This window comes from Pantoea sp. Cr_R13, from assembly GCF_029222565.1.
Taxonomy (GTDB): Bacteria; Pseudomonadota; Gammaproteobacteria; order Enterobacterales; family Enterobacteriaceae; genus Pantoea; species Pantoea eucalypti.
This window is the reverse complement of the sequence record NZ_JARHXL010000012.1, coordinates 1-106,271: the sequence shown is the minus strand read 5'-3', so window position 1 is coordinate 106,271 and position 106,271 is coordinate 1. Positions and strand designations below refer to the sequence as shown.

General features: G+C 55.7%; 85 protein-coding genes, 4 tRNA genes and 1 other RNA gene. 71 read left to right on the top strand and 19 right to left on the bottom strand.

All coding sequences use genetic code 11. The features are described from left to right. The first annotated feature begins 1,014 nt into the window (after positions 1–1,014). The 15 genes from dppA (at position 1,015) to P2R09_RS07725 (ending at position 24,474) form a co-directional block, all read left to right on the top strand. Positions 1,015–2,625: a dipeptide ABC transporter periplasmic-binding protein DppA gene (dppA, locus tag P2R09_RS07795; RefSeq protein WP_275768590.1), complete on the top strand. Its 1,611-nt coding sequence runs from the start codon at positions 1,015–1,017 to the stop codon at positions 2,623–2,625. A gap of 171 nt (positions 2,626–2,796) precedes the next feature. Beyond that, positions 2,797–3,816 (top strand): dipeptide ABC transporter permease DppB, encoded by a 1,020-nt coding sequence (gene dppB / locus P2R09_RS07790; protein ID WP_003852000.1) that lies wholly within the window; start codon positions 2,797–2,799, stop codon positions 3,814–3,816. Positions 3,817–3,825: 9 nt separating this feature from the next. Continuing rightward, the gene (gene dppC / locus P2R09_RS07785; RefSeq protein ID WP_003851999.1) at positions 3,826–4,728 is read left to right on the top strand and encodes a dipeptide ABC transporter permease DppC; all 903 of its coding nucleotides are present in this window, start codon (positions 3,826–3,828) and stop codon (positions 4,726–4,728) included. A gap of 12 nt (positions 4,729–4,740) precedes the next feature. Continuing rightward, the gene (gene dppD / locus P2R09_RS07780) at positions 4,741–5,727 is read left to right on the top strand and encodes a dipeptide ABC transporter ATP-binding protein (protein WP_003851998.1); all 987 of its coding nucleotides are present in this window, start codon (positions 4,741–4,743) and stop codon (positions 5,725–5,727) included. Beyond that, positions 5,717–6,739: a dipeptide ABC transporter ATP-binding subunit DppF gene (gene dppF, locus P2R09_RS07775; RefSeq protein ID WP_275768586.1), complete on the top strand. Its 1,023-nt coding sequence runs from the start codon at positions 5,717–5,719 to the stop codon at positions 6,737–6,739. Before dppD ends, dppF begins: the two co-directional genes overlap by 11 nt. A 520-nt stretch (positions 6,740–7,259) precedes the next feature. Next, positions 7,260–7,841 carry a cellulose biosynthesis protein BcsO gene (bcsO, locus tag P2R09_RS07770; RefSeq protein WP_275768584.1) on the top strand — a complete coding sequence of 194 codons (582 nt, stop codon included), beginning with the start codon at positions 7,260–7,262 and terminating at the stop codon, positions 7,839–7,841. Next, positions 7,832–8,635, top strand: a complete 804-nt coding sequence (gene bcsQ, locus P2R09_RS07765; RefSeq protein ID WP_275768582.1) for a cellulose biosynthesis protein BcsQ — start codon at positions 7,832–7,834, stop codon at positions 8,633–8,635. Before bcsO ends, bcsQ begins: the two co-directional genes overlap by 10 nt. A gap of 48 nt (positions 8,636–8,683) precedes the next feature. Continuing rightward, on the top strand, positions 8,684–10,795 hold the full coding sequence (gene bcsA, locus P2R09_RS07760) for a UDP-forming cellulose synthase catalytic subunit (RefSeq protein ID WP_275768580.1): 2,112 nt from the start codon (positions 8,684–8,686) through the stop codon (positions 10,793–10,795). Continuing rightward, positions 10,792–13,710: a cellulose biosynthesis cyclic di-GMP-binding regulatory protein BcsB gene (gene bcsB, locus P2R09_RS07755; protein WP_275768578.1), complete on the top strand. Its 2,919-nt coding sequence runs from the start codon at positions 10,792–10,794 to the stop codon at positions 13,708–13,710. The genes bcsA and bcsB overlap by 4 nt, the downstream gene beginning before the upstream one ends. A gap of 11 nt (positions 13,711–13,721) precedes the next feature. Further along, a complete protein-coding gene (locus P2R09_RS07750) occupies positions 13,722–17,537 on the top strand; it encodes a cellulose biosynthesis protein BcsC (protein WP_275768576.1) in 3,816 nt (1,271 codons plus the stop codon). Continuing rightward, the gene (bcsD, locus tag P2R09_RS07745) at positions 17,537–17,980 is read left to right on the top strand and encodes a cellulose biosynthesis protein BcsD (RefSeq protein ID WP_275768574.1); all 444 of its coding nucleotides are present in this window, start codon (positions 17,537–17,539) and stop codon (positions 17,978–17,980) included. The genes P2R09_RS07750 and bcsD overlap by 1 nt, the downstream gene beginning before the upstream one ends. An 8-nt stretch (positions 17,981–17,988) precedes the next feature. Beyond that, entirely contained in the window at positions 17,989–18,996 is a 1,008-nt protein-coding gene (locus tag P2R09_RS07740) for a glycosyl hydrolase family 8 (protein WP_275768572.1), read from the top strand. A 219-nt stretch (positions 18,997–19,215) separates the two neighbouring features. Next, the gene (gene hmsP, locus P2R09_RS07735) at positions 19,216–21,222 is read left to right on the top strand and encodes a biofilm formation regulator HmsP (protein WP_078805047.1); all 2,007 of its coding nucleotides are present in this window, start codon (positions 19,216–19,218) and stop codon (positions 21,220–21,222) included. A gap of 225 nt (positions 21,223–21,447) precedes the next feature. Further along, entirely contained in the window at positions 21,448–22,737 is a 1,290-nt protein-coding gene (locus P2R09_RS07730) for a dicarboxylate/amino acid:cation symporter (RefSeq protein ID WP_090966440.1), read from the top strand. A 246-nt stretch (positions 22,738–22,983) separates the two neighbouring features. Beyond that, a complete protein-coding gene (locus P2R09_RS07725; protein ID WP_187513408.1) occupies positions 22,984–24,474 on the top strand; it encodes a pitrilysin family protein in 1,491 nt (496 codons plus the stop codon). 2 nt (positions 24,475–24,476) lie between these two features. Here P2R09_RS07725 and P2R09_RS07720 read toward each other — a convergent pair whose 3' ends face one another. After that, positions 24,477–25,349, bottom strand: coding sequence for an alpha/beta hydrolase (locus P2R09_RS07720; protein ID WP_003851978.1), 873 nt, complete (start codon positions 25,347–25,349; stop codon positions 24,477–24,479). Between the two features lie 473 nt (positions 25,350–25,822). Between P2R09_RS07720 and msbA the strand changes: the two genes are divergently transcribed. Continuing rightward, positions 25,823–27,589 (top strand): lipid A ABC transporter ATP-binding protein/permease MsbA, encoded by a 1,767-nt coding sequence (gene msbA / locus P2R09_RS07715; protein ID WP_275768566.1) that lies wholly within the window; start codon positions 25,823–25,825, stop codon positions 27,587–27,589. An 87-nt stretch (positions 27,590–27,676) separates the two neighbouring features. Here the strand turns inward: msbA and P2R09_RS07710 are convergent, their stop codons facing one another. Continuing rightward, positions 27,677–28,609 (bottom strand): sugar kinase, encoded by a 933-nt coding sequence (locus tag P2R09_RS07710; RefSeq protein WP_275768564.1) that lies wholly within the window; start codon positions 28,607–28,609, stop codon positions 27,677–27,679. 280 nt (positions 28,610–28,889) lie between these two features. Here P2R09_RS07710 and pdeH point away from each other — a divergent pair, with 280 nt between their 5' ends. Then, the gene (pdeH, locus tag P2R09_RS07705) at positions 28,890–29,663 is read left to right on the top strand and encodes a cyclic-guanylate-specific phosphodiesterase (RefSeq protein ID WP_275768562.1); all 774 of its coding nucleotides are present in this window, start codon (positions 28,890–28,892) and stop codon (positions 29,661–29,663) included. A 63-nt stretch (positions 29,664–29,726) separates the two neighbouring features. Next, positions 29,727–31,787 (top strand): AsmA family protein, encoded by a 2,061-nt coding sequence (locus tag P2R09_RS07700; RefSeq protein WP_275768560.1) that lies wholly within the window; start codon positions 29,727–29,729, stop codon positions 31,785–31,787. Here the strand turns inward: P2R09_RS07700 and ppiC are convergent, their stop codons facing one another. After that, positions 31,788–32,069 (bottom strand): peptidylprolyl isomerase PpiC, encoded by a 282-nt coding sequence (ppiC, locus tag P2R09_RS07695; protein ID WP_008926423.1) that lies wholly within the window; start codon positions 32,067–32,069, stop codon positions 31,788–31,790. A 75-nt stretch (positions 32,070–32,144) separates the two neighbouring features. Between ppiC and rep the strand changes: the two genes are divergently transcribed. Beyond that, entirely contained in the window at positions 32,145–34,166 is a 2,022-nt protein-coding gene (gene rep, locus P2R09_RS07690) for a DNA helicase Rep (RefSeq protein WP_003851968.1), read from the top strand. Between the two features lie 43 nt (positions 34,167–34,209). On the opposite strand, the gene gppA is transcribed toward rep, so the two are convergent. Together gppA and rhlB are read right to left on the bottom strand one after the other, a co-directional pair. Further along, on the bottom strand, positions 34,210–35,694 hold the full coding sequence (gppA, locus tag P2R09_RS07685; protein WP_003851967.1) for a guanosine-5'-triphosphate,3'-diphosphate diphosphatase: 1,485 nt from the start codon (positions 35,692–35,694) through the stop codon (positions 34,210–34,212). Between the two features lie 6 nt (positions 35,695–35,700). Next, a complete protein-coding gene (gene rhlB / locus P2R09_RS07680; protein ID WP_003851965.1) occupies positions 35,701–36,993 on the bottom strand; it encodes an ATP-dependent RNA helicase RhlB in 1,293 nt (430 codons plus the stop codon). 117 nt (positions 36,994–37,110) lie between these two features. On the opposite strand from rhlB, the gene trxA reads away from it, so the two are divergent. From trxA to P2R09_RS07585, 19 genes are all read left to right on the top strand, one after another. Then, entirely contained in the window at positions 37,111–37,443 is a 333-nt protein-coding gene (gene trxA / locus P2R09_RS07675; RefSeq protein WP_003851963.1) for a thioredoxin TrxA, read from the top strand. A 351-nt stretch (positions 37,444–37,794) separates the two neighbouring features. Beyond that, positions 37,795–39,054 carry a transcription termination factor Rho gene (gene rho, locus P2R09_RS07670; RefSeq protein ID WP_003851960.1) on the top strand — a complete coding sequence of 420 codons (1,260 nt, stop codon included), beginning with the start codon at positions 37,795–37,797 and terminating at the stop codon, positions 39,052–39,054. Positions 39,055–39,334: 280 nt separating this feature from the next. After that, the gene (wecA, locus tag P2R09_RS07665) at positions 39,335–40,414 is read left to right on the top strand and encodes a UDP-N-acetylglucosamine--undecaprenyl-phosphate N-acetylglucosaminephosphotransferase (protein ID WP_275768549.1); all 1,080 of its coding nucleotides are present in this window, start codon (positions 39,335–39,337) and stop codon (positions 40,412–40,414) included. Positions 40,415–40,444: 30 nt separating this feature from the next. Then, positions 40,445–41,494 (top strand): ECA polysaccharide chain length modulation protein, encoded by a 1,050-nt coding sequence (gene wzzE / locus P2R09_RS07660; RefSeq protein WP_275768547.1) that lies wholly within the window; start codon positions 40,445–40,447, stop codon positions 41,492–41,494. 10 nt (positions 41,495–41,504) lie between these two features. After that, positions 41,505–42,635, top strand: a complete 1,131-nt coding sequence (gene wecB / locus P2R09_RS07655; protein ID WP_275768592.1) for a UDP-N-acetylglucosamine 2-epimerase (non-hydrolyzing) — start codon at positions 41,505–41,507, stop codon at positions 42,633–42,635. Further along, a complete protein-coding gene (gene wecC / locus P2R09_RS07650; protein ID WP_275768545.1) occupies positions 42,632–43,891 on the top strand; it encodes a UDP-N-acetyl-D-mannosamine dehydrogenase in 1,260 nt (419 codons plus the stop codon). Before wecB ends, wecC begins: the two co-directional genes overlap by 4 nt. After that, the gene (gene rffG, locus P2R09_RS07645; protein WP_275768543.1) at positions 43,888–44,958 is read left to right on the top strand and encodes a dTDP-glucose 4,6-dehydratase; all 1,071 of its coding nucleotides are present in this window, start codon (positions 43,888–43,890) and stop codon (positions 44,956–44,958) included. The genes wecC and rffG overlap by 4 nt, the downstream gene beginning before the upstream one ends. Before the next feature lie 19 nt (positions 44,959–44,977). After that, complete coding sequence (rfbA, locus tag P2R09_RS07640; protein ID WP_008926428.1) at positions 44,978–45,859, top strand: glucose-1-phosphate thymidylyltransferase RfbA; 882 nt, start codon at positions 44,978–44,980, stop codon at positions 45,857–45,859. After that, positions 45,837–46,544, top strand: coding sequence for a dTDP-4-amino-4,6-dideoxy-D-galactose acyltransferase (gene rffC, locus P2R09_RS07635; RefSeq protein WP_039658618.1), 708 nt, complete (start codon positions 45,837–45,839; stop codon positions 46,542–46,544). Before rfbA ends, rffC begins: the two co-directional genes overlap by 23 nt. Beyond that, complete coding sequence (gene rffA, locus P2R09_RS07630; protein ID WP_275768538.1) at positions 46,531–47,661, top strand: dTDP-4-amino-4,6-dideoxygalactose transaminase; 1,131 nt, start codon at positions 46,531–46,533, stop codon at positions 47,659–47,661. Before rffC ends, rffA begins: the two co-directional genes overlap by 14 nt. Then, complete coding sequence (wzxE, locus tag P2R09_RS07625; RefSeq protein ID WP_275768536.1) at positions 47,661–48,911, top strand: lipid III flippase WzxE; 1,251 nt, start codon at positions 47,661–47,663, stop codon at positions 48,909–48,911. The genes rffA and wzxE overlap by 1 nt, the downstream gene beginning before the upstream one ends. After that, a complete protein-coding gene (locus tag P2R09_RS07620; RefSeq protein WP_275768534.1) occupies positions 48,908–49,975 on the top strand; it encodes a TDP-N-acetylfucosamine:lipid II N-acetylfucosaminyltransferase in 1,068 nt (355 codons plus the stop codon). Before wzxE ends, P2R09_RS07620 begins: the two co-directional genes overlap by 4 nt. Next, positions 49,972–51,315 (top strand): ECA oligosaccharide polymerase, encoded by a 1,344-nt coding sequence (wzyE, locus tag P2R09_RS07615; protein WP_008926432.1) that lies wholly within the window; start codon positions 49,972–49,974, stop codon positions 51,313–51,315. The genes P2R09_RS07620 and wzyE overlap by 4 nt, the downstream gene beginning before the upstream one ends. A gap of 25 nt (positions 51,316–51,340) precedes the next feature. Next, entirely contained in the window at positions 51,341–52,081 is a 741-nt protein-coding gene (wecG, locus tag P2R09_RS07610; protein WP_275768531.1) for a lipopolysaccharide N-acetylmannosaminouronosyltransferase, read from the top strand. A 158-nt stretch (positions 52,082–52,239) separates the two neighbouring features. Next, positions 52,240–52,316: transfer RNA gene (locus P2R09_RS07605), tRNA-Arg, on the top strand. A 98-nt stretch (positions 52,317–52,414) separates the two neighbouring features. Continuing rightward, positions 52,415–52,490, top strand: a tRNA-His gene (locus tag P2R09_RS07600). A gap of 16 nt (positions 52,491–52,506) precedes the next feature. Beyond that, positions 52,507–52,593 (top strand) — tRNA-Leu (locus tag P2R09_RS07595). Between the two features lie 20 nt (positions 52,594–52,613). Continuing rightward, positions 52,614–52,690, top strand: a tRNA-Pro gene (locus P2R09_RS07590). Between the two features lie 32 nt (positions 52,691–52,722). Beyond that, positions 52,723–52,852: non-coding RNA, RtT sRNA (locus tag P2R09_RS07585), on the top strand. A gap of 1,349 nt (positions 52,853–54,201) precedes the next feature. On the opposite strand, the gene hemY is transcribed toward P2R09_RS07585, so the two are convergent. From hemY to hemC, 4 genes are read right to left on the bottom strand one after another with little or no spacing between them, the layout of a single operon-like run. Further along, the gene (hemY, locus tag P2R09_RS07580) at positions 54,202–55,398 is read right to left on the bottom strand and encodes a protoheme IX biogenesis protein HemY (protein WP_275768529.1); all 1,197 of its coding nucleotides are present in this window, start codon (positions 55,396–55,398) and stop codon (positions 54,202–54,204) included. 2 nt (positions 55,399–55,400) lie between these two features. Then, positions 55,401–56,534: a uroporphyrinogen-III C-methyltransferase gene (gene hemX / locus P2R09_RS07575; RefSeq protein ID WP_275768527.1), complete on the bottom strand. Its 1,134-nt coding sequence runs from the start codon at positions 56,532–56,534 to the stop codon at positions 55,401–55,403. A 25-nt stretch (positions 56,535–56,559) separates the two neighbouring features. Further along, a complete protein-coding gene (hemD, locus tag P2R09_RS07570) occupies positions 56,560–57,288 on the bottom strand; it encodes a uroporphyrinogen-III synthase (RefSeq protein ID WP_003854352.1) in 729 nt (242 codons plus the stop codon). Next, the gene (gene hemC, locus P2R09_RS07565) at positions 57,285–58,226 is read right to left on the bottom strand and encodes a hydroxymethylbilane synthase (RefSeq protein WP_033743361.1); all 942 of its coding nucleotides are present in this window, start codon (positions 58,224–58,226) and stop codon (positions 57,285–57,287) included. The genes hemD and hemC overlap by 4 nt, the downstream gene beginning before the upstream one ends. 316 nt (positions 58,227–58,542) lie before the next feature. On the opposite strand from hemC, the gene P2R09_RS07560 reads away from it, so the two are divergent. From P2R09_RS07560 to P2R09_RS07520, 9 genes are all read left to right on the top strand, one after another. Then, positions 58,543–61,101 carry a class I adenylate cyclase gene (locus P2R09_RS07560; RefSeq protein ID WP_003854355.1) on the top strand — a complete coding sequence of 853 codons (2,559 nt, stop codon included), beginning with the start codon at positions 58,543–58,545 and terminating at the stop codon, positions 61,099–61,101. Positions 61,102–61,248: 147 nt separating this feature from the next. Beyond that, positions 61,249–61,449, top strand: coding sequence for a lipoprotein (locus P2R09_RS07555; protein ID WP_008926437.1), 201 nt, complete (start codon positions 61,249–61,251; stop codon positions 61,447–61,449). 28 nt (positions 61,450–61,477) lie between these two features. Next, on the top strand, positions 61,478–62,302 hold the full coding sequence (gene dapF, locus P2R09_RS07550) for a diaminopimelate epimerase (protein WP_008926438.1): 825 nt from the start codon (positions 61,478–61,480) through the stop codon (positions 62,300–62,302). After that, positions 62,299–63,003 (top strand): DUF484 domain-containing protein, encoded by a 705-nt coding sequence (locus P2R09_RS07545; RefSeq protein ID WP_003854361.1) that lies wholly within the window; start codon positions 62,299–62,301, stop codon positions 63,001–63,003. Before dapF ends, P2R09_RS07545 begins: the two co-directional genes overlap by 4 nt. After that, on the top strand, positions 63,000–63,905 hold the full coding sequence (gene xerC / locus P2R09_RS07540; RefSeq protein ID WP_008926439.1) for a tyrosine recombinase XerC: 906 nt from the start codon (positions 63,000–63,002) through the stop codon (positions 63,903–63,905). Before P2R09_RS07545 ends, xerC begins: the two co-directional genes overlap by 4 nt. After that, positions 63,902–64,618 (top strand): 5-amino-6-(5-phospho-D-ribitylamino)uracil phosphatase YigB, encoded by a 717-nt coding sequence (gene yigB, locus P2R09_RS07535; protein ID WP_275768520.1) that lies wholly within the window; start codon positions 63,902–63,904, stop codon positions 64,616–64,618. Before xerC ends, yigB begins: the two co-directional genes overlap by 4 nt. Before the next feature lie 154 nt (positions 64,619–64,772). Further along, a complete protein-coding gene (gene uvrD, locus P2R09_RS07530) occupies positions 64,773–66,935 on the top strand; it encodes a DNA helicase II (RefSeq protein WP_003854368.1) in 2,163 nt (720 codons plus the stop codon). 302 nt (positions 66,936–67,237) lie between these two features. Continuing rightward, a complete protein-coding gene (corA, locus tag P2R09_RS07525) occupies positions 67,238–68,191 on the top strand; it encodes a magnesium/cobalt transporter CorA (protein ID WP_003854370.1) in 954 nt (317 codons plus the stop codon). Between the two features lie 97 nt (positions 68,192–68,288). After that, positions 68,289–69,341, top strand: coding sequence for an AbrB family transcriptional regulator (locus P2R09_RS07520; protein WP_275768517.1), 1,053 nt, complete (start codon positions 68,289–68,291; stop codon positions 69,339–69,341). Here P2R09_RS07520 and rarD read toward each other — a convergent pair. Together rarD and P2R09_RS07510 are read right to left on the bottom strand one after the other, a co-directional pair. After that, a complete protein-coding gene (rarD, locus tag P2R09_RS07515) occupies positions 69,312–70,211 on the bottom strand; it encodes an EamA family transporter RarD (RefSeq protein WP_275768515.1) in 900 nt (299 codons plus the stop codon). The two genes, P2R09_RS07520 and rarD, sit on opposite strands and share 30 nt — an antisense overlap. A gap of 23 nt (positions 70,212–70,234) precedes the next feature. Beyond that, positions 70,235–70,705, bottom strand: a complete 471-nt coding sequence (locus tag P2R09_RS07510; protein ID WP_008926441.1) for a thioesterase family protein — start codon at positions 70,703–70,705, stop codon at positions 70,235–70,237. A gap of 194 nt (positions 70,706–70,899) precedes the next feature. On the opposite strand from P2R09_RS07510, the gene pldA reads away from it, so the two are divergent. The 4 genes from pldA to P2R09_RS07490 all read left to right on the top strand — a co-directional run bounded on the left by pldA (position 70,900) and on the right by P2R09_RS07490 (position 75,299). Next, the gene (gene pldA, locus P2R09_RS07505; RefSeq protein ID WP_105100011.1) at positions 70,900–71,778 is read left to right on the top strand and encodes a phospholipase A; all 879 of its coding nucleotides are present in this window, start codon (positions 70,900–70,902) and stop codon (positions 71,776–71,778) included. A 24-nt stretch (positions 71,779–71,802) separates the two neighbouring features. Further along, a complete protein-coding gene (gene recQ / locus P2R09_RS07500) occupies positions 71,803–73,632 on the top strand; it encodes an ATP-dependent DNA helicase RecQ (RefSeq protein WP_003854379.1) in 1,830 nt (609 codons plus the stop codon). A 12-nt stretch (positions 73,633–73,644) separates the two neighbouring features. Then, entirely contained in the window at positions 73,645–74,268 is a 624-nt protein-coding gene (gene rhtC, locus P2R09_RS07495; protein ID WP_008926442.1) for a threonine export protein RhtC, read from the top strand. Between the two features lie 221 nt (positions 74,269–74,489). Continuing rightward, the gene (locus P2R09_RS07490) at positions 74,490–75,299 is read left to right on the top strand and encodes a DUF1460 domain-containing protein (RefSeq protein ID WP_275768509.1); all 810 of its coding nucleotides are present in this window, start codon (positions 74,490–74,492) and stop codon (positions 75,297–75,299) included. A 71-nt stretch (positions 75,300–75,370) separates the two neighbouring features. On the opposite strand, the gene rhtB is transcribed toward P2R09_RS07490, so the two are convergent. Further along, the gene (rhtB, locus tag P2R09_RS07485; RefSeq protein ID WP_039658609.1) at positions 75,371–75,994 is read right to left on the bottom strand and encodes a homoserine/homoserine lactone efflux protein; all 624 of its coding nucleotides are present in this window, start codon (positions 75,992–75,994) and stop codon (positions 75,371–75,373) included. A gap of 112 nt (positions 75,995–76,106) precedes the next feature. On the opposite strand from rhtB, the gene pldB reads away from it, so the two are divergent. Together pldB and yigL are read left to right on the top strand one after the other, a co-directional pair. Beyond that, the gene (gene pldB, locus P2R09_RS07480; RefSeq protein WP_275768507.1) at positions 76,107–77,099 is read left to right on the top strand and encodes a lysophospholipase L2; all 993 of its coding nucleotides are present in this window, start codon (positions 76,107–76,109) and stop codon (positions 77,097–77,099) included. 52 nt (positions 77,100–77,151) lie between these two features. Then, on the top strand, positions 77,152–77,952 hold the full coding sequence (gene yigL, locus P2R09_RS07475) for a sugar/pyridoxal phosphate phosphatase YigL (protein ID WP_275768505.1): 801 nt from the start codon (positions 77,152–77,154) through the stop codon (positions 77,950–77,952). 49 nt (positions 77,953–78,001) lie between these two features. On the opposite strand, the gene glpT is transcribed toward yigL, so the two are convergent. Continuing rightward, positions 78,002–79,342, bottom strand: coding sequence for a glycerol-3-phosphate transporter (gene glpT / locus P2R09_RS07470; RefSeq protein ID WP_003854394.1), 1,341 nt, complete (start codon positions 79,340–79,342; stop codon positions 78,002–78,004). 375 nt (positions 79,343–79,717) lie between these two features. Here glpT and P2R09_RS07465 point away from each other — a divergent pair, with 375 nt between their 5' ends. Continuing rightward, a complete protein-coding gene (locus P2R09_RS07465; RefSeq protein WP_003854395.1) occupies positions 79,718–80,578 on the top strand; it encodes a carboxylate/amino acid/amine transporter in 861 nt (286 codons plus the stop codon). A 402-nt stretch (positions 80,579–80,980) separates the two neighbouring features. On the opposite strand, the gene P2R09_RS07460 is transcribed toward P2R09_RS07465, so the two are convergent. Both P2R09_RS07460 and metR read right to left on the bottom strand, forming a co-directional pair. After that, positions 80,981–81,460 (bottom strand): DUF1456 family protein, encoded by a 480-nt coding sequence (locus tag P2R09_RS07460; protein WP_003854397.1) that lies wholly within the window; start codon positions 81,458–81,460, stop codon positions 80,981–80,983. 83 nt (positions 81,461–81,543) lie between these two features. Beyond that, positions 81,544–82,470 (bottom strand): HTH-type transcriptional regulator MetR, encoded by a 927-nt coding sequence (metR, locus tag P2R09_RS07455; RefSeq protein ID WP_003854400.1) that lies wholly within the window; start codon positions 82,468–82,470, stop codon positions 81,544–81,546. A gap of 144 nt (positions 82,471–82,614) precedes the next feature. On the opposite strand from metR, the gene metE reads away from it, so the two are divergent. Then, positions 82,615–84,885, top strand: coding sequence for a 5-methyltetrahydropteroyltriglutamate--homocysteine S-methyltransferase (gene metE / locus P2R09_RS07450; protein ID WP_275768500.1), 2,271 nt, complete (start codon positions 82,615–82,617; stop codon positions 84,883–84,885). Positions 84,886–84,936: 51 nt separating this feature from the next. On the opposite strand, the gene P2R09_RS07445 is transcribed toward metE, so the two are convergent. Continuing rightward, on the bottom strand, positions 84,937–85,770 hold the full coding sequence (locus P2R09_RS07445; protein WP_275768498.1) for a dienelactone hydrolase family protein: 834 nt from the start codon (positions 85,768–85,770) through the stop codon (positions 84,937–84,939). A gap of 304 nt (positions 85,771–86,074) precedes the next feature. On the opposite strand from P2R09_RS07445, the gene udp reads away from it, so the two are divergent. The 10 genes from udp to tatD all read left to right on the top strand — a co-directional run bounded on the left by udp (position 86,075) and on the right by tatD (position 95,568). Continuing rightward, positions 86,075–86,836, top strand: coding sequence for a uridine phosphorylase (gene udp, locus P2R09_RS07440; RefSeq protein WP_008926449.1), 762 nt, complete (start codon positions 86,075–86,077; stop codon positions 86,834–86,836). Positions 86,837–86,925: 89 nt separating this feature from the next. Next, positions 86,926–88,194 carry a tetratricopeptide repeat protein gene (locus tag P2R09_RS07435; RefSeq protein ID WP_275768495.1) on the top strand — a complete coding sequence of 423 codons (1,269 nt, stop codon included), beginning with the start codon at positions 86,926–86,928 and terminating at the stop codon, positions 88,192–88,194. An 85-nt stretch (positions 88,195–88,279) separates the two neighbouring features. Continuing rightward, positions 88,280–89,779, top strand: a complete 1,500-nt coding sequence (gene rmuC, locus P2R09_RS07430) for a DNA recombination protein RmuC (RefSeq protein ID WP_105100016.1) — start codon at positions 88,280–88,282, stop codon at positions 89,777–89,779. A 75-nt stretch (positions 89,780–89,854) separates the two neighbouring features. Further along, positions 89,855–90,613, top strand: coding sequence for a bifunctional demethylmenaquinone methyltransferase/2-methoxy-6-polyprenyl-1,4-benzoquinol methylase UbiE (ubiE, locus tag P2R09_RS07425; protein WP_008926452.1), 759 nt, complete (start codon positions 89,855–89,857; stop codon positions 90,611–90,613). A gap of 11 nt (positions 90,614–90,624) precedes the next feature. After that, on the top strand, positions 90,625–91,230 hold the full coding sequence (locus P2R09_RS07420) for an SCP2 domain-containing protein (RefSeq protein WP_275768491.1): 606 nt from the start codon (positions 90,625–90,627) through the stop codon (positions 91,228–91,230). After that, positions 91,227–92,864, top strand: coding sequence for a ubiquinone biosynthesis regulatory protein kinase UbiB (gene ubiB, locus P2R09_RS07415; protein ID WP_008926454.1), 1,638 nt, complete (start codon positions 91,227–91,229; stop codon positions 92,862–92,864). The genes P2R09_RS07420 and ubiB overlap by 4 nt, the downstream gene beginning before the upstream one ends. 109 nt (positions 92,865–92,973) lie before the next feature. Beyond that, positions 92,974–93,228, top strand: coding sequence for a Sec-independent protein translocase subunit TatA (gene tatA, locus P2R09_RS07410; RefSeq protein ID WP_275768489.1), 255 nt, complete (start codon positions 92,974–92,976; stop codon positions 93,226–93,228). A gap of 3 nt (positions 93,229–93,231) precedes the next feature. Beyond that, positions 93,232–93,933, top strand: a complete 702-nt coding sequence (gene tatB, locus P2R09_RS07405; protein ID WP_275768487.1) for a Sec-independent protein translocase protein TatB — start codon at positions 93,232–93,234, stop codon at positions 93,931–93,933. Beyond that, positions 93,933–94,691, top strand: a complete 759-nt coding sequence (gene tatC, locus P2R09_RS07400) for a Sec-independent protein translocase subunit TatC (RefSeq protein ID WP_008926457.1) — start codon at positions 93,933–93,935, stop codon at positions 94,689–94,691. The genes tatB and tatC overlap by 1 nt, the downstream gene beginning before the upstream one ends. Before the next feature lie 94 nt (positions 94,692–94,785). Then, on the top strand, positions 94,786–95,568 hold the full coding sequence (gene tatD, locus P2R09_RS07395) for a 3'-5' ssDNA/RNA exonuclease TatD (protein WP_039658603.1): 783 nt from the start codon (positions 94,786–94,788) through the stop codon (positions 95,566–95,568). On the opposite strand, the gene rfaH is transcribed toward tatD, so the two are convergent. Next, the gene (gene rfaH / locus P2R09_RS07390) at positions 95,565–96,053 is read right to left on the bottom strand and encodes a transcription/translation regulatory transformer protein RfaH (protein WP_008926459.1); all 489 of its coding nucleotides are present in this window, start codon (positions 96,051–96,053) and stop codon (positions 95,565–95,567) included. The two genes, tatD and rfaH, sit on opposite strands and share 4 nt — an antisense overlap. A gap of 240 nt (positions 96,054–96,293) precedes the next feature. On the opposite strand from rfaH, the gene ubiD reads away from it, so the two are divergent. Both ubiD and fre read left to right on the top strand, forming a co-directional pair. Further along, positions 96,294–97,778, top strand: a complete 1,485-nt coding sequence (ubiD, locus tag P2R09_RS07385) for a 4-hydroxy-3-polyprenylbenzoate decarboxylase (protein ID WP_008926460.1) — start codon at positions 96,294–96,296, stop codon at positions 97,776–97,778. 41 nt (positions 97,779–97,819) lie between these two features. Further along, complete coding sequence (fre, locus tag P2R09_RS07380) at positions 97,820–98,521, top strand: NAD(P)H-flavin reductase (protein WP_008926461.1); 702 nt, start codon at positions 97,820–97,822, stop codon at positions 98,519–98,521. A gap of 80 nt (positions 98,522–98,601) precedes the next feature. Here fre and fadA read toward each other — a convergent pair whose 3' ends face one another. Further along, on the bottom strand, positions 98,602–99,765 hold the full coding sequence (gene fadA, locus P2R09_RS07375) for an acetyl-CoA C-acyltransferase FadA (RefSeq protein ID WP_110411740.1): 1,164 nt from the start codon (positions 99,763–99,765) through the stop codon (positions 98,602–98,604). A gap of 10 nt (positions 99,766–99,775) precedes the next feature. Next, complete coding sequence (gene fadB / locus P2R09_RS07370; RefSeq protein WP_275768478.1) at positions 99,776–101,959, bottom strand: fatty acid oxidation complex subunit alpha FadB; 2,184 nt, start codon at positions 101,957–101,959, stop codon at positions 99,776–99,778. 187 nt (positions 101,960–102,146) lie between these two features. Between fadB and pepQ the strand changes: the two genes are divergently transcribed. The 4 genes from pepQ to hemG are packed head-to-tail and all read left to right on the top strand — an operon-like array spanning position 102,147 to position 106,130. Continuing rightward, positions 102,147–103,478, top strand: coding sequence for a Xaa-Pro dipeptidase (pepQ, locus tag P2R09_RS07365; protein ID WP_275768476.1), 1,332 nt, complete (start codon positions 102,147–102,149; stop codon positions 103,476–103,478). Next, positions 103,478–104,095, top strand: coding sequence for an IMPACT family protein (locus tag P2R09_RS07360; protein ID WP_008926464.1), 618 nt, complete (start codon positions 103,478–103,480; stop codon positions 104,093–104,095). The genes pepQ and P2R09_RS07360 overlap by 1 nt, the downstream gene beginning before the upstream one ends. Before the next feature lie 32 nt (positions 104,096–104,127). Then, positions 104,128–105,579 carry a Trk system potassium transporter TrkH gene (gene trkH, locus P2R09_RS07355; RefSeq protein WP_078805032.1) on the top strand — a complete coding sequence of 484 codons (1,452 nt, stop codon included), beginning with the start codon at positions 104,128–104,130 and terminating at the stop codon, positions 105,577–105,579. A 17-nt stretch (positions 105,580–105,596) separates the two neighbouring features. Continuing rightward, a complete protein-coding gene (gene hemG, locus P2R09_RS07350; RefSeq protein ID WP_275768471.1) occupies positions 105,597–106,130 on the top strand; it encodes a menaquinone-dependent protoporphyrinogen IX dehydrogenase in 534 nt (177 codons plus the stop codon). Positions 106,131–106,271 lie beyond the last annotated feature (141 nt).

The window sequence follows — 106,271 nt, the reverse complement described above, 5'->3', positions numbered from 1 at the left end:
TTCAGATGACTGACAGGTTCAAAGCCAGATGCATCTGACCGCAGCGCATAAACTCAAGGCGGAGGGAACACGGGCAGAGGAGGAAAGCGTCCCACGCCATGGACGGCGTGGGCCGAGCGTCCATGGATGGTTTAAGCGACTTTCCGATCTGCCCGTGTTCCTGAGGTAGATCTCAATCTGATCGCTAAGCATTCGCACTCTTATCAGTTGAGCAGGCTTCAGGGAGCATACGCCTTTCGCAAAGACGCAAAAGATGCCATCCCTGGCATGCTCAGCGCGGCCCATCCCTGGCCCGCGATGCTTTGCTACAGGCGTATGCTCCCTTCGCTTCACGTCTGGCAAACGCATCAGGTACTTACATGGCGCTTCAGAACGCCTGAGTAATCCAAATCATTTTTGTCGCCTTCCAAAAAGTTCCAGTAAACCTCATCTTCCGCGCGTTCCACTTACTGACAATAATTATCCCTGCTTTCCCGCTGACAGGCCTTATCCCATAAGCGATGCGATCATAATTCGCGACACATTCTTCTTATGACCGAAAGCGGCAACATGCTGATTTCTTATGCTTCTTTACCAGCATATTCCGCTGGATGAACGTCATAACGCACGGTGAATCGTTCAGTTATTCAACATTTACCGGTAAAAGTTTTAAGTTTTTTAGCGGTGAGAATCACTAGCGATAGAGCAGGCTTCCAGCACAATGCACGGAATTCAGGTCAGCTCTGCTGTGCATTGTATGGCATTTGGACAGAAACGGTTTTTATTACCGTTGCATGCGATTCCTCACACTCTGTGTAAATAAGTAACCGTTGTATTGACGTTCTTTGCAACTGTTGACAAATTGATGCGTCAATAAATGCGCAGTTACGGAATTTTCTGAATGCATAACCTGCATCAGAAAAAACAAAAAATCGTAGCGCGCGTTAACCACCTGTTCGGTGGTACGCCTGAACCGCATAAAAAAATCAGAGGTCAGGCAATACACACAACATCACATCACAATGGAGCAAACGCATGATCAACTCCCTGGCTAAATCCGGGATGCTGAAGGTCGGTCTGAGCCTGATTGCTATGACTGTCGCCGCCGGTGTTCAGGCAAAAACCCTCGTTTACTGTTCAGAAGGTTCTCCGGAAGGCTTCAACCCGCAGTTGTTCACCTCGGGCACCACCTACGATGCCAGCTCACGTCAGATCTACAACCGTCTGGTTGAGTTCACCATCGGCACCACCGAACTGCACGCTGCACTGGCAGAGAAGTGGGATGTCAGCGAAGACGGTAAAACTTACACCTTCCACCTGCGCAAAGGCGTGAAGTGGCAGACCACCAAAGATTTCAAACCGACGCGTGACTTCAACGCGGATGATGTGGTGTTCACCTTTGAGCGCCAGCTGGATAAAAACAACGCTTATCACGGCGTCTCCGGCGGCAGCTACGAATATTTCGAAGGCATGGATATGCCTAAGCTGATCAGCAAAATTGAGAAAGTGGACGACAACACCGTTCGCTTCGTGCTGACCCGCCCTGAATCGCCGTTCCTCGCCGACCTCGGCATGGATTTCGCCTCGATTCTGTCGAAAGAGTACGCAGACAACATGCTGAAAGCGGGCACCCCGCAAAACGTCGACCTGAACCCGGTCGGTACCGGTCCGTTCCAGCTGCTGCAGTACCAGAAAGATTCGCGCATCCTTTACAAAGCTAACCCGGATTACTGGGGCACCAAGCCAAAAATCGATCGCTTAGTCTTCTCCATTACCCCGGATGCTTCAGTGCGTTACGCCAAACTGCAGAAGGGCGAATGTCAGGTCATGCCTTATCCAAATCCGGCTGACATCGCGCGTATGAAGCAGGACAAGAACATCAACCTGTATGAGCAGGCGGGCCTGAACGTCGGCTATCTGTCATACAACGTTGAGAAAAAACCGCTGGATAACCTGAAAGTACGTCAGGCACTGACCATGGCGGTCAACAAAAAGGCGATTATCGACGCCGTTTATCAGGGTGCAGGTCAGCCTGCTAAAAACCTGATCCCACCAACAATGTGGGGCTATAACGACGCGGTGAAAGACTACGCATACGATCCTGAGAAAGCCAAAGCACTGCTGAAAGAAGCGGGCATGGCAGACGGTTTCTCGATCGACCTGTGGGCAATGCCGGTTCAGCGTCCTTACAACCCGAACGCACGCCGCATGGCTGAAATGATTCAGAGTGACTGGGCGAAGATTGGCGTCAAAGCCAAAATCGTCACCTACGAGTGGGGCGAATATCTGAAGCGCGCCAAAGCGGGCGAGCACCAGACCGTCATGATGGGCTGGACCGGCGACAATGGGGATCCGGATAACTTCCTGGCCACCCTGTTCAGCTGTTCAGCGGCTAAAGATGGCTCTAACTACTCGCGCTGGTGCGATAAGTCCTTCGAGGACCAGATCCAGCCCGCTCGTGCGACTGCCGATCAGGCGAAGCGCATCGAGTACTACAAACAGGCACAGGTTGTGATGCATGACCAGGTACCGGCGCTGATGATCGCGCACTCAACGGTATACGAACCGGTCAGCAAGAAAGTCTCCGGGTACAAAGTCGATCCGCTCGGCGGACACTACTTTGCTCAGGTAGACATTAAAGAATAATTGTCGCCTTTTCCGGGGCGGCTGCGCGTCGCCCCGGCTTTATCTCCCTGTTTTACTGGAAACGGTAGAGGCGCAGCCAGTCTGCGTCGCGGTCGGGCCTACCCGATCGTCAGATGTAAGCAATAACAACCCTCGCGGCGACGGTCGCGCGGACAAGAGAGAACCCGGATTATGCTGCAGTTCATACTCCGACGTCTGGGCCTTGTTATCCCAACGTTTATCGGCATTACATTACTCACCTTCGCGTTTGTTCACATGATCCCCGGCGATCCGGTGCTGATCATGGCGGGCGAGCGTGGTATTTCACCTGAACGTCATGCACAGTTAATGGCCCTGTTAGGGCTGGATCAGCCGCTGTGGAAACAGTACCTGCACTACATTAACGGCGTATTACATGGCGACCTGGGCATTTCACTTAAAAGCCGCATCCCGGTCTGGGATGAGTTTGTTCCGCGCTTCAAAGCGACGCTGGAACTCGGTATCTGCGCCATGATATTTGCCGTGGCCATTGGCATCCCGGTAGGGGTTCTGGCGGCGGTGAAGCGCGGTTCGATTTTCGATCACACCGCTGTGGGAATCTCACTGACCGGCTACTCCATGCCGATCTTCTGGTGGGGCATCATGCTGATCATGCTGGTTTCGGTTCAGTTCAACCTGACACCCGTTTCCGGGCGGGTCGGCGACACCGTCTTCCTGGATGACAGCATGCCACTGACCGGCTTTATGCTCATCGACACCTTCTTCTGGGGTGAGCCGGGCGACTTCCACGATGCGGTCATGCATATGATTCTGCCAGCCATCGTGCTCGGCACCATTCCGCTGGCGGTGATTGTGCGTATGACGCGGTCGGCGATGCTTGAAGTACTGGGTGAAGATTACATCCGTACGGCGCGCGCTAAAGGCCTGACGCGGATGCGTGTGATCGTGGTGCATGCGCTGCGAAACGCCATGCTGCCGGTGGTCACGGTAATTGGTCTGCAGGTCGGCACGTTGCTGGCCGGGGCGATTCTTACCGAAACCATCTTCTCATGGCCGGGTCTGGGTCGCTGGCTGATTGAAGCGTTGCAGCGCCGTGACTATCCGGTGGTGCAGGGCGGCGTGCTGCTGACCGCAGTACTGATCATCGTGGTCAACCTGCTGGTTGATCTGCTGTATGGCGTGGTTAACCCGCGCATACGTCACAAGAAATAAGGGGGCATCATGTCTGTTGTTGATCCCGGCAGCGTTACCGTTGCACCCACGCCGATGACCCCGTTCCAGGAATTCTGGCACTACTTTAAACGTAACAAAGGCGCCGTTGTGGGCCTGGTCTACATCATCATTGTATTGCTGTGCGCTATCTTTGCCGATGTGCTGGCCCCGCATGCACCTGCTGAGCAGTTCCGCGATGCGCTGCTGCATCCGCCGGTCTGGCAGGAAGGCGGCAACTGGAGCTACATCCTGGGCACCGACGACGTGGGCCGCGATGTGCTGTCGCGTCTGATGTACGGTGCGCGCCTGTCACTGCTGGTGGGCTGTCTGGTCGTGGTGCTGTCACTGATTTTCGGCGTGATATTTGGCCTGCTGGCCGGTTATCTCGGCGGCGTGGTCGATGCCATCATCATGCGAGTGGTCGATATCATGCTGGCGCTGCCAAGTCTGCTGCTGGCGCTGGTGCTGGTCGCCATCTTTGGCCCCTCAATCGTCAACGCCTCCATCGCGCTGACCTTTGTGGCACTGCCGCACTATATCCGTCTGACCCGCGCGGCGGTGCTGGTCGAAGTGAACCGCGACTATGTGACCGCGTCCGGCGTGGCCGGTGCGGGTATGCTGCGCCAGATGTTCGTGAATATTCTGCCTAACTGCCTTGCACCGCTTATCGTGCAGGCGTCATTAGGTTTCTCCAACGCCATTCTCGATATGGCGGCGTTGGGCTTTCTCGGTATGGGTGCGCAACCGCCAACGCCGGAGTGGGGCACCATGCTCTCCGACGTTCTGCAGTATGCGCAAAGTGCCTGGTGGGTAGTGACCTTCCCTGGATTGGTCATTCTGCTTACCGTGCTGGCATTTAACCTGATGGGCGATGGTTTGCGTGATGCCCTCGACCCGAAACTCAAGCAGTAAAGAGGCACCGAGATGGCGTTATTAAATGTAGATAAACTATCGGTGCATTTCGGCGACGATAAAGCACCGTTCCGTGCGGTTGACCGCATCAGTTATCAGGTAGAGCAGGGCCAGGTTGTGGGTATCGTGGGCGAGTCTGGCTCCGGTAAATCAGTCAGTTCGCTGGCAATCATGGGGCTGATCGATTTCCCCGGCAAAGTGATGGCTGAGAAGCTGGAGTTCAACCAGCGCGACCTGCAACACATCTCCGAACGCGAGCGCCGCCAGCTGGTGGGTGCAGAAGTGGCGATGATTTTTCAGGACCCGATGACCAGCCTGAATCCCTGCTACACCGTGGGTTTCCAGATTATGGAAGCGATCAAGGTGCATCAGGGCGGCAATAAACGCACGCGGCGTCAGCGGGCAATCGACCTGCTGAATCAGGTCGGTATTCCCGATCCTGCGTCACGTCTCGATGTCTATCCGCACCAGCTATCGGGCGGCATGAGCCAGCGTGTGATGATTGCGATGGCGATCGCCTGCCGGCCAAAGCTGCTCATCGCCGATGAGCCGACAACAGCGCTCGACGTGACTATCCAGGCACAGATCATCGAACTGCTGCTGGAGTTACAGCGGCAGGAGAACATGGCGCTGATTCTGATTACGCACGATCTGGCGTTAGTGGCAGAAGCGGCTCACCACATTATCGTGATGTATGCCGGTCAGGTGGTGGAGAGCGGCAAAGCGACCGATATTTTCAAAGCGCCGCGCCATCCCTATACGCAGGCGCTGCTGCGCGCGCTGCCGGAGTTTGCGGCGGATAAAGCGCGTCTGGCCTCGCTGCCGGGCGTCGTGCCGGGTAAGTATGATCGCCCGGTTGGCTGTCTGCTGAATCCACGCTGCCCTTATGCGACTGACCTTTGTCGTCAGGAAGAACCTGAACTGCGCACCATTCCAGGACGCCAGTCCAAGTGTCACTATCCGCTGGACGATGCCGGGAGACCCACTTATGAGTCATGAAATTAAGAAAGATCAGTTTCTGTTACAGGCGATTGATCTGAAGAAGCACTACCCGGTGAAGAAGGGACTGTTTGGTCAGGAGCGTCTGGTCAAGGCACTTGATGGCGTCTCTTTTAATCTGGAACGCGGTAAAACGCTGGCAGTGGTTGGCGAGTCAGGCTGTGGTAAATCCACGCTTGGCCGACTGCTGACCATGATTGAAACCCCGACCGAAGGGCAGCTCTACTGGCACGGTCAGGATCTGCTGAAACACGATCCTCAGGCGCAGAAGCTGCGTCGTCAGAAAATCCAGATCGTGTTCCAGAATCCGTATGGCTCACTCAATCCGCGTAAAAAAGTGAGCCAGATTCTGGAAGAGCCGTTGGTGATCAATACCACGCTTACCAAAGCGGAACGTCGCGAGAAGACGCTGGAGATGATGGCGAAAGTCGGCCTGAAAACTGAACATTATGACCGCTATCCACACATGTTCTCCGGTGGACAGCGCCAGCGTATCGCGATTGCGCGCGGGCTGATGCTCGATCCGGACGTGCTGATTGCTGATGAGCCGGTTTCGGCGCTCGACGTGTCGGTGCGTGCTCAGGTGCTGAACCTGATGATGGATCTGCAGCAGGATATGGGTCTCTCATACGTCTTTATCTCGCACGATTTATCCGTGGTAGAACACATAGCCGATGAGGTGATGGTGATGTACCTTGGCCGTTGCGTAGAGAAGGGCAGTAAAGAGGCGATTTTCGCCAATCCGCGCCATCCTTATACCCAGGCTTTACTGTCAGCGACACCGCGTCTTAATCCTGACGACCGTCGTGAGCGTATTAAGCTGACCGGCGAGCTGCCAAGCCCGCTGAATCCGCCTCCAGGCTGTGCCTTTAATGCACGCTGCCATCGGCGTTTCAGCACCTGTGTACAGCTGCAGCCAAAGTTGAAAAACTATGGCGGGCAGGAAATTGCCTGCTTCGCGGTTGATCAGGATGAGAATCAGCCGGTTGGGGTGGCAGAACAGGTCAGCTGAGCAATCACCTGGCACCCAGTCGAAGGCTCCTTTCTGGAGCCTTTTTTTATCTCAATTCAGTGGCAAGCCGCACCACTGGCGGTTCTGCACTCATATTCTGATTATTTCCCCGCTATTTCCTTTACCACTTTTAACCTGTTTTTTTCTGGTGATATTTTCAGCGGAAAAAGATAAATGCCATCAATCCCTCATGGCAGCCATCGGCTTTTTGCTGCACCTGAAATGGCCTTATCGCTGTTAAATACGCTGTTGGGTATGAGTCATTCTGGCTGGGCCATTCGTTGCCACAGCGGCTATTTCCGAAAAAATTTTAAAAAAAAGCCAAACAATTTAACTTAAATTTAACTTATTAATTATCAGGGGTTATGCGCTGAGAATGGCTTTTAGTCGGCAGGGTTTAATCTTTATGATTAAACTATTTTATTGAATTTGCTCTTTTTGTAATCAGGTTTTTCTGACTGGCATTCAAGGGATGTGTTATATTCCAGGAAAATTCCCACCTTGTTGCAGGCCACGGTCAATGAAGAATAATTACGATGATTTGCAGCGTTTTAAAGAGAAAACGCAAACGCTCGACATCGACTTTAAAGATATGTCTGGCCAGACGCAGGAAGCGGCGGAACACAGTAAATGGGCATTGATTCGTCAGCTGGCGAAAGAAGAACAGCAGACACCATTGGGTAGCGGTCAGCGTATCGACCTGCCTCAGCCTCAGCCGCTGCGCGGTGATGAGTTCACTGCTCCTCCGCCTGAGGCACCGGCACGACCAGCCATGCTAAGTGCTCAACCGACAATGACCGTTCACAGTTCGATTCTCGATAGTCTGACAGGCAGCAACCTGCCAGCAGCCAGTATGACTGAACGTGGCCCTTCGTCACTGTTTCCGCCACCGCCGCCAGTAAAAGTGGCTGAGCCTGCAGCTGTATCGCGTGCTGAGCCAGCCCGTAATGCTACGGCGGCGGCGCGTCAGCCTGTTGTCACGCCCGCTGCACCCGATGCTGAGCCGGGACGGTTTGGCCCGCTGTTCCGCTCGCGCGATGTGACTTTGCCGAAAGAAACCTTACTCAAACCGTTACTGGAGAAGATTGCGTTATGCCGTTAGTTTGTGTGTGCTCGCCGAAGGGAGGCGTGGGAAAAACGACGCTGGCGGCGAATCTGGCCTGGAGTCTGGCACGTTCCGGTAGCAAAGTTCTGGCGATTGATTTTGATGTGCAGAATGCATTGCGTCTGCACTTTGGTGTGCCGCTTCATGATGGCCGTGGATTTGTGGCGCGCTCAGAAGAGCAGGCGGACTGGAGCCAGTCAATCCTTACCACCGGCGGCAATATCTTTGTCCTGCCTTATGGCGACGTGACGGAGACACAGCGCGAGCGGTTCGAAGAGAACCTGATGAAAGATCCTCACTTTATTAAGCGCGGTCTGGATACGGTGCTGAACTATCCCGGTCTGGTTATTGTGGCTGATTTTCCGCCTGGTCCCGGTCCTGCCCTTAAAGCAATGACGGCGCTGGCCGATATGCATTTAGTGGTGATGTTAGCGGATACCGCGTCAGTGTCGTTATTACCGCAGATTGAAGAGAACCGGATGACCGGTAAACCGCTCAATAATAAGCAGGGTCACTATTTTATTCTGAACCAGTGCGACAACCGCCGGAATATTAATCGTGATGTCACCGCGTTTATGCAGCAGCGTCTGGGCGAGAATTTACTGGGCGTGGTTCACCGCGATGAAAGTGTAGGTGAAGCGAATGCTTCCCAGCAGTCTGTTTACGATTTTAGCCCGGCTTCGGCAGCGGCATTTGATATTGAACTGATCGCGAAACGTGTCAGCAGCATTTTAAATATCACCGTGGGTAATGGCGAAGTTCAGGCTCCCATCCGCACAAACCACTATTAGCCGGCTTCTGCAGTCGACTAACTAACACAGCTCTTCTCAGGGTGAATCATGAGTAAAATCGGGTTTTACCTGCTGCTGCTGGTGCTTGCACCCGTTGCCGCGGTGATCATCATTACGCCAATGGACAGCCAGAAACAGTATATTTTTGGTCTGATCAGCATTGGCATGATGTTTTTATTGGGTTTCAGCAAGAGCCGCAAAATAACTGTGGTGATGGTGATTCTCTCTGCCTTGATGTCCAGCCGCTATATCTGGTGGCGCACTACTGAGACGCTGCACTTTAATTCTGAAGTTGAGGCTATCTTAGGGATTGGCTTATATCTGGCGGAGCTTTACGTCTGGCTTATCTTAATTCTCGGCTTCCTGCAAACCACCTGGCCCTTAAAACGCACGATTGAACCTTTGCCAGACGATACCAGTCTGTGGCCGACGGTTGATATTTATGTGCCTTCCTATAATGAAAGTCTGGATGTGGTGCGCGACACCGTACTGGCAGCACAATGTATCGACTACCCGCGTGACAAACTCAACGTTTATTTACTCGATGATGGCAAACGCAGCGAGTTTGCGCGCTTTGCGGCGGATGTCGGGGTAGGGTACATCACCCGCGATGACAACAAACATGCCAAAGCCGGTAACCTCAACCATGCGATGAAAATCACCAAAGGTGAGCTGATTTGCATTTTTGACTGCGACCACGTGGCGACCCGTACCTTTCTGCAGGCAACGGTGGGACCGTTCCTGAAAGATCCGAAGCTGGCGCTGCTGCAGACACCGCACTATTTCTATTCTCCCGATCCCTTTGAGCGTAACCTGCGTGCCGCGCGCAGCATTCCAAACGAAGGTTCGCTGTTTTATGGCCCGGTTCAGCAGGGTAATGACAACTGGAACGCCACCTTCTTCTGTGGCTCCTGTGCGGTGATTCGTCGTTCAGCGCTGGAAGAGATTGGCGGCTTTGCTGTTGAAACTGTCACTGAAGATGCGCATACCGCCCTGAAAATGCAGCGCCTGGGCTGGGGTTCCGCCTTTCTGGCCATTCCGCTGGCTGCCGGTCTGGCAACCGAGCGTCTGGGCCTGCATATCATTCAGCGTACCCGCTGGGCACGCGGCATGACGCAGATTTTCCGCGTCGATAACCCGCTGTTTGGCCGTGGCCTGAAGTGGCAGCAACGTCTTTGCTATCTCAACGCCATGCTGCACTTCCAGTTTGGTCTGCCACGCGTTGCCTTCCTGACTGCACCGCTGGCCTACCTGCTGTTTAACCTGAATATTATTCATTCCTCGGCGTCGCTGATTTTTGCCTACGTGCTGCCGCATCTGGTGATGTCGCTCTACGTAAACTCCCGCATGAATGGCCGTTTCCGTTACACCTTCTGGGGTGAGATTTATGAGACGGTAATGTGCTTCCATCTGGTGATCCCGACCATCCTGACCCTGCTGTCGCCAAAACATGGGAAGTTCAACGTCACCGATAAAGGCGGCGTGCTGGATCAGGGCTTCTTCGATTTCCATATTGTGCGTCCGCACGTGATTGTGGCGCTGCTGCTCACCATCGGTATTGTGGCGGGTGTGGTGCGTGCCGTGATGCATGACTACTTTGGCGTCGATCCTTACGTCATCGCACTCAACGTCGGCTGGGCAATTTTCAGCCTGATTATTCTGATGGCGGCGATTGCCGTGGCGCGCGAAACCAAACAGGTGCGTAAAACCATTCGTGTGGAAGTGCAAATCCCGGCGATTATTCACTACGCCAGCGGCATTTCATCGCGCACCCAGACCAGTAACCTTTCGATGGGGGGTGCGCAGCTTGATGCACCCGATGGACGTCATGAGACGGATGAGATTGAAGAAATTGATCTCATGCTGAAATCTGGCGCCATCACCATTCCGGTCAGTAAGATTTCTGGCGATGATGAGAGTATCCGGCTGCGCTTTGAGGCGATGCCGCTGTCGCGCCGTCGCGAGCTGGTTCGTGTGGTGCTGGCGCGTGCAGATGCCTGGATTCAGCCCGAGTATAAGCAGGACAACCCGCTGATTTCTCTGGGTACCATTATCCGTACTGTATTTGAGCTGTTCTGGCTGACCTGGAAGGGCCGCCATGATAAACGTAAAAATGTCGATCCGGTGGCTGCGGCGGCGAAAGAGGATGGCGTGGCATGAAGATCCTGACGCAAACTTTGCTGGCCAGTTCACTGACCGCAGCGTTATGGCTGACGCCCGCTGGCGCGGAAACGCTGGCTGCGGGTGATAACAGCAGTGCCGCGCCGGTAAACAGTCCGGCCCCGACGCCTTCTGATGCCGTTTCTGCTTCGCAGCCAGCCGATGCAGCAGCCAGTGCGCCGGTAAACAGTTCAGCGCCGACACCGCCTGATGCCGTTTCTGCTTCGCAGCCAGCTGATGCAGCGGTCAGTGCATCAGTGACAAATCAGGCGCTGGCCAGCGATGCCGCGTCTGCGGCACCGATGAATAATAGTGCCACGCCGGCTGCCGGTACAGCCCAGGTGACGGCCCCGGTCAGTGGTGGCGAGTCTGCAACGCAGTCAGTGCCATCAGCGGCCCCGGTTACCCAGGCCACAGAATCGGCTCCGGCTTCTGCGCCACAGAGTGCCGCACCAAATGCTATGCCGGTATCAGCGGCCTCCGCTTATGCACCGGTTGCGGAGGCAACGTCAGCGCCTCAGTCATCAGCGACCGGTGAGGCCGCAGCTTCTGCCCCCGCGCCGGCCGCCGCGTCAGTGTCCAGCACCGGTTCCGTGACACAGGACAGCAGCGCGCTGTCCACGGTGCCGTTGCCGCAGGGCCTGAGCAACGCAGATCCCGCGCTGGAAGCGGCTGCCAGTGCGCTGCCCTACGCGCCAGGCCAGACGACTGCGCCAGTTGCAGAACCCCAGCCGCCGATTGCGGCGGCTATCAATCAGCCGATCAGCAGCACGATCTCAGTCGCTCAGATGGGCCAGTCACGTGGCATTACGCTGACCGGCGGCCAGTTACAGTCGGGCATCACTTTTACCCTGCCCAGCGATGAAGTCATTACAAATGCACGACTGAATCTGACGCTGCGCTTCTCTGCCGCTCTGGCCGCTCGCAATACGTCGCTGCAGCTGATGCTGAATGGTCAGCCGCTTGGTACGCTGCCGCTGGGTGCCACTGACAGCGACGTCAGTGACTATGAGCTGGATGTTCCCGCGGCGATGGTGGTGTCGAGCAACAACCTGAGTTTTAAAATTAACGATGCGGACAAACTGCTGTGTGAGAAAGAGAGCGCGCAGCAGTACCAGGTCACCATTCTGCCGAAGACCTCGCTGCACCTTGAGGGGCAGCAGCTTAATATCGGTACCAGTCTGCGCAATTTTCCGCGTCCCTTCCTGGATCCTCAGCGGATGACGGCATCCACTATCGCAATGGGCTTTGCCAGTAACCTCACACCCGATGCGGTCAGCGCGGCAGCACTGGTGGCTTCCTGGCTCGGTATTCAGAGTGATTATCGTGGCATCCGCTTCCCGGTAGTACGCGGCGAACTGCCGGAAAACAACGGTATCCTGTTTGGTCATCCTGGCGATCGGATCGGTACCCTGACGTTCCCGGCCAGTAACGGCCCGATGTTGCAGGTGGTGGATAATCCCAACAACCCGGTTTACAAATTGCTGCTGGTGAGTGGCAACAATGAGGAGCAGTTGCGCCAGGCAGCGAACCGGTTGACGACGCAGCCATTCGCGACCGATGAGAGTCAACTGCAGGTTCCTGTTCAGCCCCTTGGTAATCGTAAGCCTTACGATGCACCGCGCTGGATCAACACCGACCGACCGGTACGTCTGAGCGAACTGCTGCGTAAGGATCAGAGTCTGACCAGCAGTGGCATCTGGCATGATGCGCTGCGCGTTAACTTCCGCGCCGCACCTGACCTGTTCCTGTGGGATGGAAAAACGGTGCCGGTCAATCTGCACTATCGCTTCCCGTCGGAAAGCTGGATTGATGAGGACAACTCGTTTCTTAATGTCATGCTCAACGGTACGTTCCTGCGCAACCTGACGGTGAATAAAGTCGGGCTGCTGGAAAACGTCTGGCATCGTTTAGGCGGTGACGCGCGTCAGGAGCAGTATCAGCTGAATCTCGAACCCTATCTGATTTATGGCGACAACCAGCTTGCGCTCTACTTCAATATCAAACCGCGAGCCGATGCGCCCTGCGGTGTACTCCTGAACAACAACATTAAGAGCCGGATTGAAGAGGACTCATGGATCGATCTGAGTCATACCCGTCACTTCAGCATGCTGCCAAACCTCTCTTATTTTGTGGGTGCCTCGTTCCCGTTCTCGCGGCTGGCCGATTTTGGCCAGACCACGCTGCTGCTGCCGGAAACCCCCAGCAATGCCGAACTGTCGACCTTGCTGGATCTTGCGGCGCGTGCCGGTAACGCTACGGGTGTGGCACTGACGCAGAATCAGGTGCTTTTTGGTCTGCCCAACGGCGGCACCAACATGGCGCGCTTACAACAGAGCGATCTGCTGGCGGTCAGTACGACCGGCAACAGCGCCTTTAATCAGGCGATGCTGGCAGCATCACCGTATGACGCCACAAGCAACACCTTTGGTGTGAAAGAGCCCAGTACGCTGGAAAAATTACGCGGCTGGCTGACCGGTGACTGGAGTCTTCAGCAGCTGGATGCCGACCGTTATTTCTCCTCCAATGAGGCGTGGCGAGGCTTCCTCAGCTACCGATCGCCGTGGAATCGCGATCGGCTGGTGGTGATGACGGTGGCAACCAGCGACGATCAGCTGCTGCGACTGCATAACGATTTGAGTTCGGCGCAGATTAACGCCGGAATTCGGGGCGATACCGCGATTATTACCGATGAAAACGGTATTCGCAGTTTCCGCGTCGGGGCGCAGTTCCCCAGCGGCGAAATGCCCTGGTACATGATGGTGGTGTGGTATGCCAACCAGCACTCGGTGCTGCTGGCGCTGGCGGCGATGCTGATCTCTGCGCTGGTGGGCAGTGCGGCCTGGGTGATGCTGAAGCGTCATGCGTGGCGGCGTCTGAACCCAAAGCAAGTTCGTGATTCCGGCAGGAAGTAAGGATAATAATAATGAAAAATAATCTGTTGAGTGCCGGTATCCGTAAAGCGTTGCTGCTGGGCAGCGCGCTGGCTCTGTCATCGCCGCTTCTGGCGGCGGAAAGCACTAATCCGGCGCTGCAGGCGCTGTTCGATCAGGCCTCCTACTGGCATCAGAAAGCGCATGATGAGCTGGCGAAAGCTTCACTGCAAAAGGTGCTGATGGTTGAACCCAACAACACCCAGGCGCTTTATCTGCTGGCACTTTATTCACAGCAGGGCGGCGATAATGCCGCCGCGGCGCAGTATCGCGCCCGTCTGAGTCAGGTCTCTCCCAACGATCCGCACCTCGGCGAACTGGACAGTGCACGCCAGCTGCAGACCATTCCACAGGCGCAGCTTGCTCTGGCACGTCAGCAGGCGCGCAGCGGCAATATTCCGGCGGCGTTACAGACCTGGCGCAACACCTTTAGCGGCAATGAGCCGCCACCCAGCGTTGCGGCAGAATATTATCTCACTATGGCCGGTGACCGGACGCTGCTGCCGCAGGCGGTTGAGGCGCTGCGCCAGTTCGCGGCTCAGCATCCGCAGGATACGGGGGCGAAGCTGGCGCTGGGTAAGGCGCTGACTTATCAGGAACAGACCCGTCGCGAAGGCATTGAAATGCTGAGCGCGCTGGCGAGTGGTAATCAGGATGCTGATCGCTCACTGCGTCAGGCACTGCTGTGGCTCGGCCCTCAGCCGTCAGATGCAGCGCTCTATCAGACCTGGCAGCAGCGTCATCCGCAGGATTCGGCCGTCATCGATTACTACCGTAAAAACGTCGGTGGCGCAGAAAAAGGAGCCGGATTCAGCGCGCTGAACAGCGGTGACGTTGGTGGAGCGCAGGCCAGTTTTGAAAAAGTGCTGGGCGCCAATCCGCAGGATGCTGATGCGTTAGCGGGTATGGGCTATGTGGCCCAGCGTGCCGGACATTATCAGGAAGCGGCAGATTATCTGCAGCGCGCTGCACAGCTCGGCGGCGATCAGGGTGCTTCACGTCAGCAACAGGCGGACGATGCGCGCTTTTATGCACAACTGGCCAGCGCCCAGCAGGCGCTGAAAAGCGGGGACACTGCGCAGGCGCTGACCTTAAGTGAACCGCTGGTGCAGGCTGACGGTGAGAAAGGGCTGGCCGCCAGGCTGTTTCGCGCCGACGTGCTGCGCCGCACCAATCAACCGCAGCAGGCAGAGCAAATTTACCGCAGCATTCTGCAAAGCGATGCGAATAACCGCAGCGCCAAAGAAGGGCTCTTCTACGTTCTGCGTCAGCAGAATCGGAATGCCGAGGCCAGTACACTGCTGGGCGCGCTGCCGGACAGCGTGCGTCAGAGCGTTACGCCACGGGCCAATGAAGCCGATGCGTTGCGTCAGCAGGCGAAGCGTCAGCTTGCAGCTGGCAACAACGCCGCGGCCATCGCGACGTTGCAGCAGGGCGTTCAGCGCTATCCTTCGGATGGCTGGCTGCGGCTCGATTTAGCGCGGCTTTATCGTCAGCAGGGCGATACGCTGATGGCGGCCAACGTAATGCAACCGGTGATGCGCAACGGGGCCAGCATCAGCGAGCTGTATGCCGGTGCGCTTAATGCCAGCGAAAGCGGCGGCTGGCAGCAGGCCAGCGCCTTGCTGTCACGCATTCCCGCTAATACCAAAACCGCGCCGATGCGCGAACTGGCACAACGGGTGAATTTTAATCTGCAGATGAGCACGGCCGATCAATATCTGGCGCAGGGCGCGACGGCGGCGGCTGCCAATACCCTGAAAGCGCTCGCCGTCACGCCACCGACCAATCCGGTTGATGCCGGAAACCTGGCGCAGAAGCTGGCGCAGGCGGGCGATCTCACCAGCGCGGTTTCGGTGGTGCGGACTAACCTGCAGCGCGGCGTGCAGGGCAACGCCGGCGATTATGCTGCGCAGATGGCAGTGCTGAATCAGGCGGGTCTCGGCAGTGAGGCGCAGCGCTTCCTCAGTAACCCGGAACTGCAGGCGCGCAGTACGCCGACGCAGCTGGCGGGTATTCGCAACGGCTATCTCATTAACGAAGTGGATCGCCTGCGACAGCAGCGCCAGTACGCGGCGGCGTATGACAAGCTGATTGGCGCGCTACAGCAGGATCCGCAGAACCGTGATCTGATGTTTGCGATGGCCCGTCTTTACCAGGATGGCAAGATGAACCGGGATGCGGGTGTGGTCTATGACTACCTGATGACCCAGGATACACCGACGCAGGATGCGCGTGTCGGGGCCATCAACGTCGCGCTGGCGCAGAACAATCTACAACGCGCTAATGAGCTGAGTCGCGGCCTCAACACCACCACGCAGACGCCGGATCGCCTGCTGCTGCTGGCGCGAGTCGCGGAAGCCAATGGCGACCATTCGCAGGCGATGGCGTATCTGCGCTCAGCACGCGGGCAGCTGATTGGCCTGCAGGGTGCACAGCCTGGCAGCGTGCCGAGCGTGGGCGGCCTGGCGCTGGCGGATAATCCGTTTATCAACCGTAATACCTCACCAGTGGGACGTTCGCCGTCCAGCTACGGCACTGTGCTGCCCTGGCAGGCGGCACCTGTGGGCATTGCAACGGGCGTCACAGCGCAGGGCGATCTGGCCTCGGGCAGCGAAACCGTTTCTCATCAGTCACAGGTTCTGCACGACGTCGATACCATGATGGATTCGCTTCAGGAGAAAATCGGTTCCTGGAGTCAGGGCATGGTGCAGGTGCGGGGGCGTGATGGCGAGTCGGGCCTCAGTAAGCTGACAGAAGCGAAAGCGCCGCTGACCTTTTCTACCGTGCCGTTTGAAACGGCACGTCTCGACTTTACCGCCACGCCGGTCTCACTCACGGCGGGTAGTGGCGCAGCCGATGCCTGGCGTCGTTTCGGTACCAATGCACTGAGTCAGGGCCGGGTTGTCGCCGCAGGCGGTGCGACGGTGAATGATCTGCCGAACGGCGTTACCGATTCGCAAACCGCCTCTGGCGTGGAGCTGAATCTGGCACTGAAGGGCGACAGTTATAAAGTGGACATTGGCAGCACGCCACTGGGCCAGGATCTCAGTACACTGGTCGGTGGCGTGCAGTGGTCACCGAAACTCACTGACTTCCTGACGCTGATCCTCACCGGTGAGCGTCGTGCGATTACTGATAGCCTTCTCTCATACGTCGGCGCAGAAGATAAAACCAGCGGCAAACGCTGGGGACGCGTCACGAAGAACGGTGCCAATGCGCTGTTAAGCTACGACAATGGCGATGCGGGCTTCTACGCCGGTGCGGGTGCGTACAGCTACCTTGGCGAGAATGTCGCCAGCAATAACAATCTGCAGGCAACCGCTGGCGCTTATGTCCGTCCGTTCCACAGTGACGATCGCGAGCTGAAAGTGGGCATGAGCCTGTCGTGGATGGATTTCTCGAAAAACCTCAGCTACTTCAGTTACGGTCAGGGCGGCTACTTCAGCCCGCAGAACTACGCGTCTGTCTCATTCCCGATAGAGTTCTCACGTAAATTTGACGATCTCAACGTGAATATTGGCGGTGCGGCTGGTTATCAGACCTACAGTCAGGATAAGAGCGCGTACTTCCCTGCAAATGCGAGCCTGCAATCTGAGCTGGAAGCCCTTGCCGCCAGAGGCAGTGTAAAAGATGCTTACTATTCTGGTGGCAGCAAAAACGGCATTGGCTACAACCTGCACGCCGGGGCGGACTACAAACTCAACAAAGATGTGACGATTGGCGGCCAGCTGGGCTATGACACGTTCGGTGACTATAACGAAAGCAGCGCGCAGCTCTATGTCCGTTATCTGTTTGGAGAGAAGTAATGAGTGAACATTCTGGGGTATCACATCCTCATCAGCCAGGCTGGTTTGACCTGGTCAGCGTGATGATTGACGGGATGGTGGCCAACGCGGGTCAGCGGGAGGCGGAGGCCTTTCTCTATAAGATGGGGGAATCACTGGCGACCCGCTATCCTTTGCCAGCGTCACGCACCGTGCAGGATCTGGAGCGCGAGGCCAACTTACAGCTGGCGCGATTTAACTGGGGCTTTGTGCAGTTTCAGCCGGAAGAGGCGGCGCTGCTGATGACGTATCACGCCTTACCGGCTGGCGACAATACCCATTCTCCGGCTGACTGGCAGGCAGTATTTGGCGCCGTCATAGCCGGACTGTTTTCAGGCTGGTTACAGGGCCAGGGCGGCAGCAGGATTGTGCCGGTTACGCTTGAACTCAATGATGGCAGCACGCTGCACTATCGATATCAATAGGATCGGAAATGAAACGTAAGCCATTCTGGATGGGCTGGATCTGCTCTGTTTTACTGCTGACCTGCAGCGCGCAGGCGAGTGCCAGCGGCTGGGACACGTTTAAAGGTCGTTTTCTGACGGCGGAAGGGCGGATTACGGATACCGCCAATAACAATGTCAGTCACACCGAAGGTCAGGGTTATGGCATGTTGCTGGCGGTAGCCAACAATGATCGCGCCACTTTTGACAGGTTGTGGCAGTGGACACGCACCCAGTTAGGTAATCCAAAGACCGATCTCTTCTACTGGCGCTATGTGCCAGGCAGTGACAATCCGGTTGCTGATAAGAACAACGCCTCGGATGGTGATGTGCTGCTGGCCTGGGCGCTCCAGCGTGCCGCTCAGAAATGGCAGGTGGAGAGCTACCAGCAGGCGTCTGACCGTATTCAGCGCGCGATCATCAAGCTGGATGTCACGAACTTTGGCGGCTATACCGTCCTGCTGCCGGGCGCGCAGGGTTTCAATAAAACCAGCTATGTTGTGCTTAACCCTTCCTATTTCCTGTTTCAGGCGTGGCGTGAGTTTGGCGAGCGCAGTCATCTGCAGGTCTGGGATAAGTTGATTAACGATGGTTTTGCGCTGCTGGGTAAGCTGAGATTTGGCAAAACCGGTCTGCCGCTGGACTGGGTTGCGCTGAATGCCGACGGTTCGGTTGCCCCGGCTGTCGGTTACTCAAACCGCTTCAGTTACGACGCGATTCGCGTGCCGCTGAACATCTGGTGGTATGACCCGCATAGTCTGGCGCTGGTGCCGTTTCAGCGCGTCTGGCAGGGTTACAGCCGTATGCTGACTCCCGCCTGGTTCGATGTGCTGGCGAATGCACCTGCACCTTATCATCTTGAGGGCGGTCTGCTGGCGGTGCGCGACCTCACGCTGAATGAGACCGGCCATCTGAGCGATAAGCTGGCTGCGGATCAGAACTACTTTTCTGCCAGCCTGCAACTGTTGACCTGGCAGGCGTTTCAGGAGAAGCGCTGATAACGGGCAGAATGGCGACGCTTGTCGCTGTTCTGCCGGAAGCCGGAGAGGGGATCCAGCCAGGCCGCCACAGGTGCTAAGCCCTCACGCAGATTTTAAATAATCCTGACCGGGAAAAAGCCGGACTTTTCAGACGGTAAAAAAGTCAGTTTATGGGATATACTGGCGGGCATTGTACTGTCTGCTATCTGGGCTTTTTTCATCGTCAGGAGAGAATTTTTGCGCGTAAGCCGGTCACTTACGATAAAGCAGATGGCGACAGTTTCGCTGGTTGCGGTTATCACCATCAGTATCTTTATCGTCATCCAACTGTTTCATTTTGTGCAGCAGCGCAGGATTGACTACGCCCAGCAGATGGAGAATATCGCGCATACTGTCCGTCAGCCGCTGTCGGAAGCGGTGCTGCGCGCCGATATTCCTCAGGCCGAACGTATTCTTCACTCCCTGAAACCAGCCGGTATTTTATCGCGCGCCGATGTGGTGCTGCCGAATGCGTTCCAGGCACTGCATGCAGACTTCGAGGTGGAAAAACCGGTGCCGCGTCTGGTCGCCCGCCTGTTTGAGCTACCGGTGCAGATTACCCTGCCGCTCTATTCAGTCGAAAATACCGGGATGCCGAAGCCGCTGGCCTATCTGGTGTTGCAGGCTAACTCGACGCGCGTTTACCAGTTTATCCTCAGCACGCTCTCGACCATGATTATCACCTATCTGTTGCTGGCGCTGATTCTTTCCGTGGCGATCAGCTGGTGCATTAACCGGCTGGTGGTGCATCCGCTGCGCAATCTCTCTCGCGAACTGCAGGAGCTGCCGCCCCAGTCGATTCTGACGCACAAGCTGTCGCTACCGCAGAGCCACCGCGATGATGAAATCGGTATGCTGGTCCGTAGCTACAACCGCAATCAGCAGGTGCTGGAGTCGATCCATGATGAGATGAGCCGGCTGACTACCCATTTTCCCGTTACCGATTTGCCGAACCGTACCCTGTTTCTGGCGCTGGTCGATCAGTGCATGCGCATGCCTGAACAGTCACTGGGTCTGATGGTCATCCGCATTGAAACCCTCCAGGAAGCTAACGGCGTACTCAGCGATGAGCAGCGCGATACACTGATGCTGACGCTGGTGGAGAAGATCCGTAATACCCTGGACGACCATACTTTGCTGGCGCAGACCGGGACCAGCGATTTTGTTCTGTTAATGAAGCGCGCCAGTAATCCATTCCGCGCACTGCGTCTGGCGCGCAACCTGATGATTCGCCTGAATCAGCCGGTTAATCTGCATCAGCTGCAGCTGCGCCCTAATCTCAGCATCGGTCTGGCGCTGCGTGAGGATCAGCCGCTGAGCGCGAATGAGCTGCTTGACCGCGCGACGTCGGCGATGATGTCGGCCCGTCATCAGGGCAAAAATCAGATCCTGTTCTTTGACGCCGCACTGACCGAGCGCGCGCAGAAGCGCCTGACTCAGGAGCATGACATCCTGCAGGGTCTGCACGATGATCAGTTCGCGCTTTACCTGCAACCGCAGGTCGATATGCGGACCGGCGCGTTAACCGGCGCCGAAGCCCTGTTGCGCATGCGCCAGCCAGACGGCAGTTATGGTCTTACCGAAGAATTTATTGCCAGCGCCGAAGAGATTGGCGTGATTAGCGCGATAGGTCGCTGGGTATTTGAAGAGGCGTGCCGCATTCTGGCTGGCTGGCAGCGCCAGGGCATTATGCTGCCGCTGAGTGTGAATATTTCCGCTGTGCAACTGCGGGACACCGGCGTGGTCTCTCATCTGCAAGCCCTGCTGACGCGCCACCGCATCGCACCCGACACGCTGGTGCTGGAAGTGACAGAGACCGCTCAGCTTGACGATGCAGAACAGGCGATGTCGATGCTGCGCCTGTTGCAGCAGACCGGCGTCGCCGTGGCCCTGGATGATTTTGGCATGGGCTACTCCAACCTGAATTATCTGCATCAGCTGAAAGCATTGCCGGTAAACAAGCTGAAGATGGATCGCAGCTTCGTGGCGGCGCTACCGCATGACGACACAATGGTCCGTATCGTCGCGGCTATCGCCGAGATTATCCACCTTGAAGTGATTGCCGAAGGCGTGGAAACAGCCGAGCAGCGCGACTGGCTACTGGCACGCGGTATCGCTATCGGCCAGGGCTATCTCTACGCTGAAGCCCTGCCTCTGACCCGATTTAATCAGGCGTGGATTGAAAACTCCTCACTGCCGCAATAATTGCCTGATTCATTGATTTTGCGAGAATTTTAGTTACAAAACCCCTTGCTGAAGCGTTTCAGTTCAGAATTACGATCCCAGGGTTTCCTGGGCGTTTGTCACCCTGTATTAATCACGTAAACAGAGTGTTATTTTCGGGTTACTGTCAGGCGCTACCTCTGTTGCCTGACAGTCACAATAACGAATCCGACAACATCACCTCACGGCGTTAGTGGACACCTGTTTATGAAAACCTCACTTTTTAAAAGCCTTTATTTCCAGGTGCTGATGGCGATTGGCATCGGCGTTTTGTTAGGCCATTTTTACCCGGAGTTAGGGACCCAGATGAAGCCGCTGGGAGATGCCTTTGTTAAGTTAATCAAGATGATTATCGCCCCGGTCATTTTCTGTACCGTGGTGACCGGCATCGCTGGCATGGAAAGCATGAAAGCGGTAGGACGGACCGGCGCGGTTGCGCTGCTCTATTTTGAAATTGTCAGCACCATCGCGCTGCTTATCGGCCTGATCGTGGTGAACGTGGTGCAGCCAGGTGCCGGGATGAACGTTGATCCTGCCACGCTGGATGCCAAAGCTGTGGCGATGTACGCGCAGCAGGCAGAGCAACAGGGTGTCGTCGCTTTCCTGCTGGATATTATCCCCAACAGCGTGATTGGCGCCTTTGCCAGCGGCAACATTCTGCAGGTACTGCTGTTTGCCATTCTGTTTGGTTTTGCCCTGCATCGTCTGGGTAACACCGGCACGCTGATTTTCAACGTGATTGAAAATTTCTCAAAAGTGATTTTCGGCATTATCAATATGATCATGCGTCTGGCACCGATAGGGGCATTTGGCGCAATGGCGTTCACCATCGGTAAATATGGCGTGGGTTCACTGGTGCAACTCGGCCAGCTGATTATCTGTTTCTATATCACCTGTATTCTGTTTGTGGTGATTGTGCTGGGGCTGATTGCGCGTCTGTTTGCCGGGTTCAGCATCTTCAAGTTTATCGCCTACATAAAAGAAGAGCTGCTGATTGTGCTGGGGACTTCCTCTTCCGAATCTGCGCTGCCGCGCATGCTGGATAAGATGGAGAAGCTGGGCTGCAAGAAATCGGTGGTCGGGCTGGTGATTCCCACCGGCTATTCCTTTAACCTGGACGGCACCTCGATTTACCTGACCATGGCGGCGGTATTTATTGCTCAGGCGACCAATGCGCACATGGATATCTTCCATCAGATTACGCTGCTGGTGGTGCTGCTGCTCTCTTCCAAAGGTGCGGCGGGGGTAACCGGAAGTGGATTCATCGTGCTGGCGGCGACGCTCTCTGCGGTGGGCCATCTGCCGGTGGCGGGTCTGGCGCTGATTCTCGGTATTGACCGCTTTATGTCCGAAGCCCGTGCGCTGACTAACCTGATTGGTAACGGTGTAGCGACCGTGGTGGTGGCGAAATGGGTCGACCAGCTGGATCATAAACAGCTGACCGATACGCTGGCAGGCCGTAATAAAGAGAATAAAGCGTCTGAATCTTCAATTTAATCATTGAATTTAACTTAAATCCCCACAAATGCCCGCTGTCGCTTGCCCTGACAGCGGGCATTTGCATAATAAACCCCACTTGTTTTTTTTGACGTTTTTCACTTCGTTACGCGACATCCTGAGCTTCCTGTGGTCAAACACTTTGTTGTTGGATAACAGCGCGATTCGGCGCCAGCCGATTCGTTAATAACAGCGGCAATATGCGCCAGTGATAACAATATTTGAATTATTTGAGTAGGGGTTCACATGCAGGGCACCAGAATTCGGCTTTTGGTTGGTGGATTAGTGCTGGCAAGCAGCTTTGGTCTCCAGGCAGAAACGCTGCAACCGGATCCGGCCTGGCAGGAAGGCAAGCTGGATAATGGATTTAACTGGCAGTTACTGGCCACACCGCAACGCCCCAGCGACCGCATTGAATTGCGGCTGGTGGTGAATACCGGTTCGCTGGTAGAGAGTGCGCAACAGACGGGCTTCAGTCATCTGCTGTCGCGCCTGGCGATGGTGCATAACACCGCGCTTGATAACAACCAGCAACGCGCGCTATGGCAACAGGCGATGGATCCACAGCGTCCGCTGCCGCCTGTCATTACCTCCTATGACTCCACCCAATATAATCTGAGTCTGCCGAATAACCGTCCCGAACTGCTGAAAGAAGCACTGAACTGGCTGGCGGCCACGGCGGGCAATATGGCTATCACCGAACAGGTGGTCAACACTGCGCTGGCCGCCTCCGATCCGGTGGCGACCTGGCCGAAAGATTCGCAGGATGTCTGGTGGCGCTACCGCCTGAAAGGCTCTGCGCTGCTGGCGCACGATCCCGCCGCGCAACCGCGCGCACCTGTCGATTTAACCCAGCTCAACGATTTTTATCATCAGTGGTACACCCCGGATGCGATGACGCTCTACGTTGTTGGCAATGTTGATAGCCGGAATCTTTCTGAGCAGATCAACAAAACCTTCTCGGCGCTAACCGGAAAACGTGAAACGCCTGCACCTCTGCCCACCCTGTCGCCGCTGCCGCACGAGCCGGTGAATCTGGTGAGCAGCAACATGACGCAGGATCGTCTCTCACTGGTGTGGGATACGCCGTGGCAACCGATTCGGGACTCCCAGAATCTGCAACGTTACTGGCAGGGCGACCTGGCCCGTGAAGCGCTGTTCTGGCATGTCCAGCGTGCGCTCAGCGACAGCAAGGCGCAGGGCATCCAGGTGGGATTTGATTGCCGCGTGCTCTATCAGCGTGCGCAGTGCTCGATCAACATGGACGGGCGCAACGACAACCTGGCGCAGAATATGAATCTGGTGGCGCGCGAGCTGGCGAACGTGCGTGATAAAGGCATTCCGCAGGAGGAGTTTGATGCGCTGATGGCGCAGAAGCTGCTGGAGCTGAATAAGCTCTTTACCACCTATGCCCGCACCGATACCGATGTGCTGATGAGCCAGCGCCTCCGATCTCAGCAGAACGCCGTGGTCGATATTGCACCTGAGCAGTATCAGAAGCTGCGTCAGACTTTCCTGGCCGGCCTGACCCGTGAACAGTTGAACCAGGAGCTGCGCCAGCAGCTGACGCAGGAACTGATGATGGTTCTGATTCAGCCGGAAGGCGAAGCGGAAACCAACGTGAAGAGCCTGCAGGAGAGCTGGGACAAAGTGATGTCACCGGCAGCGGCACCGGCGACCAGCAATGAAGCCAGCCCGCCGGATAGCAACGTCAAAGACGTTCCGCCCGCCGCTTAACGTCAGGTTTTTGCCCTGAGCCACTCGGTCACTAACATCGGCCAGCTGGCGAGGGGCAAATCTGCCACGCCACGGATACCAAATCCGTGCCCGCCTTTCTGATAGAAATGCACCTCTGCCGGCACCTTATGCTCACGCAGCGCGCCAAAAAACGCCATGCTGTGATTCACCGAAACATCATCATCGTCGGCGGCGTGGATCAACAGTGTCGGCGGCACCAGCGGATGAACACGGGTTTCCATTGAATAGGCTTCAATGGTTTTCTGATCCGGCCACGCACCCAGCAGGCGGGTTCTGGCACCCTCATGGGCAATGCCATCACGCATGCTGATCAGCGGATAAACCAGCACCATCGCATCCGGACGCGGCGAGAAGTTTTCTGCGCCATCCTGCACCGGATAGAGTTTCTCTGCGAAACGCGTTCCCAGACTGGCTGCCACGTGGCCGCCCGCCGAAAAGCCCATCATCACAATGTATTTACCGTTCAGGCCACGCTGTGCCCGTTCACGCAGGACGCGAACTGCACGCTGCGCATCGGCCAATGGCGCGTCGGGACCTTCATGATGTCCATCATAGGGCAGGCGATAGGTCATGACCGCCAGGGTGTAACCCATCGATGTAAAGAAGGTGGCCAGGGCGCTGCCTTCACGATCGATCATCACACGCTGATAACCACCACCCGGTGCAACCAGCAGGGTAATCCCGTTTGATTCGACCGGATGCCAGATCGCCATCTCCGGGCAACGTACGCCGGTCGCTGCGCGATCGTAAGGCTCATACTCTTTTGCCATATCGACGATCTGCGGCTCTGCGCGCGAATCGCTGGCGCCTGGCGCATCACCGTGTGGCCAGATATTAATAATTTCTGTGTGCATAAATAGATCCTGATGCGGGGAATATTTTAATTGTTTTGTTCGCGGCCGGAGAGAACAGCGTCCTGCTGTCTTTTGATTAAAAGATGGTCTTTTTTCAGGCAGTCGTCCATCCGAAAAGGGCAAATCTGACCAGATTCGGACTATGCCTGGTGGTGGATCTATTTGTATAAATGATTAATTTTAATCAATAAATTATAAGGCGGATTGAAGAGGTATGCCGCTGGAAGTCCGTTATTAACCACGAATTTGCAGCTTAAGGTAAATGGCTGGCATGGCTCGCTTTGTTAGCCGAAATTTACCGGATATCACGCTGTGCGCTGTTCAGGCAGCATAATGATTTTACCGCCAGAATCACGTTCGCTTCGCTGCAGGAGCTTAAGTGCCAGTCTCATTTGGGAGTGTTCAGCGTCGGGCAGTTTCCTGTTGGTTGATGAGGTTTAACATAACATCAGCCGTTCATTCACAACGGTAAGATGCATTCCATGTTTGATAACGATCTCTCTACCCGGCAAACCTTCTCTCGTTTGTGGCCGACGATTTCTCCCTTCAGACTGGGGCTGGTGGTTGCGGGTGTCGCCCTGATCGTCAACGCTGCAATCGATCCATTGATGCTGACGTTGCTGAAGACGCTGCTTGACGATGTGATTGGCAGGAATAACCACGGCGTTCTGATCTGGATGCCGCTGGTGATTATCGGTCTGATCCTGGTCCGCGGTGTGAGCGGCTATATCTCCAGTTACTGTATCTCCTGGGTGTCAGGCAAAGTGGTCATGGCCCTGCGTTGTCGACTGTTCAGCCATATGATGGGCATGTCGGTGGCTTTTTTTGATCAGCAATCAACCGGCACGTTGCTCTCCCGTATCAGCTACGACTGCGAACAAGTCGCCTCCTCTTCGTCCGGTTCGCTGGTGACGGTGGTCCGTGAGGGAGCCTCTATTCTTGGCCTGTTTGTGATGATGTTCTACTACAGCTGGCAGCTTTCCCTGATCCTGCTGGTGCTGGCTCCCATTGTGTCGCTGGCGATTCGCATCGTCTCCAGGCGCTTTCGCGGTATCAGCAAGAACATGCAGAACACTATGGGGCAGGTAACGTCTCATGCAGAGCAGATGCTGAAAGGCCATAAAGAGGTACTGATGTTCGGCGGCCAGCAGGTCGAGACGGCCCGCTTCGAACAGGTCAGCAACAACATGCGTCGTCAGGGGATGAAAATGGTCTCAGCGACCTCGCTCTCCGATCCGATTATTCAGCTGCTCGCCTCCTCTGCGCTCGCCTTTGTGCTCTATGCGGCGAGTTTTCTCTCTGTGATGGCCACACTGACGGCGGGTTCTATCAGTGCGGTGTTTTCCGCCATGCTGATGCTGATGCGTCCGTTAAAGTCGCTGACTAACGTTAACGCCCAGTTCCAGCGCGGTATGGCCGCCTGTCAGACACTGTTTGCCATCCTGGATACTGAACAGGAGAAAGATGAGGGAACATACGTGGTTGAACGCGCGACCGGCAATATAGAATTTCGCGATGTCACTTTCACCTATCCGGGGTCGGAAACGCCCGCACTGCAGCATATTAATCTGACCATTCCCGCCGGTAAAACTGTGGCGCTGGTGGGCCGTTCCGGTTCGGGTAAATCGACTCTCGCCAGCCTGCTGACACGCTTTTACGACATCGACAGCGGAGAGATTTTGCTGGATGGTCATGCGTTGCGTGACTACACCCTGGCCTCGCTGCGTGAGCAGGTGGCACTGGTCTCTCAGCACGTTCACCTGTTCAACGACACGGTCGCCAACAACATCGCTTATGCCCGTACCGACGTCTTCAGCCGTGAAGCAATCGAAAAGGCGGCACAGATGGCCCATGCTATGGAATTCATTAGTAAAATGGATAACGGACTGGATACAGTGGTCGGGGAGAACGGGGTGCTGTTGTCGGGTGGACAGCGCCAGCGCATCGCGATTGCCCGCGCCCTGCTGCGCGACAGTCCGATTCTGATCCTCGACGAGGCGACCTCGGCGCTGGATACCGAATCTGAACGCGCGATTCAGTCTGCGCTGGAGACGCTGCAGCAGAACCGAACCACGCTGATCATCGCGCACCGGCTTTCGACCATCGAAAAGGCAGATGAAATTCTGCTGGTAGAAGAGGGGAGGATTGTGGAGCGCGGCTCGCATCAGCAGCTCCTGCAGAAGAACGGCGCGTATACACGGCTCTATAAGATGCAGTTCAGCCAGCCGCTGTGTGCGTAAGAGGTGTGAATGCCAGACGCTAAAAAATGCGCCTCCGGGCGCATTTTTCGTCATCTCTATTTCTTCACGACGCTAACGGCTACAGCATCATTCAGGCATCGCCTCTGCCGGAATTATCGCGCCGCGATGCTGAATCACGGTACTGGCGGTCAGATGCCCACGCTGCGCGGCTTCCTCCGCAGAAGCACCGGTCAGACGGCGCGCCAGATACCCGGCACTGAATGAATCACCGGCAGCAGTCGTATCGATCACCTTCTCTTTCGCCAGACGCACCGCAGGCACATCAATCAGCGGCGCATCGCCGGTGACCACCAGACAGGAGTCTGCACCGCGCTTAATCACGATTTCGCTGGCGCCCGCCTGACGGGTTCGCGCGATAACCTCTTCCAGAGGCGCTTCGCCCCACAGCAGATGCTCATCATCCAGTGTCAGGAAGGCGATATCGGTACAATTCAGCATGGCGCGATACGCAGCCTGCGCACTGGCGCGATCGGCCCATAAACGCGGGCGGTAGTTATTATCAAAAATCACCTTGCCGCCATTTGCCCGGCAACGGGCCAGTAGCGTCATTAGCTTCTCGCGGCTGGACGGCGGCAGAATAGCCAGACTGATGCCGCTGAGATAGAGATAATCGTAGTGCGACAATTGCCCGGCTATCTCCTCAGATTGCGGGCTATCAAGCCAGTAACGCGCCGCAGCATCGCTTCGCCAGTACCAGAAAGTACGCTCGCCATCGGCATCCGTTTCAATCATATACAGGCCCGGCATCTTATTATCGAGGCGCTGGATCAGGTCCGTATTCACCTTCTCCTGCTGCCAGGCGGCGATCATCTGATCGCTGAACGAATCCGTTCCCAGCGCAGTGACATAATCGACCCGCAACTGCTGCTCATCAACCTGGCGGGCGAGATAAACTGCCGTATTAAGCGTATCGCCGCCAAAGCCCCGTTTGATGTTCTCACCCTTTTCGGACAGCTCAATCATGCATTCGCCAATAATGGCGATTTTCTTGTGCGTCATGGTTTCAGACCTGTAGTGAAATATCGTCCTAGTCTCGCGTCTGGTATGGCAGACGTCAAATGATTTTAAAACGCCGTTTTAATTTAACTTAAGGCATGAAACAGCCTCGATCTGGCCGATAAACGCGGCTAACGTCGGCTTGTTTAGCCGATTATGTTAGCGAGACGGCTGATAAACTCGCCGTTTTATATTGCCATGCCGTTCATCTTAATATCACAGGCACTTTTGATAATCGCTCAGTCACCCATTTTGGGGACTTGTTACCACTCAGGGAAATAGCATGGTGATGGAGAGTATTAGCCAATGGCTGCCGTCTTCAAACGACCTTAAACTCCACCCGGAAACCCCGCTCTTCTGGCAACAATGTCATCGACGCTATCGGTTTCAGCCCATCTACCGGGTTACCGGTCAATTACTTGCCATTGAACTCCTGACTGCCGTGTCGCATCCTTCTGAACCGGAACGGAATCTTTCGCCTGAAGCCTGGTTTGCCGGGCTCGATATTGCCCGGCGCCTGGATGTCGTGCATGAGCAGCTTGAACTGCTGGCAGAATGGAGCGCATTTTTTAAGCGCAGTGATGTGGTCGCTTCGGTCAACATAGACGGTCCTTCACTGCTCGCCATTCAGCAACGACCCGCCATTCGCCGCCTGATTGCCCAACTGCCCTGGATACGCTTTGAGCTCACCGAGCATCAGGCGCTGCCGCAGGAGGAGAAAGTGGCGAAAATACCGGAACTGGGGCCGCTGTGGCTGGATGATTTTGGTTCAGGTATGGCAAATTTTTCAGCGCTGACTGAACTGAAATATGATTACATCAAGCTGTCGCGCGACCTGTTTATTATGCTGGGCACAACGGATGAAGGGCGGCGTCTCTTTTCGATGCTGCTTGCGCTGATTAATCGTTACTGTAACGGTGTCATTGTTGAAGGGGTGGAAACGGAAGCGCAGTGGCAGCAGGTCAAAGCGTCGCCTGCGATTGCTGCACAGGGCTATTTCTTTTCGCGTCCCGTCCCCTTTTCTGAATTGAATCACCTCACTCTCCAGCTTCCCTGATGCCGTTGCTCGTGGTCTCGACTATCTTTAACGCAGACCGTGAATGTGCAAGGAGAAAGCGTAATGTCGCGTACCGGGAAAATCGTCAGCTGGGTAGCAGGTATTCTGGTGCTGTTGATTGTGGTGATTATCGTTGTGATCGCTACCTTTGACTGGAACCGCCTGAAGCCCACCATTAATCAGAAAGTCTCAACAGAATTAAACCGTCCCTTTGCGATACGCGGGGATCTGGGCATCGACTGGGCACGAAAACGCGACGAGGCAGGCTGGCGGCGCTGGGTGCCGTGGCCGCAGATCCATGCGGAAGATATTATGCTGGGTAACCCGCCTGACATTTCTGACGTCACCATGGTGCATCTGCAGCGTGTCGACGCCACGCTGTCACCCCTGTCGTTACTGCATAAAGAGCTGTTCATCCCGTGGATTAAGCTGCAGCGACCCGATGCGCGACTGATCCAGACCGCCGATAAAAAGAACAACTGGACCTTTACCCTTGCTGACAGCGACAAGGATGAGAAGAATGCCGCGCCATCGGCCTGGTCCTTCCGTCTGGATAATATTCTGTTTGATCAGGGCCAGATTCGTTATCGCGACGCCATTAACCGCGCCGATGTCACGGTACAGGTCAATCCACTGGGCAAACCGGTGCCGTATACGCAGATCGCCGGAGGCGATGACCAGCAGAAAGGCGCAGGCGACTTTGTCTTTGGCTGGCAGGCCAGCGGCACCTACAACAACGAGAAACTCACTGGCGACGGCAAGATTGGCGGCATGCTGTCATTGCGAAGCCAGAACACCCCCTTCCCGATTCAGGCCGATGTGCGCAACGGCACCACGCGGGTCCAGGTGACTGGCGGTTTGCAGGATCCAATGAACCTCGGCGGACTTAACGTGCGACTACGCTTCTCGGGCGATACGCTGGCTAATCTTTATGGCCTGACCGGTGTTCTGTTGCCTGACACACCGCCTTATGAAACTGACGGCCATCTGATAGCGAAATTCAATGGTAAAAAGGGCGCGGTCTACCGCTATGAGAAATTCAATGGTCACATTGGTGACAGCGATATTCATGGCTCGCTGATCTACAGCCAGGTCAAACCTCGCCCGACGCTCAGCGGCGAAATGACCTCTGAGCAACTGCGTATGGCCGATCTGGGTCCACTCATAGGCGTGGACTCCGGTAAAGGCAGTGAAAAAACCGCGCAGGCCAAAGCGCGTCGCGGTGAGAAATCGAACCAGCCTGCTGATCGCGTGCTGCCGCATGATAAATTCGAGACCAAAAACTGGGATGTGATGGATGCCGACGTGAAGTTCAGCGGCAAACGGATCGAACACAGTAATTCACTGCCGTTAAGCGATCTCTATACCCACTTACAGATGAAAAACGGCGATCTGCTGCTGGACCCGCTGCGCTTTGGTGTGGCGGGCGGCAATCTCAACAGCACTATCCGGCTGGAGGGTGATCACTCGCCAATGCGCGGTCGGGTTGACCTTCATGTTCGTAAGCTGCAACTGCGCCAGCTCTTCCCGACGGTGGAGGCGATGAAGAACAGCCGTGGTCAGCTCAATGGTGATGCCAGCTTTACCGGCACCGGTAACTCAGTGGCCGACCTGCTGGGAACCAGTAACGGGCAACTTAAGCTGCTGATGAATGACGGTCTGATCAGCCGCAGCCTGATGGAAATTGCCGGACTCAATGTCGGTAACTATGTCGTGGGTAAACTGTTTGGCGATGACCAGGTGCGCATCAACTGCGCCGCCACCGATCTCAAACTGCAGAATGGTGTGGCAACGCCCAACCTGTTTGTGTTTGACACCGAGAACGCGATTATCAATGTCTCCGGTAATGCAAACTTCGCCAGCGAGCGGCTTGATTTGTCGGTGAATCCGGAGAGTAAAGGCATTCGCATCGTGACGCTGCGCTCGCCGCTCTATGTGCGCGGCACCTTTAAAAATCCTGATGCGGGCGTGAAAACGGGGCCACTGCTGGCGCGTGGTGCCGCTGCCGTTGCGCTGGGCGCGGTCGTGGGTCCGGCAGCGGCGCTGCTGGCACTGATCTCGCCAAGTGATAACGAAGACAACCAGTGCAGCACCGTCCTGCAGCAGATGAAGCAGAAGAAGTAACTAGTTGCGGTAGAGCACTTTGATAATGTGATAACCAAAGCCGGTCTTTACCGGCCCGTAAGGCGTCAGCAGCGGGCAGGTGAAGACCGCTTTATCAAAGGCCGGTACCATCTGTCCCTGCCGGAACTCGCCCAGATCGCCACCCTTCCGGCCGGAAGGACAGGTTGAGTGCTTCTTTGCCAGTTCCTGAAAATTGCCGCCTTTCGCCAGTTTCGCCAGAATCTCTTTTGCCAGCGCTTCCTCTTTAACGAGGATGTGTAAAGCCGCCGCGGTTTTCGCCATGTTGGTATCTCGGTGGTGTATAATTGCCGCCCAGTATAAACCCCTTTCTTTTGATCTAATCAGGCGATTTCTCCTATGCGTTTAAACCCCAGCCAACAACGTGCCGTCGAATTTGTTACCGGTCCCTGTCTGGTGCTGGCGGGCGCGGGATCGGGCAAAACCCGCGTGATTACCAATAAAATCGCCCACCTGATTCGTGAATGCGGCTATCAGGCGCGCCACATCGCTGCGGTGACCTTCACCAATAAGGCCTCGCGCGAAATGAAAGAGCGTGTGGCGCAAACTCTGGGCCGCAAAGAGGCGCGCGGCCTGCTGATTTCGACCTTCCATACGCTGGGACTGGAGATCATCAAACGCGAAACCGCGGCGCTGGGCATGAAGTCCAACTTCTCCCTGTTCGACGATCAGGATCAGCTTGCGCTGCTGAAAGAGCTGACCAAAGAGTGGCTGGAAGAGGATAAGACGCTGTTACAGCAACTCATCTCCACCATCTCGAACTGGAAGAATGATCTGATCGATCCGCAGGGGGCCGCCGCGCTGGCGCGTTCGCAACAGGATAATATTTTTGCTCACTGCTATGCCCTTTACAGCCAGCATCTTAAGTCGTGCAACGTACTTGATTTCGATGACCTGATCCTGCTGCCGACGCTGCTGCTGCAGCGTAATCAGGAGGTGCGTGAACGCTGGCAGCAGCGTATCCGCTATCTGCTGGTGGATGAGTATCAGGACACCAACACCAGTCAGTATGAGCTGGTTAAACTGCTGGTTGGCGCACGGGCGCGCTTCACGGTGGTCGGCGATGACGATCAGTCCATCTACTCCTGGCGTGGCGCGCGGCCGCAGAATCTGGTGCTGCTGAATCAGGACTTCCCGGCGCTGGAGGTCGTGAAGCTGGAGCAGAACTACCGCTCTTCGCAGCGCATCCTTAAGGCGGCAAATATCCTGATTGCCAATAATCCGCACGTCTTTGAAAAAAAATTGTTTTCGGAACTGGGGCAGGGCAGCGAGCTGAAAGTGCTGACCGCTAACAGCGAAGAGCATGAAGCGGAACGGGTGACCGGCGAACTGATCGCACATCACTTTATCAACCGGACGCAGTATAAAGATTACGCGATCCTCTATCGCGGCAATCATCAGTCACGGACCTTTGAAAAGTTTCTGATGCAGAACCGCATCCCTTATCGCATCTCAGGTGGCACTTCGTTCTTCTCGCGGCCCGAGATCAAAGATCTGCTCGCCTATTTGCGCGTGCTGACCAATCCTGAAGATGACAGCGCGTTCCTGCGTATCGTCAATACGCCGCGCCGTGAGATTGGCCCGGCTACGCTGCAGAAGCTCGGTGAGTGGGCCAATCTGCGCAGCAAGAGCCTGTTTAATGCCAGTTTTGATGTCGGCCTGGGGCAGACGCTAAGTGGCCGTGGTCTGGAGCATCTGCAGCGCTTCACCCACTGGCTGAATGAGATTATCCAGCTCACTGAACGTGAACCCGTGAATGCGGTGCGCGATTTGATCCGCGGCATCGACTACGAAAGCTGGCTGTTCGAAACCTCCGGCAGTCCGAAAGCCGCCGAAATGCGGATGAAGAACGTCAACACACTGTTTCAGTGGATGACCGAAATGCTGGAAGGCACTGATATTGATGAGCCGATGACGCTGGCGCAGGTGGTAACGCGCTTTACTCTGCGCGACATGATGGAACGCGGTGAAAGTGATGAAGAGCTGGATCAGGTACAGCTGATGACGTTGCACGCTTCTAAAGGGCTGGAGTTCCCCTATGTGTTCCTGGTGGGCATGGAAGAGGGGCTGTTGCCGCATCAGAGCAGCATCGATGAGAACAATATCGAAGAGGAGCGTCGCCTGGCTTACGTGGGGATCACCAGGGCGCAGAAAGAGCTGACCTTTACCCTGTGTCGTGAACGCCGGCAATATGGCGAGTTAATCCGGCCTGAACCCAGCCGTTTTCTGCTGGAGCTGCCGCAGGACGATTTGCAATGGGAGACCGAGCGCAAAGTGGTCAGCGCGGAAGAGCGGATGAAAACCGGACAGAGCCGTGTCGCCGGTCTGAGAGCGATGCTGGATAAGGCGAAAAAGAGTTAAAACGGTGCAGGAGGCGAAGACACTTCGCCTCACACGGGTACCATTACGACAGGGTTAACAACCAGTGGACGTAAGACTGATAGTGGCTTTCCTGCTCCAGCAGTTCGCTGCGCAGCGGATGCGCCTCCAGCCAGCCTGCGGGCAGGGTCAGATGCAGGGCATCGTCGTCTGCCTGTAGCCGCACAGCAGGCAGGGTGTCGTCGCGACGGCGGGTGGAGAAAATAATCGCCAGTCGCAGCAGACGGCACATCCGTTCTGCCAGACGCGGCGGCAGGGCGTTTTGCTGGGTCAGCAACGCCAGGTCGATGCTGCCGCTCTGGTTTTGCAGCAAACAGGCCAGCAACTTCTTCTGCGCCGGTGTGAAGCCGGGAAGGTCGAGGTGACGGACCAGATACGCCGCGTGCTGTGGCGCATGACGGAAGTCGACACTCAGGCCGATTTCGTGGATCGCGCAGGCGCTGAGCAACAGCTCACGGCAGCGCTGATCCAGCTTCCACGGCGCAGAAACCTGACGGAAGAAACTTTCTGCCAGTTGACGCACGCGGTCTGCCTGTTCGACATCGATGCTGAAACGGCGCTGGACGTTGTGCAGCGTGCGGGTGCGGATATCGCGGTCAATGGGCAGATGCAGCATGCCGTAGACCAGTCCTTCCCGCAGTGCGCCGCCCGCCAGTGTCATGCTATCAATGCTGAGTTCCTGGAAGATGGCGATCAGGATCGACAGGCCACTGGGGAAGACCAGCGCCCGCTCCAGCGTCAGCCCTTCGATTTCCAGCTCTTCCAGTTTGCCGCACTGAATAGCGCGCTGCTTCAACTGCTGCAGTTTATTCAGCGTGATGCGCTCATCCATGCCCTGCGCCACCATGATCTCCTGCAGTGCCTGAACCGTGCCGGATGCCCCGACACAGGCCTGCCAGCCCTGTTCACGCAGTTGCGCTGCCACGGGCTGGATCATCTCACGCGCCGCCAGTTCGGCCTGATCAAAGTTCTCTTTGGCCAGGTGACGATCGCTGAAGAAGCGCTCCAGCCACGTCACACAGCCCATCGACAGACTAAACAACACCGAAGCATGCGAGCCATCGCCGGTGGCCAGCTCGGTGCTGCCGCCGCCGATATCGACCACTAAACGCTGGTCGGACCCGCCCGTGGTGTGGGCCACGCCCTGATAGATCAGGCGCGCCTCTTCTTCACCGCTGATAACGTTGATAGTACAGCCGAGAATCTGTTGAGCCGTATCAAGAAAGGTCTGCGCATTGGCAGCCAGACGCAATGTGGCGGTCGCCACCACGCGAATCTGATCGGGGGGAATATCCTGCAGTTGTTCAGAGAAGAGTCTGAGGCATTGCCAGCCGCGCGACATCGCATCGGCTGACAACAGGTTATTTTTATCCAGGCCGGCAGCAAGGCGAACCTTGCGCTTTATTTTTGCGATGGTCTGAATACTGCCAGAGACCTCGCGCACCACCAACATATGAAAGCTGTTAGATCCTAAATCAATCGCTGCATAAAGTGACGATGCGCTTAGCATGGTGCCCTAACCTGAACGTTTACGGTTGTTGTTGCGAGGAGCGCCGCGACGATTGGCGTTATTTCCCCCGCGACGCGGGCCGTTGCCGGAACGACTGCGTTGCAGACGCTTAGGCGGCGGTAAATCAGTTAACAACGCTTCACTGCTGTACTTGCTGACCGGGATGCTATGGCCAATGTACTCTTCAATCGAAGGCAGGTTCAGCGCGTACTCTTCACAGGCCAGGCTGATAGAGTGTCCGCTGGCGCCCGCACGACCGGTACGGCCAATACGGTGAACATAATCTTCACAGTCGTCTGGCAGATCGTAGTTAAAGACGTGGGTTACCGCCGGGATGTGCAAGCCGCGAGCTGCAACATCAGTTGCGACCAGAATATCTACATCGCCTTTAGTGAAGTCATCCAGAATACGCAGACGCTTCTTCTGAGCAACGTCGCCGGTCAGCAGGCCGACGCGGTGTCCATCAGCAGCCAGGTGGCCCCAGACATCTTCACAGCGGTGCTTGGTGTTGGCAAAAATAATGGCGCGATCGGGCCACTCTTCTTCCAGCAGGGTCTGCAGCAGGCGCATTTTCTCTTCGTTAGACGGATAGAAAAGCTCTTCCTGAATGCGATGGCCGGTTTTTTGTTCCGGTTCCACTTCCACATATTCAGCACTGTTCATGTGCTCAAATGCCAGTTCACGGACGCGATAAGAAAGGGTGGCCGAGAACAGCATGCTCAGACGCTGGGTAGCCGGCGGCATGCGACGGAATAGCCAGCGAATATCTTTAATAAAGCCGAGATCGAACATGCGATCGGCTTCGTCCAGCACCATAACCTGAATAGCACCGAGGTTAACGTGATTCTGTTTCGCGTAGTCGATCAGGCGACCGGTGGTTGCCACCAGAATATCAACGCCCTGCTCAAGCACTTTCAGCTGTTTGTCATACCCGTCTCCGCCATAGGCGAGACCCAGTTTCAGGCCGGTTGAGGCGGTAAGGGGTTCGGCATCTGCATGAATCTGCACAGCAAGTTCACGCGTCGGCGCAAGAATTAATGCCCGTGGCTGGTTAACCTGACGGCCTTCCGCCGCAGGATGAGAGAGAAGATGATGAAACGTTGACGTCAGAAACGCCATCGTTTTGCCGGTACCGGTTTGCGCCTGGCCTGCAACATCACGCCCTGAAAGCGTAAAAGGCAGAGCTAACGCCTGAATCGGCGTGCAGTATTGAAAGCCTTTAGTATCAAGGGCTTCCACCACTTTTGGGTGCAGGGCGAAGTCGGAAAACTTCTGTTCAGTTAAGTGTGTTTTGCTCATAGTGTGGTAGAATATCAGCTTACTATCGCTTTACGAAAGCGTATCCGATGAAATAAAGTCAACCAACATTGGTATATTTTACGCCAATTCGCCAGGCATAATCTTGTGGAGTAAAACATGAGCAGCGATAAAATCGTTCATCTGACTGATGACAGTTTCGACACCGACGTGCTGAAAGCCGACGGCGTTACACTGGTAGATTTCTGGGCTGAATGGTGTGGTCCTTGCAAAATGATCGCGCCAATCCTTGATGAAGTTGCAGAAGAGTATGATGGCAAGCTGACCATCGCTAAGCTGAATATTGATGATAACCCAGGCACGGCACCGAAGTATGGCATTCGTGGTATCCCGACGCTGCTGCTGTTTAAAAATGGCGAAGTCGCCGCGACCAAAGTGGGCGCGTTGTCTAAAGGCCAGCTGAAAGAGTTCCTGAACGCCAATCTGGCGTAATGCAGGACTGAATGTCTGGCAGTGGTGAATTTATCTCCTGCTGCTGGACGTTCACTTTCAGGCGTGCTAAGTTACCAATACTGCATTACGAACTTACCTTGTAGTTAGCATCTAAAGTTTTCCCTTGTTGAACCCTGTCGCCCTGTACCTTATAAAGATAGAACGGTTCAGCAATCTTACGGTTAGCTCCAACTCTGGCATCACATTCGGACACCTTCTTGCATACCGATCGCCATTCCATACGATGATCGTCGGGAAGAGCCGAAAAGAGCCATTAACGGCATGGATTAATTGCCATACCACTCACGACAAACATTCCGAGTATTACCCCGAGTTTAAGAACCCATCACTATGAATCTTACCGAATTAAAGAATACGCCGGTTGCTGAGCTGATTACTCTCGGCGAAAATATGGGACTGGAAAACCAGGCTCGTATGCGCAAGCAGGACATTATCTTTTCAATCCTGAAGCAACACGCAAAAAGCGGCGAAGACATCTTCGGTGATGGCGTGCTGGAGATCCTTCAGGATGGATTTGGATTCCTCCGTTCCGGAGACAGCTCCTACCTCGCCGGCCCTGATGATATCTACGTTTCCCCTAGCCAAATCCGCCGTTTCAACCTCCGTACTGGCGACACCATCTCTGGCAAAATTCGTCCACCAAAAGAAGGTGAACGTTATTTTGCGCTGCTGAAAGTTAACGAAGTTAACTACGACAAGCCGGAAAACGCGCGTAATAAGATTCTGTTCGAAAACCTCACGCCGCTGCACGCAAATAAACGTCTGCGTATGGAGCGGGGTAATGGCTCAACGGAAGATTTAACCGCACGTGTACTCGATCTGGCTTCACCGATCGGTCGTGGTCAGCGTGGGCTGATTGTGGCACCGCCGAAAGCCGGTAAAACCATGCTGCTGCAGAATATCGCGCAGAGCCTGGCGTATAACTACCCGGATTGCGTGCTGATGGTGCTGCTGATCGATGAGCGTCCGGAAGAAGTGACCGAGATGCAGCGCCTGGTGAAAGGCGAAGTTATCGCTTCAACCTTCGATGAGCCAGCTTCACGCCACGTTCAGGTTGCTGAAATGGTGATCGAAAAGGCCAAGCGCCTGGTTGAACATAAGAAAGATGTCATCATCCTGCTCGACTCAATCACACGCCTGGCGCGTGCCTATAACACCGTGGTTCCTGCTTCAGGTAAAGTCCTGACCGGTGGTGTGGATGCCAACGCCCTGCATCGTCCAAAGCGTTTCTTTGGTGCTGCACGTAACGTGGAAGAGGGCGGTAGCCTGACCATCATCGCGACCGCGCTGGTTGATACCGGTTCGAAGATGGACGAAGTGATTTACGAAGAGTTTAAAGGTACCGGTAACATGGAACTGCATCTCGCCCGTAAAATTGCTGAAAAACGCGTCTTCCCGGCGATCGATTACAACCGCTCTGGTACGCGTAAAGAAGAGCTGCTGACCTCTCAGGAAGAGCTGCAGAAGATGTGGATCCTGCGTAAGATTATTCACCCAATGGGCGAAATCGACGCAATGGAATTCCTCATCAACAAGCTGGCAATGACCAAAACCAATGATGAATTCTTCGACATGATGAAGCGTTCTTAATCCGGGATTGCCAGGTCGAAGCACAGATTCGGCTTTTTTAGTCCAGATGCGCAGAAAATCGACCTTACGCCACGTCTCAACGTGGCGTTTTTCATTTGTGAGCTATAGGATTGAACACTGGCAGGAGCATTTATAATGACTGTGGTAGTGATGGCGAACTTTTGACCGTTCGTCTGTCTCTTAATGCAGAATTCGGAATCCGACACAGCGACCGGCGCGTTTTTTCGCGTATTGTTGTGCGGGATGTTAGCTGAGAGCGTTTAACGTGAATTTACTCACTATGAGTACTGAGCTTGGATTAATTTTTCTCTTTTCCCTGGCTTTCCTCTTTTTTGCTCGAAAAGCAGCTAAAAAAATTGGTTTAGTTGATAAGCCTAACTCACGTAAACGCCATCATGGCGCGATTCCGTTGGTGGGCGGCATTTCTGTGTTCGCAGGTATCTGCTTTACGTTTGCCATTACCAACTATTACCTGCCTCATGCGATGCTCTATCTGGGCTGCGCAGGGGTGCTGGTGCTGGTTGGCGCACTGGATGACCGTTTCGATATCAGCGTCAAATTTCGCGCAGTCGTGCAGGCTGTTGTCGCGCTGGTAATGATGTTTGGCGCAAAACTTTATCTGCTCAGCCTGGGCTTTATCGTCGGCCCGTTCGAGCTTATCGTTGGCCCCTTCGGCTATGTGCTGACACTGTTTGCCGTCTGGGCTGCAATCAACGCCTTTAATATGGTGGATGGCATTGATGGTCTGCTGGGCGGCCTCTCCTCCGTCACCTTTGCCGCTATGGGAATCATCCTCTACTTCGATGGCCAGACCAGCCTTGCGATGTGGTGTTTTGCGATGATTGCCGCTACGCTGCCCTATATTCTGCTTAATCTTGGCTTCCTTGGCCGCCGCTTCAAAGTCTTTATGGGTGATGCCGGCAGTACCATGATCGGTTTCACCATTATCTGGATTCTGCTGGAAACAACGCAGGGTCTGAGCCATCCCATTACCCCCGTCACCGCACTCTGGCTGATTGCCATTCCGCTGATGGATATGGTGGCGATTATGTATCGTCGTCTGCGTAAAGGCATGAGCCCGTTCTCGGCTGACCGTCAGCACATCCACCATCTGATCATGCGCGCCGGTTTCACCTCACGTCAGGCCTTTGTGCTGATCACCGTTGCTGCGGCCATCCTTGCCGGTATCGGTGTGCTGGGTGAATATCTGGCGTTCATTCCGGAGTGGGTGATGCTGCTGCTGTTCCTTGGCGCCTTCATGGTTTACGGCTACTGCCTGAAACATGCGTGGCGCGTGGCGCGACGTATCCGGCGCATCAAGCGCCGCCTGAGCCATTACCGCGAAGCAAAAAACAAATGAACCCGATGCTGATTAAAGGATACTTCTTCCATGCCTTCTGACGTTGTGGACAACGAACTGGATATTCGCGGCCTGAGCGGCCGTTTATGGCGTGGCAAACGCTGGATCATCGGGCTGGCACTGCTGTTTGCTCTGGTCGCCTGGCTGGTCACGCTGCTGCTGAAACAGGTCTGGAGCACCACGGCGATCACCGATCGTCCCACGGTGAACATGCTCGGTTCATACTATTCGCAGCAGCAATTCCTGACCAATCTGGATGCGCGCAGCAACACCTTAACCCTGTCAGCACCGTCACCGACAGTGATGGATCAGGTTTATCAGGAGTTCATCATGCAACTCGCGTCGTGGGATACGCGACGTGAGTTCTGGCAACAGACGGATTACTTCAAGAGCCGCAAAACCGGTAATGCGCATAACGATGCTGCGCTGCTCGACGATATGATCGGCAATATCCTGTTTACGCCTGCTGATACGGCCCATAACCTCCCCGATAACGTCAAACTCAAAGCGGAAACGGCGGGTGACGCCAATAATTTACTGCGTCAGTACATTGCCTACGCCAGTGAGCGCGCCGCGCGCCATCTGAACGATGAGTTAAAAGGTGCCTGGCGGGTGCGTACCGATCAACTGCAGGCGCAGGTGAAACGTCAGGAAGATGTGGCTAACGCAGTGTTCCAGCGCCAGCAGCATCGGCTGGAGCAGGCGCTGAAGATCGCCAGCCAGCAGGGCATTAATGAGAAGCAGACGCGCGAAGTGGGTGAGAATCTGGCAGACAGCGATCTGTTCCTGCTGGGTCAGCCGGTTTTACAGGGCCAGCTGGATACCCTGCGCGCAACGGGTCCAAGCTTTGATATCAGCTATGATCAGAACAGAGCAATGCTGACCACGCTGCAGGCCGGACCAAAACTGAACAGCAAGTTTCAGACATACCGTTATCTGCGTACGCCGGAAGAGCCGGTATCACGTGACAGTCCGCGACGTCTGTTCATGATGATTATGTGGGGTGCCGTTGGGGCATTAACAGGCGCGGGAGTGGCGCTGGCACGTCGTCCGCGTCTGATGTCAGACACGCATGAGTGAGAGAAACAGTGTGAAAGTTCTGACCGTATTTGGTACTCGTCCCGAAGCGATTAAAATGGCGCCACTGGTTCTGGCGCTGTCGCAGGATCCTGCTTTTGAATCGCGCCTGTGCGTCACCGCACAGCATCGCGAAATGCTCGATCAGGTACTGCGTCTGTTTAAACTCGAACCGGATTATGACCTCAATATTATGCGCCCTGAGCAGGGACTGACTGAGATTACCTGCCGCATTTTAGAGGGCATGAAAACCGTCCTGCTCGATTTCAAACCAGACATCGTGCTGGTGCATGGTGACACCACCACAACACTGGCTGCGAGCCTTGCTGCCTTTTATCAGCAAATTCCGGTCGGACATGTGGAGGCCGGTCTGCGTACCGGCGATCTCGCCTCGCCGTGGCCGGAAGAGGGCAACCGCAAACTCACCGGTCATCTTGCCCGTCTGCACTTCACCCCTACCACCCGCTCGCGTCAGAACCTGTTGCAGGAAAACCTGCCCGATTCGCGCATTATTGTGACCGGCAATACGGTCATTGATGCGCTGCTGTGGGTTCGCGATCGGGTGCTGGATGACTGCAATCTGAATGCACAGTTAGCGGCGCGCTATCCCTTTATCGACCCGGATAAGAAACTGGTACTGGTTACCGGTCACCGGCGTGAAAGCTTTGGCGGCGGTTTTGAACGTATCTGCAGCGCGCTGGCGCAGATTGCCCGCCAGCACCCTGAGGCGCAGATCGTCTATCCGGTGCACCTCAATCCCAATGTCAGCGAGCCGGTTAACCGGATTCTCAGCGGCATTGAGAATATCATTCTGATTGAACCACAGGAGTATCTGCCTTTTGTCTGGCTGATGAACCGTGCCTGGCTGATTCTGACCGATTCCGGCGGAATTCAGGAGGAAGCGCCTTCACTGGGTAAACCGGTGCTGGTGATGCGTGACACGACCGAGCGCCCTGAAGCGGTTGATGCGGGTACCGTTAAACTGGTAGGAACGGATATCGACAGGATCGTGGCCAGTGTCAGTGAATTGCTGAGCGACGACGATGCCTGGCAGGCGATGAGCCATGCCCATAATCCGTATGGCGATGGCAAAGCCTGTGGCCGAATTTTACAAGCCTTAAAAGATAACAGAGCTGAATTATGAGTTTTGAAACCATCTCCGTGATTGGACTGGGATACATTGGGCTGCCGACGGCAGCCGTTTTTGCCTCAAAGGGAAAAAAAGTGGTGGGCGTGGATATCAACGCGCGTGCCGTTGAAACCATCAATCGTGGCGCGATCCATATCGTAGAACCCGATTTAGATGAAGTGGTGCATGCGGCTGTTACGCGTGGCGACCTGCGCGCCACCACGCAGCCTGAATCCGCTGACGCTTTTCTGATTGCCGTACCGACGCCGTTTAAAGATGAATATCAGCCCGATCTGCGCTTTGTGAAAGCCGCGGCGGAGTCGATCGCGCCGGTTCTGAAGAAGGGCGATCTGGTCATCCTGGAGTCCACCTCACCGGTGGGCAGTACAGAACAGATGGCCGAATGGCTGGCGGCGGCGCGTCCTGATCTGCGCTTTCCGCAGCACGGTGAGACGCCCGATATTTTTGTCGCCTACTGCCCGGAGCGCGTACTACCTGGCAAGGTAATGGTTGAGCTGATTAACAACGACCGGGTAATTGGTGGCATGACGCCCGCCTGTTCCGCCCGCGCCAGTGCGTTATACCGGCTGTTTCTGAAAGGTGAATGCGTTGAGACCAATGCCCGCACCGCTGAGATGTGCAAGCTGACGGAAAACAGCTTCCGTGACGTGAATATCGCCTTTGCCAATGAGCTGTCGCTGATTTGTGCCGATCAGGGAATTAACGTCTGGGAGCTGATTGCGCTGGCGAATCGTCATCCGCGCGTCAATATTCTGCAACCAGGTCCCGGCGTTGGTGGTCACTGTATCGCCGTCGATCCCTGGTTTATCGTGGCGCAGAATCCTGAACTGGCACGCCTGATCCGTACCGCGCGTGAGGTCAATGACGCCAAGCCTCAGTGGGTGCTGGACCAGGTTAAAACCGCGCTGGCGGATTGCCTGACTCAGACTGGCAAGCGCGCCAGCGAAGTCACCATCGCCTGCTTTGGTCTGGCCTTTAAACCTGACATTGACGACCTGCGTGAGAGCCCGGCCGTGGGCGTGACCCAGAAAATTGCAGAGTGGCACAGTGGCAAGACCTGGGTGGTTGAACCTCACATTGAGCAGCTTGCGGGCTCGCTGGCTGACAACGCCGAACTGGTCTCCTGCGAGCAGGCGCTGGCTCAGGCCGATATTCTGGTGATGCTGGTCGATCACCGCGCCTTCCGCGCGATTAACGCCGCCGATGTTCAGCAGAACTGGATTGTCGATACCAAAGGCGTGTGGCGATGAAGCGCTTTTTGATCACGGGCGGTGCCGGTTTTATCGGTTCGGCTCTGGTACGCTTTCTGATCGCAGAAACCGAACATCAGGTCGTGGTGGTCGATAAACTCAGCTACGCGGGAAATCTGGCGTCACTCGCCAGTGTGGCCAACTTGGACCGCTTCTGTTTTGAGCAGGTCGACATCTGTGACCGTACGGCACTTGATGAGGTGTTTGCCCGTCATCAGCCCGACTGCGTGATGCATCTTGCCGCTGAAAGCCATGTTGATCGCTCGATTGACGGGCCGGCGGCCTTTATCGAAACCAATATTGTCGGGACCTGGCAGTTGCTGGAGGCTGCGCGTTCTTACTGGCAAACGCTGGATGACGTGCGTAAAAGGGCCTTTCTGTTCCACCATATCTCGACCGATGAAGTCTTTGGCGATCTGCATGACAGCCAGGCTTATTTCACCGAAGCCACCCCTTATGCGCCAAGCAGTCCTTACGCTGCCAGCAAGGCCAGCAGCGACCATCTGGTGCGTGCCTGGTTACGAACCTATGGTCTGCCCACCCTGGTCACCAACTGCTCAAACAACTACGGCCCGTGCCATTTCCCGGAGAAGCTGATCCCGCTGACCATCATCAATGCACTGGCCGGTAAGGCCTTGCCGGTTTACGGTAACGGGCAGCAGATTCGCGACTGGCTCTACGTTGAAGATCATGCCCGTGCACTCTACCAAGTGGTCAGCTATGGCAAGCCCGGCGAGACCTATAATATTGGCGGTCATAACGAGCGTCGCAATATTGAGGTGGTCGAGACGATTTGCAGCCTTCTTGAAGAACTGGCAGCAGAGCAGAAACCCGCAGGGCTGGCGCATTACCGCGACCTGATTACCTATGTCGCTGATCGCCCTGGCCACGATCAGCGCTACGCCATTGATGCCAGTAAAATTGCGCATGAACTTGGCTGGGTGCCACAGGAAACCTTTGAAAGCGGCATGCGTAAAACCGTGGCATGGTATCTGGCGAATCCCGCCTGGTGGCAGGCCATTCTGGATGGTCGTTATCAGGGTGAACGCCTCGGCTTATCGCAATAAACCCGCGTAAGGAGCAGCGATGAAAGGCATCATTTTAGCGGGAGGATCGGGCACGCGGTTACACCCGATAACCCGGGCAGTATCAAAGCAACTTCTGCCGGTCTACGACAAACCGATGATCTACTATCCGCTTTCCGTGCTGATGCTGGCCGGGATTCGCGACATTTTGCTGATCACCACGCCGGAGGATCGGGCGCAGTTTGAACGCCTGCTGGGTGATGGCAGTGAATTTGGTATTCGCCTCAGCTATGCGGTGCAGCCCAGTCCCGATGGACTGGCACAGGCCTTTATCATCGGCGAATCCTTTATCGGCGATGACAATTGCTGCCTGGTGCTCGGTGATAACCTCTATTTTGGTCAGGGCTTCAGCCCCAAGCTGCGGAAAGTGGTCGAACAGAATCGTGGTGCAACGGTGTTTGGCTATCAGGTTATGGACCCGGAACGTTTCGGTGTGGTGGAGTTTGACGATAACTTTAAGGCGATCTCGATTGAAGAGAAGCCACAGCAGCCGAAATCGCGCTGGGCGGTCACCGGCCTCTACTTCTATGACAATCAGGTTATCGAATTCGCGAAGCAGGTTAAGCCTTCATCGCGGGGTGAGCTGGAAATCACCGCCATCAACCAGATGTATCTGGAGCGCGGTGAGCTGACAGTCGAACTGCTGGGACGAGGCTTTGCCTGGCTGGATACCGGGACACACGACAGCCTGGTGGAAGCCAGCATGTTTGTGCAGACGGTAGAAAAACGTCAGGGCTTTAAAATTGCCTGCCTGGAAGAGATCGCCTGGCGTAACAGCTGGCTCAGCGATGACCAGTTGCGGGCCGCGGGTGAAGCGCTGACAAAAACTGGCTATGGCCAATACCTGCTGGATTTATTACATGCCCGTCCACGTCAATATTAATCCCCTTAGCTGGGAGAGCACATTCTTCGGTGTTGATACCGTGCGGCTGGAGCCGCAGGGCGAGACGCCGCTGGAGCAGGCGCTGCGGCATCCCTGTGCACTGATACAGATGAAAGTCGCTGCCAGCGAGACGGCACTGATTGATACGCTGCAGCAGCATCAGTTTCAGCTGGCAGAAGGCGAGGCAGACCTGACGCTGGCGGTTAAAGAGACGGAACGTCAGGCGGGGATTCGCATTGCGCGTGACGCACAAATTCCGCCACTGCGCGATGCCGCATCTCAGCTCTTCAGCCAGAGCCGTTTTCGCGCGCCCTGGTATGCGCCGGACGCCAGCGGTCGCTTCTATGCGCAGTGGATTGAAAATGCGGTGCGCGGCACATTTGACGACCAGTGCCTGGTAGCCAGTGACGCCACCGGTCAGTTGCAGGGTTTTGTTTCGCTGCGCGCGGCAGACGGCGATGCGCGAATCGGTCTGCTGGGGGTGCTGCCTGACGCGCAGGGCCAGGGCGTGGGTCAGCGACTGCTGCTGGCTGCGGCGGACTGGGCGCGGGTAAGACAGCTGGCTCAGCTTCGGGTTGCTACCCAGATGAGTAATCTCACGGCGATGCGCCTCTATTTACGCAGCGGTGCCCGGCTCGACAGCACCGCCTACTGGTTTTACAGGAAAGGTCATGATTCCATTTAATGCGCCCCCGATTGTGGGCACAGAAATTGACTATATGCAGTCGGCAATGAATAGCGGCAAGCTGTGCGGTGACGGCGGATTTACCCGTCGCTGTCAGCAGTGGATGGAGCAGCGTTTCGGTAGCAAAAAAGTGCTGCTCACTCCCTCCTGTACCGCTTCGCTGGAGATGGCGGCGCTGTTAATCGATCTGCAACCCGGCGATGAAGTGATCATGCCGAGCTACACCTTTGTCTCGACCGCTAATGCCTTTGTGCTGCGAGGCGCGCGCATCGTGTTTGTCGATGTGCGCCCGGACACCATGAACATTGATGAAACGCTGATTGAACCCGCTATCACTGAAAAAACCCGCGCCATTGTGCCGGTGCATTACGCAGGCGTGGCCTGTGAAATGGACACCATTATGGCGCTGGCGGCAAAGCATAAGTTGTTTGTGATTGAAGATGCGGCGCAGGGCGTGATGTCACGCTACAAAGGGCGCGCCCTGGGCACCATCGGTCATATTGGCTGCTTCAGTTTTCACGAAACCAAGAACTACACCGCCGGTGGCGAAGGTGGCGCGACACTCATTAACGACGCCAGCCTGGTCGAGCGCGCCGAGATCGTGCGGGAAAAAGGTACCAACCGCAGCCAGTTCTTCCGGGGTCAGGTCGATAAATACACCTGGCGCGATATGGGGTCGAGCTACCTGATGGCCGATCTGCAGGCGGCCTATCTCTGGGCGCAGCTGGAAGCCGCTGAGCGCATCAACCAGCAGCGGTTACGCATCTGGCAACGTTATTACGATGCACTCCAGCCGCTGGCGGCTCAGGGACGTATCAGCCTGCCGGTGATCCCCGCCAGCTGTGAACACAATGCGCACATGTTTTATATCAAACTGCGCGATCAGGACGATCGCCAGGCGCTCATCAACTGGATGAAAGAAGCTGAGATACTGACGGTGTTCCACTATATTCCGCTGCACAGTTCACCAGCCGGTGAGCGTTTCTCGCAGTTTGTCGGCGACGACCGCTATACCACGCAGGAAAGTGAACGTCTGCTGCGCCTGCCGCTGTTCTATAACCTGTCCGATAATAATCAGAGCACGGTTATCAGCTCACTGCTGAGCTTCTTTTCCTGATGTCATTGGCCAGAGCCTCAGTGTGGACCGCATCGTCCACGCTGGTAAAAATTGTGGCTGGTCTGCTGGTGGTCAAACTGCTGGCGGTAAGTTTCGGACCCGAGGGTGTCGGCCAGGCGGGGAACTTTCGTCAGCTGATCACCGTACTGGGTGTGCTGGCAGGCGCGGGCATCTTCAACGGCGTCACCACCTATGTGGCGCAGTATCAGCAGCAGCCCGGACAACTGCGCGTGATGGTGGGCACGGCATCCGCTATGGTGCTGGGCTTTTCCGGTGTGCTGGCGCTCCTGTTTCTGCTGGCGGCGGCACCCATCAGCACCGCACTGTTTGGTCATGATCGCTATCAGGGCGTCATCCGCGTCGTCGCCTTTCTTCAGCTCGGTATCGCCTGGGCCAACTTTACCCTGGCGCTGCTGAAGGGTTATCGCGATGCGCGCGGTAATGCGCTGGCACTGATCCTCGGCAGCCTGATTGGTGTGGCGGGCTATCTGCTCTGCTGGTGGCTGGGTGGCTATCAGGGGGCGCTGATTGGCCTGGCACTGGTGCCGGCCTTGCTGCTGCTGCCGGCGCTACTGATGCTGAAACGCCGCGCACCGCTGCCGCTCAGCTGGCTGCGTCCGCAATGGCACCCTGAGCTGGCGCGTAATCTGGCAAAATATACCGTGATGGCGCTGATCACGGCTGTGACCCTGCCGGTCGCCTGGGTGTTGATGCGTAACCTGCTGGCAGAGCAGGAAGGGTGGGCGCAGGTCGGATTGTGGCAGGGTGTCACCAGCATTTCGGATGCCTATCTGCAGTTTATCACCGCGACCTTTAGCGTCTGGCTGTTGCCGACGCTGGCGCGGCTTGAAAGCAAACGCGACATTGCACGCGAGATTGGCCGTGCACTGCGTTTTGTACTGCCCGCCGTGGCAGTTGCCAGTTTTGGTGTCTGGGTGCTGCGCGATTTCGCTATCAGCCTGTTGTTCTCTGAGGCTTTTCGCGGGATGCGCGATCTTTTCGTCTGGCAGCTGTGCGGTGATGTTTTTAAAGTCGGTGCCTATGTTTTCGGATATCTGGTTATCGCCAAAGCCTCGCTGCGCTTTTATGTTCTCACTGAGATCAGCCAGTTTCTGTTGCTGACGCTCTTCTCACGCTGGTTGATCCCGTTACATGGCGCGACGGGTGCGGCGCAGGCCTATATGTTTACCTATATGGCTTACTTTGCCCTGTGTTGTGGCGCTTTTATTGTTTACTGCCGGAAAAAATGACTTTAATTCACGTTTTGGGATCGGACATTCCCCACCACAATCTTACGGTGCTGCGCTTTTTCAACGATGTACTCAGCGTTGAGCAGCCCGTGGCTTCGCCACGCCATTTTATGGTAGTGACGCAGCAGCCAGAGAGCCTGGCACCGTTCAGTGCGTTGCAGATCGAGTGCTTTACCAGCAAAAAAGCGCTGGCGCAGGCGGTGCTGCAGCGGGCCAGAAATCGTCAGCAGCGTTTTTTCTGCCACGGTCAGTTTAACCCGTGGATCTGGCTGGCGTTACTCAGTGGCAAGTTGCGCCGTTCCCAAATCTTCTGGCATGTATGGGGTGCCGATCTCTATGAAGATTCTCGCAGCCTGAAGTTTCGCCTGTTCTATCTGGTTCGCCGGATAGCACAGGGACGCGTTGCACAGGTTTTTGCGACCCGTGGCGACCTGCATCACTACCAGCAGCGTCATCGCAGGGTGCCGGGTTCGCTGCTCTATTTCCCGACCCGAATGCCCGCCGCCGCAGTTGAGTCTGATCCCGCAGAGCCGTTTACGCTGCTGCTGGGCAACTCCGGCGATCCAAGTAACCGGCATATTGAAGGTTTAAAAGCGATTCGCGCGCAGTTTGGCACGCAGGTGCGCATCGAGGTGCCGCTGGGCTATCCGCCAGGCAACGAGGCGTACATCAGTGAGATTCAGGCTGCAGCAGAGACATTGTTCCCTGACGGGCAGGTGAATCTGATGCGTGAAAATCTGGCGTTTGATGATTATTTAGCGCTGCTGGCGCGCTGTCATGTCGGCTATTTTATGTTTGAACGTCAGCAGGGAGTGGGAACACTCTGTCTGCTGATCCAGGCCAACGTGCCGTTTATCCTGACCCGCAAAAATCCGTTCTGGCGTGATGTGGCTGAGCAGCAGCTTCCGGTATTGTTCAGCGAAGATACGCTGTCGCCTGCGATGATTGCCGAGGCACGCCGCCAGCTGATGAGCTGTGATAAACAGGCGATCGCCTTTTTTTCGCCGGGCTATCTCGCAGGCTGGCGGGCCGCGTTACAGCTCAGCGAAGGGGAGTTGTCATGAGTCTTATGCAGTTTGGCGGCCTGCTGGTGGTCTATCTGCTGTCGCTGGTTTTTATTCTGACCCTGACCTGGCGGGAGTTTAAGCGCGTCCGTTTTAACTTCCACCTGTTCTTTACACTGCTGTTCTTACTGACCTTTTACTTCGGCTTCCCACTGACCTCGGTGCTGGTGTTTCGCTTTAATGTTGAGGTGGTGCCGGTCGAGAATCTGCTGGAGGCGTTGCTGTCAGCGACGGCATTTTACGCCATTTATTACGTCAGTTATAAAGTGCGGCTGAAGCCCGCCAGTGCGCCACCGGCGAAGCCCTGGCTGCAGATGAATCGGGTTGAAACGCACCTGACCTGCGTGATTCTGGCGCTGGTGGCGCTGGGAACCGTCACTGTGTTTTTCATTCACAACGGTTTTCTGCTGTTCCGCCTGACCGCCTATAACCAGATCTTCTCCAGTGAAGTCTCGGGGGTGGCGCTCAAGCGCTTCTTCTACTTCTTTATTCCGGCGATGTTGATCCCCTATTTTCTGAGCCCGACGCGCCGCAACTGGCTGCTGTTCCTGGTGGTGACGGTGGCCTTTGGTTTGCTGACCTACGCACTGGTGGGCGGCACCCGCGCCAATATCATTATTGCTTTTGCCCTGTTCCTGTTCATCGGGATCACCCGTGGCTGGATCACATTGTGGATGCTGGCAACGGCGGGCGTACTGGCGATTGCGGGGATGTTCTGGCTGGCGCTGCGCCGCTATAACCTCGACGTAATGGGCGATGAAGCGTTTTATACCTTCCTCTATCTGACGCGTGATACGTTCTCGCCGTGGGAGAATCTGGCTCTTCTGCTGGATAACTACGCCCGCATTGAGTTCCAGGGGCTGGCGCCGCTGTGGCGTGATTTCTACGTTTTCATTCCGACCTGGCTCTGGCCGGATCGGCCGCTGGCGGTGTTAAACAGTGCGAACTACTTCACCTGGGAAGTGCTGAACAATCATTCTGGCCTGGCGATTTCCCCCACATTAATCGGATCGCTGGTGGTGATGGGCGGCGTCTGGGCGATTCCAGTCGGTGCTGTAGCGGTAGGGATGATTATCAAAGCTTTTGATGCGATCTATCAGCGTGGCTGCCTTGAGACCAACCGGTACACCGGCGCCATCCTGCAAAGCTTCTGTTTTGGCGCGGTGTTTAACATGATTGTGCTGGCCCGCGAAGGTCTCGATGCGTTCGGTTCTCGCGTGGTGTTTTTCTGCATCATTTTTGCTGCCTGTCTGGGTATAGCTAAATTACTTTTCTGGTTACTGGATCGCGCAGGTTTGATTCGCGACCGCAGCAGGCGGGTGTTGCACAGCCCGCTCTGATTAACCTCTGGGATTGACGGAAGATATGACAACGTTAACTGAGACGCCGCAGTACCGGATTCGCGGCGTTGATTTGTATGGCTTCGAAAACATGCCGTCGGCGGTGAATTTTCTGATGCCGCCGCAGCGCGTTCGCAGCGGTATTTTAGTGGCGATCAATGCAGAGAAGATTCTGACCGCTGAGCGGGATGAGGGATTACGCACGCTGTTAGCGCAGGCTGAATATGCGTATGCCGATGGCATCAGTATTGTGCGTTCGATTCGTAAAAAATATCCTCAGGCGTCGGTGCAGCGCATTGCGGGAGCAGATTTATGGGAAGCGTTGATGGAGCGCGCCGGGCGTGAAGGGACGCCGGTGTTTCTTATCGGTGGTCGCCAGCGGGTGCTGGATGAAACCTGTGATAAGTTACGCCGCCAGTGGAATGTGAATATTGTTGGCGCGCAGGATGGCTATTTTGCGCCAGCCGATCAGGATGCGCTGTTTGCCCGAATTGCGGCTAGCGGTGCGAAGCTCGTCACCGTAGCGCTGGGATCGCCACGTCAGGAGCTGCTGATGCTGGCGTGCCGTGCGCACTGGCCTGATGCGCTCTACATGGGCGTAGGCGGAACCTACGATGTTTTTACCGGTCATGTGAAGCGCGCCCCTAAAATCTGGCAGCGACTGGGGCTGGAGTGGCTCTATCGTCTGATTCGACAACCGAGTCGCCTGCGCAGGCAATTAAAACTGCTCAAATATTTGCGCTACCACTGGCGCGGCGATCTCTGATATTGCTGATAAATGCCGCATTTTTAGGCATTGTGAGAGAGGAAATGCACTATTTGTCGAGAAAGTGCACAAAGCGTAATCAAACGCGTCTTTTTATTTAAAAAGCACTAGACACGATGGGCGCTTATCTCTAGTATGCACATCCGCAACGGCGCTACGCGCCCGTAGCTCAGCTGGATAGAGCGCTGCCCTCCGGAGGCAGAGGTCTCAGGTTCGAATCCTGTCGGGCGCGCCATATCGTTTGTGCGCATGAGCTTCGGTGGTTGATTTACCGCGGTTGGCAGTAGAGATTTAAATGCTGCAGGTTTTAAATCTGTGACATTAAGAATTGTGGTGGCTATAGCTCAGTTGGTAGAGCCCTGGATTGTGATTCCAGTTGTCGTGGGTTCGAGTCCCATTAGCCACCCCAGATTTTGCTGGGAAACGCGAAGGTGGCGGAATTGGTAGACGCGCTAGCTTCAGGTGTTAGTGTCTTAACGGACGTGAGGGTTCAAGTCCCTCTCTTCGCACCAGGCAAAACAGTTAAAAAAATCGGCGAGTAGCGCAGCTTGGTAGCGCAACTGGTTTGGGACCAGTGGGTCGGAGGTTCGAATCCTCTCTCGCCGACCATTTTTAGAAACCTGTCTGAAAAGACAGGTTTTTTTTTCGTCTGTAGAAAGAGGATGAGGACCTCCGAAGGAGGTTTGAGCCGAGCGTAGCGAGACAACGTTGCTTCAGCAACGGCCCGCAGGGCGCTGCTCGCAGAGCAGTGTAATCCTCTCTCGCCGACCATTTTTAGAAACCTGTCTGAAAAGACAGGTTTTTTTTCGTCTGTAGAAAGAGGGTGCAAATTTCTGCGAGAGATTAGGAACGCAGGCTGTGGAACAATGTTGCGGTGAGTTCGAGTCTGCGAAGGGAACACGGTCAGATGAATCCGGCTTTAGATCTCTCACCAGTCTGAAGCGTCCATGTAAGTTCCCGATGCGTCTGCCAGACTTGAAGCGAAGGGAGCATACGCCTGTAGTAAAGCATCGCGGGCCACGGACGGCCCGCGCTGAGCCCGCCAGGGATGGCGTCTTTTGCGTCTTTGCGAAAGGCGTATGCTCCCTGAAGTCCGCACTGCGGTGAGTGCGCGCTGGCGAAAGGAACACGGTCAGATCGGAAAGGCGCTAATGCCATCCATGGCCGCTCGGCCCACGCGATTACGCACCTCATCCCTGAGGTGCGCCCGTAGCCGGGCCAACGCGTTGCGTTGTTTAAAAACGCTCCCGGCGTTTTTGTCCCAGGCGTGGGACGCTTTTCTCCTCTGACCCTGTTCCCTGCGCGTTGAGCATATGCGCTGCGGTCAGATGCATCCGGTTTTAGATCTTTAACCCGTCTGAAGCGTCCATGTAAGTTCCTTATGCGTCTCCCAGACATGAAGCGAAGGGAGCATACGCCTGTAGCAAAGCATCGCGGGCCATGGACGGCCCGCGCTGAGCCTGCCAGGGATGGCGTCTTTTGCGTCTTTGCGAAAGGCGTATGTTCCCTGAAGCCGGCACAGCGGTGAGAACGGGCTGCTGTTTGCTTATCTTCGATGCCAGCTCTCCCGCTTTGATTTCGCCAGTTGTCAGTTAAAGTTGCTTAAGCAGGAGTAGCAGCGTCGTGAATCGCCGACAAATAAGTCATTGTTATTATTGAGTTCACAGAGAGATTGATCTTGCTGTCTCCATTCAGAGACAGAGAAAATGCCAGCTGTCGCCGGATACCGACACTTAATGTCGGACATGGCTAAGGGCAGATTTAGCGCTGTGTTTAAATTATTGATTTATAAGTACTTTAAAAATAAATCTTAACCTGGCACGGCTTGTGCAATACTTCTGCTGTAGATGCTCATTCCACCTCTTATGTCTGCTTATGCTACATAAACCTGGGAATGATGCAGAGCCAATTTTCGGTACCTGTTGTCTGCCTGCCTGTATCGCGTGAGCCTTACAGGGTTAACAGACACCACGTTGAGTCAGGTACCTCCCGGTTGTCTTACCGACCTGATCTTACACCTGCCACTGGCAGGTGTTTTTTTTTGCCTGCGAGAACCGGATGGCAGATTTCGGGCACAAAAAAGCCGGGCGAGCCCGGCTTTATCCTGTCTGACAACTGCATCAGGCGTTTGGGTTATTCTTCAGCGTCAGCAACAACCCTTCACGGCGCATTTTTGCAGCCTCTTCCGGGCGATGCAGACGGTCATAAACATCTGCCAGCCATGCATAATCGAACGCATCCGGACGCTGCGCCAGTGCCTGCTGCAGCGCATCAGCTGCCTGCTGCCATTCACCATGACGCATCAGCAACTGCCCCAGCGTACTGTGCAGCAACGGCGTTGCGCCATGCTGTTTGATCTGCTGGCGTAATGCTTTCTCCAGTGCTTCGGGATTGCCGCTTTTGATACGTGGCATCAGCAGTACCAGACGATCGTCATAATGACGTTTGAGGCCTTCCAGCACGATAGACTGTGCGGTGTCGTGATCGTCACACTCAATCAGATGATCCGCCATGGCGACCTGCAACGTCGTATCCTGACGGGTCTTGCGACTCAGTGTGCTCCACCAGCGCTTCAGCCCATCACTGCCCTGATCAGCCATCGCCTGATTCATCAGACCCAGCCAGGCCTGCTGCTGCAAGACATCGCGATGCAGCTCATCGCCGACCTGTGACTTCTGCATCGACGGCAGAATATCCAGCAACGCACTCCAGGCACCTGTGCGAATATACGCCTGTTCGGCCAGGCGCAGCACTTCCGGGTGACGCGGTGCCACTTCCAGCAGGCGGTCGATGCTATGACGCGCAGCGTGATCTTCGTTACGTGCCAGCTGAATACGTGCACGGGCGATTTCCACCGGAATGGTATTATTTTCCGACAGCTCTGCAGCACGCTCAAGATGCTGATTAGCACGGGCTTCATCACCACGCTGTTGTGCAGCTTCTGCAGCCAGCAGATAGTTGGCTACAGGCACATCAGCGTGATCGGCATCTTTAGAGAGCAGTTTCTCAACCTGACGATGGTCGCCTTCTGCCAGCTTCATCAGCGCCGACTGAGTATGGCGCTGGGCGCGACGGCGTTTACGTCCGGTAAACCAGCCACGGGTACGCGCGCCAGTGTGCAGCACGCGGCGCAGCAGCCACTCTACGGCCAGAATCACCAGCAGGCTGAGAATAAGGATAATGACCAGGCCTGTGACGCTGGTTTCGATATTCCAGTTATCAGTCTGAATCAGCACGTAGCCCTGATGACCGGCAATCATCGGTCCCAGCACCACGCCCGCAATCAGCAGGATAAAGAGGATAAATACCTTAAGCATGCTTAGCCCCCCTGCTGATTAGCAGCGGCAGAAGGTTGCGCTAACAGGTTGCGCACCCGCGTCTGCATCAGCTGTTCCAGCAACGGCTGACTTTCCAGGTTATCCGGCAGATCCATATTGATGTTCTGCTGGCTCAGCTCATCCAGCTGGGCAAGGAAAGCTTTGGTGGCGGCATCATTGGTGTCGTACCAGGCGCGAACCCAGGCGGACACGGTATCGATAGATTGTTTATAAATCTCATCCTGATGACGCGGAACAGCCTGAGCAGCGATCAGCAGACGTGAGCGGATATTCTCACGCAGATAAACATCCTGATTCGGTGCCAGCAGCGGCTGTGCGGTGTTATCGCGGCGACGGATGGTAATAAAATCATCCATAAAATTGTGCCAGCTTTTCACCAGATTCTGACGCCATTCGCGCACCGAACCTGAGAGCTCGCCGCCATCGCTGTCCATCGGCGCATCATCGCTGTCGTTATCGGCCAGACGCAGATTATCAACGTTGTTCGACAACTGATTCAGCTTAAGGATCACGCCGTCGTAGTCGACCTGCGTAACGGAAGAGAGGTTGCTGATATCCTGGGTCAGCGCACGACGCACATTCATCACGCTGGGATCGTTCATGTCGGCCAGGCTGGCATCGGCGCTTTTCAGCAGTGCCGCGGCTGTCGTGACATCCTGATCGCTCCAGAGTTTGCGGCCCGCCAGTTTCACCAGATAGTCCGCCTGTGCCAGCAGCCAGCTGCGCACGTCGTTGCCAGAGATCACGGCTACTTTTTCACGCAGGGTTTCCAGCTCTTTTGCTGAGGCATTCTGCTGCTGTTGCGCAGTCTGCAACGCCTTTTCAGCGCTACTTAATTGCTGTGTCAGCTGCTGTTTATCGCTGCTGGCCTGCTGCTGCAACGCGCTTAACTGGTCGCTCAGCTTTTGATTGGTTTGTGCCTGTAAATCAGCCTGATGTTTCCCGTTTTGGTATAAACCCGCCCCCATCGCCAGCGCGATGACAATCGCAACGGCACCCAACACCATGCCACCTTTTTTCGCATTACGCGGTGGTGTGCTGTTGCTGGAAGAGGAGCGGTCAACCGCTGGGGTGGTTTCTTCAACCATGGCGGAGGAGTCTTTTTGTTCCGTCATATGTGGCACATCCCATTGTTAAAGTTCAGCGTAACGCGCGCAGCAGCGCATCGTTATCGGCACCATCGGCTACCTGAATATCCTGCCAACCTAATCCAGCGGCCAGGGTAGCCAAACGTTCACTGACGACAATCAGTCGGCAGTGGAGCAGCCATTCCTCACGATCAACCGCGGGGAACAGCGAAAAGAGCTGTTGTAACATTTCACCGCTGGTCACCACCAGCACCGAGACGCCGCGATCGCGCCAGCGGCGGCCTTCAACGGGTCCATCATAATGCTTCTGGCAGCGCTGGTAGCAGGCAGCAAACGTCACCTCAGCACCTCGCCGGGTTAAGGTCTCTGCCAGCAATTCGCGTCCAGGATCGCCACGCAGGATCAGCGCACGTTTACCGGAAATCTGCTGAAGCGTGTTTATCTGGATCAATTCCTCACTGGTTTCATGAGCATGTGGCCAGGTCACCTGCTGGCCACTGACGGTGTGAAACGCCAGTGCGGTGCTGCGACCAATTGCATAATAGTCCAGCTCAGTGGGCCATGCTTTGATCGCGTGCTGCGCGTAGTGAATAACCTGCTGAGAAAGGATAAAGACGAGGTCGCCAGCATGAAGTCCGGCGAGCTTCTGGGGCAGAGAGGCGAGGTCAGCGCCCGGTGCAAACTCGATCAGCGGCAGGCTCCACGCCTGTTTGCCAAGGGCATGCAGGCGCGATACCAGCTCTGCCGCTGCGGGTTCCGGGCGCGTCACCAGGATGGTCATGCCGGCGGCTGCCCCTGGTAAACTTCTTTCAGGATTTCACGTGCGCCGCCATTCAGCAGTTCATCGGCCAGTGAAATACCCATCTGTTCTGCCTGCGCGCGTGGACCCCGGCGTTCGCCGCTGACCATCACCCGGCCATCTGGTGCGCCGACCATGCCGCGCAGCCAGAGGTCATTGCCTTCCAGCACCGCGAAACTGCCGATGGGCACCTGGCAGCCACCCTCTAAGCGGGTATTCATGGCGCGTTCCGCTCTGACGCAGACTTCGGTGTCATCGTGGTTCAGTGCCCGTAACAGGTCAATTAAGACGCTGTCGTCCAGACGGCATTCAATGCCGACCGCACCCTGACCCACGGCGGGCAGGGAAACTTCGGCAGGCATTGCCTGGCGAATGCGATCTTCCAGTCCCAGGCGTTTCAGCCCGGCAACGGCCAGAATGATCGCGTCATACTCTCCGGCATCGAGCTTGCCGAGACGGGTGCCCACATTACCCCGCAGCGAACGGATCACCAGATCTGGACGGCGCGCACTAATCTGGCACTGACGACGCAGGCTGGAGGTGCCGACAATGGCTCCCTGTGGCAGCGCATCAATAGAGTCATAATGATGGGAAACGAACGCATCGCGCGGATCGTCACGCTCGCAGATGGTCACCAGGCCCAGACCTTCAGGGAAACTGACCGGCACATCTTTCATGGAGTGCACAGCCATATCGGCACGGCCATCCTGCATCGCCAGCTCAAGCTCTTTGACAAACAGTCCTTTGCCACCCACCTTTGCCAGCGGCGTATCAAGAATAATGTCACCTTTCGTGACCATAGGCACCAGCTCAACGCGCAGTCCCGGATGGGCACTCATGAGGCGTTGCTGTACATAATGTGCCTGCCATAATGCGAGCGGGCTTTGTCTTGTAGCAATTCTGAAAATTTTGTCTAACATGCTGTTAACCATTTTTATCGTTCACTGAATATCCTATCATCTCTGGATGAATACTGTCAGTTTCAACGGATTGAAAAGGGCCTGCGCACGGTTTCAGGCCCGGATTATCAAGCCATAACGTGGGAACCAGCGCTGAAAAGGCGGGAAGCTGGTAAGAACGTGCTAAACTGTTAAGTAGCGCAACTTTCTTTACGGTCAATCTGGCGAGTGTTAGATTGATCACGTTTCCAGCAATTATCTCCCCACTTTTTACTTTAATAAGCGGCAGAGCGTGGAAACAGGGTGCTTAAACACTGGGACAATCAGGCGAAACGTCTTGTACCTCTACATTGAGACACTGAAACAGAGACTGGATGCAATCAACCAGCTGCGCGTTGATCGTGCGCTGGCTGCTATGGGACCCGCTTTTCAGCGCGTCTACAGTCTGCTGCCAACCTTATTACATTATCAACATCCTCAGATGCCGGGTTACCTTGAAGGTAGCGTTCCATATGGCATCAGCTTCTACACGCCTGATGAAAATCAGCGCCAGCTGCTGGCCGATCTCACCGGTGACAGCGACCTGCGCCATGCCGATGCGCCGAAAGGCGAGATGCCAATCACCGCCATTTACTCCATGGGCAGCACCTCGTCTGTCGGCCAGAATAGCGTCTCGGATCTCGATATCTGGGTATGCCATCAATCCTGGCTTGATAATGAAGAGCGCCTGAATCTGCAGCGCAAATGTACGCTATTGCAGAAGTGGTGCGTCTCAATGGGTGTGGAAGTCAGTTTCTTCCTGATTGATGAGAACCGCTTCCGTCACAATGAAAGCGGCAGCCTGGGCGGTGAAGATTGCGGCTCAACCCAACACATTTTGCTGCTGGATGAGTTTTACCGTACCGCGGTTCGTATGGCGGGCAAACGTCTCCTGTGGAATATGGTACCGGGTGAAGAAGAGCATCACTATGACGATTACGTGATGTCGCTGTACGCGAAAGGCGTGCTGACCCCCAATGAGTGGCTCGATCTGGGTGGCCTCGGTACGCTGTCTGCTGAAGAGTATTTTGGTGCCAGTCTGTGGCAGCTCTATAAAAGCATCGACTCGCCTTATAAAGCCGTACTGAAAACGTTGCTGCTGGAAGCCTACAGCTGGGAATACCCGAACACGCAGCTGCTGGCGATGGATATCAAACAGCGCCTGCACGACGGCGAAATCATCTGCTTCGGACTCGATCCTTACTGCATGATGCTGGAACGCGTAACGCACTATCTCACCAGCGTTGACGATCAGCCGCGTCTTGATTTGGTTCGTCGCTGCTTCTATCTCAAAGTGTGTGAAAAGCTCAGCACCGAAGATCATCATCATCGCACCGGCTGGCGTCGCGAGATTTTATCGCAGCTGGTCAAAGAGTGGGGCTGGAACGAAGAGAAGATTGCCGTTCTGGACAACCGCGCCGAGTGGAAAATTGAGCGGGTGCGCGAAGCTCATAATGAATTACTGGATGCGATGATGCAAAGCTATCGCAACCTGATCCGCTTTGCCCGCCGTAATAACTTAAGCGTTAGCGCCAGCCCGCAGGATATCGGTGTATTGACCCGTAAACTCTATGCCGCGTTTGAAGCGCTGCCGGGCAAAGTGACGCTGGTGAACCCGCAGATTTCGCCCGATCTCTCTGAACCGAATCTGACCTTTATTCATGTCCCACCTGGCCGTGCCAACCGTTCCGGCTGGTATCTCTATAACCAGGCACCGGATATGGATTCGATCATCAGCCATCAGCCGCTGGAATATAACCGCTACCTCAACAAGCTGGTGGCGTGGGCGTGGTTTAATGGTCTGCTGACCCGCAAAACCCGGCTGCATATTAAAGGCAATGAGATTTGCGATCTGGCACGTCTGCAGGAACTGGTTAATGATGTTTCCAGCCACTTCCCGCTGCGTCTGCCTTCGCCGACACCAAAAGCGCTCTACAGTCCGTGCGAAATTCGTCACCTGGCGATTATTGTTAACCTTGAGCATGATCCGACAGCGGCCTTCCGCAACCAGGTGGTGCACTTCGACTTCCGCAAGCTGGATGTTTTTAGCTTTGGTCAGCAGCAGCAGTGCCTGATTGGCAGTATCGATCTGCTCTATCGCAACTCCTGGAATGAGGTGCGTACACTGCATTTCAGCGGCGAACAGGCGATGATCGAAGGACTGAAAACCATTCTTGGCAAGATGCATCAGGATGCCGCACCGCCGGATACGGTGGAAGTGTTCTGCTACAGCCAGCACCTGCGCGGTCTGATCCGCACGCGCGTGCAGCAGCTGGTCTCAGAGTGCATTGAGCTGCGCCTCTCCAGCACACGTCAGGAGCCGGGCCGCTTTAAAGCGCTGCGCATGGCAGGCCAGACCTGGGGTCTGTTCTTTGAGCGCATGAGCGTCTCTGTGCAGAAGCTGGAAAATGCCGTTGAGTTTTATGGCGCGATCTCCAACAACAAGCTGCATGGACTCTCTATTAAAGTCGAAACGAATCAGACGCCGCTGCCACCCGTTGTTAACGGCTATGCCAGCGAAGGCATCATTCAGTTCTTCTTTGAAAACACCACGGATGAGCGCGGCTTCAATATCTACATTCTCGATGAGACCAATCGGGTTGAGGTCTATCACCACTGTGAAGGCAGCAAAGAGGAGCTGGTGCGCGACGTCAGTCGGTTCTACTCTTCATCGCACGATCGCTTCACCTATGGGTCGAGCTTTATCAACTTTAACCTGCCGCAGTTCTATCAGATTGTGAACACGGGTGAGCGATTCCAGGTGATTCCGTTCCGTAGTCAGACGCTGACGCAGCTGTGTACGACGCAGCCTGACAACGACAACAGCGACTATCAACCGCGCTATCAGGTGCATTGATGCTGACGGCCTGCCTGCGCTCTGCAGGTGGCCGCTATCTTTCTGGCTTGTCACCCGGTTCACGCTATTAGCGGGGATTTCCTGTTGCTTTTCCACCTTCAACTGCGATGATAAGCATCCAGGTAAAGGACATGAAGAGCATAAAGAATGAAGAAAGTAATAAGCCTGTTGGCCGTGACACTGGCTGTAACCAGCCTTGCAGGTTGTGGTCTGAAAGGACCGCTTTACTTCCCGCCGAAGGATCAGCCGAAGAAACAACAATCGCCGACCGAACGCCAGAAAGCGGATGCCAAAAAAGCCGATGTGGGCGGACTGGTTACCGGCAACTCAGGCGTACAAGCGAACTAATCTGATGGCTTATCCGGCGGAGCAAAAAATGCAGTTCTCCAAAATGCACGGTCTCGGCAACGATTTTATGGTTGTGGATGCAGTGACACAAAACGTCTTTTTTTCGCCGGAGTTGATCCGCCGGCTGGCCGATCGTCATCTGGGGATCGGATTTGATCAGCTGCTGATTGTTGAACCCCCTTACGATCCCGATCTCGATTTCCACTATCGCATTTTCAACGCCGACGGCAGTGAAGTGGCTCAATGCGGTAACGGTGCGCGCTGTTTTGCCCGCTTTGTTCAGCTCAAAGGGCTGACCAACAAGACCGATATCCGGGTCAGTACGCAAAATGGCCGTATGGTCCTGACCGTGACGCCGGATGACCAGGTGCGCGTGAACATGGGCGAGCCCAACTTTGAGCCTCAGCAGGTGCCGTTCCGCGCCAACAAAGCCGAAAACCTCTATCTGCTGCGCGTTGCCGAACAGACGGTAATGCTGGGTGCGGTGTCGATGGGTAATCCTCACTGCGTCATCCAGGTTGAAAGTGTGAAAACCGCGCAGGTTGAACTGCTGGGCCCGATTCTGGAGAGCCATGAGCGTTTCCCGGATCGCGTCAATGTGGGTTTTATGGAGATCATCAATCCCGAACATATCCGCCTGCGCGTCTATGAACGCGGCGCGGGTGAAACACAGGCATGCGGCAGTGGCGCCTGTGCTGCCGTTGCATGCGGCATTCAGCAGGGCATTCTGGCACCTAACGTCCGTGTCGATCTGCCTGGTGGAACGCTGCATATCTCCTGGAAAGGTGCCGGTCAGCCGCTCTATATGACCGGGCCTGCAACACACGTCTACGATGGGTTTATTCATTTATGAAAAATATCGAAGAGCAGACTGACAGTTCGGTTCTGCTGGACGATCAGGCCGTCAGCGATTATCTGCGGCAGAATCCCGATTTCTTTATCCGCAATGCCCGCGCAGTTGAACAGATGGCGGTGCCGCATCCGGTGCGCGGCAGCGTGTCGCTGGTTGAGTGGCACATGGCGCGGCAACGCAACCACATTCAGCGGCTGGAAGAAGAGATTACGCTGCTGATGGAGCAGGCCAGCGCTAACCATGAACTGTTTGACCGGCTGCTGTCGCTGGAAAGTCATCTGGCAGCGGCTGATTCGCTGCAGGATATGCTCAACCGACTGCACCGCTGGGCACGTGAATTGGGCCTGGCAGGTGCCAATGTGCGGTTGTTTAGTGATAAATGGCTGCTGGGCGCGCCTTCCGATTTCTTTCAGCTTAGCCTGTCGCGTCAGGCATTTGAACCGCTGCGTATTCAGCGCTTCGGTAACCAGCATCACTACCTCGGCAACATTAATGGCCCGGAACTGCTGCTGCTGCTGCCGCAGGCAAAAGCGATCGGTTCGGTAGCCATGTCGCTGATGGGCGAAGAGGGTGATCTCGGCGTGCTGGTGTTCAGCAGTCGCGACAGCCAGCACTACCAGTCAGGTATGGGGACACTGCTGTTGCAGCACCTGTCGCAGATGATGCCTGATCTGCTTTCCCGCTGGGTCGAGCGCGCATGAGCAGCACGCTGCTGGAGGCTGTCGATGGATTCCTGCGCTACCTGAAAGTGGAGCGCCAGCTGAGTCCGTTAACCCAGAGCAGCTATGCGCGACAGCTTGCCGCGCTGGTGGCGATTGCTGACGAGATGAAGCTCAGCAGCTGGGCACAGCTGGAACCCGCGCAGGTGCGCAGCATGGCGGCGCGTAGCCGTCGTGCCGGACTCTCTGCCAGCAGCCTGGCGCTGCGCCTCTCTGCGCTGCGCAGTTTCCTCGACTGGCAGGTGAGTCAGGGTTTGCTCTCCGCTAATCCGGCCAAAGGAGTAATGACGCCACGTAAAGCACGGCATCTGCCCAAAAATATTGATGTTGATGAAGTGAATCAGCTGCTGGAGATCGACCTTGACGATCCGCTGGCGGTGCGCGACCGGGCGATGCTGGAAGTGATGTATGGCGGCGGTCTGCGTCTCTCTGAACTGGTCAATATGGATTGCCGCCATGTCGATCTCGATTCCGGTGAAGTGTGGGTCGTGGGTAAAGGCAGCAAAGAGCGCCGGGTTCCGATTGGCCGCACGGCCGTCACCTGGATCCAGCACTGGCTGCCGCTGCGTGAAACGTTCGGTGCCCAGGATGATGCGCTGTTTCTGTCGACGCGCGGCAACCGCATCTCGCCCCGCAACGTACAGAAGCGCTTTGCCGAATGGGGCATCAGACAGGGTCTGGCGAGCCATATCCATCCGCATAAGTTGCGACACTCTTTTGCCACGCATCTGCTGGAGTCCAGCGGCGACCTGCGCGCCGTGCAGGAGTTACTGGGGCATGCGAATCTGTCGACGACCCAGATCTACACCCATCTCGACTTCCAGCATCTGGCTTCGGTGTATGACGCTGCGCATCCCCGCGCCAAACGAGGAAAGAACGAATGAAGTTTTATCGTCCGCTGTCGGCCATTAAAGCTATGAGCTTCGACCTTGATGACACGCTCTACGATAACTACCCGGTGATTCGTCGTACCACGCTGGAGTCCCATGCGGCGTTGCAGGCTTTTCATCCGGCGCTGCGGGACTTCACGCCGCAGGATTATCAGCAGTTGCGTGACGAACTGCTGCAGCGTGAGCCTGAAATTTATCATGATGTGTCGGAGTGGCGACGCCGTTCGGTAGAGCTGGCGATGCTGAATGTCGGCCTCTCGGCCGCAGAAGCGACAGCGGGCGCGGCAGATGTCATGGCGGTCTTTCATCAGTGGCGGAGTCAGGTCGAGATGCCGGATGAGACGCATCAGACGCTGAAAGCGCTGGCGGAAAAAATCCCGCTGGTGGCGGTCACGAACGGTAACGCCTGCCCGGAAAAAATGGGCATTGCGCACTACTTTCAGTTTACGCTGCGGGCCGGGCCGGATGGGCGCGCCAAGCCGTGTCAGGATATGTATCAGCTTGCCGCGCAACGCCTTGATATCGCACCACATCATATTCTGCATGTCGGTGATGACCTCACTACCGATGTCGCGGGCTCACTGCGCTGCGAACTGCAGGCCTGCTGGATTAACCTGCGGCAGGGCAACCTGATGCATATCCCGGATGCGCGCCTGTTGCCGCATGTCGAAATTTCGCGGTTGGCATCACTCACCTCACTGCTATAATGGCTGTAAATTTATCCAGTCGTCTCCTCTTTTCTGCTTTGCCGCCGTCGCTAATCTGGCATCCGTGTCGCCGCCTGACGGGCAGCGATACTGTCTTGCGGCAGGCGGAATAAACAGCGCGACGACGACGCTTTTTCTCTGGTAAACGGTGCTTATGGACGTTTCTGAACTGCTCGATGGTTTGAATGACAATCAGCGCGCTGCCGTTGCGGCACCGCGCAGTAACCTGCTGGTGCTGGCAGGCGCGGGCAGTGGTAAAACGCGTGTGCTGGTGCATCGTATTGCCTGGCTGATGTCGGTGGAGAATTGCTCTCCCTATTCAATTATGGCGGTGACCTTTACCAACAAAGCGGCCGCGGAGATGCGTCACCGTATCGAGCATCTAATCGGCACCAGTCAGGGCGGGATGTGGATCGGCACCTTCCACGGCCTGGCGCACCGTTTACTGCGCGCTCACCATCTTGATGCGGGTCTGCCGCAGGATTTTCAGATCCTCGACAGTGAAGATCAGCTGCGTCTGCTTAAGCGCCTGATCAAATCCATGAACCTTGATGACAAGCAGTGGCCTGCGCGTCAGGGCATGTGGTACATCAACGGCAAAAAAGATGAAGGCCTGCGGCCAAAGCACATTGAAAGCTACGGCAATCCGATTGAGCAGACCTGGCTGCGCATTTATCAGGCCTATCAGGAAGCCTGTGATCGCGCCGGTTTAGTCGATTTCGCCGAGCTGCTGCTGCGCGCCCATGAGCTGTGGCTCAACAAGCCGCACATTCTTAATCACTATCGCGAACGTTTTACCAACGTGCTGGTGGATGAGTTTCAGGATACCAACAACATTCAGTACGCCTGGATTCGGATGCTGGCGGGTGACAGCGGTCGTGTGATCATCGTAGGCGATGATGACCAGTCTATCTACGGCTGGCGCGGCGCGCAGGTCGAGAATATCCAGCGCTTCCTGCAGGATTTCCCCGGCGCGGAAACCATCCGTCTGGAGCAGAACTATCGCTCAACCAATAACATCCTGAAAGCCGCCAACGCCCTGATCGCCAACAACAATGGCCGTCTGGGTAAAGAGCTCTGGACTGAAGGCAGCGATGGCGAACCAATCTCAATTTATTGCGCCTTTAATGAACTGGATGAAGCACGCTTTGTGGTTAACCGCATCAAGGTCTGGATGGAGAACGGCGGCGCGCTCAACGACTGCGCCATTCTCTATCGCAGCAACGCCCAGTCGCGTGTGCTGGAAGAGGCGCTGCTGCAGAGCAGCATGCCGTACCGTATTTATGGCGGCATGCGCTTCTTCGAACGCCAGGAGATCAAAGATGCGCTCTCCTATCTGCGTCTGATGGCGAACCGCAATGACGACGCGGCCTTTGAGCGCGTGGTAAATACCCCGACACGTGGCGTGGGCGATCGCACGCTCGACGTGGTGCGTCAGACCGCCCGTGAGCGTCAGATGACGTTGTGGCAGGCCACGCGTGAACTGCTGCAAAGCCGCGCGCTGGCTGGCCGTGCCGCGTCTGCGCTGCAACGCTTCTGTGAGCTGGTCGATTCACTGGCTACCGAAACCGCCGATTTACCGCTGCATGTTCAGACCGACCGGGTCATTAAAGACTCAGGCCTGTGGCTGATGTATGAGCAGGAAAAAGGTGAGAAGGGCCAGGCGCGTATCGAAAACCTTGAGGAGCTGGTGACGGCAACACGCCAGTTCAGCTATCAGGACGAAGATGAAGATCTGATGCCGCTGCAGGCCTTTTTGTCCCATGCCGCCCTTGAAGCGGGTGAAGGTCAGGCGGACAAGTGGCAGGATGCGGTTCAGCTGATGACGCTGCACTCGGCGAAAGGGCTGGAGTTCAGCCAGGTCTTTATTGTCGGCATGGAAGAGGGGATGTTCCCGAGCCAGATGTCGCTGGATGAAGGCGGCCGTCTGGAAGAGGAGCGTCGTCTGGCTTATGTCGGCGTAACCCGTGCCATGATGAAGCTGACGCTGACCTACGCTGAAACCCGCCGACTCTATGGTAAGGAAGTGTATCACCGGCCTTCCCGTTTCATCGGCGAACTGCCCGAAGCGTGTATCGAAGAAGTGCGTCTGCGCGCCAGCGTGAGCCGTCCGGTAAACCATCAGCGGATGGGTGCCCCGGTGACCAAAAATGACAGCGGATTCGCGCTGGGTCAGCGTGTTCATCACGCGAAATTTGGCGAAGGCACCATCATTAATCTGGAAGGCAGCGGTGAACACAGCCGCCTGCAGGTGGCGTTTCAGGGGCAGGGAATCAAATGGCTGGTGGCGGCTTACGCGAAGCTGGAAACGCTTTAGCGTGCGGTTGACGGCTTTTTCGTCTCAGCGTAACATGCGCCCACTATTATCATGAGAGGACAATGCCTTGGACACGCCCAGTCGATGCTGGCTCGATAACCTGGATACCAGGAATAACATCTAAGGCTACCTCTTTACGCGGGTAGCCTTAGCGGTTATCAGCGACCTCCCTTTTTGATTCCGTCGCACGAGTCAGCACTGATTTATCTCTGAAACTCTGTTTCCGTGTTCAGGCCGCACGTTCCATGTTGAGGAACGGCGGACTGCCTTGTCCCATTTAGTCTGCAATGGGGAGTATTGCTATGCTGAGCGCATTTAAACTGGATCACAGCCGCCTGACGCGACTGGAGCTGGAAGACGAAAACGACAAACTGACCACCTCCGTCTGGGTCGATCTTATTGAACCGGAAGAGGGCGAACGTGATCGGGTGCAGTCAGAACTGGGTCAGAGCCTGGCAACACGGCCTGAGCTGGAAGACATTGAGGCCTCAGCACGTTTCTTCGAAGATGAAGATGGTCTGCATATTCACTCCTTCTTCTTCTATGAAGATGCTGACGATCACGCCGGTAACTCTACTGTGGCGTTCACCATCCGTGAAGGCCGCCTCTACACACTGCGCGAACGCGAACTGCCCGCTTTTCGCCTCTATCGTATGCGCGCCCGTAACCAGACGCTGATCGACGGCAATGCCTTTGAGCTGCTGCTCGACCTGTTTGAAACCAAAATCGAACAGCTTGCCGATGAAATCGAGAACATCTACAGCGCGCTGGAGAAACTCAGCCGGGTGATCATGGAAGGTCAGCAGGGCGAAGAGTACGATCAGGCGCTGTCGCGGTTAGCGGAACTGGAAGATATCGGCTGGAAGGTGCGTCTCTGTCTGATGGATACCCAGCGCGCGCTGAACTTCCTGGTGCGTAAAGCGCGCCTGCCGGGCAATCAGCTGGAGCAGGCACGTGAAATTCTGCGCGATATCGAATCGCTCCTGCCGCATAACGAATCGCTGTTCCAGAAGGTGAACTTCCTGATGCAGGCGGCAATGGGCTTTATCAATATCGAGCAGAACCGCATCATCAAGATCTTCTCGGTGGTCTCCGTGGTGTTTCTGCCGCCAACGCTGGTGGCTTCCAGCTACGGGATGAACTTCGAGTTTATGCCGGAACTGAAGTGGAGCTTCGGTTATCCTGCGGCTATCGGCCTGATGATTCTGGCCGGACTGGCACCTTATCTCTACTTCAAGCGTAAAAACTGGCTTTAAAAAAGTCACGGGCCATCTCAGATGGCCCGTTTTGCTGGCTCTCATCCCCGTTTCTGCGTACTCTGACCCTCCTGTTTTTACAAATAATTAACTTCTTATGGACGCTTTTTCGTTGCGCGCGCAGTGGACGCTGCTGTTGCTGGTCTCAGTGTTGCTGGGTGCGGTGCTGCACTATTTTCATGTGCCTGCCGCGCTGTTACTGGGACCGATGATTGTGGGCGTGGTGATGGGGCTATCAGGTGCCACGCTGCGCATTGATAAACGGTTCTTCCTGGTTGCTCAGGCCGTTCTGGGCTGCATGATTGCGCAAAGCCTGTCACCTTCGATTCTGACACCGCTGATTCAGGACTGGCCGATCGTACTGGCGGTGCTGTTGCTGACGCTGGCGGCCAGTGGCTTGTCCGGTTTTCTGCTGGTGCGCTTCAGTCACCTGCCTGGCCCGACCGGCGCATGGGGATCGTCGCCGGGGGGAGCATCGGCCATGGTGGCGATGGCGGGAGACTTTGGCGCTGACGTCAGGCTGGTGGCGTTTATGCAGTATCTGCGGGTGCTGTTTGTCGCCTCGGCGGCCGCGCTGGTGGCGCGCATCGGGCTGGGCGATGAAGCACACAGCGTGTCGCTGGTCTGGTTTCCGGCGCTGAATCACGGTTTTGCCATTACCCTGGGCGTCATGCTGCTGGGCGCATGGCTGGGCACACGCCTGCGCATTCCTTCTGGCGCCTTGCTGCTGCCTGCACTGGCGGGTGCGTCACTGAACAGCAGTCATATCGCGATATTACAGGTGCCGGAATGGTTGCTGGCCGTGGCCTATGCGCTGATTGGCTGGAGCGTGGGACTGCGTTTCACCCGCCCGATTTTTCTGCTGGCACTGCGCACGCTGCCGCAAATGCTGGCCTCGATCTTCGGGTTAATGTTGTTGTGTGGCGGGCTGGCGTGGATGCTGACGCACATGCTGGATATCGATCTGATGACGGCCTATCTCGCCACCAGTCCTGGCGGACTGGACACGGTGGCGATTATTGCTGCAGGCACGCAGGTCAACATGGCGTTTGTGATGGCGATGCAGACGTTGCGTCTCTTTACCATCCTGCTGACCGGCCCGGCTTTAGCGCGCTTTATTTCACGCTACGCGCGCACGGGAACGGAATGAAAACGCCACCGCATCGCAGACAAACACCAGCAGCGCTAACCAGATGAAGGTAAAGGTCACCAGCTTGTCTGGCGTGATGGTTTCACCGTAAAACACCACCGCCAGGACAAACATCAGCGTCGGGCCGAGGTACTGGAAGAAGCCCACGGTGGAGAGTCGCAGTCGACTGCAGGCCGCCGCAAACAGCATCAGTGGAATGGTGGTGACAATGCCGGCCGCAATCAGCTTCAGGTTGAGGCTCAGCGGGTTAGCCGATAAATGGCTGGTGGCGCTGTCGGCAAAGCCAAACAGGTAAATCGCCGCCAGGGGGAACAGCCACAGGGTTTCAATCAGCATACCGCTCTGCGCATCGACCTGAATTTTTTTGCGCAAAAGACCGTACAGGGCAAAGCTCAGCGCCAGACCCAGCGCGATAATCGGTAACGATCCAAACTGCCACAGCTGCACCAGCACGCCGACCGCTGCCAGCAGTACGGCCAGCCACTGCAGGCGACGAAAGCGTTCGCGCAGAAATAGCATGCCGAACACCACGTTAATCAGCGGGTTAATAAAGTAACCGAGGCTGGCTTCCAGCATATGCTGATTGTTGACCGCCCAGATGAACAGCAGCCAGTTGCCGCCGATCGTCACTGCCGTCAGCGCCAGCATCAGCACTTTTCGGGGCTGGCGCAATACGCTGCGTACACCGGGCCAGCTACGGCTCAGGGTAATCAGCAACAGCATAAAGAGCGCAGACCAGATAACCCGGTGCGTCATGATTTCTGTGGCGGGAACCTGTTTCACCAGCTTGAAATAAGCGGGCGCAATGCCCCAGATAAAGTAAGCGCCCAGAGCAAAGCCAACACCCTGACGAGTTTGTTGCGTATCCATATGCGATCCATTCAGTGGCGTGGTTAGCCGATAAGATAGGTGGCAGTCGCCGTAGCGATGTAGTCGCCCTGTTGATTGTGCAGCTCCACCCGAGCCACACCGACTTTGTTACCGGCACGCAGCAGGCTGCTGGTGGCGATGAAGCGTTCACCGCGTCCGGGACGTAAATAGTCGACGCGCATATCAATGGTACCCATGCGCGACAGACGCTGGCGCAGCTCCTCTTCAGTGATGCTCTCCTGACGGGTTAGCGCATTACTGACGCACACCATGCCCGCAGCGACATCGAGGACGGACGCGATAACACCGCCGTGCAGGATCTGCTGTGCCTGATTACCTACCAGCATGGTTTTGTTATTGAAACTGATCTCTGCGTAGTCTGCGTCAAGGCGCAGCAGCTCCAGGCCCAGCGCCTGATTAAACGGCATGTGATAAACGAAAATTTCGCCGACCAGCTTGCGAGCGTCCTGCTGTGTCAGCACGGGTGATGACATGATGATGTGTCCTGAAAAAATCGGGCCAGAGGGGCGCGGAACGTTAATGAGTTGTGTATTCTATGACGCCTGCGAGGGTGTTTCCAGTTTAAGAAATCAGCACTCATGCTCACTGCCATTTGCGTGTAGAATGGCCTGCTTTTTACGACACCCTTTCAGTTATTCTGATACGCAGTTGCTCACCGGAGAATTCTATGCGTAAGCATCGCGCCTTGCTGGCGGCAATGTTGATATTTCCTGCGCTGGCGCAGGCGGATGAAGCCCAGATTAAAGAGGTTCATGACGCGCCACAGGTTCAGGGCAGCATTATTGCTAACCTGCTGGAGAAGCACGACAACCCGTTTGTTCTCTATCCTTACGAGAACAACTATCTGCTCTACACCTATACCAGCGATCTGAATAAAGAGGCGATCTCATCCTATAACTGGGGAGAAAATGCCCGTAAAGATGAAGTGAAATTCCAGCTCAGTCTGGCGTTTCCGTTATGGCGCGGTATTCTGGGCGACAACTCCGTCCTGGCGGCCTCTTACACCCAGCGTTCCTGGTGGCAGCTGTCGAATAGCGCGGAGTCTTCGCCATTCCGCGAAACCAACTATGAACCCCAGATCTTCCTCGGCTGGGCAACCGACTATTCACTGGCGGGCTGGACCTTACGGGATGTTGAAGTGGGTCTGAATCATCAGTCCAATGGACGAAGCGATCCGACTTCGCGCAGCTGGAACCGTGTTTATGCGCGTCTGATGGCGGAGAACGGTAACTTCCTGGCGGAAATCAAACCCTGGTATCGCATCCCGGAAGGGGAGAGCAGCGATGATAATCCTGATATCACCAAATATATGGGTTATTACCGTGCCAAAGTGGGCTACCGGCTAGGCGACAGTATTTTCAGCGTCGAGGGCAACTATAACTGGAACAGCGGTTATGGCGGCGCGACAATGGGCTGGAGCTACCCTATCACTGAACACGTTCGCTTCTATACTCAGGTATTTAGCGGTTACGGTGAATCACTGATCGATTACAACCATCGCCAGACGCGTCTGGGTGTGGGTGTAACGCTTAACGACTTGTTCTAATCCCAAACGTAAGACAGGAATCGCGTGGCAACCTCGGCAGTTCTCAATCAGGAAGCGCTGGCGCAGCAGGTATTGCAGGATACCTTCGGCTATCAGCATTTTCGTCCCGGTCAGCAGACGATCATTCATCAGGCGCTAAGCGGGCGCGATTGCCTGGTGGTGATGCCCACTGGCGGGGGGAAATCGCTTTGTTATCAGATTCCGGCGCTGGTGCGCGAGGGACTGACGCTGGTGGTGTCGCCGCTGATCTCTCTGATGAAAGATCAGGTCGATCAGCTGCTGGCGAATGGCGTGGCGGCGGCGTATCTCAACTCCACCATGACGCGCGATCAGCAGCAGACGGTGATGGCAGACTGCCGTACCGGTCGGGTTAAGCTACTTTATATCGCTCCCGAACGCCTGATGATGGATAACTTCCTGGAAAGTCTGGCGCACTGGCAGCCCGCGATGCTGGCAGTGGACGAAGCGCACTGCATTTCCCAGTGGGGCCACGATTTCCGTCCGGAATATGGCGCACTCGGAAAGATGCGTCAGCGCTTCCCGGAATTACCGGTGATGGCACTGACCGCGACGGCGGATGAAACCACCCGCAATGACATCGTTAACCTGCTGCACATGCAGGATCCGCTGATCCAGATCAGCAGCTTTGACCGTCCCAATATCCGTTACACGCTGGTAGAGAAATTTAAACCCACCGATCAGCTGCTGCGCTACGTTCAGGATCAGCGCGGTAAGTGCGGCATTATCTACTGCAACAGCCGGGCAAAGGTGGAAGACACCGCCGCGCGTCTGCAAAGCCGCGGATTCAGCGTGGGCGCCTATCATGCCGGAATCGACAGCGAACAGCGTGGCCGGGTGCAGGAAGCGTTTCAACGTGACGATCTGCAAATCGTGGTGGCGACGGTGGCCTTTGGCATGGGTATCAACAAACCCAACGTCCGTTTTGTCGTCCACTTCGATATTCCGCGTAATATTGAGTCCTATTATCAGGAAACCGGCCGGGCCGGACGTGATGGTCTGCCCGCTGAAGCGATGATGCTCTACGATCCGGCCGATATGGCCTGGTTGCGTAAATGCCTCGAAGAGAAAGTGCCAGGGCCGCTGCAGGATATTGAACGCCACAAGCTCAATGCGATGGGCGCGTTTGCGGAAGCGCAGACCTGCCGCCGTCTGGTGCTGCTGAACTATTTTGGCGAGGGTCGCCAGCAGCCATGCGGCAACTGCGATATCTGTCTCGATCCGCCTAAACGCTATGACGGTCTGGTTGAAGCGCAAAAAGCACTTTCCGGTATCTACCGTGTTGGTCAGCGTTTTGGCATGGGCTATATCGTTGAGGTGCTGCGCGGGTCTAATAATCAGCGTATTCGTGAACAGGGTCATGACAAACTGCCGGTTTATGGGCTGGGCAAAGACCAGAGCCACGAACACTGGGTCAGTGTGTTACGTCAGTTAATCCATCTGGGGCTGGTGACGCAGAATATCGCTATGCATTCGGCGTTACAGTTGACCGAAGCAGCGCGCCCGGTGCTGCGCGGTGAAGTGCCTTTGATGCTGGCAGTGCCGCGATTGATTACTGCGAAAACAAAAAGCAGCAGTCCGGCGAAGTTTCTCGGTGGCAATTACGACCGCAAGCTGTTCGCCAAGCTGCGTAAGCTGCGAAAAGCGATCGCCGACGAAGAGAATATTCCGCCCTATGTGGTGTTCAATGACGCCACACTGATAGAGATGGCAGAACAGATGCCGGTCAGCGCGTCGGAGATGCTCAGCGTCAACGGCGTGGGCCACCGCAAACTGGAGCGCTTTGGCAAACCTTTCCTGGTGATGATCAAAGAGCATCTTGATGATGAAGAATAAAGGACACTGATTATGCTGATGTTATTCGCAACGGTTGCGCTGGTTCATCTGGTGGCATTGATGAGCCCCGGCCCTGATTTCTTTTTCGTATCGCAAACCGCCGCCAGCCGCTCGCGTAAAGAGGCGATGATGGGGGTACTGGGTATTACGCTGGGTATCGTTGTCTGGGCGGGCGTGGCGCTGATGGGACTGCACCTGATCCTGGAAAAAATGGCGTGGCTGCATCAGATCATCATGGTCGGTGGTGGACTCTATCTGTTGTGGATGGGCTGGCAGCTGATGTGTTCGGCACGTCAGCGACACAAACAGCCGCAGCAGGATGAGCCCGTAGTTGAGCTGCCGAAACGCGGAATGAGCTTTCTCAAAGGCCTGCTGACGAACCTGTCGAATCCTAAAGCGATTATTTACTTCGGTAGCGTCTTCTCGCTGTTCGTCGGTGATGATGTGGGTTCGGCAGAGCGCTGGGGTCTGTTCCTGTTGATCATCGGTGAAACCTTTGCCTGGTTTGCCCTGGTCGCGGCTATCTTTGCGCTACCGTGGATCCGCGCAAAATATCAGCGCCTGGCAAAGTGGGTCGATGGCATGGCAGGCGTCCTGTTTGCCGGTTTTGGTATCCACCTGATTATTTCACGTTAAGCGCTGCTATCGTCTTATGCCGGAGAGCGCATTGCGCATCCGGCAAAACTTCACTGCCTGTGGTATCTCTCTGAACTTTACGTGTGTGACGACTGTCACAAACTGCACCTGTTAACGCCCCACTGTTACAACCGCGTATAAATCGTCACCCTTCTTTGATTAATGAAACCTTCACCTCCGTTATGGTCGTATCGACGGACTCTGTTTTCATGGAGATGATAATGACCACAAAACCCCTGTTAGTGTTGTTAATCGCGTTCTGCATCAGCGCCTGCGCCGCGCCTGAGGCTGCCCATTATCGCGTTCCTGACCAGGTGAAGAGAGACAGGGTATCGGCCATCCTGGCGCAGTTGCCTCCGGTGTCTGAGCAGCAGCAGGGCGAAAGAATTAACCAGATCTCCGCTGCGTTTCTCGGTACGCCTTATCAGCCGGATACGCTGATCGGCTCACCCGAAACGCCAGAAGCGCTGGTGATCAATTTCAACGGAGTGGATTGTTTCACGCTGCTTGATTACGTTCAGGCGCTAAGCCGCAGTCAGGATCGCGCCAGCTTTGAGGCTAACCTGGTTCGCACCCGTTACGCGGGTGGAGAAGTCAGCTACCTGAAACGGCGTCACTTTTTTTCCGACTGGTTCGCTGAAAGCCCGCGTAATGCCACTGACATAACCCGCACACTCAGCCCGGATGCGGTGACGGTGGTGAAGCAACTGAATCGTGAGGTCAGCGGAAAAGAAAGGCTGCCCGGGCTGGGTGTGGTTCCCCGACGCATAACTTACATCCCAGCCCGCGCGATCACATCGCAGGTACTGAAGCAGATTCAGACCGGCGATTACATTGGCGTTTATACCAACGCTCAGGGGCTGGATGTGTCGCACGTCGGGATTGCCGTCTGGCATGATGGACGGTTGTGGTTCAGGAACGCCTCTTCGCTGGCGATTAATCGCAAAGTGGTCGATACGCCATTCAGGGAGTATATGCGATCAAAACCGGGCATCATTGTATTGCGTGCGGTGCCATTGACCGCATCGTAGTGGTGCCAGGAAAGAGAGAATGTGATGCAGAGCAGGTTCGCGCCGACCTCAGCGTGTCGGCGCGTAAGGCCTTACGCGATCTTTCTGGCGCTGGCCAGCAGCGCGCCCACCGCCATAAACAGACCACCGAAAATGCGGTTCATCAACTTCATCTGCTTTGGCCCTTTAATCCAGCCAGCAATGCGTGTGGCCAGCGTGGCATAGCCAATCATCACGATGATATCGACCACCACGGTGGTGACACCCAGCACCAGATACTGCATAAACAGCGGCTGATGTGGCTGGATAAATTGCGGAAAGAGTGCAGCAAGAAAAACGATACTTTTCGGGTTGGTCAGGTTAACCAGCACGGCGCGTTTGAAAAGGCGACGACGTGGCATCGCTTTGGCGACAGCATCCAGATCGATGCCACCTGCTGAGCGCCACTGCTGGATACCCAGCCAGACCAGATAGGCTGCACCGGCCCATTTCAGAATTTCAAACGCCAGCAACGACTGTGAAAACAGCGCGCCCAGTCCGATACCGACCAGCACGATGTGCAGCATGAGTCCGACCTGCAAACCGGAGATCGAGGCCACCGTGCCGCGGTAGCCATGGCTGATACCGGTACTCATGGTGTTGATTGCCCCGGAGCCAGGCGACAGGCTGAGAATTGTGGTGGTAAGCAGATAGGTCAGCCACCATTCGATGGTCATGGGTCAGGCTCTCTTTAGTAACGGAATTGTGACACAATACGCCAGAAATAAGCGCGACGCTACGGCCTGCGCATGGCATTCATGACTCAGTATCCGGTCATCAGGAGGGCGAATGAATCAACACAAAGCCAGTTGGCTGCGACGTGAAAAAGCCTTTGCTGCCTTCGCCACCGGGCCGCTGCTCGATTTCTGGCACAGTCGTGAAGAGCTGGAGTTTACCGGCGTAGGAAATCTGACACTGCGCTATGTCCGCTTCACATCGCCGCAACATAAGCGTGTGATCCTGATTGTGCCGGGACGCATCGAGAGTTACATAAAATATCCTGAGCTGGCGTACGATCTGTTTCACTGCGGATTTGATGTGGTGATCCTGGACCATCGCGGTCAGGGACGATCCGATCGCCTGCTGGAAGATTCACACCGCGGTCACGTGGCAGAATTTACCCATTACGTCGACGATCTTGAAACGCTCTATCTTAAAGAGATTGTCAGCGGTCACTATCAGCAGCGCTATGCGCTGGCTCACTCGATGGGTGGCGCAATCCTGACGCTGTTTCTGGCGCGTCAGCCGCAGGCGTTTCATGCGGCAGCGTTAGTGGCACCGATGTTTGGCATCGCGTTGCCGCTGCCCTCATTTCTGGCCCACCGGCTTCTTGACTGGGCGGAGAAACGTCCGGCTATGCGCGATGGCTATGCGCTCGGCACCGGACGCTGGCGCGCGCACCCGTTTGGCATTAACCGGCTGACGCACAGCACGGAGCGTTACCGGCGTAACCTGCGATTTTATGCGGACGATCCGGCAATTCGCGTCGGCGGGCCAACCTACCACTGGGTGCGTGAAGGCATCCATGCCGGTCGCAATATTATCAGTCAGGTCGATAAGATCACCACGCCGCTGCTGCTGTTACAGGCCAGCGACGATCGGGTGGTCGACAATCGTTCACAGGACCTGTTCTGTGCCGCAATGGCCGCGGCGGGTCATCCGTGTGAGGGCAATAAGCCACGGGTGATCGAGGGTGCACGTCATGAGATCCTGTTTGAAAAGGATGAGATGCGTGCCGAAGCACTCAATGCAGTGGTCGACTTTTTTTCATCGCACCACTGACGTTTTTTATCCGACCGGTTTAAACCGGCAGAACCAGATACCCGAGGTTTTCATGTATCACATCGTTGCATCCGATCTGGATGGCACGCTGCTTTCTCCCGAACATCGTCTGACCCCTTTTGCGCGTGAAACACTGCAGCAGCTGGTCGCGAAAGATATTCACTTTGTGTTCGCCACTGGCCGTCATCATATTGATGTCGGACAGATGCGCGACAGCCTGGCCATTCCTGCCTATATGATCACCTCAAACGGCGCGCGCGTGCACAACGCAGAGGGCGAACTGGTGTTCAGTCATAATCTGGATGAGGACATCGCCAGCGATCTGTTTGGTCTGCAGTATCATCACAGCGATATTCTGACGCACGTTTACCGCGACGATGAGTGGTTTGTCAGCCGTTCAAGCCCGGCGGAGCAGGACTATTTCCGCGAGTCCGTCTTCAACTATCAGGTCTATGAGCCGGGGCTGCTGCCTACTGATAACATCAGCAAGGTTTTCTTCACCTGCGAAAATCCTGAGCATCTGATTCCGATGGAGCAGGCGATTGAAGCGCGCTGGGGCGACCGGGTTAATGTCAGTTTCTCGCTGCCAACCTGTCTGGAAGTGATGGCGGGCGGCGTGTCGAAAGGGCATGCGCTGGAGGCGGTCGCGAAGACACTGGGCCACACGCTGAAAAGCTGTATCGCTTTTGGCGACGGCATGAATGATGTGGAGATGCTGAGTATGGCAGGTAAAGGCTTTATCATGCAGAACGCCCATCAGCGGTTGAAAGATACGCTGCCAGCGCTGGATGTGATTGGGTCGAATGCCGATGATGCGGTGCCGCAGATGCTTCGTACGCTCTATCTGGCTTAAGCCGTCAGCGTAAAACAGGGCCGGATAACCGGCCCTGTTTTTATGGCCGTCAGGCGAGGGTTTTTTTGTGTTTGTGTTCGCTGACCATGGTCAGTAAGAGCAGAATAACCGCCAGCACACAGCCCGCAATCATCACCATGAAGCCGCCGTCCCAGCCGAAATAATCGACGGTGTAACCGACAATGGCGCTGGCCGCAACCGATCCGCCCAGATAGCCGAACAGGCCGGTGAAGCCCGCTGCCGTTCCCGCCGCTTTTTTCGGTGCCAGTTCCAGCGCGTGCAGACCAATCAGCATCACCGGGCCGTAGATCAGGAAGCCAATCACGATCATGCAGGCCATGTCGACGCCAGGATTACCCGCCGGGTTGAGCCAGTAGATCACAGTCGCGATGGTCACCAGCGTCATAAAGAACACCCCGGTTGCACCGCGATTGCCGCGGAACACTTTGTCCGACATCCAGCCGCAGAGCAGCGTGCCCGGAATCCCCGCATATTCATACAGGAAGTAGGCCCACGACGATTTATCCAGCGTGAAGTGTTTTACTTCGCGCAGATAGGTCGGCGACCAGTCGAGAATGCCGTAGCGCAGCAGATAAACAAAGACGTTGGCCAGTGCGATGTACCACAGCAATTTGTTTGGCAGCACATACTTCATGAAGATCTGTTTTGCTGTCAGCTCCTCTTCGTGGCTGGCATCGTAATCAGGCGGATAGTCGTTTTTGTACTCTTCAATCGGCGGCAGACCGCAGGATTGTGGGGTGTCGCGCATCAGCGCAAAGGCCAGAATCGCAATAGCAATTGCGCCAAACGCCGGCATGTAGAGTGCCGCTTTCCAGTCGTTGAACCACGCCATACCGAGCAGGAACAGCAGAGGTGGAATACCGCCGCCTACGTTATGCGCACAGTTCCAGACCGAGACAATCCTGCCGCGCTCTTTCTGCGACCACCAGTGAACCATGGTGCGGCCACAGGGCGGCCAGCCCATGCCCTGGAACCACCCGCAGACAAACAGCAGTACGAACATCACCATGATGCTGGAGGTCGCCCAGGGAACGAATCCCATAATCAGCATCACCGCCGCGGCCAGAATCAGACCAGCCGGTAAGAAGACGCGCGGATTTGATCGGTCAGAGACCGAGCCCATGATGAATTTTGAAAAGCCGTAGGCAATGGAGATGCCGGATAAGGCAAAACCGAGATCGCCACGTGAAAAACCCTGCTCCACCAGATAGGGCATGGCGAGTGCGAAGTTTTTTCTGACCAGATAGTAGGCCGCATAACCAAAGAAGATCCCGATGAAAATTTGCCAGCGCAGGCGACGGTAGAGCGGATCAACATGATCCTCCGCCACCTGCGGCTGACGTGGTGCAGGTTTAAAAATGCTCAGCATTAGTGAGGCCCTCCAGGGCACATTATGGTTTTTTATTCCCAGCAGGTTGGGGCAGGAAAAGAGCAGAAAAAAATGGACAAAGGATGTTCCATTTCGCGCAAAGAATAGTGGTAGTTGCGCAACGTTACTGTGATGAGTGACACATTTGTTACAGTTTTATTACAGTTGAGAGCGAATATGATCATCCGATGGATCATTTCGCGCATTTTATCTGGCATAAAACCCATTCCGGCACTGCTTATGTCAGTAAGTGTAAACAAGCCATTTTTCAGGCACTTCAATCGCCTGGTTAGTAATCAGATGTCAACCAGATTTAACAGCCTGACGGCTGCACATTGTTTACACTGACGGCCTGTTTATTTCGGGATCGTCACCGTGTTTTTATTGATTATTACCACCATTCTGTGGGCCTTTTCGTTCAGCCTGATTGGCGAGTATCTTGCCGGTCAGGTAGACAGCTGGTTCTCAGTGCTTATGCGTCTGGCGCTTGCTGCGCTGGTGTTTCTCCCTTTCCTGCGCTGGCGCGGCCATCGCCCTTCGACATTGCTGCTTTATATGCTGGTAGGGATGTTGCAGCTGGGCGTAATGTATCTGCTGAGCTTCGAAGCCTATCTCTACCTGAGCGTGTCGGAGTTCCTGCTGTTTACGGTGATGACCCCGCTCTACGTGACGCTGATTTATGATTTGATCAGCCGTCGTCCGCTGCGCATCGGCTATATCTTCAGTGCGTTGCTGGCGGTGGCAGGCGCGGCCATTATTCGCTATGACAAAGTCAGCGATCATTTCTGGTTTGGTCTGCTGTTGGTGCAGCTGGCAAACATCTGCTTTGCGGCGGGAATGGTAGGTTATAAGCGTCTGCAGGAGACCCGACCCATGCCGCAGCATACTGCTTTCTCCTGGTTCTATCTGGGGGCAGTGTTGATTGCGGTGATCGCCTGGTGTGCCTGGGGTAACCCGCAGAAGTTGCCGACGACTTCATTGCAGTGGGGCATTCTTGTCTGGCTGGGGGTTGCAGCTTCCGGTCTCGGCTATTTTATGTGGAATTACGGTGCGACGCAGGTTGATGCCGGTACGCTGGGCATTATGAACAACATGCACGTTCCCGCCGGGCTGCTGGTGAATCTGGCTATCTGGCAGGAGAAGCCGCACTGGCCGAGCTTTATTGCGGGCGCGCTGGTGATCCTCGCCTCGCTGTGGGTGCATAAGCGCTGGGTGGTGGGGCGTAGTGACCGGTAATCATTGGGTGCTGGGACAAACCGTTGCTGTAGCCGGACTGCGGCCTCCCGGGCTGGCGTGTCCGATCGCGAAGGAATCTCACATCCCTGCGGTGGATTTCGTGCGTTCCACTCGGGAAAGCGGGTCAGCTCCGTAAAGACGGCGTAAATACGTCCCTGTAGCCTCGGCCGTCGCATCCCTGCGACGGACGCTTTACTCTGTGACCCGCGTTCCCTCATTCGTGTCAGCCAGGCGCTGCCATTTTAAAAGCCATGTAGAAGCTTCAGAGAAGAGGTCGCGCAGTTGAGGAAAAGCGTCCGGGAAAGGGTTGGCGAGGCCGTGCTGCATGGATGCAGGCTTTATTTGCGGTCAGATGCGCGACTTCTGACCGTGCAGGTACCCCGAAGCGCTCAGCAACAGAACTTAAGCTGGCTTCTCACTCTTAGGGCGCTGAATCATCGCCAGCCCTTTCAGGAAGTTCCGCAGAATCTGGTCACCGCATTCGCGGTAGTTCTTATGATCCGGTTTGCGGAAAATTGCACCAATCTCAGCCTGTGAAACAGTAAAATTCACGCGCTTCAGGACATCAGGAATGTCGGTGGTCTTCAGATCAAAAGCGATGCGCAACTTTCTCATGAAGATATTGTTAGTCATCTTGCGTTCTATTGACGGCGCGGGTGCATCTTCGCTTTTGCCACGACGGTAAAAGATCAGGCCATTCAGAAAATAACCCATCAGCACATCCGGGCAGGGACGAAACGCGGCATCGTCATCTTTTTTCAGCCACGCCTGAATATCCGCTACCGGCACGTCACATTGCGCCAGCGCAAAAATCTCCACCATTTTGGCATCGCTCAGATTGAGCATGTAGCGCACGCTGCGCAGAATATCATTGTTAGTCATGGTGAGATCTTCTCATGTTCAGTCGACAGGCTGCGCATTATAGGGGATTTCGACTGCGTTCGCGCAGGTTTGTGCCCGCCGGATTACCGCTGTAATACTGCACCGGGCAGCGCGGCGTCGCGCACAAATGGCAGATGCTCGCAGGCGTGCTGACGGGCAAAGCGGATAAAGGCCTCCAGCACAGGCTGACGCTGCTCGCCTTCGCGCACGGCGGCATAAAGACGGCTCCAGAGGCCATCGCCCAGCGTGCGGGTAACGACCAGACCCTGCTTCTCAAAACTCTCCACCACCCAGTGCGGCAGGGCGGCAATCCCCATGCGCGCCGATACCATCTGAATCATCAGCAGGGTGTTATCTACACTTTTCAGGGCCGGACTCACGCCCGCTGGCTGCAGGAAGTGACGCCAGATATCCAGACGCTGACGCTGAACCGGATAGATCATTAACACTTCATCGGCCAAATCTTCTGGCGAAATCTGCTCAACCTGCGCCAGCGGGTGGTCCGTCGCCAGTACCAGCCGCACTTCATAATCAAACATCGGCGAGTAGAACAGGCCCGAGCGCGCCAGAATGTCGGAGGTCAGCACCACATCCAGCTCACCCTGTTGCAAAGCGGGCTGCGGATCAAAGGTCACGCCTGATTTGAAATCCATCACCACCTGCGGCCAGCTCTGGCGGAACTTGTCCAGAGCGGGAGTCAGCCACTGAATGCAGCTGTGACACTCAATCGCCACCCGCAGCGTGGTCTGATGCGGCTCATGACAGGCCTGCAATGCCTGCTGAATCTGCGGCAGCACCTGCTCAGCCAGCTGCAACAGAATATCCCCCTGCGGCGTAAAGCGTAGCGGCTGACTTTTACGCACGAACAGGCGGAATCCCAGCCGCTGCTCCAGATCGCTGAACTGATGAGATAACGCCGATTGCGTCTGATGAAGCTGGGCCGCCGCCGCCGCCAGCGATCCCGTATTGCGCAGAGCCTGAAGCGTCCGCAGGTGCTTGAGTTCGATCATGAGAGTCCTTCACATCGAAAATGAACATATTGCGCTTGAGCGACATACAGTACCCGCAGATTATAGCAGTGTAAACATCTGGACGGCTAAACATCTTTGGCTGCCCATTTTAGCCAAAGTGAAAGATTATCTGGAGAACAGCACATGACTATCCTCAACCATACCCTCGGCTTTCCCCGTATTGGCCTGCGCCGTGAACTGAAAAAAGCACTGGAGAGTTACTGGGCAGGCGACAGCACGCAGCAGGCACTACTGGCGACGGGCCGTGAACTGCGAGCGCGACACTGGCAACAGCAGAAAGAGGCGGGCGTCGATCTGCTGCCGGTCGGCGATTTCGCCTGGTATGATCATGTGCTGACCATTAGCCTGCTGCTGGGCAATGTGCCTGCACGTCATCAGAACACAGAGGGCACCGTTGATCTGGATACGCTGTTCCGCGTGGGGCGCGGGCGTGCGCCGACCGGCGAACCCGCGGCGGCGGCAGAAATGACCAAATGGTTTAACACCAACTATCACTACATCGTGCCGGAATTTACTCAGGGCCAGACATTTAAACTGACCTGGACTCAGCTGCTGGACGAGGTTGATGAGGCGCTGGCGCTGGGCCATAACATTAAGCCGGTGCTGCTCGGGCCGGTGACGTATCTGTGGCTGGGTAAAGTCAAAGGTGAACCCTTTGAACGTCTGTCGCTGCTGCCGGCGATTTTGCCGGTCTATCAGCAGGTGCTGGCGGAACTGGCAAAGCGCGGCATCGAATGGGTACAGATTGATGAACCCGCCCTGGCGCTGGAGTTGCCGCAGACCTGGCGCGACGCCTTTCAGCAGGCGTATGACGCCCTGCAGGGCCACAGCAAGCTGCTGCTTACTACCTATTTTGACAGCATCGGCCAGAACATTGATGTGATTCGTGCGCTGCCGGTGCAGGGCCTGCATGTCGATCTGGTTCATGGCTGTGATGATATTGAGCAGCTGAATCAGCAACTTCCCGCCAGCTGGCTGCTGTCGCTGGGCGTGATCAACGGACGTAATGTCTGGCGCGCCGATCTGAGCCGCTGGTTCAGTCGCCTGCAACCGCTGACCAGAGAGCGTGAGCAGCTGTGGATTGGATCTTCCTGCTCACTGCTGCACAGTCCGATCGACCTGAGTGTCGAGACCCGTCTGGATGACGAAGTCAAAAGCTGGTTCGCCTTTGCGCTGCAGAAATGTGCTGAGCTCTCGCTGCTGAGTCAGGCTATGAACAACAATGATGCGGCGTCGCTGGACGCCTGGAGCGCGCCGGTGCAGGCCCGTTCTCACTCCCGACGGGTGCATAATGCGGCGGTGGGGCTGCGTCTGGAGGCCATCACGCCACAGCACAGTGAGCGGCAGAGTGCTTACCCGGTTCGTGCCGTCCTGCAGCGTCAGCGTTTCAATCTGCCCGCCTGGCCCACCACCACCATTGGCTCTTTTCCACAGACCACTGAAATTCGCGGCCTGCGTCTCGACTTTAAGCAGGGCCGTCTCGATAGCAACCATTACCGCACCGGCATCGCGGAGCACATTAAACAGGCGATTACCGAGCAGGAGCGGCTGGGGCTGGATGTGCTGGTGCATGGTGAAGCAGAACGTAACGATATGGTTGAGTACTTTGGCGAGCATCTGGACGGCTTTGTCTTTACCCAGAACGGCTGGGTGCAGAGCTACGGTTCTCGCTGTGTAAAACCGCCTGTCATTATTGGCGATATCAGTCGCCCGGAGCCGATCACCGTAGAATGGGCCCGCTATGCCCAGTCGCTTACGGATAAGCCGGTAAAAGGGATGCTGACCGGTCCGGTGACGATTCTCTGCTGGTCATTCCCGCGTGAAGATGTGTCACGTGAAATCATCGCTAAGCAGATCGCGCTGGCGCTGCGTGATGAAGTGGAAGATCTGGAGAAGGCGGGCATCGGGATTATTCAGATTGATGAGCCTGCGCTGCGTGAAGGTCTGCCCCTGCATCAGTCTGAGTGGGCGACCTATCTGAACTGGGCCGTTGAAGCGTTCCGGCTGAATGCGGCGGTGGCGCGGGATGAAACCCAGATTCACACGCATATGTGTTACTGCGAGTTTAACGACATTATGGACGCCATCGCAGCCCTGGATGCGGATGTCATCACGATCGAAACTTCGCGTTCTGACATGGACCTGCTGGAGTCGTTTGAAGATTTCGAGTATCCGAATGAAATCGGGCCCGGCGTCTATGATATTCACTCCCCCAATGTTCCCAGCGTGGAGTGGATAGAAGCACTGTTGCTGAAGGCGGCGAAACGGATTCCGGAAGCGCGGTTGTGGGTAAACCCGGACTGCGGTCTTAAGACGCGTGGCTGGACGGAGACGCGTCAGGCGCTGGCGAATATGGTGACGGCGGCGAAGAAACTGCGTGGTCAGACGGCGTAGAAAAGGGGCCCGGTGGGTAAAATCAGGGGCGCAGAAGCGCCCCTTTTTCATTTATTTTGATGCCACACCATACTGCCTGAACCAGGCCAGCATGCGTTGCCAGCCATCATTCGCTGATTCAGCATGGTAGCTCGGACGGTAATCAGCATTAAACGCATGTCCCGCTTCGGGATAGACGATGATCTCGGCGGTTGCATTGGCGGCATGCAGCGCCTGACGCATCTGCTCGACGCTCTCCAGTGGAATGCCGTCATCCTGACCACCATACAAACCTAACACCGGGGCACTCAAATCGACCGCAATATCAATAGGATGTTTCTGCTGCTTCAGCGTGCGCTCACCGGTCAGTCGCCCATACCAGGCAACCGCGGCGCGCAGCTGTGGGTTGTGCGCGGCGTAGAGCCAGCTGATGCGGCCACCCCAGCAAAAACCGGTGATGCCCATGCGACGGATATCGCCGCCATTACGCGCCGCCCAGTTAGCGGCATGATCGAGGTCAGCCAGCACCTGAGTGTCAGGGACTTTGCTGACCAGCTCGCTGAATAGCGTCGGGATATCATTGTATTCAGAAGGATCGCCCTCGCGGAAATAGAGCTCGGGCGCGATCGCCAGATAGCCTTCCAGCGCCAGACGACGGCAGATATCCCGGATGTGTTCATGCACACCAAAGATTTCCTGCACCACCAGGACGACAGGTAACGGGCCTTCCGCTGGGTGAGGCTTTGCAAAAAATGCCGGCATGTTTTCGCCCTGGCTGGGAACCGAGGTTTCACCTGCGTGAATGGCCGGGCTTTCGGTAATGATGGTCGTAGAGGCGGTGGGCTGCACGGCAGGGGCAAAGCCGCCCGTCGCCGGTTTTTGTGCCATATTATCACTGGGTTTCATTATTCTCTCCGTGCAAGCATTTGCGCAATCACGTAACTATAGCCTGGCGACAAAGCATATGCGCCAGGTGTCGGGTAACAGAATCAGCAGCGAATAAAATCACCCACCTCTTTAACATTGCGCTGACCCGGACACAGCCTCGCGAAGGGCTATCGGGACCAGGAAGATGTTATTGTGTGATATCAATCACATTTCATCTGGCTGGAAATGTAACTTTCATTTTCTTAAGTGAATGCTGTCACATATTTATCGGGCGTGCTGGCGTAGAGTGGCGCGCTACCTTCCCTTAACAGGAGTCTGAAAAATGACACAGTCTGACGTTTTCCATCTTGGCCTGACTAAAGCCGATCTGCAGGGCGCCACCCTGGCGATTGTGCCGGGCGATCCGGAGCGTGTGAAGAAAATTGCCGGACTGATGGAAGATGCCACGCATCTCGCCTCACACCGTGAATTTACTTCATGGCTGGCAAAAATTGATGGTAAACCCGTCGTGGTCTGCTCAACCGGTATTGGCGGTCCTTCAACGTCGATTGCGGTGGAAGAGCTGGCACAGCTCGGCGTGCGCACCTTCCTGCGTGTCGGGACCACTGGCGCGATCCAGCCACATATCAATGTTGGCGATGTACTGGTGACCACCGCATCGGTTCGTCTGGACGGGGCCAGCCTGCATTTTGCGCCGATGGAGTTCCCGGCAGTGGCAGATTTTGCCTGTACCACCGCACTGGTTGCTGCCGCAGAAGCCTGTGGCGCGAAGACCCATATCGGTATCACCGCCTCATCTGACACCTTCTATCCGGGCCAGGAGCGTTACGACACTGTTTCAGGCCGCGTCGTCAGCCGTTTTAAAGGTTCGATGAAAGAGTGGCAGGAGATGGGTGTACTTAACTATGAGATGGAATCCGCTACACTGTTAACCATGTGCGCCAGCCAGGGTCTGCGAGCCGGCATGGTGGCGGGCGTGATTGTGAACCGCACGCAGAAAGAGATCCCGGATGCGGTCACCATGAAACAGACAGAAAGTGACGCAGTGAAGATTGTGGTCGAAGCGGCTCGTCGCTTGCTGTAGGCCGCGTCAGGCAGCAGGTTTTTGTCCAGACTCAAAACCTGCTGCCGGTCGTTAACGGCGCGTAACGTCAGTGAAACCTGAGAGTGTTTATGCGCAACACCATTCCTGTCCGACGTCCTCTCCCCGGCGCGAATCCTGCCGCACTCAGTGCCCGACTGGAACGCAGTGCCGAACGTTTCCGTACCGCCATGCAACAGGGCGATTATGCGCTGGCAGCCCAGTGCTGCGAAGAGGTGCGGCACTCAATGCCCAACCAGATGCAGGTGCTGAGCGACTATGCCCTTTGTCTGCTGCGTCTGGGTCAGCACAATAAAGCGTACAAAATCTATCAGAAGATTTATCAGTCACCGCCCGCTGTGCAGGCTACAGCCTCTGAAACCTGGCTGGATGGCCTGACCGAAGTATGTGGCTGGCTGGATAAAAAGGACGAAGTCGCACGTTACGGTCTGGCGTCGCTGATGCGTTCTGATGCACGTTTCAGTCAGGGGCAGCGCATAGCATTTCCCGCTCCGCAACCTGAGCCTGTTGATCTCCGTCAGCCGCAGCAAAATGTCATTGCTTTCTGCCTGTATGGCGATCAGCCACGTTACTGCGAAACCTTAATCAAAAACGTTGAAGTCGCGCCTGAATTTTATCCCGGCTGGGTCTGTCGCATCTATCTTGATGACAGCGTGCCGCAGCATGTCTGGCAGCGCCTTGACCAGGCGCACGTCCAGCTGGTCGATATGTCTCATGAAAAAACTTTGTATCCAACCCTGTGGCGTTTTCTGGTGCTCGACGATCCAGCGGTGAAGCGCTTTATCGTGCGCGATGCCGACTCGTTGCTCTCGGAGCGCGAAGCGGCGGCGGTTAATGCCTGGCTGGCGTCGCCTTACTGGTTCCACCATATGCGTGACTACTTCTCTCATACCGAACTGCTGCTGGCAGGGATGTGGGGCGGCTGTCACGGCGTCTTCCGGGGTGTGGAACAGGCGATGCGTGATTTCATCGCGCAGTATCAGGGCAGTGAACGCTTCACCGACCAGTATTTCCTCAAGGTAGCGCTGTGGCCAACTGTGCGCGAAAGCCTCCTGAGCCATGATGAGTGGTTTCATTTCCATCAGGCCCAGCCGTGGCCTGACCATGCGCCTGTGCGCTGGAATACGCCGCATTTTCACGTTGGTAGCAATACGGGATTTGCCAGTATGACTGGTAAAACCAGCGCCGCTGACGGTAGCCGACAGCGCGTCGCGATCACCTCCGGCGAGACAACCTGGCACTATCTGGCGCAGGTCAAAAACGGTGAATGGCAGCTGCCGATGCCGTTTTTCCTGATTGATGCGTGGCAGGCTGGAAAGCTGACGGTGGCGGCTCTGTAAGTCGCTGAGTCTGGCTAAAATTGTCTGGACATTCATACAGTGCGACTCTACCTTTTCCCTCAGCAGCCTGAGTCGCGGGGAAATCATGGATCAGCACATCATCATCAGCGCCTGTCTGGCGCTTGCCGGGTTAGGGATTGGCTGGATGCTGGCACAGTTACGTGCCGGTCATCAGGTCGCCAGTTTCCAGACCGAGCGTCGTCTGCAGGAAGAGGCGCAACAGCGCCAGCAGCAGCAAATCGAACAGCTTCAGCAGCAGACACAGCAGCGTGAGCAGGAACTGCGTCAGCTTCACGGCGCACTAAGCGGTGCCAATGAGCGACTGCAACAGCTTGATTACTGGCGCAATGAAAGCGAACAGCTCAATCGTGAACTGCGTAATCAGCTGGAGGTTAACAGCGCGCAGGAAGCGGAGTTGCGCGAAGTGACCATCCGCCTGGAAGAGACCCGCTTCGCGGCTGAAGAGAAACAGCGCCTGCTGACCAACAGCGAACAACGCCTCAGCGCCCAGTTTGAAAACCTCGCCAACCGTATTTTCGAAAACAGCGGCCGTCGCGTCGATGAACAAAACCGCCAGAGTCTGGATGGGCTGATTGGCCCGCTGCGTGAGCAGCTTGATGGCTTTCGTCGTCAGGTTCATGAGAGCTTTGGTGCAGAGGCGCGTGAACGCCACACCCTGACCCATGAAATCCGGCAGTTACAGCAGCTGAATGCGCAGATGGCGCAGGAGGCATTAAACCTGACCAAAGCGCTGAAGGGCGACAACAAAATTCAGGGTAACTGGGGTGAAGTCGTATTGGGCCGCGTGCTGGAAGCCTCCGGACTGCGTGAAGGTTATGAATATGAAACCCAGGTGAGCATTCAGTCAGAACAACAGGGCAGGATGCAGCCGGATGTAATAGTGCGTCTGCCGCAGGGCAAAGATGTCGTCGTGGATGCCAAGATGACGCTGGTGGCTTATGAGCGCTACTTCAATGCAGAAGATGAAATTGAACGTGAGCAGGCGATTCAGGAGCATGTCGCTGCTATGCGGGCGCACATCCGCCTGCTGGGCCGAAAAGATTATCAACAGTTGCCCGGTTTACGATCGCTGGATTATGTGTTGATGTTTATCCCGGTTGAGCCCGCCTTTTTGCTGGCCATTGATCGCCAGCCTGAGCTGATTGGCGAGGCACTGCAGCAGAACATCATGCTGGTCAGCCCCACCACACTGCTGGTGGCGTTGCGAACCATTAATAATCTCTGGCGCTATGAGCATCAGAGCCGCAATGCACAGCGTATTGCCGATCGGGCAACCCGGCTCTATGACAAGATGCGGCTGTTTGTCGATGACATGACCGGCATTGGTCACAGTCTTGATAAGGCGCAAAACAGCTATCGCGAGGCGATGAAAAAGCTGTCAGAGGGGCGCGGCAACCTGATTGCGCAGACAGAAGGATTTCGGGCGCTGGGCGTGGAGATCAAACGGCCCATCAACCCGCAACTGGCAGAACGAGCCATGCCGGAAAACCGGGCGGATGAGGATGCAGATGACGACAGGGATGCGGATGAGAGTGAGCCGCGTGTGAGACGCCTCCACGAATAGTATGGGCGCAGCGTGCCTGACTTCCGTGACTCTGATACACTTCGGGAAGTATTGTTTGTGGAGCAGGTAAAACCGATGGCAGATGAATCACAGCAGGAAACCACCCATTTTGGCTTTCAGACGGTCGCCAAAAGCGAAAAAGCTGACAAAGTCGCGGACGTGTTTCACTCCGTAGCGGCAAAATATGACCTGATGAACGATTTGATGTCGTTTGGCGTCCATCGTATCTGGAAGCGTTTTACCATTGACAGCAGCGGCGTGCGGCGCGGTCAGCGCGTGTTAGATCTGGCCGGCGGTACGGGCGATTTGACCGCAAAATTCTCTCGCCTGGTGGGCGAAACCGGTCAGGTTGTCCTGGCCGATATCAACAGCTCCATGCTGAAGATGGGCCGCGAAAAGCTGCGCAATCAGGGTGTGGTTGGCAATGTGAGTTACGTACAGGCCAACGCAGAAGCTCTGCCTTTCCCCGATAACTATTTCGACTGCATCACCATCTCCTTTGGTCTGCGTAACGTCACGGAAAAAGAGAAAGCGCTGGCCTCGATGTTCCGTGTCCTTAAGCCGGGCGGACGTTTGCTGGTGCTGGAGTTTTCTAAGCCGGTGCTGGATCCGCTGAGCAAGGCGTATGACGCTTACTCATTCCACATTCTGCCGCGTATCGGACAGCTGGTGGCGCAGGATGCAGAGAGCTATCGCTATCTGGCCGAATCGATCCGCATGCATCCCGATCAGGAGACCCTGAAAGCGATGATGAACGATGTCGGTTTTGAAAATACCACTTACTCCAATATGACTGGCGGCATTGTTGCGCTGCATCGTGGATTTAAGTTCTGAGTGAGATGGTAATGAACCTGATGCCCTTGATTACCGCGGGCCTGGAAACGGCACTGAACCGTATTCTCTATCGCGATCGCGGCCTGAAACCGGCGCGGCAACGTCTGAATGGCAAAGTGCTGACGCTGCGCCTGACTGAGTTCTCTTATCCGCTGGTGCTGGTTTTCAGTGAACAGCAACTGGACGTGTTAGCGGACTGGCAGGATCGCAGTGACTGCACGGTGATCACCTCGCTGAAAACGCTGACGAAGCTGCGCGATCGCCAGCAGCTGACGCCGCTGATTCGCAGCGGTGACCTGCAGGTTGAAGGCGACCTGCAGGTAGTGCAGCAGTTCTCCGCGCTGATGGATCTGGCTGAGCTGGACCCGGCAGAATATCTGGCTCCCTGGGTAGGCGATATCGCCGCACAGGGCATCAGTCAGCGCTCGCAACAGGCATTCCGCTTTTTCACAGGTGAAGTGCAGCGTCGCCAGGATTATCTCGGACAGGCCATCACCGAAGAGTGGCGTGTTGCGCCTGGCTCGCTGGAATTAGCCTGGTTTTCTGAGGAGGTCGACGCGATGGAACGTTCGCTTGAGGCGCTTGATGCGCGTCTGGCGCAGCTGGAGGCAAAATGAGTTTTGGAGAGATCCGCCGTTTATATCTGATCATGAAGGTGTTTCTGACCTATGGCCTTGATGAACTGATACCTCAGACACGCCTCACTTTCCTGTTTCGCCTGTGGCGTCGCTCTGTTTTCTGGATCCCGAATCTGCATCAGCATGAGCCCATCGGCGCACGTATGCGCATGGCGATGGAGCAACTGGGTCCGGTCTGGATCAAGTTCGGCCAGATGCTGTCGACCCGTCGGGATCTCTTCCCGCCGCTGATCGCCGATCAACTCGCGATCCTGCAGGACCGCGTAGCGCCCTTCGATGGCGTCAAAGCGAAAGCGCAGATTGAAGCCTCAATGGGCGCGCCGATTGAAACCTGGTTTGATGATTTTGATATCAAGCCACTGGCGTCGGCATCCATTGCACAGGTGCACACCGCCACGCTGAAATCGACCGGCAAGAAAGTGGTGATCAAAGTGATCCGCCCCGATATTTTGCCGGTGATCAAAGCGGACATGAAGCTGATCTATCGCCTGGCCCGCTGGGTTCCGCGTCTGCTGCCGGATGGGCGCCGTCTGCGTCCGGTCGAGGTGGTGCGCGATTATGAGAAAACCCTGCTTGATGAGCTGAACCTGCTACGTGAAGCGGCCAACGCCATTCAGCTGCGCCGGAATTTTGAAGACAGCCGCATGCTCTACGTACCGGAAGTCTATTCAGATTACTGCAGCGAAACCATGATGGTGATGGAGCGTATCTACGGCATTCCGATTTCTGACGTTGCTACGCTGGAACGTCATGGCGTGAATATGAAGCTGCTGGCTGAACGTGGCGTGCAGGTCTTCTTCACCCAGGTCTTTCGCGACAGCTTCTTCCATGCGGATATGCATCCGGGCAACATCTTTGTCAGCTATGACCATCCGGAAGATCCACAATATATCGGCATTGACTGCGGTATCGTGGGTTCACTGAACAAAGAAGATAAGCGTTATCTGGCGGAAAACTTTATCGCGTTCTTTAACCGTGATTACCGAAAGGTCGCGGAACTGCACGTAGACTCCGGCTGGGTGCCGCCAGATACCAATGTCGAAGATTTCGAGTTTGCGATTCGTACAGTCTGCGAACCGATTTTTGAAAAGCCGCTGGCTGAGATCTCTTTCGGACATGTGCTGCTGAACCTGTTTAACACCGCACGCCGCTTTAACATGGAAGTGCAGCCGCAGCTGGTCCTGCTGCAAAAAACGCTGCTTTATGTGGAAGGGATTGGCCGTCAGCTCTATCCTCAGCTCGATCTGTGGAAGACAGCCAAGCCGTTCCTGGAAGAGTGGATTAAGGATCAGGTCGGTCTGCCAGCCATTATCCGTGCGGTGAAAGAGAAAGCGCCATTCTGGGCTGAAAAGTTACCCGAGCTGCCCGAGCTGTTTTACGACAGCCTGCGCCAGCACAAGCTGCTACGGCATAGCGTCGATAAATTGGTGGGTGATATGCACGCACAGCGCGTTCGTCACCATCAGGCGCGCTACCTGTTTGGCGTCGGTGCAACGTTGCTGTTAAGCGGAACGGCTGTACTGCTCACCCGACCGGACTGGGACTTCTTCCCGGCGGTGTTAATGGCGGCGGGAATCGTCTCCTGGTTAATCGGCTGGCGTAAGACAAACTGATTGTCACGTCCGTCTAAAAAAAGGTAATGTCGCTGGCTCAGGCCCGGTTGAAAAGGGCACTCTGTGGTGCATTACCTCATCGTTTTCACAGAATATTAGAGGCTATCTCATGGGCGGTATCAGTATCTGGCAATTGTTAATCATTGCCGTCATTGTTGTACTTCTGTTCGGTACCAATAAATTGCGTAATCTGGGTTCAGATTTAGGTTCTTCGATTCGTGGCTTCAAAAAAGCCATGAGTGACGAGGACGATAAAAAGGATCAACCGAAAGAGCAGGATGCTGACTTCGCGGCCAAAACGCTGGCTGATAAACAGCACACTTCGGCTACCAAAGAAGACACCAAGAACGACAAGCAGGTGTAAACCGTGTTCGATATTGGTTTTAGTGAACTGGTATTGGTGTTCGTTATCGGGCTGATTGTACTCGGCCCGCAACGTTTACCGGTTGCGGTGAAAACCGTAGTCGGCTGGATCAGGGCGATTCGTTCGCTGGCAGCCAATGTGCAACATGAACTGGCGCAGGAGCTCAAGCTGCAGGAGCTGCAGGACAGCCTGAAAAAGGTGGAAGAAGCGAGCCGCGGCACGCTCTCACCTGAGCTGAAAGAGTCGATGGAAGAGCTGCGTAAAACGGCGGATTCAATGAAACGCTCGGTCAGTCAGAGCATCGACATTGAAAAAGAGGAAGACGAGGCAAACACCATTCATTCGGCCCAGCACAGGCCCGTGTCTCATCCTGCTTCAGAAGCAGGACACGCATCTGAGTCTGGCACGGCGGAACTTTCGGCGACACCTGCTACCGCAGAACATCAGGCCAGCGCGCCAGCACAGGCTCCCGCTCCGGTTTCAGACGCTGTCACGGCTGCGCAACCTGCTGCGGCACCTTCCGTTGTTGCCACTGCCCCGGCACAGGCTCCGTCAGCCGTTTCATCCGCGCCGGCTGTGCAATCTTCTGCCGCACCTGCCGCCGTGGCCAGCGCACCGGCACAGGCGCCTGCGGATGAAGCCGCCAGACCGGCCAATGCTGCGCGACATTCCGCTCCACCCTCTTCTGCAAGTGATGAACGATAATGGCCGTTGAAGATACTCAACCGCTCATCAGTCATCTGATTGAGCTGCGTAAGCGACTACTGAATTGCATGATCGCAGTATTAGCGATTTTTCTGGTGCTGGTTTTCTTCGCCAATGATATTTACCAGCTGGTCGCGGCACCTCTGATTAGCCAGATGCCGGTTGGATCGAGCATGATCGCGACTGATGTCGCCTCACCGTTTTTCACCCCGATTAAGCTGACCATCATTGTGTCGGTGTTTCTTGCGGTGCCGGTGATCCTCTATCAGGTCTGGGCATTTGTTGCCCCGGCGCTATACCGGCATGAGCGCAGGCTGGTTATGCCACTGCTCTTTTCCAGCACCTTCCTGTTCTATTTCGGCGTAGCGTTTGCCTATTTTGTGGTCTTTCCGCTGGCATTTGGTTTTTTCACCAAAACCGCGCCGATCGGCGTCACCGTTGCGACAGATATTGCCAAATACCTCGATTTTGTCATGACGCTGTTTATGGCATTTGGTGTGGCGTTTGAAGTGCCGGTGGCGATTGTGCTGCTGTGCTGGACCGGCATCACCAGTCCGGACGATCTGAAGAAGAAACGTCCTTATATTCTGGTGGGTGCCTTCGTCGTCGGGATGTTGCTCACACCGCCGGATGTTTTTTCCCAAACTTTGCTCGCTATTCCGATGTACTGCCTGTTTGAAGTCGGCGTATTCTTTTCCCGTTACTACGTGGGTAAAGGCCGCCGGTCACAGGATGAGGACGAGAACATCGACTCCTGATGCCGACAGCGTTACCGTTACCCGCACAGGCGGGAAGCGATCAATCCAAACCGCCCTGATGGGCGGTTTTTGTTTATAAAATGTGGGAAAAATTATGTTTGATATCGGTGTAAACCTGACCAGCACGCAATTCGCCTCCGACCGGCAAAAGGTGGTTAAACGCGCGCGTGATGCGGGCGTCACCGGCATGCTTATTACCGGCACTAATGCGCTGGAGAGCCAGCAGGCTCAGCGGCTGGCTGAAGCGCAACCCGATTTCTGCTGGTCTACCGCGGGCGTTCATCCTCATCATGCCAGCGAATGGTCCACGGACATTGCCAGTACCCTGCGTCGACTGGCTGAAAAACCGGAAGTGGTGGCTATCGGTGAGTGCGGGCTCGATTTTAATCGCAACCTGTCGGCGCATGAGCAGCAGGAGTATGCGTTTGATGCACAGCTGGCACTGGCGGCGGAACTCAACATGCCGGTGTTCCTTCACTGCCGTGAAGCCCATGCACGTTTCGCCGCGGTGCTTGAACCCTGGCTGCCAAAATTGCCGGGTGCGGTGATTCACTGCTTTACCGGCACGCGTGATGAACTTGAAGGCTGTCTGGCCATGGGATTATCCGTGGGGATCACGGGCTGGGTGTGCGATGAGCGTCGTGGTCTGGAACTGCGAGAGCTGCTGCCACTGATTCCGGCCGATCGTCTGCTGCTGGAAACCGATGCGCCGTATCTGCTGCCACGCGACATGCGCCCGCGCCCGACTTCACGCCGGAACGAACCCTGCTTTTTACCGCATATTGTGCATCAGGTGGCGACATGGCGTGGGGAGAATGCTGAGGAACTGGCGGTCCGCATTGATCAGAATGCGCGGACGTTGTTCAGACTGGCTTAAAGCTTGCGGAACTGCTTGTTATCCACGCTGCGCATCACCTGCTTGTTCAGCAGATTAAGCAACAGAATCGAGCGTGTTTCACCATCCGGCTCGGCAAAGATAGCGCGCAGCCCCTCAAAGGTCCCTTCAGTGATAACCACTTCATCGCCGCTTTGAGGGGTTTCCGGATCAAGCAGGATTTGCGGGACGTCGGTCTCCAGCGCTTCAATCACGGCTGATGGCACGGTCGCAGGTGTGGTGCCGAAGCGCACAAAGTGGCTGACACCGCGCGTGCTGCTGATGGTCGTGGTGTGAATCGCTTCCGGATCGAATTCAATAAACAGATAATTTGGAAACAGTGGCTCACTCACCGTGGTACGTTTTCCGCGCACGATCTTTTCCAGAGCGATCATCGGACTCAGGCAATGCACTTCCTGCCGCTCCAGATGCTCCTTCGCGCGCAATAGCTGTCCACGTTTGCAATAGAGTAAGTACCAGGATTCCATAACTGCTCCCATTGAATGGACGCTAAGAATAGCAAACCTGCTGCCAGAGTTATAGCGCAGGGGCAGGGTAAAGCGTCCTGCAAAGAAAATAAACTGAGACTTTTCTTAACAGGCCGGCTGGCAGGTGAAAAGGTAACTGAAAATTGACGTCTGCTTAAGAGGCTGCACTATAAACCTCAGCATATCCGCTTAATCAGACCTATAATGGCCGATTCACTCTGGCCGGAAAGCTAAAGCCGCATGAAATATCACGATTTAAGAGACTTTCTCGCGCTGCTCGAACAGCGCGGTGAGCTAAAGCGCATTACCCAGTCGATCGATCCCGAACTGGAAATGACCGAAATTGCCGACCGCACACTGCGCGCCGGTGGTCCCGCCTTGCTGTTTGAAAACCCGAAAGGGTACGACATGCCGGTACTGTGCAATCTGTTCGGCACGCCAAAGCGCGTGGCAATGGGCATGGGCCAGGAGGAGGTCAGCGCACTGCGTGAAGTGGGTAAACTGCTGGCCTTTCTGAAAGAACCGGAGCCGCCAAAAGGCTTCCGCGATCTGTTCGATAAAATGCCGCAGTTTAAGCAGGTTCTGAACATGCCGACCAAACGGCTGCGTAATGCACCCTGTCAGGAGGTGGTGTTCAGTGGCGATGACGTTGATCTGACGCGCATTCCGGTGATGAAGTGCTGGCCCGGTGATGCGGCACCGCTGATTACCTGGGGCCTGACTGTGACGCGCGGCCCCCATAAAGAGCGGCAGAATCTTGGTATCTATCGGCAGCAGGTGATCGGCAAAAATCGTCTGATTATGCGCTGGCTGTCGCACCGTGGCGGTGCGCTTGATTATCTGGAGTGGACGAAAGCGCATCCGGGTGAGCGTTTTCCGGTGTCGGTGGCGTTGGGTGCCGATCCTGCCACCATTCTTGGTGCCGTGACGCCGGTGCCTGATACGCTTTCAGAATATGCGTTTGCCGGTTTGCTGCGCGGCAATAAAACAGAAGTGGTGAAGTGTCTCTCGAACAATCTCGAGGTGCCTGCCAGCGCTGAAATCGTGCTGGAAGGGTATATCGAAGCGGGCGATATGGCGCCGGAAGGCCCTTACGGTGACCACACGGGCTACTACAATGAAGTAGATAGCTTCCCGGTGTTTACTGTGACGCATATTACGCAGCGCCATAAGCCTATCTATCACTCTACCTACACTGGCCGTCCACCGGATGAACCTGCGGTACTGGGTGTGGCGCTGAATGAAGTGCTGGTGCCGATTCTGGTGAAGCAGTTCCCGGAGATCGTGGACTTCTATCTGCCGCCAGAAGGTTGCTCATACCGCCTCGCGGTTGTGACAATTAAAAAGCAGTACGCAGGGCATGCCAAACGTGTCATGTTTGGCGTCTGGTCGTTTTTACGGCAGTTCATGTACACCAAATTTGTTATTGTGTGTGACGATGACGTTAATGCGCGTGACTGGAACGATGTGATCTGGGCGATCACCACGCGTATGGATCCGGCTCGCGATACGGTATTAGTGGAAAATACCCCGATCGATTATCTCGATTTCGCCTCGCCTGTGTCCGGGCTGGGATCGAAGATGGGGATGGATGCGACCAACAAGTGGCCGGGTGAAACGCAGCGCGAATGGGGTACACCCATTGTGAAAGACCCTGCGGTCACCGCGCGTATTGATGCCATCTGGGATGAGCTAGGTATTTTTGATCAGCCGCCACAGCGTTGATGGCGAGCACAACCATAAAGACGACCCGACAGAGGGAACGCATGACAACGTTAAGCTGTAAAGTAACTTCAGTTGAGGCGATTACCGACACGGTCTATCGCGTTCGCCTGATCCCTGAAGCGGAATTCAGTTTTCGCGCGGGACAGTATCTGATGGTAGTGATGGATGAGCGCGACAAGCGTCCGTTCTCACTGGCTTCAACGCCGATGGAAAAAGATATCATTGAGCTGCATATCGGCGCGTCCGATCTGAACCTCTATGCCATGGCCGTTATGGATCGCATCCGTAACGATCGCCAGATCACGGTTGATATGCCGCACGGCGACGCCTGGTTGCGCGAAGAGAGCACTAAGCCGCTGATTCTGATTGCGGGCGGCACCGGTTTCTCCTATGCCCGTTCAATTCTGCTTACCGCGCTGGCGGAACAGCCAGAGCGCGATATCGCTATTTACTGGGGCGGACGTGAGCTCAAGCATCTGTACGATATGGACGAGCTGGATGCGCTGGCAGTCAAGCACCCGAACCTGAAGGTCATTCCGGTCGTTGAGCAGCCCGAAGCGGGCTGGCAGGGTCGGTCAGGCACGGTCCTGACAGCCGTGATGCAGGACTTCAGCACGCTGAGCGAGCATGAGATCTACATCGCCGGACGCTTTGAGATGGCGAAGATTGCCCGCGATCGTTTCTGTGCCGAGCGTGGCGCCGTAGAGTCACAGATGTATGGCGATGCGTTTGCCTTTATCTGATTCCCGGTAGCAGCCTGTAGCAGACAGAAAAAACCCGCCGGTTAACGGCGGGTAAATCTGACAAAGTAAGACTCAACGTATTACAGACGCTCGAATACGGTCGCAATCCCCTGACCCAGTCCGATGCACATGGTGGCGAGTCCGAAACGGGCATCGCGTCGTTCCATAATATTCAGCAGTGTGGTGCTGATGCGCGCGCCGGAACAGCCCAGCGGATGGCCTAAAGCAATCGCACCGCCATTCAGATTCACCTTGTCATCCATCAGCTCCAGTAAACCTAAGTCCTTGATGCAGGGCAGCGTCTGCGCGGCAAAGGCTTCGTTCAGCTCAAACACGTCGATATCACTGACGCTTAGCCCCGCCCGTTTCAATGCCAGTTTGCTGGCCGGTACCGGTCCGTAGCCCATAATCGACGGATCACAGCCGACCACTGCCATACTGCGGATGCGGGCGCGTGGCGTCAGCCCCAGTTCACGGGCGCGTGATTCACTCATGACCAGCATGGCGGCTGCACCATCTGATAACGCCGACGACGTGCCCGCCGTGACGGTGCCATTCACCGGATCGAAGGCGGGTTTAAGCGCCGCCAGTCCTTCGGCGCTGGTCTCCTCGCGGATCACTTCATCAAAGTCATAGCGTTTAAGAATGCCGTCGCTGTCGTGTCCATAAGTGGCGACAATCTCAGTGGCGAAGTCGCCGCGCTGGGTGGCCTGCCATGCACGCTGGTGCGAACGCAGGGCAAACGCATCCTGCTGCTCACGGCTGATATGATGCATACGTGCCAGCATCTCGGCAGTTAAGCCCATCATGCCTGCGGCTTTGGCGACGGTGCGTCCCAGGCCGGGATGAAAATCCACACCATGATTCATCGGCACGTGCCCCATGTGCTCCACGCCACCGATCAGGCAGCACTGTGCATCGCCCACCATAATGGCGCGGGCCGCATCGTGCAGCGCCTGCATTGACGAACCGCACAGCCGGTTAACGGTAGTGGCTGGTACAGAGTGCGGGATTTCGGCCAGCAGCGCGGCGTTACGCGCGATATTAAATCCCTGTTCCAGCGTCTGCTGTACGCAGCCCCAGACGATATCGTCGAGCGAAGTCGGATCCACTGCCGGGTTGCGGCTCAGAATTTCGCGCATCAGGTGCGCAGAGAGGTCTTCAGCGCGCACGTTCCGAAAGGCTCCGCCTTTTGAACGTCCCATTGGCGTGCGCACCGCATCAACAATCACCACATTTTCCATCTTTTTGCCCTCAGGCGCTTTTCAGCGCGGCTTCATCAATCGGTTTAGCGGCGGGATACCAGCTTTCATGCTGATGGGCTTTCTGCACCAGCAGCGCAGGCAAGGCATAGAGCCCACCGAGCGCGCTATAGCGGCGTGCCTGATCGACCACATTGCTGTTGCCCAGGGTATCGAGATAGCGGAAAGCGCCGCCACGGAACGGCGGGAAGCCAAGGCCGTATACCAGCGCCATATCTGCTTCAGCGGGTGAGGCGATAATCTTCTCTTCAAGGCAGCGCACCACTTCATTCAGCATCGGCAGCATCATGCGGTTCAGGATCTCTTCGTCACTGAAGACCCGCGCGGGCTGACAGACCTGTTGCAGCAGTGTGTCCACCTCTGCATCGGGCACTTTCTTCAGCTTGCCTTTTTTATCCTCTTCCCAGCGCCAGAAACCTTTGCCATTTTTCTGGCCAAAACGACCGGCATCAAACAGCAGGTCGATCGCATCACGATAGTCATGCTTCATACGATCCGGGAAACCATCCGCCATAACGCTTTGCGCGTGATGTGCGGTATCGATGCCTACCACATCCAGCAGCCAGGAGGGACCCATCGGCCAGCCGAACTGTTTTTCCATTACTTTATCAATCTGGCGGAAATCAGCGCCGTCGCGGAGCAGCAGGCTGAAAGCGGCGAAGTAGGGGAACAGCACCCGGTTAACAAAGAAGCCGGGACAATCATTCACCACGATAGGGGTTTTGCCCATTTTGCTGGCCCAGGCCACCACTTTACTCAGCGTGGCTTCACAGGTTTTCTCGCCACGAACCACTTCAACCAGCGGCATACGTGGCACAGGATTGAAGAAGTGCATGCCACAGAAGTTTTCCGGGCGTTGCAGCGCCTGCGCCAGCTGGCTGATAGGAATGGTCGAGGTATTGGAGGCCAGAATCGCGTCTTTACGCAGATGCTGTTCGGTTTCAGCCAGCACTTTAGCCTTGATCAGCGGGTTCTCAACCACGGCTTCCACCACCACATCGGCCTGGTTAAAACCGGCATAATCGAGTGTGGGCTGGATAGTGGCGATCACACTGGCGAGTTTGTTGCCGTCGATTTTGCCGCGCTCTAACAGCTTATTAAGTAACTTACTGGCTTCGTTCATTCCCAGGGTTAGCGCCTGTGGGTTGATATCTTTCATTCTGACCGGCACGCCTTTCCACGCAGACTGGTAGCTGATGCCGCCACCCATAATGCCTGCGCCCAGTACCGCCGCCTGAGCGGGTGCGCCGCTTTCGCTGCCACGCTTTTTCGCCAGGCCTTTGACGTACTGGTCGTTAAGGAAGATGCCGACCAGGGCGCGAGCTTCATCAGACTGCGCCAGCGGTACAAACGCCGCGGTTTCAAGTTTCAATGCATCGTCACGGCCAAGGCTGGCCGCCGCTTCAATGGTTTTCACTGCCATAAGCGGGGCGGGATAGTGTTTACCTGCGGTCTGCAGCACCATCGCTTTCGCAATAGAAAAGCTCATGGCTGCTTCAATCGGGCTGAGTTTCAGCGGAGCCAGTTTCGGTGCCCGGCGCGCGCGCCAGCTGCCATCAGTGGCGGCGGCTTTGAGCATGGTGATCCCCGCCTCGCGCAGTTTTTCACGAGCGACCACGGCATCGACCAGACCGAGTTTCAGGGCGGCATTGCCATCAACATCTTTGCCCGCCGCAATAATTTCCAGTGCACTGTCGGCACCCAGCAGGCGTGGCAACCGCACACTGCCACCAAAGCCAGGCATGATGCCAAGTTTGGTTTCCGGCAGGCCAATGCGGGCGTCCGCCGTAGCAATACGCAGATCGGTTGCCAGCACGCACTCACATCCGCCGCCCAGCGCATAGCCGTCAATGGCGGCCAGGGTCGGCACGGGTAAATCTTCCAGACGATTGAAGATGCTGTTGGCGTAGCTCAGCCACTGGCTCAGCTTTTCGGTGGGTGCATTAAACAGTGAAAGGAACTCGGTGATATCCGCACCCACAATAAAAGCAGGTTTAGCGGAGCTCAACAGCAGGCCGCGAAGATCTGGCTGCTGCTCCAGCACTGCAATTGCCTCGCCCAGACTGGCGACAGTTTGCGTATCAAGCTTGTTGACTGAGCCTGCAGCGTCAAAAACCAGCTCGGCGATGCCATCGTCCAGCCAGTGAAGTGTAAGGTTAGCGCCTTGGTAGAGCATGTGCGTCTCCTGAAACCGCGAAAGGTGATCTGGTCATACCAGACGATCGTGAGTGTGGGAGGGATGTTAATTATTTGCAAACTGCTCATTGCTTATTTGCTAACAAGATCACAGCAGTGTCGACATCAGCAACTGCGCAAGGGGTATGCTAAACTTGCGGCCATTTCGCGACACTGGAGAGACGTCAATGGATTCACTGAAGACCTTGTATCACGCGCACATCGCCACGTTGCAACAACGGGCGCAGCAGGTGCTGGCACGCAATAAACTGGATGCGATGTTGATCCATTCCGGTGAGTTGTTGACGGTGTTTCTGGATGACCACACCTATCCGTTTAAGGTGAATCCGCAGTTCAAGGCCTGGGTGCCGGTGACACAGGTTCCCAACTGCTGGCTGTGGATTGATGGCGTGAACAAACCGAAACTGTGGTTCTACTCTCCGGTGGATTACTGGCATAACGTTGAACCCCTGCCGGATAGCTTCTGGACTAAAGATGTTGAGGTTATCGGCCTGAAAAGTGCGGATGAGATTGCGCAGTTGCTGCCTGCACAGCGTGATAATGTCGCTTATATCGGCCCGGTCAACGCACGGGCGGCTCAGCTTGGTATCGCCTCCGGCAATATCAATCCTAAAGCGGTGATCGACTTCCTGCATTTCCATCGCAGTATCAAAACAGATTATGAACTCGCCTGTCTGCGTCAGGCGCAAAAGCTGGCAGTGGCCGGTCATCGCGCAGCGAAAGAGGCGTTCTCGGCGGGCTTAAGCGAGTTCGATATCAACCAGGCGTATCTGACCGCGACCGGTCATCGCGACACTGATGTGCCGTACGGCAATATTATTGCGCTGAATGAACACGCTGCGGTGCTGCACTACACCCGGCTGGATCATCAGCCGCCGGCGAAACGCCACAGCTTTTTGATTGATGCGGGCGCTGAGTATCTTGGCTACGCCGCCGACCTGACCCGCAGCTATGCGGCGCAGAGCAGTTCGCTCTATGCCAGAATGGTTGAGGCGATGAATGCGGAAGAGCTGGCGCTGATAGCCACGCTGAAAGCGGGCGTGCGCTACACCGATTATCATCTTCAGATGCATCATCGTATTGCGAAGATGTTGCTGAAGTTTGAGCTGGTGCAGGGCATCAGCGAAGAAGCGCTGGTGGCTGAAGATCTGACCGGGCCGTTTATGCCACATGGGCTGGGGCATCCACTGGGTCTGCAGGTGCATGACGTGGCGGGTTTTATGCAGGATGATCAGGGCACGCATCTGGCCGCGCCTACTCAATATCCTTATCTTCGCTGCACCCGCGTGCTGCAACCGGGCATGGTATTAACCATTGAGCCTGGCTTCTATATTATTGACTCACTACTGGCACCACTGCGTGCAGGCCGTTTCAGTCAGCACTTTAACTGGCAGGCTATCGATGCACTTCGGCCTTATGGCGGGATTCGTATCGAGGATAACGTGGTGATCCATGCGCATCGCGTTGAGAACATGACCCGCGATCTGCATCTGGCCTGATGGAAGCCTTTGATATTCCCGCGGTGCCCGTGAGCAGCAGTGAGGAGACGATCAAAAAGAGTCGCTTCATTACGCTGCTGGCGCACACCGAGGGGGCAGAGGCGGCGCGCGCCTTTGTCCAGCAGGTCAAAAACGAGCATCCGGCTGCCCGGCATCACTGCTGGGCATGGGTCGCGGGCGCGCCGAATGATTCTCAACAGCTCGGCTTCTCTGATGATGGTGAACCTTCGGGTACGGCAGGGAAACCGATGCTGGCGCAGCTGATGGGCGCGGATATTGGCGAGATTACTGCCGTGGTGGTGCGCTACTACGGCGGCATCATGCTGGGAACCGGCGGCTTAGTGAAAGCCTATGGTGGTGGCGTTCAGCAGGGGCTTAAGCTGCTGCCACGACAGCGCAAAGTGCCGATGAAGCTGTTCACTCTGCAATGTGACTATCCACAGCTCAGTGATGTTGAACGGCTGGTACAGCGTTTTGACGGTAAGGTGACCGACAGTCAGTTTCAGGATCGCATTGCGCTGACGCTGGCTGTACCTTACGGACAAATCGACGGATTCAAAAAAAATCTGTCAGACTTTAGTCGGGGCGCGTTATCGCTGATCCCGCTCACACCCTGATGTTCATCTCTATTATTTAAAGGAACGGCTGAATGCACTTTCGCGCCATTACCCGCATAGTCGGTCTGCTGGTGATCCTCTTTTCAGTGACGATGATTTTGCCCGGCCTGGTCGCATTAATTTATCGCGATGGCGCGGGGCGGGCGTTTAGCCAGACCTTTATGATGGCGCTGGTGATCGGCTCGCTGCTGTGGTGGCCGAATCGCAAAAAGAAAACCGAACTCAAACCGCGAGAAGGGTTTCTGATTGTCGTGCTGTTCTGGACGGTGCTGGGCAGCGTAGGGGCCATGCCCTTTATCTTTGCCGAACAGCCCCATCTTTCCGTGACGGATGCATTCTTTGAATCTTTCTCTGGCCTGACGACGACCGGTGCCACTACGCTGGTGGGGCTGGACTCGCTGCCTAAAGCCATTCTCTTCTATCGACAGATGCTGCAGTGGCTGGGCGGTATGGGGATCATCGTATTAGCGGTGGCGATATTGCCGATTCTGGGCGTCGGTGGCATGCAGCTCTATCGCGCTGAAATGCCGGGGCCGCTGAAAGATAATAAAATGCGGCCGCGTATTGCCGAAACAGCGAAAACACTCTGGCTTATCTATGTACTGCTGACGGTAGCCTGTGCGCTGGCATTGTGGCTGGCAGGCATGCCGGCCTTTGATGCTATTGGTCACAGCTTCTCGACCATCGCGATTGGCGGCTTCTCAACCCATGATGCCAGCATCGGCTATTTTCACAGCGGCACTATCAATACTATCGTGGCGGTGTTTTTGCTGATCTCAGGCTGTAACTACGGCCTTCACTTTGCCATGCTAAGCGGACGCAATCTGCGTGTGTACTGGCGCGATCCTGAATTCCGCATGTTTATTGGCGTTCAGCTGACGCTGGTGTTGATCTGCACGCTGGTGCTCTGGTTCCACAATGTTTACGACAGTGGCTGGCAAACGCTGAACCAGGCCTTTTTCCAGGTCGTTTCCATGGCCACCACAGCAGGATTCACGACCGACAGCATCTCGCGCTGGCCTTTGTTCCTGCCGGTGCTGCTGTTGTGCTCCGCTTTTATTGGCGGCTGTGCCGGTTCAACCGGCGGTGGCCTGAAGGTTATCCGCATCCTGCTGTTATGCAAGCAGGGTAACCGTGAGCTTAAGCGTCTGGTTCACCCGAATGCGGTCTACACCATTAAGCTGGGGAATCGGGCGTTGCCTGAGCGTATCCTTGAGGCCGTATGGGGATTCTTCTCAGCTTATGCGCTGGTGTTCCTGGTCAGCATGCTGGCGATCATTGCCACCGGTGTCGATGACTTCTCTGCATTTGCTGCTGTTGCCGCGACGCTGAATAACCTCGGGCCGGGTTTGGGGGTTGTGGCCGATAACTTCACTTCAATGAATGACGTGGCGAAATGGATTCTTATCTCCACCATGTTATTCGGGCGTCTCGAGGTATTTACCTTGCTGGTGCTGTTCACGCCTACTTTCTGGCGTGAATAATTAATAAGGATGCTGACATGAAAGCGCTGATTCTCTATTCTACCCGCGACGGACAAACAAAGAAGATTGCCTCTTCTATCGCTGAGGTGATCCGTCAGCACCAGCCATGCGATGTGCTGGATATTCAGGATGCCGCTCTGCCTGACTGGGCGCAGTATGATCGCGTGCTGATTGGCGCCTCTATTCGCTACGGTCATTTCCAGCCGGTCGTCGACAAGTTCGTAAAGCTTCATCTCGCTGCATTGCAGCAGCGTACCAGTGGTTTCTTTTCGGTAAACCTCACGGCGCGCAAACCTGAGAAGCGTTCTCCTGAAACGAATGCTTATACGCAGAAGTTCCTGGCCAGCTCGCCGTGGCAACCTGATTGCTGTGCCGTGTTTGCGGGCGCGCTCTATTATCCGCGCTATCGCTGGTTTGATCGCGTCATGATTCAGTTGATTATGCGTATGACTGGCGGTGAGACTGATTCCACAAAAGAAGTGGAGTACACGGACTGGCAGCAGGTACGCACTTTTGCTAATGATTTTGCACAGTTACCAGGCAAATCGTAGCGAAATAGCGCGATTTGATGAAAATTACTGCGAACAGTAATCTTTTCGCAATAAACACTTGTCAGCCCGCGCGAACTCCCTATAATGCGCCTCCATCGACACGGAACACCGGCAACGGGAAGCGGGTTGAGAGGCACAGGA

Excerpts from the sequence above, each read along its gene's own strand:
- dppA (WP_275768590.1), top strand. The coding sequence starts at position 1,015 with ATGATCAACTCCCTGGCTAAATCCGGGATGCTGAAGGTCGGTCTGAGC.
- dppB (WP_003852000.1), top strand. The coding sequence starts at position 2,797 with ATGCTGCAGTTCATACTCCGACGTCTGGGCCTTGTTATCCCAACGTTT.
- dppC (WP_003851999.1), top strand. The coding sequence starts at position 3,826 with ATGTCTGTTGTTGATCCCGGCAGCGTTACCGTTGCACCCACGCCGATG.
- dppD (WP_003851998.1), top strand. The coding sequence starts at position 4,741 with ATGGCGTTATTAAATGTAGATAAACTATCGGTGCATTTCGGCGACGAT.
- dppF (WP_275768586.1), top strand. The coding sequence starts at position 5,717 with ATGAGTCATGAAATTAAGAAAGATCAGTTTCTGTTACAGGCGATTGAT.
- bcsO (WP_275768584.1), top strand. The coding sequence starts at position 7,260 with ATGAAGAATAATTACGATGATTTGCAGCGTTTTAAAGAGAAAACGCAA.
- bcsQ (WP_275768582.1), top strand. The coding sequence starts at position 7,832 with ATGCCGTTAGTTTGTGTGTGCTCGCCGAAGGGAGGCGTGGGAAAAACG.
- bcsA (WP_275768580.1), top strand. The coding sequence starts at position 8,684 with ATGAGTAAAATCGGGTTTTACCTGCTGCTGCTGGTGCTTGCACCCGTT.
- bcsB (WP_275768578.1), top strand. The coding sequence starts at position 10,792 with ATGAAGATCCTGACGCAAACTTTGCTGGCCAGTTCACTGACCGCAGCG.
- P2R09_RS07750 (WP_275768576.1), top strand. The coding sequence starts at position 13,722 with ATGAAAAATAATCTGTTGAGTGCCGGTATCCGTAAAGCGTTGCTGCTG.
- bcsD (WP_275768574.1), top strand. The coding sequence starts at position 17,537 with ATGAGTGAACATTCTGGGGTATCACATCCTCATCAGCCAGGCTGGTTT.
- P2R09_RS07740 (WP_275768572.1), top strand. The coding sequence starts at position 17,989 with ATGAAACGTAAGCCATTCTGGATGGGCTGGATCTGCTCTGTTTTACTG.
- P2R09_RS07730 (WP_090966440.1), top strand. The coding sequence starts at position 21,448 with ATGAAAACCTCACTTTTTAAAAGCCTTTATTTCCAGGTGCTGATGGCG.
- P2R09_RS07725 (WP_187513408.1), top strand. The coding sequence starts at position 22,984 with ATGCAGGGCACCAGAATTCGGCTTTTGGTTGGTGGATTAGTGCTGGCA.
- P2R09_RS07720 (WP_003851978.1), bottom strand. The coding sequence starts at position 25,349 with ATGCACACAGAAATTATTAATATCTGGCCACACGGTGATGCGCCAGGC.
- msbA (WP_275768566.1), top strand. The coding sequence starts at position 25,823 with ATGCATTCCATGTTTGATAACGATCTCTCTACCCGGCAAACCTTCTCT.
- P2R09_RS07710 (WP_275768564.1), bottom strand. The coding sequence starts at position 28,609 with ATGACGCACAAGAAAATCGCCATTATTGGCGAATGCATGATTGAGCTG.
- pdeH (WP_275768562.1), top strand. The coding sequence starts at position 28,890 with ATGGTGATGGAGAGTATTAGCCAATGGCTGCCGTCTTCAAACGACCTT.
- P2R09_RS07700 (WP_275768560.1), top strand. The coding sequence starts at position 29,727 with ATGTCGCGTACCGGGAAAATCGTCAGCTGGGTAGCAGGTATTCTGGTG.
- ppiC (WP_008926423.1), bottom strand. The coding sequence starts at position 32,069 with ATGGCGAAAACCGCGGCGGCTTTACACATCCTCGTTAAAGAGGAAGCG.
- rep (WP_003851968.1), top strand. The coding sequence starts at position 32,145 with ATGCGTTTAAACCCCAGCCAACAACGTGCCGTCGAATTTGTTACCGGT.
- gppA (WP_003851967.1), bottom strand. The coding sequence starts at position 35,694 with ATGCTAAGCGCATCGTCACTTTATGCAGCGATTGATTTAGGATCTAAC.
- rhlB (WP_003851965.1), bottom strand. The coding sequence starts at position 36,993 with ATGAGCAAAACACACTTAACTGAACAGAAGTTTTCCGACTTCGCCCTG.
- trxA (WP_003851963.1), top strand. The coding sequence starts at position 37,111 with ATGAGCAGCGATAAAATCGTTCATCTGACTGATGACAGTTTCGACACC.
- rho (WP_003851960.1), top strand. The coding sequence starts at position 37,795 with ATGAATCTTACCGAATTAAAGAATACGCCGGTTGCTGAGCTGATTACT.
- wecA (WP_275768549.1), top strand. The coding sequence starts at position 39,335 with ATGAGTACTGAGCTTGGATTAATTTTTCTCTTTTCCCTGGCTTTCCTC.
- wzzE (WP_275768547.1), top strand. The coding sequence starts at position 40,445 with ATGCCTTCTGACGTTGTGGACAACGAACTGGATATTCGCGGCCTGAGC.
- wecC (WP_275768545.1), top strand. The coding sequence starts at position 42,632 with ATGAGTTTTGAAACCATCTCCGTGATTGGACTGGGATACATTGGGCTG.
- rffG (WP_275768543.1), top strand. The coding sequence starts at position 43,888 with ATGAAGCGCTTTTTGATCACGGGCGGTGCCGGTTTTATCGGTTCGGCT.
- rfbA (WP_008926428.1), top strand. The coding sequence starts at position 44,978 with ATGAAAGGCATCATTTTAGCGGGAGGATCGGGCACGCGGTTACACCCG.
- rffC (WP_039658618.1), top strand. The coding sequence starts at position 45,837 with ATGCCCGTCCACGTCAATATTAATCCCCTTAGCTGGGAGAGCACATTC.
- rffA (WP_275768538.1), top strand. The coding sequence starts at position 46,531 with ATGATTCCATTTAATGCGCCCCCGATTGTGGGCACAGAAATTGACTAT.
- wzxE (WP_275768536.1), top strand. The coding sequence starts at position 47,661 with ATGTCATTGGCCAGAGCCTCAGTGTGGACCGCATCGTCCACGCTGGTA.
- P2R09_RS07620 (WP_275768534.1), top strand. The coding sequence starts at position 48,908 with ATGACTTTAATTCACGTTTTGGGATCGGACATTCCCCACCACAATCTT.
- wzyE (WP_008926432.1), top strand. The coding sequence starts at position 49,972 with ATGAGTCTTATGCAGTTTGGCGGCCTGCTGGTGGTCTATCTGCTGTCG.
- wecG (WP_275768531.1), top strand. The coding sequence starts at position 51,341 with ATGACAACGTTAACTGAGACGCCGCAGTACCGGATTCGCGGCGTTGAT.
- hemY (WP_275768529.1), bottom strand. The coding sequence starts at position 55,398 with ATGCTTAAGGTATTTATCCTCTTTATCCTGCTGATTGCGGGCGTGGTG.
- hemX (WP_275768527.1), bottom strand. The coding sequence starts at position 56,534 with ATGACGGAACAAAAAGACTCCTCCGCCATGGTTGAAGAAACCACCCCA.
- hemD (WP_003854352.1), bottom strand. The coding sequence starts at position 57,288 with ATGACCATCCTGGTGACGCGCCCGGAACCCGCAGCGGCAGAGCTGGTA.
- hemC (WP_033743361.1), bottom strand. The coding sequence starts at position 58,226 with ATGTTAGACAAAATTTTCAGAATTGCTACAAGACAAAGCCCGCTCGCA.
- P2R09_RS07555 (WP_008926437.1), top strand. The coding sequence starts at position 61,249 with ATGAAGAAAGTAATAAGCCTGTTGGCCGTGACACTGGCTGTAACCAGC.
- dapF (WP_008926438.1), top strand. The coding sequence starts at position 61,478 with ATGCAGTTCTCCAAAATGCACGGTCTCGGCAACGATTTTATGGTTGTG.
- P2R09_RS07545 (WP_003854361.1), top strand. The coding sequence starts at position 62,299 with ATGAAAAATATCGAAGAGCAGACTGACAGTTCGGTTCTGCTGGACGAT.
- xerC (WP_008926439.1), top strand. The coding sequence starts at position 63,000 with ATGAGCAGCACGCTGCTGGAGGCTGTCGATGGATTCCTGCGCTACCTG.
- yigB (WP_275768520.1), top strand. The coding sequence starts at position 63,902 with ATGAAGTTTTATCGTCCGCTGTCGGCCATTAAAGCTATGAGCTTCGAC.
- uvrD (WP_003854368.1), top strand. The coding sequence starts at position 64,773 with ATGGACGTTTCTGAACTGCTCGATGGTTTGAATGACAATCAGCGCGCT.
- corA (WP_003854370.1), top strand. The coding sequence starts at position 67,238 with ATGCTGAGCGCATTTAAACTGGATCACAGCCGCCTGACGCGACTGGAG.
- P2R09_RS07520 (WP_275768517.1), top strand. The coding sequence starts at position 68,289 with ATGGACGCTTTTTCGTTGCGCGCGCAGTGGACGCTGCTGTTGCTGGTC.
- rarD (WP_275768515.1), bottom strand. The coding sequence starts at position 70,211 with ATGGATACGCAACAAACTCGTCAGGGTGTTGGCTTTGCTCTGGGCGCT.
- P2R09_RS07510 (WP_008926441.1), bottom strand. The coding sequence starts at position 70,705 with ATGTCATCACCCGTGCTGACACAGCAGGACGCTCGCAAGCTGGTCGGC.
- pldA (WP_105100011.1), top strand. The coding sequence starts at position 70,900 with ATGCGTAAGCATCGCGCCTTGCTGGCGGCAATGTTGATATTTCCTGCG.
- rhtC (WP_008926442.1), top strand. The coding sequence starts at position 73,645 with ATGCTGATGTTATTCGCAACGGTTGCGCTGGTTCATCTGGTGGCATTG.
- P2R09_RS07490 (WP_275768509.1), top strand. The coding sequence starts at position 74,490 with ATGACCACAAAACCCCTGTTAGTGTTGTTAATCGCGTTCTGCATCAGC.
- rhtB (WP_039658609.1), bottom strand. The coding sequence starts at position 75,994 with ATGACCATCGAATGGTGGCTGACCTATCTGCTTACCACCACAATTCTC.
- pldB (WP_275768507.1), top strand. The coding sequence starts at position 76,107 with ATGAATCAACACAAAGCCAGTTGGCTGCGACGTGAAAAAGCCTTTGCT.
- yigL (WP_275768505.1), top strand. The coding sequence starts at position 77,152 with ATGTATCACATCGTTGCATCCGATCTGGATGGCACGCTGCTTTCTCCC.
- glpT (WP_003854394.1), bottom strand. The coding sequence starts at position 79,342 with ATGCTGAGCATTTTTAAACCTGCACCACGTCAGCCGCAGGTGGCGGAG.
- P2R09_RS07460 (WP_003854397.1), bottom strand. The coding sequence starts at position 81,460 with ATGACTAACAATGATATTCTGCGCAGCGTGCGCTACATGCTCAATCTG.
- metR (WP_003854400.1), bottom strand. The coding sequence starts at position 82,470 with ATGATCGAACTCAAGCACCTGCGGACGCTTCAGGCTCTGCGCAATACG.
- metE (WP_275768500.1), top strand. The coding sequence starts at position 82,615 with ATGACTATCCTCAACCATACCCTCGGCTTTCCCCGTATTGGCCTGCGC.
- P2R09_RS07445 (WP_275768498.1), bottom strand. The coding sequence starts at position 85,770 with ATGAAACCCAGTGATAATATGGCACAAAAACCGGCGACGGGCGGCTTT.
- udp (WP_008926449.1), top strand. The coding sequence starts at position 86,075 with ATGACACAGTCTGACGTTTTCCATCTTGGCCTGACTAAAGCCGATCTG.
- P2R09_RS07435 (WP_275768495.1), top strand. The coding sequence starts at position 86,926 with ATGCGCAACACCATTCCTGTCCGACGTCCTCTCCCCGGCGCGAATCCT.
- rmuC (WP_105100016.1), top strand. The coding sequence starts at position 88,280 with ATGGATCAGCACATCATCATCAGCGCCTGTCTGGCGCTTGCCGGGTTA.
- ubiE (WP_008926452.1), top strand. The coding sequence starts at position 89,855 with ATGGCAGATGAATCACAGCAGGAAACCACCCATTTTGGCTTTCAGACG.
- P2R09_RS07420 (WP_275768491.1), top strand. The coding sequence starts at position 90,625 with ATGAACCTGATGCCCTTGATTACCGCGGGCCTGGAAACGGCACTGAAC.
- ubiB (WP_008926454.1), top strand. The coding sequence starts at position 91,227 with ATGAGTTTTGGAGAGATCCGCCGTTTATATCTGATCATGAAGGTGTTT.
- tatA (WP_275768489.1), top strand. The coding sequence starts at position 92,974 with ATGGGCGGTATCAGTATCTGGCAATTGTTAATCATTGCCGTCATTGTT.
- tatC (WP_008926457.1), top strand. The coding sequence starts at position 93,933 with ATGGCCGTTGAAGATACTCAACCGCTCATCAGTCATCTGATTGAGCTG.
- tatD (WP_039658603.1), top strand. The coding sequence starts at position 94,786 with ATGTTTGATATCGGTGTAAACCTGACCAGCACGCAATTCGCCTCCGAC.
- rfaH (WP_008926459.1), bottom strand. The coding sequence starts at position 96,053 with ATGGAATCCTGGTACTTACTCTATTGCAAACGTGGACAGCTATTGCGC.
- ubiD (WP_008926460.1), top strand. The coding sequence starts at position 96,294 with ATGAAATATCACGATTTAAGAGACTTTCTCGCGCTGCTCGAACAGCGC.
- fre (WP_008926461.1), top strand. The coding sequence starts at position 97,820 with ATGACAACGTTAAGCTGTAAAGTAACTTCAGTTGAGGCGATTACCGAC.
- fadA (WP_110411740.1), bottom strand. The coding sequence starts at position 99,765 with ATGGAAAATGTGGTGATTGTTGATGCGGTGCGCACGCCAATGGGACGT.
- fadB (WP_275768478.1), bottom strand. The coding sequence starts at position 101,959 with ATGCTCTACCAAGGCGCTAACCTTACACTTCACTGGCTGGACGATGGC.
- pepQ (WP_275768476.1), top strand. The coding sequence starts at position 102,147 with ATGGATTCACTGAAGACCTTGTATCACGCGCACATCGCCACGTTGCAA.
- P2R09_RS07360 (WP_008926464.1), top strand. The coding sequence starts at position 103,478 with ATGGAAGCCTTTGATATTCCCGCGGTGCCCGTGAGCAGCAGTGAGGAG.
- trkH (WP_078805032.1), top strand. The coding sequence starts at position 104,128 with ATGCACTTTCGCGCCATTACCCGCATAGTCGGTCTGCTGGTGATCCTC.
- hemG (WP_275768471.1), top strand. The coding sequence starts at position 105,597 with ATGAAAGCGCTGATTCTCTATTCTACCCGCGACGGACAAACAAAGAAG.